The organism is Mesorhizobium loti (assembly GCF_013170705.1).
Classification (GTDB): Bacteria; Pseudomonadota; Alphaproteobacteria; order Rhizobiales; family Rhizobiaceae; genus Mesorhizobium; species Mesorhizobium loti_D.
The window spans coordinates 1-114,146 of sequence record NZ_CP033334.1 but is presented as its reverse complement, the minus strand read 5'-3'; the positions used below and the strand labels follow the sequence as shown (position 1 = coordinate 114,146).

103 protein-coding genes, 1 tRNA gene and 1 other RNA gene are annotated in these 114,146 nt (G+C 64.0%); 56 read left to right on the top strand and 49 right to left on the bottom strand.

The features are described 5' to 3' along the window. Window positions 1-20: 20 nt before the first annotated feature. From EB815_RS00530 to EB815_RS00475, 12 genes are all read right to left on the bottom strand, one after another. A complete protein-coding gene (locus tag EB815_RS00530) occupies window positions 21-1,169 on the bottom strand; it encodes an acyl-CoA dehydrogenase family protein (protein ID WP_056569748.1) in 1,149 nt (382 codons plus the stop codon). Next, the gene (locus tag EB815_RS00525; protein ID WP_056569750.1) at window positions 1,169-1,981 is read right to left on the bottom strand and encodes an enoyl-CoA hydratase family protein; all 813 of its coding nucleotides are present in this window, start codon (window positions 1,979-1,981) and stop codon (window positions 1,169-1,171) included. The genes EB815_RS00530 and EB815_RS00525 overlap by 1 nt, the downstream gene beginning before the upstream one ends. Next, on the bottom strand, window positions 1,978-2,448 hold the full coding sequence (locus EB815_RS00520) for a MarR family winged helix-turn-helix transcriptional regulator (protein WP_056569752.1): 471 nt from the start codon (window positions 2,446-2,448) through the stop codon (window positions 1,978-1,980). The genes EB815_RS00525 and EB815_RS00520 overlap by 4 nt, the downstream gene beginning before the upstream one ends. Beyond that, window positions 2,442-3,215, bottom strand: coding sequence for an SDR family NAD(P)-dependent oxidoreductase (locus EB815_RS00515; RefSeq protein ID WP_056569754.1), 774 nt, complete (start codon window positions 3,213-3,215; stop codon window positions 2,442-2,444). The genes EB815_RS00520 and EB815_RS00515 overlap by 7 nt, the downstream gene beginning before the upstream one ends. Further along, on the bottom strand, window positions 3,212-5,506 hold the full coding sequence (locus EB815_RS00510; RefSeq protein WP_056570424.1) for a bifunctional salicylyl-CoA 5-hydroxylase/oxidoreductase: 2,295 nt from the start codon (window positions 5,504-5,506) through the stop codon (window positions 3,212-3,214). Before EB815_RS00510 ends, EB815_RS00515 begins: the two co-directional genes overlap by 4 nt. 143 nt (window positions 5,507-5,649) lie before the next feature. Then, complete coding sequence (locus tag EB815_RS00505; RefSeq protein ID WP_056569755.1) at window positions 5,650-6,249, bottom strand: VOC family protein; 600 nt, start codon at window positions 6,247-6,249, stop codon at window positions 5,650-5,652. Window positions 6,250-6,327: 78 nt separating this feature from the next. Continuing rightward, window positions 6,328-7,164, bottom strand: coding sequence for an ATP-binding cassette domain-containing protein (locus tag EB815_RS00500; protein ID WP_056569760.1), 837 nt, complete (start codon window positions 7,162-7,164; stop codon window positions 6,328-6,330). Further along, window positions 7,157-8,035: an ABC transporter ATP-binding protein gene (locus EB815_RS00495; RefSeq protein ID WP_056569762.1), complete on the bottom strand. Its 879-nt coding sequence runs from the start codon at window positions 8,033-8,035 to the stop codon at window positions 7,157-7,159. The genes EB815_RS00500 and EB815_RS00495 overlap by 8 nt, the downstream gene beginning before the upstream one ends. Next, window positions 8,032-8,901: an ABC transporter permease gene (locus EB815_RS00490; RefSeq protein ID WP_162258910.1), complete on the bottom strand. Its 870-nt coding sequence runs from the start codon at window positions 8,899-8,901 to the stop codon at window positions 8,032-8,034. Before EB815_RS00490 ends, EB815_RS00495 begins: the two co-directional genes overlap by 4 nt. Further along, a complete protein-coding gene (locus EB815_RS00485; protein ID WP_056569766.1) occupies window positions 8,867-9,874 on the bottom strand; it encodes an ABC transporter permease in 1,008 nt (335 codons plus the stop codon). The genes EB815_RS00490 and EB815_RS00485 overlap by 35 nt, the downstream gene beginning before the upstream one ends. Before the next feature lie 91 nt (window positions 9,875-9,965). Further along, window positions 9,966-11,495, bottom strand: a complete 1,530-nt coding sequence (locus EB815_RS00480; RefSeq protein ID WP_056569768.1) for an ABC transporter substrate-binding protein — start codon at window positions 11,493-11,495, stop codon at window positions 9,966-9,968. Window positions 11,496-11,604: 109 nt separating this feature from the next. After that, window positions 11,605-13,179, bottom strand: a complete 1,575-nt coding sequence (locus EB815_RS00475; RefSeq protein ID WP_056569770.1) for a phytoene desaturase family protein — start codon at window positions 13,177-13,179, stop codon at window positions 11,605-11,607. Window positions 13,180-13,297: 118 nt separating this feature from the next. Here EB815_RS00475 and EB815_RS00470 point away from each other — a divergent pair, with 118 nt between their 5' ends. From EB815_RS00470 to EB815_RS00445, 6 genes are all read left to right on the top strand, one after another. Beyond that, the gene (locus tag EB815_RS00470) at window positions 13,298-14,089 is read left to right on the top strand and encodes a cyclase family protein (protein ID WP_056569772.1); all 792 of its coding nucleotides are present in this window, start codon (window positions 13,298-13,300) and stop codon (window positions 14,087-14,089) included. Between the two features lie 62 nt (window positions 14,090-14,151). Further along, entirely contained in the window at window positions 14,152-15,723 is a 1,572-nt protein-coding gene (locus EB815_RS00465) for a phytoene desaturase family protein (RefSeq protein ID WP_056569775.1), read from the top strand. Next, entirely contained in the window at window positions 15,723-16,205 is a 483-nt protein-coding gene (locus EB815_RS00460) for a MarR family winged helix-turn-helix transcriptional regulator (RefSeq protein ID WP_056569777.1), read from the top strand. Before EB815_RS00465 ends, EB815_RS00460 begins: the two co-directional genes overlap by 1 nt. A gap of 60 nt (window positions 16,206-16,265) precedes the next feature. After that, a complete protein-coding gene (locus tag EB815_RS00455) occupies window positions 16,266-18,419 on the top strand; it encodes an indolepyruvate ferredoxin oxidoreductase subunit alpha (protein ID WP_065005406.1) in 2,154 nt (717 codons plus the stop codon). Then, window positions 18,412-20,001: an indolepyruvate oxidoreductase subunit beta family protein gene (locus tag EB815_RS00450; RefSeq protein WP_056569781.1), complete on the top strand. Its 1,590-nt coding sequence runs from the start codon at window positions 18,412-18,414 to the stop codon at window positions 19,999-20,001. The genes EB815_RS00455 and EB815_RS00450 overlap by 8 nt, the downstream gene beginning before the upstream one ends. Window positions 20,002-20,263: 262 nt before the next feature. Then, the gene (locus EB815_RS00445) at window positions 20,264-23,671 is read left to right on the top strand and encodes an acyl-[ACP]--phospholipid O-acyltransferase (protein ID WP_056570425.1); all 3,408 of its coding nucleotides are present in this window, start codon (window positions 20,264-20,266) and stop codon (window positions 23,669-23,671) included. Window positions 23,672-23,805: 134 nt separating this feature from the next. Here EB815_RS00445 and EB815_RS00440 read toward each other — a convergent pair whose 3' ends face one another. Then, window positions 23,806-24,252, bottom strand: a complete 447-nt coding sequence (locus EB815_RS00440; RefSeq protein WP_056569783.1) for a pyridoxamine 5'-phosphate oxidase family protein — start codon at window positions 24,250-24,252, stop codon at window positions 23,806-23,808. A gap of 321 nt (window positions 24,253-24,573) precedes the next feature. Here EB815_RS00440 and EB815_RS00435 point away from each other — a divergent pair, with 321 nt between their 5' ends. Then, window positions 24,574-24,837 (top strand): GCG_CRPN prefix-to-repeats domain-containing protein, encoded by a 264-nt coding sequence (locus EB815_RS00435; protein ID WP_056569785.1) that lies wholly within the window; start codon window positions 24,574-24,576, stop codon window positions 24,835-24,837. Between the two features lie 72 nt (window positions 24,838-24,909). Here the strand turns inward: EB815_RS00435 and EB815_RS00430 are convergent, their stop codons facing one another. The 9 genes from EB815_RS00430 to EB815_RS00390 form a co-directional block, all read right to left on the bottom strand. Next, a complete protein-coding gene (locus EB815_RS00430; RefSeq protein WP_056569788.1) occupies window positions 24,910-26,169 on the bottom strand; it encodes a DUF1501 domain-containing protein in 1,260 nt (419 codons plus the stop codon). 46 nt (window positions 26,170-26,215) lie between these two features. Next, window positions 26,216-27,745, bottom strand: coding sequence for a DUF1800 domain-containing protein (locus EB815_RS00425; protein WP_056569790.1), 1,530 nt, complete (start codon window positions 27,743-27,745; stop codon window positions 26,216-26,218). Window positions 27,746-27,859: 114 nt separating this feature from the next. Next, entirely contained in the window at window positions 27,860-28,138 is a 279-nt protein-coding gene (locus EB815_RS00420; protein ID WP_056569792.1) for a GCG_CRPN prefix-to-repeats domain-containing protein, read from the bottom strand. 109 nt (window positions 28,139-28,247) lie between these two features. Further along, window positions 28,248-28,703: a periplasmic heavy metal sensor gene (locus EB815_RS00415; protein WP_056569794.1), complete on the bottom strand. Its 456-nt coding sequence runs from the start codon at window positions 28,701-28,703 to the stop codon at window positions 28,248-28,250. After that, a complete protein-coding gene (locus tag EB815_RS00410; protein ID WP_171883266.1) occupies window positions 28,700-29,146 on the bottom strand; it encodes a hypothetical protein in 447 nt (148 codons plus the stop codon). The genes EB815_RS00415 and EB815_RS00410 overlap by 4 nt, the downstream gene beginning before the upstream one ends. Before the next feature lie 119 nt (window positions 29,147-29,265). Then, window positions 29,266-29,802 (bottom strand): RNA polymerase sigma factor, encoded by a 537-nt coding sequence (locus EB815_RS00405; protein ID WP_081294926.1) that lies wholly within the window; start codon window positions 29,800-29,802, stop codon window positions 29,266-29,268. Between the two features lie 45 nt (window positions 29,803-29,847). Then, window positions 29,848-30,276, bottom strand: coding sequence for an EF-hand domain-containing protein (locus EB815_RS00400; RefSeq protein ID WP_056569799.1), 429 nt, complete (start codon window positions 30,274-30,276; stop codon window positions 29,848-29,850). A gap of 210 nt (window positions 30,277-30,486) precedes the next feature. Next, window positions 30,487-30,675, bottom strand: a complete 189-nt coding sequence (locus EB815_RS00395; RefSeq protein ID WP_056569801.1) for a YodC family protein — start codon at window positions 30,673-30,675, stop codon at window positions 30,487-30,489. A 148-nt stretch (window positions 30,676-30,823) separates the two neighbouring features. Then, window positions 30,824-30,899 (bottom strand) — tRNA-Thr (locus EB815_RS00390). Between the two features lie 290 nt (window positions 30,900-31,189). Between EB815_RS00390 and EB815_RS00385 the strand changes: the two genes are divergently transcribed. Next, window positions 31,190-32,332, top strand: a complete 1,143-nt coding sequence (locus EB815_RS00385) for a hypothetical protein (protein WP_056569804.1) — start codon at window positions 31,190-31,192, stop codon at window positions 32,330-32,332. Between the two features lie 11 nt (window positions 32,333-32,343). On the opposite strand, the gene EB815_RS00380 is transcribed toward EB815_RS00385, so the two are convergent. Next, complete coding sequence (locus EB815_RS00380; protein WP_056570428.1) at window positions 32,344-33,945, bottom strand: cisplatin damage response ATP-dependent DNA ligase; 1,602 nt, start codon at window positions 33,943-33,945, stop codon at window positions 32,344-32,346. A gap of 4 nt (window positions 33,946-33,949) precedes the next feature. Continuing rightward, complete coding sequence (locus tag EB815_RS00375; protein ID WP_056569806.1) at window positions 33,950-34,957, bottom strand: ligase-associated DNA damage response exonuclease; 1,008 nt, start codon at window positions 34,955-34,957, stop codon at window positions 33,950-33,952. Between the two features lie 154 nt (window positions 34,958-35,111). Here EB815_RS00375 and EB815_RS00370 point away from each other — a divergent pair, with 154 nt between their 5' ends. The 3 genes from EB815_RS00370 (at window position 35,112) to EB815_RS00360 (ending at window position 37,117) form a co-directional block, all read left to right on the top strand. Beyond that, window positions 35,112-36,026, top strand: coding sequence for a class I SAM-dependent DNA methyltransferase (locus EB815_RS00370; protein WP_056570430.1), 915 nt, complete (start codon window positions 35,112-35,114; stop codon window positions 36,024-36,026). Window positions 36,027-36,155: 129 nt separating this feature from the next. Then, window positions 36,156-36,518 (top strand): hypothetical protein, encoded by a 363-nt coding sequence (locus EB815_RS00365; protein ID WP_056569808.1) that lies wholly within the window; start codon window positions 36,156-36,158, stop codon window positions 36,516-36,518. Between the two features lie 71 nt (window positions 36,519-36,589). Then, complete coding sequence (locus EB815_RS00360) at window positions 36,590-37,117, top strand: AAA family ATPase (RefSeq protein ID WP_056570432.1); 528 nt, start codon at window positions 36,590-36,592, stop codon at window positions 37,115-37,117. Between the two features lie 110 nt (window positions 37,118-37,227). Here the strand turns inward: EB815_RS00360 and EB815_RS00355 are convergent, their stop codons facing one another. The 7 genes from EB815_RS00355 to EB815_RS00325 all read right to left on the bottom strand — a co-directional run bounded on the left by EB815_RS00355 (window position 37,228) and on the right by EB815_RS00325 (window position 46,688). Further along, window positions 37,228-38,169 carry a 2-hydroxyacid dehydrogenase gene (locus EB815_RS00355; protein ID WP_056569810.1) on the bottom strand — a complete coding sequence of 314 codons (942 nt, stop codon included), beginning with the start codon at window positions 38,167-38,169 and terminating at the stop codon, window positions 37,228-37,230. Between the two features lie 23 nt (window positions 38,170-38,192). Then, window positions 38,193-39,824, bottom strand: coding sequence for an ABC transporter ATP-binding protein (locus tag EB815_RS00350; RefSeq protein ID WP_056569812.1), 1,632 nt, complete (start codon window positions 39,822-39,824; stop codon window positions 38,193-38,195). Continuing rightward, window positions 39,821-40,966 carry an ABC transporter permease gene (locus tag EB815_RS00345; RefSeq protein WP_044548852.1) on the bottom strand — a complete coding sequence of 382 codons (1,146 nt, stop codon included), beginning with the start codon at window positions 40,964-40,966 and terminating at the stop codon, window positions 39,821-39,823. The genes EB815_RS00350 and EB815_RS00345 overlap by 4 nt, the downstream gene beginning before the upstream one ends. Beyond that, window positions 40,966-42,060 (bottom strand): microcin C ABC transporter permease YejB, encoded by a 1,095-nt coding sequence (locus EB815_RS00340; protein ID WP_056569814.1) that lies wholly within the window; start codon window positions 42,058-42,060, stop codon window positions 40,966-40,968. Before EB815_RS00340 ends, EB815_RS00345 begins: the two co-directional genes overlap by 1 nt. Before the next feature lie 30 nt (window positions 42,061-42,090). Continuing rightward, window positions 42,091-43,959, bottom strand: coding sequence for an extracellular solute-binding protein (locus EB815_RS00335; RefSeq protein ID WP_056570434.1), 1,869 nt, complete (start codon window positions 43,957-43,959; stop codon window positions 42,091-42,093). A gap of 14 nt (window positions 43,960-43,973) precedes the next feature. Then, window positions 43,974-45,851: an extracellular solute-binding protein gene (locus EB815_RS00330; protein WP_056569816.1), complete on the bottom strand. Its 1,878-nt coding sequence runs from the start codon at window positions 45,849-45,851 to the stop codon at window positions 43,974-43,976. Window positions 45,852-46,019: 168 nt separating this feature from the next. After that, window positions 46,020-46,688, bottom strand: coding sequence for a c-type cytochrome (locus EB815_RS00325; protein ID WP_056569818.1), 669 nt, complete (start codon window positions 46,686-46,688; stop codon window positions 46,020-46,022). 193 nt (window positions 46,689-46,881) lie between these two features. On the opposite strand from EB815_RS00325, the gene EB815_RS00320 reads away from it, so the two are divergent. After that, entirely contained in the window at window positions 46,882-47,610 is a 729-nt protein-coding gene (locus tag EB815_RS00320; RefSeq protein ID WP_056569820.1) for a 3-deoxy-manno-octulosonate cytidylyltransferase, read from the top strand. A gap of 14 nt (window positions 47,611-47,624) precedes the next feature. After that, window positions 47,625-48,488, top strand: coding sequence for a prephenate dehydratase (locus EB815_RS00315; RefSeq protein WP_056569822.1), 864 nt, complete (start codon window positions 47,625-47,627; stop codon window positions 48,486-48,488). Window positions 48,489-48,582: 94 nt separating this feature from the next. Here EB815_RS00315 and EB815_RS00310 read toward each other — a convergent pair whose 3' ends face one another. Genes EB815_RS00310 through EB815_RS00300 form a run of 3 tightly spaced genes read right to left on the bottom strand, consistent with a single transcriptional unit; the run spans window position 48,583 to window position 50,336 of the window. Beyond that, entirely contained in the window at window positions 48,583-48,888 is a 306-nt protein-coding gene (locus EB815_RS00310) for a Dabb family protein (RefSeq protein WP_056569826.1), read from the bottom strand. Between the two features lie 31 nt (window positions 48,889-48,919). Next, on the bottom strand, window positions 48,920-49,864 hold the full coding sequence (nudC, locus tag EB815_RS00305; RefSeq protein WP_056569828.1) for an NAD(+) diphosphatase: 945 nt from the start codon (window positions 49,862-49,864) through the stop codon (window positions 48,920-48,922). A 52-nt stretch (window positions 49,865-49,916) separates the two neighbouring features. Next, window positions 49,917-50,336: an HIT domain-containing protein gene (locus EB815_RS00300; RefSeq protein WP_056569830.1), complete on the bottom strand. Its 420-nt coding sequence runs from the start codon at window positions 50,334-50,336 to the stop codon at window positions 49,917-49,919. A gap of 154 nt (window positions 50,337-50,490) precedes the next feature. Between EB815_RS00300 and ffs the strand changes: the two genes are divergently transcribed. From ffs to EB815_RS00235, 12 genes are all read left to right on the top strand, one after another. Beyond that, window positions 50,491-50,587: signal recognition particle sRNA small type (gene ffs, locus EB815_RS00295), an RNA gene on the top strand. Window positions 50,588-50,691: 104 nt separating this feature from the next. Then, the gene (locus EB815_RS00290; protein WP_056569832.1) at window positions 50,692-52,527 is read left to right on the top strand and encodes a DNA polymerase III subunit gamma/tau; all 1,836 of its coding nucleotides are present in this window, start codon (window positions 50,692-50,694) and stop codon (window positions 52,525-52,527) included. Between the two features lie 41 nt (window positions 52,528-52,568). After that, window positions 52,569-52,892, top strand: a complete 324-nt coding sequence (locus tag EB815_RS00285; RefSeq protein ID WP_056569838.1) for a YbaB/EbfC family nucleoid-associated protein — start codon at window positions 52,569-52,571, stop codon at window positions 52,890-52,892. Between the two features lie 75 nt (window positions 52,893-52,967). Next, window positions 52,968-53,375, top strand: a complete 408-nt coding sequence (locus tag EB815_RS00280; RefSeq protein ID WP_056569840.1) for a hypothetical protein — start codon at window positions 52,968-52,970, stop codon at window positions 53,373-53,375. 228 nt (window positions 53,376-53,603) lie between these two features. Further along, complete coding sequence (locus EB815_RS00275; RefSeq protein WP_056569844.1) at window positions 53,604-54,596, top strand: cell wall hydrolase; 993 nt, start codon at window positions 53,604-53,606, stop codon at window positions 54,594-54,596. Window positions 54,597-54,789: 193 nt separating this feature from the next. Then, window positions 54,790-55,395, top strand: coding sequence for a recombination mediator RecR (gene recR, locus EB815_RS00270; protein ID WP_056569846.1), 606 nt, complete (start codon window positions 54,790-54,792; stop codon window positions 55,393-55,395). 25 nt (window positions 55,396-55,420) lie between these two features. After that, a complete protein-coding gene (locus EB815_RS00265) occupies window positions 55,421-56,668 on the top strand; it encodes a lytic murein transglycosylase (RefSeq protein ID WP_056570436.1) in 1,248 nt (415 codons plus the stop codon). 355 nt (window positions 56,669-57,023) lie between these two features. Continuing rightward, a complete protein-coding gene (locus EB815_RS00255; RefSeq protein WP_056569850.1) occupies window positions 57,024-58,667 on the top strand; it encodes an ABC transporter substrate-binding protein in 1,644 nt (547 codons plus the stop codon). Between the two features lie 18 nt (window positions 58,668-58,685). Beyond that, on the top strand, window positions 58,686-59,747 hold the full coding sequence (locus EB815_RS00250) for an ABC transporter permease (protein ID WP_056569852.1): 1,062 nt from the start codon (window positions 58,686-58,688) through the stop codon (window positions 59,745-59,747). 196 nt (window positions 59,748-59,943) lie between these two features. Further along, a complete protein-coding gene (gene nikC / locus EB815_RS00245; protein WP_056569855.1) occupies window positions 59,944-60,870 on the top strand; it encodes a nickel transporter permease in 927 nt (308 codons plus the stop codon). Next, the gene (locus EB815_RS00240) at window positions 60,867-61,700 is read left to right on the top strand and encodes an ABC transporter ATP-binding protein (RefSeq protein ID WP_056569857.1); all 834 of its coding nucleotides are present in this window, start codon (window positions 60,867-60,869) and stop codon (window positions 61,698-61,700) included. Before nikC ends, EB815_RS00240 begins: the two co-directional genes overlap by 4 nt. Then, window positions 61,697-62,446, top strand: coding sequence for an ABC transporter ATP-binding protein (locus EB815_RS00235; RefSeq protein WP_056570439.1), 750 nt, complete (start codon window positions 61,697-61,699; stop codon window positions 62,444-62,446). The genes EB815_RS00240 and EB815_RS00235 overlap by 4 nt, the downstream gene beginning before the upstream one ends. 332 nt (window positions 62,447-62,778) lie before the next feature. Here the strand turns inward: EB815_RS00235 and EB815_RS00230 are convergent, their stop codons facing one another. Genes EB815_RS00230 through EB815_RS00220 form a run of 3 tightly spaced genes read right to left on the bottom strand, consistent with a single transcriptional unit; the run spans window position 62,779 to window position 68,083 of the window. Then, window positions 62,779-65,877, bottom strand: coding sequence for an efflux RND transporter permease subunit (locus EB815_RS00230; protein WP_081294924.1), 3,099 nt, complete (start codon window positions 65,875-65,877; stop codon window positions 62,779-62,781). Next, window positions 65,877-66,953 carry an efflux RND transporter periplasmic adaptor subunit gene (locus EB815_RS00225; RefSeq protein WP_056569871.1) on the bottom strand — a complete coding sequence of 359 codons (1,077 nt, stop codon included), beginning with the start codon at window positions 66,951-66,953 and terminating at the stop codon, window positions 65,877-65,879. The genes EB815_RS00230 and EB815_RS00225 overlap by 1 nt, the downstream gene beginning before the upstream one ends. Continuing rightward, the gene (locus EB815_RS00220) at window positions 66,950-68,083 is read right to left on the bottom strand and encodes an efflux RND transporter periplasmic adaptor subunit (RefSeq protein ID WP_056569873.1); all 1,134 of its coding nucleotides are present in this window, start codon (window positions 68,081-68,083) and stop codon (window positions 66,950-66,952) included. The genes EB815_RS00225 and EB815_RS00220 overlap by 4 nt, the downstream gene beginning before the upstream one ends. Before the next feature lie 238 nt (window positions 68,084-68,321). On the opposite strand from EB815_RS00220, the gene EB815_RS00215 reads away from it, so the two are divergent. Further along, the gene (locus EB815_RS00215; protein ID WP_056570441.1) at window positions 68,322-69,599 is read left to right on the top strand and encodes a 4-aminobutyrate--2-oxoglutarate transaminase; all 1,278 of its coding nucleotides are present in this window, start codon (window positions 68,322-68,324) and stop codon (window positions 69,597-69,599) included. A 113-nt stretch (window positions 69,600-69,712) separates the two neighbouring features. Here EB815_RS00215 and EB815_RS00210 read toward each other — a convergent pair whose 3' ends face one another. Further along, complete coding sequence (locus EB815_RS00210; protein WP_065005405.1) at window positions 69,713-70,966, bottom strand: NAD(P)/FAD-dependent oxidoreductase; 1,254 nt, start codon at window positions 70,964-70,966, stop codon at window positions 69,713-69,715. Window positions 70,967-71,399: 433 nt separating this feature from the next. Between EB815_RS00210 and EB815_RS00205 the strand changes: the two genes are divergently transcribed. The 18 genes from EB815_RS00205 (at window position 71,400) to trmB (ending at window position 88,715) form a co-directional block, all read left to right on the top strand. Next, on the top strand, window positions 71,400-72,689 hold the full coding sequence (locus EB815_RS00205; protein ID WP_065005404.1) for an imelysin family protein: 1,290 nt from the start codon (window positions 71,400-71,402) through the stop codon (window positions 72,687-72,689). 111 nt (window positions 72,690-72,800) lie between these two features. Further along, window positions 72,801-73,112 carry a (2Fe-2S)-binding protein gene (locus EB815_RS00200; protein WP_065005403.1) on the top strand — a complete coding sequence of 104 codons (312 nt, stop codon included), beginning with the start codon at window positions 72,801-72,803 and terminating at the stop codon, window positions 73,110-73,112. Then, the gene (gene bfr / locus EB815_RS00195; RefSeq protein ID WP_027043556.1) at window positions 73,078-73,563 is read left to right on the top strand and encodes a bacterioferritin; all 486 of its coding nucleotides are present in this window, start codon (window positions 73,078-73,080) and stop codon (window positions 73,561-73,563) included. Before EB815_RS00200 ends, bfr begins: the two co-directional genes overlap by 35 nt. A 12-nt stretch (window positions 73,564-73,575) precedes the next feature. Continuing rightward, window positions 73,576-75,177, top strand: a complete 1,602-nt coding sequence (locus EB815_RS00190) for a di-heme oxidoredictase family protein (RefSeq protein WP_065005402.1) — start codon at window positions 73,576-73,578, stop codon at window positions 75,175-75,177. Next, complete coding sequence (locus tag EB815_RS00185; protein WP_065005401.1) at window positions 75,177-76,256, top strand: imelysin family protein; 1,080 nt, start codon at window positions 75,177-75,179, stop codon at window positions 76,254-76,256. Before EB815_RS00190 ends, EB815_RS00185 begins: the two co-directional genes overlap by 1 nt. 3 nt (window positions 76,257-76,259) lie before the next feature. Next, window positions 76,260-77,363 carry a DUF1513 domain-containing protein gene (locus EB815_RS00180; RefSeq protein ID WP_056569894.1) on the top strand — a complete coding sequence of 368 codons (1,104 nt, stop codon included), beginning with the start codon at window positions 76,260-76,262 and terminating at the stop codon, window positions 77,361-77,363. A gap of 95 nt (window positions 77,364-77,458) precedes the next feature. Continuing rightward, window positions 77,459-78,136, top strand: coding sequence for a tRNA (adenosine(37)-N6)-threonylcarbamoyltransferase complex dimerization subunit type 1 TsaB (gene tsaB, locus EB815_RS00175; protein ID WP_065005530.1), 678 nt, complete (start codon window positions 77,459-77,461; stop codon window positions 78,134-78,136). Next, window positions 78,136-78,630 carry a GNAT family N-acetyltransferase gene (locus EB815_RS00170; protein ID WP_056569901.1) on the top strand — a complete coding sequence of 165 codons (495 nt, stop codon included), beginning with the start codon at window positions 78,136-78,138 and terminating at the stop codon, window positions 78,628-78,630. The genes tsaB and EB815_RS00170 overlap by 1 nt, the downstream gene beginning before the upstream one ends. An 83-nt stretch (window positions 78,631-78,713) precedes the next feature. Then, window positions 78,714-79,514, top strand: a complete 801-nt coding sequence (locus EB815_RS00165; RefSeq protein ID WP_056569903.1) for a lysophospholipid acyltransferase family protein — start codon at window positions 78,714-78,716, stop codon at window positions 79,512-79,514. Window positions 79,515-79,627: 113 nt separating this feature from the next. Beyond that, the gene (gene miaB / locus EB815_RS00160; protein WP_244494039.1) at window positions 79,628-80,998 is read left to right on the top strand and encodes a tRNA (N6-isopentenyl adenosine(37)-C2)-methylthiotransferase MiaB; all 1,371 of its coding nucleotides are present in this window, start codon (window positions 79,628-79,630) and stop codon (window positions 80,996-80,998) included. Between the two features lie 83 nt (window positions 80,999-81,081). Next, window positions 81,082-82,074 carry a PhoH family protein gene (locus tag EB815_RS00155; RefSeq protein ID WP_019863063.1) on the top strand — a complete coding sequence of 331 codons (993 nt, stop codon included), beginning with the start codon at window positions 81,082-81,084 and terminating at the stop codon, window positions 82,072-82,074. Window positions 82,075-82,092: 18 nt separating this feature from the next. After that, window positions 82,093-82,599, top strand: a complete 507-nt coding sequence (gene ybeY, locus EB815_RS00150) for an rRNA maturation RNase YbeY (protein ID WP_056569906.1) — start codon at window positions 82,093-82,095, stop codon at window positions 82,597-82,599. A gap of 27 nt (window positions 82,600-82,626) precedes the next feature. Further along, window positions 82,627-83,721, top strand: a complete 1,095-nt coding sequence (locus EB815_RS00145; RefSeq protein WP_065005400.1) for a hemolysin family protein — start codon at window positions 82,627-82,629, stop codon at window positions 83,719-83,721. A 16-nt stretch (window positions 83,722-83,737) separates the two neighbouring features. Then, the gene (locus EB815_RS00140; protein WP_065005399.1) at window positions 83,738-84,208 is read left to right on the top strand and encodes a VOC family protein; all 471 of its coding nucleotides are present in this window, start codon (window positions 83,738-83,740) and stop codon (window positions 84,206-84,208) included. Window positions 84,209-84,405: 197 nt separating this feature from the next. Next, entirely contained in the window at window positions 84,406-85,995 is a 1,590-nt protein-coding gene (gene lnt, locus EB815_RS00135; protein WP_056569912.1) for an apolipoprotein N-acyltransferase, read from the top strand. Window positions 85,996-86,133: 138 nt separating this feature from the next. Next, window positions 86,134-86,553: a helix-turn-helix domain-containing protein gene (locus EB815_RS00130; protein ID WP_056570445.1), complete on the top strand. Its 420-nt coding sequence runs from the start codon at window positions 86,134-86,136 to the stop codon at window positions 86,551-86,553. A 168-nt stretch (window positions 86,554-86,721) separates the two neighbouring features. Next, on the top strand, window positions 86,722-87,987 hold the full coding sequence (gene metK, locus EB815_RS00125) for a methionine adenosyltransferase (RefSeq protein WP_056569917.1): 1,266 nt from the start codon (window positions 86,722-86,724) through the stop codon (window positions 87,985-87,987). Between the two features lie 26 nt (window positions 87,988-88,013). Next, entirely contained in the window at window positions 88,014-88,715 is a 702-nt protein-coding gene (trmB, locus tag EB815_RS00120; RefSeq protein ID WP_056569922.1) for a tRNA (guanine(46)-N(7))-methyltransferase TrmB, read from the top strand. A 126-nt stretch (window positions 88,716-88,841) separates the two neighbouring features. Here trmB and EB815_RS00115 read toward each other — a convergent pair whose 3' ends face one another. Continuing rightward, window positions 88,842-89,006 (bottom strand): hypothetical protein, encoded by a 165-nt coding sequence (locus tag EB815_RS00115; protein ID WP_081294923.1) that lies wholly within the window; start codon window positions 89,004-89,006, stop codon window positions 88,842-88,844. 291 nt (window positions 89,007-89,297) lie between these two features. Between EB815_RS00115 and rimP the strand changes: the two genes are divergently transcribed. From rimP to EB815_RS00065, 10 genes are all read left to right on the top strand, one after another. Next, window positions 89,298-89,930: a ribosome maturation factor RimP gene (rimP, locus tag EB815_RS00110; protein WP_056569925.1), complete on the top strand. Its 633-nt coding sequence runs from the start codon at window positions 89,298-89,300 to the stop codon at window positions 89,928-89,930. 60 nt (window positions 89,931-89,990) lie between these two features. Continuing rightward, window positions 89,991-91,586 carry a transcription termination factor NusA gene (nusA, locus tag EB815_RS00105; protein WP_010913320.1) on the top strand — a complete coding sequence of 532 codons (1,596 nt, stop codon included), beginning with the start codon at window positions 89,991-89,993 and terminating at the stop codon, window positions 91,584-91,586. Window positions 91,587-91,624: 38 nt separating this feature from the next. Continuing rightward, a complete protein-coding gene (locus EB815_RS00100; RefSeq protein WP_056570447.1) occupies window positions 91,625-92,275 on the top strand; it encodes an RNA-binding protein in 651 nt (216 codons plus the stop codon). Next, window positions 92,272-94,854, top strand: a complete 2,583-nt coding sequence (gene infB / locus EB815_RS00095) for a translation initiation factor IF-2 (RefSeq protein ID WP_056569927.1) — start codon at window positions 92,272-92,274, stop codon at window positions 94,852-94,854. The genes EB815_RS00100 and infB overlap by 4 nt, the downstream gene beginning before the upstream one ends. Window positions 94,855-94,980: 126 nt before the next feature. Further along, window positions 94,981-95,406, top strand: coding sequence for a 30S ribosome-binding factor RbfA (rbfA, locus tag EB815_RS00090; protein WP_056569929.1), 426 nt, complete (start codon window positions 94,981-94,983; stop codon window positions 95,404-95,406). After that, a complete protein-coding gene (truB, locus tag EB815_RS00085; protein WP_056569931.1) occupies window positions 95,406-96,383 on the top strand; it encodes a tRNA pseudouridine(55) synthase TruB in 978 nt (325 codons plus the stop codon). Before rbfA ends, truB begins: the two co-directional genes overlap by 1 nt. A gap of 86 nt (window positions 96,384-96,469) precedes the next feature. Further along, window positions 96,470-97,564, top strand: a complete 1,095-nt coding sequence (gene corA, locus EB815_RS00080; RefSeq protein ID WP_056569933.1) for a magnesium/cobalt transporter CorA — start codon at window positions 96,470-96,472, stop codon at window positions 97,562-97,564. Window positions 97,565-97,642: 78 nt separating this feature from the next. Beyond that, window positions 97,643-98,017, top strand: coding sequence for a 30S ribosomal protein S15 (gene rpsO / locus EB815_RS00075; RefSeq protein ID WP_269465810.1), 375 nt, complete (start codon window positions 97,643-97,645; stop codon window positions 98,015-98,017). Between the two features lie 407 nt (window positions 98,018-98,424). Further along, entirely contained in the window at window positions 98,425-100,572 is a 2,148-nt protein-coding gene (gene pnp, locus EB815_RS00070; protein WP_056569938.1) for a polyribonucleotide nucleotidyltransferase, read from the top strand. Between the two features lie 126 nt (window positions 100,573-100,698). Then, window positions 100,699-101,709, top strand: a complete 1,011-nt coding sequence (locus EB815_RS00065) for a class I SAM-dependent methyltransferase (protein WP_056569940.1) — start codon at window positions 100,699-100,701, stop codon at window positions 101,707-101,709. A 17-nt stretch (window positions 101,710-101,726) separates the two neighbouring features. Here EB815_RS00065 and EB815_RS00060 read toward each other — a convergent pair whose 3' ends face one another. From EB815_RS00060 to fabA, 4 genes are all read right to left on the bottom strand, one after another. Next, on the bottom strand, window positions 101,727-103,271 hold the full coding sequence (locus EB815_RS00060; protein WP_056569943.1) for a putative bifunctional diguanylate cyclase/phosphodiesterase: 1,545 nt from the start codon (window positions 103,269-103,271) through the stop codon (window positions 101,727-101,729). 175 nt (window positions 103,272-103,446) lie between these two features. Next, window positions 103,447-104,250, bottom strand: a complete 804-nt coding sequence (fabI, locus tag EB815_RS00055) for an enoyl-ACP reductase FabI (RefSeq protein WP_056569944.1) — start codon at window positions 104,248-104,250, stop codon at window positions 103,447-103,449. Between the two features lie 31 nt (window positions 104,251-104,281). Next, complete coding sequence (gene fabB, locus EB815_RS00050; RefSeq protein WP_056569945.1) at window positions 104,282-105,502, bottom strand: beta-ketoacyl-ACP synthase I; 1,221 nt, start codon at window positions 105,500-105,502, stop codon at window positions 104,282-104,284. Between the two features lie 49 nt (window positions 105,503-105,551). Further along, a complete protein-coding gene (fabA, locus tag EB815_RS00045) occupies window positions 105,552-106,067 on the bottom strand; it encodes a 3-hydroxyacyl-[acyl-carrier-protein] dehydratase FabA (RefSeq protein ID WP_010913332.1) in 516 nt (171 codons plus the stop codon). Between the two features lie 242 nt (window positions 106,068-106,309). On the opposite strand from fabA, the gene irrA reads away from it, so the two are divergent. Continuing rightward, window positions 106,310-106,741 (top strand): iron response transcriptional regulator IrrA, encoded by a 432-nt coding sequence (irrA, locus tag EB815_RS00040; protein WP_056570449.1) that lies wholly within the window; start codon window positions 106,310-106,312, stop codon window positions 106,739-106,741. 203 nt (window positions 106,742-106,944) lie between these two features. Here irrA and EB815_RS00035 read toward each other — a convergent pair whose 3' ends face one another. Continuing rightward, window positions 106,945-107,502 carry an SH3 domain-containing protein gene (locus tag EB815_RS00035; protein ID WP_056569947.1) on the bottom strand — a complete coding sequence of 186 codons (558 nt, stop codon included), beginning with the start codon at window positions 107,500-107,502 and terminating at the stop codon, window positions 106,945-106,947. Window positions 107,503-107,650: 148 nt separating this feature from the next. On the opposite strand from EB815_RS00035, the gene EB815_RS00030 reads away from it, so the two are divergent. Then, window positions 107,651-108,652 (top strand): 2-hydroxyacid dehydrogenase, encoded by a 1,002-nt coding sequence (locus tag EB815_RS00030; protein WP_056569949.1) that lies wholly within the window; start codon window positions 107,651-107,653, stop codon window positions 108,650-108,652. A 32-nt stretch (window positions 108,653-108,684) separates the two neighbouring features. Here the strand turns inward: EB815_RS00030 and EB815_RS00025 are convergent, their stop codons facing one another. The 5 genes from EB815_RS00025 to dnaA form a co-directional block, all read right to left on the bottom strand. Continuing rightward, entirely contained in the window at window positions 108,685-109,161 is a 477-nt protein-coding gene (locus EB815_RS00025; protein ID WP_056570451.1) for a GNAT family N-acetyltransferase, read from the bottom strand. Window positions 109,162-109,175: 14 nt separating this feature from the next. Beyond that, window positions 109,176-109,928, bottom strand: coding sequence for a molybdopterin-synthase adenylyltransferase MoeB (locus tag EB815_RS00020; protein ID WP_056569951.1), 753 nt, complete (start codon window positions 109,926-109,928; stop codon window positions 109,176-109,178). Between the two features lie 31 nt (window positions 109,929-109,959). Further along, complete coding sequence (gene recF / locus EB815_RS00015) at window positions 109,960-111,099, bottom strand: DNA replication/repair protein RecF (protein ID WP_056569953.1); 1,140 nt, start codon at window positions 111,097-111,099, stop codon at window positions 109,960-109,962. Between the two features lie 78 nt (window positions 111,100-111,177). After that, a complete protein-coding gene (gene dnaN / locus EB815_RS00010) occupies window positions 111,178-112,296 on the bottom strand; it encodes a DNA polymerase III subunit beta (protein WP_010913340.1) in 1,119 nt (372 codons plus the stop codon). 305 nt (window positions 112,297-112,601) lie between these two features. Further along, entirely contained in the window at window positions 112,602-114,146 is a 1,545-nt protein-coding gene (gene dnaA, locus EB815_RS00005) for a chromosomal replication initiator protein DnaA (protein ID WP_056569957.1), read from the bottom strand.

Sequence of the window (114,146 nt, the reverse complement as noted above, 5' to 3'; positions counted from 1 at the left end):
GAATGCCGTCAATGCCGCTGTCAGCCCGCGCTCATCACTTGCCTGGCGATGACCACCTTCTGCACGTCGGATGCGCCCTCGTAGATGCGCAGGGCGCGGATCTCGCGATACAGGCTCTCGACGATATGGCCCTTGCGGACGCCGTCGCCGCCATGCAACTGCACCGCTTTGTCGATCACATCTTGCGCCTTGTCGGTGGCGAACAGCTTGGCCATCGCCGCCTCGCGCGTGACCCGCGCCGCGCCCATGTCCTTGGTCCAGGCGGCGCGGTAGACCAGAAGCGCCGCCGCGTCGACGTCGAGCGCCATGTCGGCGACATGCCCCTGCACCATCTGCAATTCGGCCATCGGCGCGCCGAACAGTTTGCGCTCGGCCACCCTTTTGATGCTTTCATCGAGCGCCCGGCGGGCAAAGCCGAGCGCTGCTGCGCCAACCGTCGAACGGAACACGTCCAGCACCGACATGGCGATGCGGAAGCCGTCGCCGGGCTTGCCGATCAAAGCCAAGGCCGGCAGCCGGACCTGGTCGAAGGACAACCGCGCCAGCGGATGCGGCGCGATCACTTCGAGGCGCTCGGCGATGCCGAGGCCCTTGGCATCACCCGGCACCAGGAAGGCCGAGATCCCCTTGGCGCCCGGCGCCTCGCCGGTGCGGGCAAAGACGACATAGAGGTCGGCGATGCCACCATTGGAAATCCAGGTCTTCTCACCTGTCAGGATGTAGCTGTCGCCATCGTGGGTCGCCGTCATCTCGGTGTTGGCGACATCCGATCCCGACCGCGGCTCCGACAGGGCAAAGGCCGATATCGCCTTGCCGGCACGCGTCTTGGCCAGCCATTGCTGCTGGTTCGGTGTGCCGAACAGGCTGAGCGCTCCTGTGCCCAGTCCCTGCATGGCGAAGGCGAAATCGGCGAGCCCGTCATAGCGCGCCAGCGTCTCGCGCGTGATGCACAAGGTGCGCACGTCGAGCGGCCCCGGATTGTCGGTGTCAACAGCCGTCGGCTTCAGCCAGCCGTCGCGGCCGAGCTTCGCCACCAACTCGCGGCAGGCGGCGTCGACATCATGGTGATCGACCGGCAGGTTCTTGGCGCACCATGCCTCCAGGCGCTCGGCCAACTCGCGATGACGGTCTTCGAAGAACGGCCAGTTGAGGAAACTCTTGTCAGCCATCAATTGCCCTCGAACATCGGCTTTTCCTTGGCCACGAATGCCTTGTAGGCGCGTTCGAAATCGCGCGTCTGCATGCAGATCGCCTGCGCCTGGGCTTCCGCCTCGATGGCCTGGTCGAGGCCCATCGACCATTCCTGGTTGAGCTGCGTCTTGGTGATGCCGTGGGCGAAGGTCGGGCCGGAGACGATGCGCGCCGCCATGTCGAGCGCGTCGGCTTCGAGCGCTGCCGCATCGACCAGCCTGTTGTAGAAGCCCCAGCGCTCGCCCTCGGCCGCCGTCATGGTGCGGCCGGTGTAGAGCAGTTCGGCGGCGCGGCCCTGGCCGATGATGCGCGGCAGGATCGCGCAGGCGCCCATGTCGCAGCCGGCTAGGCCGACGCGGGTGAACAGGAACGCGGTCTTGGCTTCCGGCGTGGCGATGCGGATGTCGGAACTCATGGCGATGATGGCGCCGGCGCCGACCGCGACACCGTCGACCGCGGCAATGATCGGCTTGCCGCAATTCAGCATCGCTTTGACGAAATCGCCGGTCATGCGGGTGAAGGCCAGAAGCTGCTTCATGTCCATCTTGACCAGCGGGCCGATAATATCGTGGACATCGCCGCCGGAGCAGAAATTGCCGCCATTGGAGAGGAACACCACGGCGTCGACATCGTCGGCATAGACAAGGTCGCGGAATGTGTCGCGTAGTTCCGCATAGCTGTCGAAGGTCAGCGGGTTCTTGCGCTCCGGCCGGTCGAGCCGGACCTTGGCGATCCTGCCCTCAACCTCCCAGAGGAAATGTTTCGGCTTGAGGCCGGCCATTCCGGTCATTCGCGTCCCTCCCAGTTGCTGCGGAACGAGGTCAGCATGCCGGTCAGCCGGCGCGCATCTTCCTCGCTGACCTTGCCCAGCAATTCGCCGATCCAGCCCTCATGCGCCGCGGCGATGGTGGCGAAGGATTTGGTGCCTTCCTCCGTCAGCCGCACCATCGAGGTGCGGCGGTCGCCATTGCGGCGGGCGCGGGCGACCAGCCCTTCCGAAACCAGCCGGTCGACAATGCCGGTGACATTGCCGTTGGAGACCAGCAGGAAGCGCGACAGGTCGCTCATCAGCATGCCTTCGGGGGCGCGGTAGAGGGCTGCCATCACATCGAAGCGCGGCAGGGTCGTATCGAATTCCTTCTTCAGGCGCTCGCGCAGTTCGGCCTCGATCGTGCGCGAGGCACGCAGCAGCCTGATCCACAGGCGCAGCCTGTCCTTGCCGGGTCCCGACGGTGCGGGCAGGGGGCCGGCTACCATGTCTCGCCTCCTGAGATCGAAATTGCCTGTCCGGTGATCGATGCCGCCGCGTCGCCGCACAGCCACAGCACGGCGGCGGCGATCTCTTGCGGCTGGATGAAGCGGCCTTGCGGGTTGGTCGAGGCGAGGCTTGCCCGCGCCTCACCGGCCGAGCGGCCGGTCTTTTCGATGATGCGCTGGATGGACTCCTCCAGCATGTCGGTCTCGACGAAGCCCGGGCACACGGCGTTGACGGTGACGCCGGATTTCGCCGTCTCGGCGGCAAGCGCCCGCATCAGCCCGACGACGCCATGCTTGGCCGCGACATAAGGCGCCACATAGGCGTAGCCCTTCAATCCCGCCGTCGAGGCGATGAACACGATGCGGCCTGCCTTGCGCGCGGCCATCCCGGCCAACGCCGGCTTCACCGTCAGGAAGGCGCCGGTCAAATTGACGTCGAGCGTCTTCTGCCAGTCGGCGAGCGTGGTCTTGTGCGCCGGCGTGCTGCCGGCCATGCCGGCATTGGCGACGACGATGTCGAAGGCCCCGCGCGCGGTTTGCGCCGTCTCGTAGAGCGCGGCTATCGCCGCCTCGTTGGTGACATCGGCGGCGATGGCGAAGATGCGGTCGCTTTCGCCCGCAACCTTGGCAAGCTCGGCTTCACGGCGGCCGCAGATGGTCACATTGATGCCAGCGCCAGCCAGTGCCAGGGCGATGGCCCGACCGACGCCGGAGCCGCCGCCGGTGACCAGCGCGTGCTTGCCGGGGATCGCTGTTGCGGCAGTCATACTTTCAGCCCCGCGGCCGCATCGCGCTCCGCCAGCCGGTAGAGCTGGTCACGCCCGGGCAGGTAGGGATCGGGCCATTTGACGCCGCGGTCACCAAGCGTCACCGCCGCATGCAGCGTCCAGTAGGGGTCGGCAAGATGCGGCCGAGCCAGCGCCACCAGGTCGGCGCGGCCGGCCATCAGGATCGAATTGACATGGTCCGGCTCGTAGATGTTGCCGACCGCCATCGTCGCCATGCCGACCTCGTTGCGGATGCGGTCGGAAAAAGGCGTCTGGAACATGCGACCGTAGACCGGCTTTGCCAATGCCGAAGTCTGGCCGGCCGAGACGTCGCAGATGTCGACGCCGGCTTCTTGCAGCAGCCGCGCGATCTCGACCGCGTCGGCCGGTGTCACGCCTTCGATGCCGACCCAGTCATTGGCCGAGATGCGCATCGAGATCGGCTTGCCTGCCGGCCAGGCGGCACGCACCGCGTGGAAGATTTCGAGGGGGTAGCGCATGCGATTCTCAAGCGAACCGCCATAGACGTCCGTACGCCGGTTGGTGACCGGTGTGATGAAGGACGACAGCAGATAGCCGTGCGCGGCATGGATCTCCAGCATGTCGAAGCCGCAGCGGTCGACCATCTCGGCCGAAGCCACGAACTGGTCGCGCACCAGATCCATGTCGGCTCGGTCCATCGCCTTCGGGACCTGGTTTTCGGGCGACCATGCGACGGCCGATGCCGCCATGATCGGCCAGTTGCCCGAGGCCAGCGGCACGTCGGTGCCTTCCCAACCCAGCCGGGTCGAACCCTTGGCACCGGAATGGCCGATCTGCGCGCAGATCTTGGCCTCGGTCTCGGTATGGACGAAGTCGACCAGCCGCTTCCATGCCACCTCGTGCTCAGGCGCGTAGAAGCCGGGGCAGCCCGGCGTGATGCGCCCTTGCGGGCTGACGCAGGTCATCTCGATATAGACGAGGCCGGCGCCGCCCTTGGCGCGTTCGGCATAGTGGGTGAAATGCCAGTCGGTCGGGCAGCCGTCGACGGCCTTGTACTGCGCCATCGGCGAGACGACGACGCGGTTGTTGAGCCTGAGTTCGCGCAGCTTGAACGGCGCGAACATCGGCGCGCGGCGCAGCCTGTTGCCGCCGGCACCCGCCTGCCGCTGGAACCATTCCTCCGCGCCGCCCAGCCATTCGGCATCGCGCAGCCGCAAATTCTCGTGGCTGATGCGCTGCGAGCGTGTCAGCAGCGAATAATTGAACTGCACCGGGTCGAGGCCGAGATAGCGCTCGACCTCCTCGAACCATTCGAGCGAATTGCGCGCCGCCGATTGCAGCTTCAGCACCTCGGTGCGGCGGGCATCCTCATATTTACGGAACGCCGCATCGAGATCCGGCTCGGTCTCGACATAGTCGGCCAGCGCCACGGCACTTTCCAGCGCCAGCTTGGTGCCTGAGCCGATCGAGAAATGCGCCGATGCGGCGGCGTCGCCCATCAGTGCCAGGTTCTTGTACGACCAGCGCTCGCACAGCACGCGCGGGAAATTGATCCAGGCCGAACCCCTGATATGGTTGGCATTGGTCATGAGCGCATGGCCGCCGAGATGCTTGGCGAAGATGCGTTCGCATACCGCGATGGATTCCTGCTGCGTCATCGCGCCGAAGCCGAAAGCAGCCCAGGTCTGCTCGCTGCACTCGACGATGAAGGTCGCGGTGTCGCTGTCGAACTGGTAGGCGTGCGCCCACACCCAGCCATGCTCGGTCTTCTCGAAGATGAAGGTGAAGGCGTCGTCGAATTTCTGGTTGGTGCCGAGCCAGACGAACTTGCATTTGCGGGTGTCGATATCGGGCTTGAAGATGTCGACAAATGTGTTGCGCGCCCTGGAGTTCAGCCCGTCGGCGGCGACGACCAGGTCATGCGTCTCCATGTATGGCCTAGGGTCGGCGATATCGGTCTCGAACATCAGCTTGACGCCGAGTTCGCGGGCGCGGCGTTGCAGCAGGATCAACAGCCGCTTGCGGCCGATGCCGCAGAAGCCGTGGCCCGACGAGACCGTGCGCACGCCGTCATGGATGACGGCAATATCGTCCCAATAGGCAAAATGTTTCTTGATCCAGACGGCGCTGACCGGATCGTTCTTCGCGAGATTGTCGAGCGTTTCGGCCGACAGCACCACGCCCCAGCCGAATGTGTCGTCGGCGCGGTTGCGCTCAAACACCGTCACATCGTGGGCGGCGTCCCGGAGCTTCATCGAAATGGCAAAGTAGAGGCCGGCTGGTCCGCCGCCGAGAACCGCAACCTTCATGTGTGCGATCTCCTCTTCGCTTGCTGTGACCTCAAGTATCGCGCCGGCGGCAAGATATTTCAAGCTTAAAGTTTTATATCGAAATCATTGTGCTGATATTGGGCAGCGCGCTTGCGTCTCGAGCCGCAAGCGCGCGCCTGATGTCACTTCTCCGGATTCTTCGGGCTCCACAGCACGGTCTCGGCACCCTTCTCATAGGCCATGCCGTTGGGATAGCTGATCGCTTCCAGTTGAAGTCCCCAGGGCGCCTGGAAATAGAGAATGGTCTGGCCGGCGGCGGGGCCTTCCTTGACCGGCAAGGGGCCCATGCGCGTCTTGACGCCCTTGCCGTCGAGATAGGCTTTCGCCGCGGCGACATCATCGACATAGAAGGCGATGTGAAAACCGCCAATGTCGCTGTTCTTCGGCGTCAGGTTCTTCTGGTCGGGGGCGGTGTATTTGAACAACTCGATGTTCGACCCATAGCCGCAACGAACCATGGTGACCTGTTCGATGACAGCCTTGGGATCGACGCCCAGAAGATCCTGCATGAAGGTGCCCTTGTCGTCGGCGAACGGGCCGAAGGACATCGCCTTCTTGCAGCCGACCACTTCGGTGAAGAAGTCGACCGCCTGCTTCATGTCGGGAACGGTAATGCCGGTGTGATCGTGCCCGCGCATGCCGGGGATCGAATCCGCCGAGGCCATGCCGGCGCTGCCAAGGACAGCGGCGGCGAGCGTTGCGTTTCGAAGTATCGTTTTCATGTCAGTCCTCTCCATTGGCGGGACCTGGTTGTTTGCCGGTCGCACGTCCGAGGCCCGCTTTTCGGCGTGCTTATGCAATCATGGCGGCGCCTTGCCGGCGGAAGGGATGTCCAGCCAGCCGGCATCGATCTCGGGCAGCGGAATGGCTGCGATGAGATCGCGCGTGTAGGCCTTTCCAGGGTTGTCGAACAAAGCGTCGGTGGCGCTGGCTTCGACGATCACGCCTTCGCGCATGACGATCACTTGCCGGCACAGCCGCCGGATGACGGACAAATCGTGGCTTATGAAGGCGACGGTCAGGCCCATCTCCGCCGCCAGCTTTTCCAGAAGGGTGAGGATCTGCGCCTGTGTCGACACGTCGAGGCCGGAGACGATCTCGTCGGCCAGCACGAATTTCGGCGACAGCGCCAGGGCGCGCGCAATGCCGACCCGCTGGCGCTGGCCACCTGACAGTTCATGGCGATAGCGGCCGGCGAAGCTCTGCGGCAGCCCGACACGCTGCAGCGCCTCGGCGACACGTTCCTTGAGCCTGTCGCCGAGCCCGTTCTGCTTGAGCGGCGCGGCGATGATGCTGGCGATGGTGCGGCGCGGATTGAGCGACGACATCGGATCCTGGAAGATCATCTGCAGGTCGCGGCGCAACGGCCGCAACTCCGCTTCCGGCAGATGCGTGATATCGCGGCCATCGAAGCTGATCGAGCCGGCACTGGGTTCCAAGAGCCGCACCAAAGCGCGGCCAAGCGTCGACTTGCCGGAACCGGATTCGCCGACAATGCCGGTCACCGACCCCCTGGGCAGGTCGAAATCCAGGCCTTTCAGGATCTCGGCCAAGGGCGCGCGGCCGATCAGCGGCTTGCGTGTCATGTCCGGCAGCGCGACCTTCAGCCCGCGCACGGAAAACAGCGGCTCAGCCATGGCTTGGCCTCCACGCCTGGTCCGCCACCGCGATCTCCGCCGCAAGCCCGGCCAGCACCGCTTCGTCCACCGGTTTCAGCGAGGCGAACGGATCGGTGTAGCGCGGCGTCGCCGCCATCAGCGCGCGCGTGTAGGGATGCTGCGGCGCCGCGAAGAGAGCGGCCGTCTCAGCCTCCTCCACCACCTTGCCGGCATAGAGAACCGAGACCTTCTGACTGATCTTGGCGACGACGCCGAGATCGTGGGTGACGAACAGGATCGCGGTGCCGTGCTCGCGCTGCAACGCAGCGATCAGCCGCAGGATCTGCTTCTGCACGGTGACGTCGAGCGCCGTGGTCGGTTCGTCGGCGACGATCAGCCGGGGTTCGGCGGCGAAGGCGGCGGCGATCAGCACGCGCTGACGCATGCCGCCGGAGAGCTCGTGCGGATAGCTTTTCAATACGCGGTCGGGGTCACGGATCTGCACCTCGTCAAGCAAGTGCCGGATGCGGGTGTCGGCCTGGTCGCCGCTCCAGCCGAGAATGCGCACCAGCCGATCGGTCATTTGCGGGCCGATGCGGCGCGACGGGTTGAGCGCGGTCAGCGGGTCCTGCGGGATCAGCGCGGTGCGGGCGCCGATCAGCGTGCGCCGTGCCTTCGGTGGCATCTTGCCGAGGTCTTCGCCCTCGAGCAGCATGTCGCCTTCGACGATACGCACGCTGGACGGCAGCACGCCGAGCACCGCCTTGCCGATCATCGTCTTGCCGGCGCCGCTCTCGCCTACCAGGGCGCGGACCTCGCCGGGCTGCACGGAGAGGGAGACCGAGCGCAGCACGCGGGCGCCGTTCGGCAGCACGGCGCTGAGATTGGCGATGTCGAGACAGCCGCTCATCGCAGCACCGGGTCGAAACGCGCCTTCAGCGCTTCGCCGAACTGGCTGAACGACAGCACGGTGAGGATCAGCGTGATCAGCGGAAACACCAGCACCCACCAGGCCTGGTGGATCGACAGCCGGCCCTCGGCGATGAGGCCGCCCCAGGTTGGGTCGTCGGTCGAGATCGACAGGTTGACGAAGGACAGGATCGCCTCGACGATGACGGCGATGCCCATCTCCAGCGACAGCAGCGCCACGATCGACGGCACCACATTGGGCAGCACTTCGCGCAGCATGATGCCGATGCGGCCATAGCCGGCGATGCGGGCATTCTCGACATAGTCCATGCGCGACTGGCCCATCGCCTCGGCGCGGATCACCCGGCAAAAGCGCGTCCAGTCGATGATCGCGATGGCGAGGATGACGGAGCTGATGCCGGTGCCCAGCACGGCCACCAAAAGGATGGCGAACAGCACCGGCGGAAACGCCATCCAGACATCGACGATGCGCGAGATGATGCGGTCGGCCCAGCCGCCAAAATAGCCCGCGATCAGCCCGAGCGTCGAGCCGACCAGGCAGGCGGCGATGGCCGCGGCAAAGGCGACGATGAAGGCGATGCGGCCGCCGAAGATCAGCCGGGACAACAGATCGCGGCCGAGGCTGTCGGTGCCCAGCCAATAGCCCGGCTCGGCGCCATCGAGCCAGAAGGGCGGCAGCCGCTCCAGCATCAGATCCTGCGCCAGCGGATCCTGTGGCGCGACCAGCGGCGCGAAGATCGCCGCCAGCAGCGCCAGCAGCAGCCAGCCGCCGGCGAGCCACAGCTTGGGGCTCAGTCCGCGTCTTGTCGCTCTATCCATGGCGCAGCCTCGGATTGAGCAGCGCATACATCATGTCGACTGTGAGGTTGATCAGCACGAACAGCAGCGCGAAGACCAGCACGATGCCCTGGATCAGCGGCAGGTCGCGGTTGATGACGGCATCGATCGCCATGTTGCCGAGGCCTTCATAGGAAAACAGCCGCTCGACGATGACGGTGCCGCCGATGAGGAATGTGAACTGCACGCCGACCAGGGTCAGTGTCGGTAGTGCGGCGTTCTTCAGCGCTTCGCGCAGGATCACCTGCGTCTCGGAAAATCCTTTCACCCGGGCCAGCACGACATAGTCGAGGTCGAGCACTTCCTTCAGCGACTGCTTCAGCAACTGCGCGATGATCGCCGCCAGCGGCAACGCCAGCGCCACCGCCGGCATCAGCATGTGTTTCAACAGGTCCCAGGTCAGGTCGAAGCGCAGCCGAAGCAGGCTCTCGAAGAGATAGAACTGGGTGACGAAGGGCAGGTCGAGCTGTGGCGAGACCCGGCCGGAAATATCGAAGATCGGCACCAGCACGCCGAACAGCAGGATCAGCACCAGCCCCCACAGGAAATCGGGAATGGAAAGCGCGGCGCCGCTGGCGATGTCGATGCCGGCTTCCACCGCCGTGCCACGTTCGCGCGCGCCGAGCACGGCCGTGGTGCCTCCAAGCACCACGGCCATGACCAGTGCGACGATGGCCAGCTCCAGCGTCGCCGGCAGCCGGTTGAAGACGAGGCCGAGCACGTCTTGCCGCAGCGAGATCGAGGTGCCGAAATCGCCGCGCACCACTCCGGACAGCCAGATGAAGAATTGTTGGATGATGGTCTTGTCGAGGCCGTAGAGCGCGCGCAGCCGGGCGATGTCGTCATCCGTCGCGCCGGGCGGCAGCATCATCGCGATCGGATCGCCTGGCGCGACGCGGATCACGACGAAGACGACGATCGCCACGCCGAACAGCGTGATCAGCATCGTCAGCAGACGGATCAGGAATCGTTGCAGGAGCATGTAAATCTTTGCAGGAGCCCGCGGGCTCGTATGCCTGATAGAAAAATGCGCGCCGTCGCTATGGACGGCGCGCGGCAAGCCCAGGCCGATGTCAGGCCGGGGTCATCAGGGCGGGCAGCAGCGCGCCGGAGATATGCTGCACGACGTTGACGCCCTTGGCATGCACGATCGGCTGGGCGAACTGCAGCAGCGGCAGCACATAGGCCTGCTCGGCGATGTATTTGTCGACCGCCTTCCAGCCGGCGATGCGCTTGGCCTCGTCCTTTTCCCCCCAGAGCGGACCGATCTTGGCGTCGAGGTCGTCGGTCTTCCAGGACGAGTGCGGCGACGGCCCGAACATGGCGAAGCCGGTCGAGGTGGTCGGATCGCCGATGGCGTTGCCCCAGTTGTAGAAGGCCGCCGGCGCCAGCTTGTGCGCGGCGCGCAGTTCATAGTGCTTGGCAATCTCGTAGACCTCGATCGTCGCCTCGATGCCCACCTTGCGCCACATGCCGACGATCGCCTGCACCATCTCGTAGTCCTTGGGCTTGAAGCCCTTGGTCGTCTGGATGGTGACTTTGGCGGGCTTCTCTGGCGAGTAGCCGGAGGCGGCGAGCAACTCCTTGGCCTTTTCGGGATTGTGCTCGACCTTGATCGATGGATCGAAGGCCGCGTATTCCGGTGTCTCCAGTGTCGCGATCGGCTGGCCATAGCCACGCAGCAGCCGCTTGACCAGAAGCTCCTTGTCCACCGCCATCACGGCCGCCTGGCGGACATTCTTGTCCAGCATGGCGTCCTTGTTGTTGAAGAAGATCATGCCGATGTCGGAGACGTTCTTGCACGAGCCCGCCAGCCCGTCCTTGGCGATCAGCCGGTCATATTCCTCGTACGGGATTTCAAGCGTCACCTGCGAGGAGCCGGACTCGATCTCGGCCACGCGGCTCGCCGCGTCGGTGACGAACTTGATCGTCACATTCTCGAAGGCCGGCTTGCCGCCCCAATAGTTCGGATTGGCCTTGAGCCGCAGGAAGGCGTTGCGTTCGAATTTTTCGACCATGTACGGGCCGGTGCCGATCGGCGCCTTCTCGAAACCTTCGGCGCCGACCTTCTCGTAATAGGCCTTCGGCAGGATGTAGCCGGTCAGGAACGACATCCATTTGAAATAGACCGGGTCGAACTGCACCACGTCGCCGGTGATCTTGTTGCCGTCGATCTTGAAGTTGTTGACGTTCTTCCAGACGAACTGGATCGGGTTGCCGGTTTTTTCGTCGCCTGCCCGCTGCAGCGACCAGACCACGTCCTCGGGCGTGAACGGCGAGCCGTCATGCCAGGTCACGCCTTCGCGTACCGTCATCGTCACCTTGGTGCGGTCGTCGTTCCAGCCCCATTCGGTAAGCAGGCCCGGCGCGAAGGACAGGTCCGGCTTCTGTGGAATGAACTGGTCGAAGACTGATTGATAAAGGCCCTGGATCGTCGGGTTGACGGCCGAGGGACCGGTGGTCGGATCCCAGGAGGGCAGGTTGACATTGTAGGCGATGGTCAGTTCGCCGGCGGCCGCCTTGGCGATCCGCGGCAGGCCAACGGCGGCCACACCAAGTGCGGCGGCACTGTATCCAAGCAGTTCGCGTCTATTGATTGTCATGGTCGTTCCCCTTGTTGGTTATTGTCGTTGCGCGGCAGTGTCTGGTCATTGGTTCAGGCTTCGCGGGCAGCAGCGCCTTGCCTCTCGTCACCCCGATGAAATCGTCGGCCTACCTCCCGCCAAGCTGTTGCGCGAGCATGAAGCCCGAGGCCGCGCCGGTGCCGGCGCCCGGCCATGTCGCGGCGCCCGTTAGATGCAGATTGTTGACCGGCGTGTTCCAGCCGGCATAGCCGCGCGCCGGGCGGAACAAAAAGTTCTGCGCCAGATGGTGGCTGCCGCAGACCTGGTCGCCGCCGACGAGGTTCGGGTTCTCGCGTTCGAGGTCGATGGGCGAGAACACCGCCCGGCCGAGAATTTTGCCCCGCAGGCCGGGCGCATAGGTCTCGATGATGTCGAGCACGCGCTCGGCGTAGGCCTCCTTGACCTGATCCCAATGCGCGGGCGCGATGCTGGCCGATGCATCGCCCAGGATGTCGGCTGGCAGCATGCGCACCTGCACCCACAGCACATGCTTGCCCTGCGGCGCGCGCGACGGGTCGATCGCCGAGGGCTGGCCGACGACCAGCACCGGCTCGTCCGGCAGCTTGCCCGCCATGGCCTGCTGATAGGTGCGCGACATCGCGTCGAGCGAGGGCGACAGATGCACATAGGCGAACTTCCGAAGCTCGGCCCCCGCGCTCCAGTCCGGCAGATCGTCGAGCGCCAGGTGGATCATCATCGTACCGGGCGCGTGGCGGAATTTCTGCATCGCGGTGTCAAAACCGGCGTCGCCGGAACCGTTGGGCAGCAGCTTGCCGGTCAGCGCCCGGGGCGCGACGCCTGCGATGACCGCCCTGGTGGCGGTATGCGTCTCGCCCGAAGCGAGCCGAACCCCCGTCGCCTTGCCGCCGGATACGGTGATCTCGGCCACATCGGCGCCAGTGATGATCTGGCCGCCGGCGGACGTCACCATGCCGGCCAGAGCCCGGATGATGGTGTCTGCCCCGCCCTTGCCCAGCACCATGCCGAAACTCTGGTTGGCCATCGATTCCAGGTAGGGGAACACCGCACCGCCGGCGATATCGGGCGCGAAATCGAGATGCATGCCCCAGGTGGCGAGCGTTGCCCGCACATGTGGGGACTCGAAAGTCTCCTCCAGCCACGCGCGTGGCGACGACAGCAGCAGCCGACCGGTGTCGAGCGCACCGGTGACACCCTTCTTGCGCCACAGGTTCCACGCCGTGCCGGCAAGCGCGCGGGCGCCCATCGGCGAGCCGAGCAGCCGGAACAGATGCTCGGCCTCCGCCGGGAAGGCGGCGACCAGCTTGCGCCATGTCGCGGCGTCGGCAGCGGAGAAAGCAGCCATGCGCGCCGCGGTCTTTTCCAGATCGTTGCTGACGCCGAACCAGCGTCCATCCGGAAAGGCGCTGGCAAAACAGTCGGCGACGGGCGCGAATTCCAGCCCCTGCGCTTTCAATTCATTTGCATATTTCCGATGGAAGGCCGAGCCGGCAAACAGGCTCAGATTCATCGCGCCGAAATCGTGGCGGAACCCAGGAAGGGTGAATTCGCGGGTCTGGACAGCGCCACCGATTGTTGCACTGCGCTCAAAAATCCCGGTTTTCCAGCCTTTGAGCGCCAGATGCGCAGCGCATGCCAGACTGTTGTGGCCCGCCCCGACAAAGATGGCGTCGAACTCGCTCACGCCCCGTTCCCATTTCCTTTATGCTTAAAGATAATTGCAGATGCATATGTTTTCGTCTAGTAGGATATTAAGGGCCGAGACGAGCCTTGATCATCATCGAAAAGAGGGAACAGAGACCATGGACACCCAAAAACTCCTCGGCGAGGTCGCCGGCCAGCTTCTTTCCGGCGCCATCAGGGTGGTCGACCTGTCGGCACCGCTCGGTCCCGATACACCGCTGATCAAGCTGCCGCCGGAACTCGCGGTCGACACGCCGAAGGTCGAGATCCACAACATCTCCCGCTACGACAAGAACGGTCCCTGGTGGGCATGGAACTGGCTGAAGCTTGGCGAGCATTCGGGCACGCATTTCGATGCGCCCCAGCACTGGATCAGCGGCAAGGATTACCCGGACGGCGCCACCGACACCATTCCGGCGCAGAACTTCGTCGGCCCGGTCAATGTCATCGACTGCTCGAAGGAAGCCGCCGCCGATCCCGATTTCCTGCTCACCGTCGATCACATCAAGGCATGGGAAGCCAAGCATGGCGCCATCAACGCCGGCGAGTGGGTGGTGATGCGCACTGACTGGTACAAGCGAAACGGCTCGGAAGCCGAGTTCCTCAACGCCAACGAGACCGGTCCGCATACGCCCGGCCCGACGGCTGAAGCCATCCAGTTCCTGATCAGCAAGGACATCAAGGGCTGGGGCTCGGAGACCATTGGCACCGACGCCGGCAAGGCCGGCGGCATGGAGCCGCCATTCCCGGCGCACACGCTGATGCACAAGGCCAACCGCTACGGCCTCGCCAGCCTTTGCAATCTCGATCAGTTGCCGCCGAAGGGCGCGATCCTGATTGCGGCGCCGCTCAAGATCGAGCACGGCACCGGCAGCCCGATCCGCGCACTGGCGCTGGTATCGGGCAAATAGAGCGAGGTGGGTCTTCGGGAGAAGATCATGCGCGCAGCCCCGACGGTCGAGAGAAACTGTCAATGAAGGCGCCCGACCACATCATCGTCGGCAGCGGCATCAACGCGCTGGTTTGCGCGGCGATGCTTGGCGGCAAGGGCGCCGATGTGCTCGTTCTCGAGCGCAACGACCGCATCGGCGGCTGTATGCGCACCGAGGAGATCACCGCGCCCGGCTTCGTCCACGATGTGATGGCGACGACCTTCGTGCTGTTCATCACCTCGCCGGCCTTCGCGGCGCTGGGCGCCGACCTCGCCCGGCATGGGCTGGAGTTCTGCCACACGGCAACGCCGACCGGCGTGCTTCGGCCGGACGGCAGCCATGCGGTACTCGGCACCGACCGCTCCGCCAATGTTGCCGCACTTAACGCGATCGCGGCGGGTGACGGCGACCGGCACGCGGACGATGTCGGCGGCATCGAGCGCAATGCCGGCCTGCTGTTCGGCCTGCTCGGCGGGGCGCTCTGGTCTTATCCGACGGCGAAGCTGTTGGCCGGCGATGCCTGGCGGCGTGGTTCGCGCGGCCTTGCCGCCTTTCTCGGCGACGCCCTGGTGCCGGCGCGTGGCTGGCTGGAAAGTACTTACCAGTCCGAAACCATCCGGGCACTCTGGGCGCCCTGGGTATTGCATGCCGGGCTGGGACCCGAGGATGCGTTCTCCGGCCAGATCGCCAAGGTGATTGCCTTCGCGCTCGAGGCGGCCGGCGCGCCGATCGTCAAAGGCGGGGCGAGGAAATTGCTATCGGCTTTCGAGGCATTGATCACCGAGCGCGGCGGCGTCATCTCGACGGGAGCGGACGTTGCTTCCATCATCCTGGATGGAGGCCGCGCCACCGGCGTGCGGCTGGCCTCGGGCGAAACGGTCCATGCGAAGAAGAGCGTGATCTGCTCGGTCACGCCGACGCAGCTCTACGGTCGGCTGCTCGGCACGGATGCTGCCCAGGCCGATGTCGATGCGACGCGGAAATATCGCTACGGCAAGGGCAACTTCCAGATCCACTACGCCCTCGACAAGCCGCCGGCATGGCGCGGCGAGGGGCTGGACAAGGTGGCGTTGTTGCACCTGACGCCTGGACTGGATGGCGTCTCCAAGGCCTGCAACGAGGCGGCGCGCGGCATGCTGCCGGAGGTGCCCACCATCTGTGTCGGCCAGCCGCATGCGCTTGATCCCTCGCGCTGTCCGGCGGGCAAGGCGATCCTGTGGCTGCAACTGCCCGAGGCGCCCCGGCACATCAAGGGCGACGCCGCCGGCAAGCTGCAGGCCCCGGCTGACGGGCAATGGACCGACGCATTGCGCGAGGCCTACGCCGACCGCGCCGAAGCGATCCTCGCCGGCCACATCGACGGCTTCAAGGACAGCGTCCTGGCCCGCCGCGCCTATTCGCCAGCCGATCTTGAGGCGATGAACATCAATCTGGTCGGCGGCGATCCCTATGGCGGCTCCTCGACCATCGACCAGTCCTTCCTGTGGCGGCCGTTCAAGACCAGCCGCAACCACCAGACCGGTATCAAGAACCTCTACCATATCGGCGCCTCGACCCATCCCGGTGCCGGCCTCGGCGGCGGTTCCGGCTTTCTCCTGGCGGGGAGGCTCTGATGGAACAGAAGGTTGCGGAAAAGCGCCAGCGCATCTCGACCTTGGGGCAGATCGGCCTGCAGCAATTCGCGCCCTATCTGATGAACCGCATCATGGGCCGCTACAACGCCACCTTGCGCGACGATTTCCGCAAGCAGGGCCTGACCATTCCGCAGGTGCGCACGCTGGCCGTCCTGTCGGTCACGGACGGCGTCACCGTCAACGACCTCTCGGTCTATACGGTCATCGAGCAGTCGACCTTGAGCCGCACGCTCGACACGCTGGAGGGGCAAGGCTTCGTGCGGCGCGAGCAGGGCGTCACCGACAGCCGCATCCGCCATGTGTTCCTGACCGACGAGGGGCGCGCCGAGTTCACGCGCGCCTGGCCGGCCATGCATGATGCGTTCGAGGCAATGTTCGACGATGTCGACGATGCCGAATACGCGGCACTCATCGCGACGCTGCAGAAGATGCTGAAGAACATTCGCAAGCACGACATCTAGACCTACGCGCCGCCAGTGCCAGCCGATAACGGGCTGGGCGGTAACGGAAGGATTGAAGAAATGGCCGAACGGTCTTTTGCCAAGGAAGTCGAGAAACTCAGGCTCGGCGCAGGCGAGGAATTCGCCGGCGAAGGCATCCTCGCCATCACCAAGGCGCTGCTGCAATGCGGCGTCGGTTATGTCGGCGGCTACCAGGGCGCGCCGATCAGCCATCTGATGGACGTGCTGGCCGACGCGCAGGACATTCTGGGCGAACTCGGCGTGCATTTCGAGGCCAGCGCCTCGGAAGCGACCGCCACCGCCATGCTGGCCGCCTCGGTGCATTATCCGATCCGCGGCGCGGCGACCTTCAAGTCGACCGTCGGCACCAATGTCGCCTCCGACGCGCTCGCCAACCTCGCGTCCGGCGGCGTCACCGGCGGCGCGCTGATCATCGTCGGCGAGGACTATGGCGAGGGCTCCTCGATCATGCAGGAGCGCAGCCATGCCTTCGCCATGAAGAGCCAGGTCTGGCTGCTCGACCCGCGCCCGAACCTGCCGTCGATCGTAAAGGCGGTGGAGGACGGCTTCGAGCTGTCCGAGGTTTCCAACACGCCGGTCATGTTGCAGGTGCGCATACGCTGCTGCCACGTCCACGGCCATTTCATCGCCAAGGACAACAAGCGCCCGCCGATGACGGTGGCCGACGCGCTGGAGGCCCCTCGTCGCGACACCGGCCGCATCGTGCTGCCTCCCGCCTCCTTCCTGCATGAGAAGGAGAAGGTGGCGAAGCGCTGGCCGGCGGCGGTGGATTTCATCGCCAGGAACAAGATCAACGAATTCTTCGGGTCGGACCATGGCTCGGTCGGCATCGTCATGCAGGGCGGCATGTACAATTCGGTCATCCGCGCCTTGCAGCGTCTCGGTCTCGCCGACACCTATGGCGACACCGATGTGCCGCTCTATGTGCTCAACGCCGTCTATCCCTTGATCGACGACGAGTTCCTGTCGTTCTGCGAGGGCAAGCAGGCGGTGCTGGTCGTCGAGGAAGGCCAGCCCAACTACATCGAACAGGCCTTTGCCGCGATGCTGCACAAGGCCGGGCGGGGCACGAGGCTGGTCGGCAAGGAATATCTGCCGATGGCCGGCGAATACACCGGCCAGGTCATGCTCGACGGCATTGGCACGTTCCTGCGCGCCGAGGCGCCGCATCTGCTCCCAGGTGAAGTGCGCGCGCCCAACAAGATCGGCGAGGGCGTCGACACCGCGGACCTGATCAACGTCGTGCCGGGCCGCCCGCCGGGCTTCTGCATCGGCTGCCCGGAGCGGCCGATCTTCGCCGCGACCAAACTGGTCGAGCAGGAACTCGGCAAGCATCACATCGCCTCCGACATCGGCTGCCATCTGTTCTCGATCATGCCGCCTTTCGAACTCGGCGCCACCACAATGGGCTATGGTCTCGGCCCGGCCTCGGCCTCGGCGTTCAATTCGCCTGATGCCAAGCGCCGCTCGATCTCCTTCGTCGGCGATGGCGGCTTCTGGCACAACGGCCTGACCTCCTCGATCGGCAATGCCGTGTTCAACAAGAATGACGGCGTCATTGTCATCGTCGACAATTTCTATTCGGCCGCCACCGGTGGGCAGGACATCCTGTCGTCGCGCGCGGGCAACAAGACAAAGTCGACAAAACATCCGATCAGCGAAGCGGTGAAGGGCATGGGCGTCAAATGGCTGCGCCATGTCGACCGCACCTACGATGTCGGCAAGATGCAAGCCACGCTGCGCGAGGCGCTGACGACGGAGGAGAAAGGGCCGAAGGTCATCGTCGCCTCGTCCGAATGCATGCTCAACCGCCAGCGCCGCGAAAAACCGTTGGTCGACAAGGCGATCAAGGGCGGGACAAGGGTCGTCAAACCGAAGTTCGGCGTCGACGAGGACATCTGCACCGGCGACCATGCCTGTATGCGGCTGTCCGGCTGCCCGTCGCTGTCGGTCAAGTCGCTCGACGATCCGCTGCGTGACGATCCGGTGGCGTCCATCGACCAGAACTGCGTCGGCTGCGGTAATTGCGGCGAGGTCGCCGATGCGGCGGTGCTGTGCCCGTCCTTCTATCGTGCCGACGTCGTGCACAATCCGAGCCGTTGGGACCGCTTCCTGGAAAGCGCGCGCCGCGCCGTGATCAGCCTGTTGCAGCGCCGCCGCGAAAGCCGGCGCCTGACCTTCGCCGATGCTTGACGCTGTCCCGCCATTCCGCGCCAAGGCCGGCGCCCAGGACGACGAGCGCGTCATCAAGCTCGCCGTGCTGGCGGTCGGCGGCCAAGGTGGCGGCGTGCTGGCCGACTGGATCACCGACGTCGCCGAGCGCAATGGTTACGTCGCGCAATCGACCTCGGTCGCCGGCGTCGCCCAGCGCACCGGCGCGACGATCTACTATGTCGAGATGGCCCGCGATACCGGCCGGCTGCCGGTCTTCGCGCTGTCGCCTTCGCAAGGCGATGTCGACATCCTGATCGCCGCCGAATTGATGGAGGCCGGCCGCGCCATCATCCGTGGTTTCGTTACGCCGGAACGCACCACGCTGATCGCCTCCTCGCACCGCATTGCCGCCGTGTCGGAAAAGATCGAGCCGGGCGACGGCCGGGCCTCGTCCTCCAAGGTGCATGCGACGGCGGAGGCCGCATCGAAGCGCTTCATCGCCTTCGACATGGAAAAGATCGCCGCCGACAACGGTTCGATGATCTCGGCCAGCCTGCTTGGCGCGCTGGCGGGATCGGACGCGTTGCCGTTCATGCGCGAAAGCTATGAGCAGGCGATTGGCGCCGGGGGCCGTGGCGTCAAGGCCAGCCTCGCCGCCTTTGGCGCCGCGTTTGACCGCGCGCGGGGCACGGCCGCGCCGGCGCCAAGGCCAGTTGAACCTGCTATCGCGGAATCCGCCCAGGGTGCCGGACAGGTGAGTGGCCCGCAAAACCTGCTGCAGGGCTGGCAGGTGCTCGCCGCTCGCATCGACCTGATGCCCGTCGCCGTGCGCGAAATGGCGCTGCGGGGCCTGAGGAAGGTCGTCGATTATCAGGACATCGCCTATGGTGGCGAGTATCTCGACCGGCTGGACAAGGCCGCCGCGCAGGACAGCGCCGACCATGCCCATGCGCTGTCCATCGCAGCCGCCAAGCATCTCGCCAACGCGCTGTGCTACGACGACATGATCCGCGTTGCCGACCTGAAGACGCGTTCGACCCGTGATCGGCGTGTGCGCAAGGAGGTCGGCGTCAAGGAAGGCTCGGTCCTGCAGGTGACCGAATATTTCCATCCGCGCATCGAGGAATTCTGCGGCACGCTGCCGGCGGGGCTCGGCAGCTACATCGAGAACCGGCCGAAACTCGCCGCCTTCCTCGACCGGCGCATCAACCATGGTCGCCGCATCCGCACCGACAGTTTCGCCGGCTTTGCGGCCCTCTGGTTCATCGGCGGCCTGCGCCGCTGGCGCCGCCGCCTGCTGCGCCACAAGGTCGAGATGAGCCATCTCGATCGCTGGTATGCGCTGGCGCTCGCCCATGTGTCCCAGGACTATGCGCTCGCCGTCGAAATCCTCAACTGTCGCCGGCTGATCAAGGGCTACAGCGACACCCATGTGCGCGCCCAATCGAAATTCGACCGCGTGCTGTCGGCGCTTCCCATGCTCAAGGGTCGAACCGATGCCGCCGACTGGATTCGCCGCCTGCGCGAGGCGGCGCTGAAGGACGAGAAGGGCGACATGCTCGACGGCGCGCTGAAGACCGTGGCGACGCTCGGACCAGGTCCGGCAACCGGGACGCCCTGACCCCTTATAAACGGCGTTGGCCGCCGCCGCTGTTTCCAGCTGCGGTGAACGTTGTTCATTTTTTGCTTGAACGCTGTTCAAAAAATGATAAGCTCCGATTGTGAACGATGTTCATTTCCGACGGCCGAAAGCCATGGATGGGCATCAAGCGCAGTAAGGAAGTTTAATCAGCTCACTGATATCACTGAGATTGAAACAGCGCCTGCAACCCCGCAGGGCCTTCCGGCACGCCGTCGTAGGGTTCCGCCAAATGGAAATCGCCATGAACACGCATCTGATGTTGTCCCGGCGCTTTGCGCCCCTGTTCTGGACGCAGTTCCTGTCCGCCTTCAATGACAATTTCCTCAAGAACACGCTGGTGTTCCTGATTCTTTTCACGCTGGCCGCCGATCAGGCGGCTTCGCTGGTCACTTTGGCGGGGGCCGTCTTCATGGCGCCCTTCCTGTTGTTGTCCGCGCTTGGCGGCGAGATCGCCGACCGCTTTGACAAGGCCCTCATCGCCCGGCGGCTGAAATTCGCCGAGATTGCCGCCGCGGCTGTCTCCGTCGCCGGCATCGCGCTGTCGTCGATCCCGGTGCTGATGACGGCCCTGCTGATGTTCGGCATCATCTCGGCGCTGTTCGGACCGATCAAATACGGCATCCTGCCCGATCACCTCGAGCGCAAGGAACTGCCCAAGGCCAACGCCTGGATCGAGTCGGCCACTTTTGCCGCCATCCTCGGCGGCACCATTGCCGGCGGCGTCGTCTCGGCCGATGGCATCGGCGTCGCGGTCTTCGGGCCGATCATGATGGCCTTGGCGGTCGGCTGCTGGTTCGTCAGCCGCTACATCCCGTCCACGGGTTCCGCAGCGCCCGACCTTGTCATCGACAAGAACATCTTCCGCTCGACCTGGCGCCAGGTCAGCGAGTTGCGCACTGACAAGCGCATCTGGCGCGCCGGCCTGATGACTTCATGGTTCTGGCTGATCGGCGCCATCGTACTGTCGATCCTGCCGACCTTGACCAAGGATTCGCTCGGCGGCAACGAGATCGCCGTCACCGTCTATCTCGCGGTCTTTGCCGTCTCGATCGCCATCGGCTCGGCCATTGCCGCCTGGATGTCGCAGGGACGCATCGTGCTGCTGCCCGCGCCGGTCGGCACCGCGCTGCTGGCGCTGTTCGGCCTGCATCTGGCCTGGACCATCTGGAGCATGCAGCCCTCGCCGAGGGCCGAAACCCTTGCCCTGTTCTTCGCCGGGCCAAACACGATCCGTGTCGCGATCGACCTCGCCGGCATGGCTATCGCCAGCGCCTTTCTCGTCGTGCCGACCTTTGCCGCGGTGCAGGCCTGGTCGCCCGAAGCGCGCCGCGCCCGCGTCGTCGCCGCCGTCAGCATCGTCAATGCCGGCTTCATGACGGTCGGCGGCATTGTTGTCGCGGTGATCCAGACGAAAGTCTCCACTGGCGGCATCCTGTTCGGCTTGGCCGCAGCCAATGCCATTGCAGCCTGGCTGATGCTGAAATTCCTGCCGACCAACGCGTTCCGCGACTTCGTTTCCATCCTGTTCCGCGCCTTCCTGCGCCTTGAGGTCGAGGGCATGGAGAACCTCAAGGCGGCTGGCAAGGCGCCGATCCTGGCGCTCAACCATGTCAGCTTCCTCGACGGTCCGCTCGCCTTGACGCTGACCGATGAGGAACCGGTCTTCGCCATCGACTACACCATTGCCCAGGCCTGGTGGATGAAGCCGTTCATGAAGCTCGCCCGTGCTTTGCCGCTCAATCCGGCCAAGCCGATGTCGACCCGCACGCTGATCAAGATCGTGCAGGGCGGCGATCCGCTGGTCATCTTTCCCGAAGGCCGCATTACCGTCACCGGCGGGCTGATGAAGGTCTATGACGGAGCCGCCATGGTGGCGGACAAGACCGGCTCGATGGTTGTGCCGATCCGCATCGACGGCCTGGAGAAAAGCCCCTTCTCCCGGCTGACGTCGCAGCATGTGCGCCGCCGCCTGTTCCCGAAGGTCAAGGTGACCATTCTGGAGCCGGTCAAGCTGGAAGTGCCGCCCGAGCTGAAAGGCCGCCAGCGCCGCGCCGCGGCGGGTTCGGCCCTCTATCAGGTCATGTCCGATCTCGTCTTCCGCACCCAGGACATCGACAGGACGGTCCTGGAAAAGATCATCCTGACCGCGAACGAACGTGGCATGAAACGGCTCGCCGTGCAGGATCCGGTCACCGGCTCGTTAAGCTATGGCAAGCTGCTGACGGCGGCCGCAGTGCTTGGCGAGAAATTCAAGAACCTCCATGCCGATCAGCGGACGCTCGGCGTCATGCTGCCCAACGCCAACGGCTCATGCGCGACGCTGCTTGGTGTGATGTCGGCGGGCAAGGTGCCGGCGATGATCAACTTCACCGCAGGCGCCGCCAACATACTGTCCGCCTGCAAGGCCGCCGAGGTGCGCACGGTGCTCACCTCCCGCGCGTTTGTCGAGCAGGCAAAGCTCGGCGCGGTGGTCGAGGAAATCGGTCGCTCGGTCGACATCGTCTGGCTCGACGATTTGCGCAAGACGATCGGTCTCAAGGACAAGCTGCTCGGCCTGCTGCGCAAGTCGACGCCGCGCGCGCCGCGCAAGCCCAACGACCCGGCGGTAATCCTGTTCACTTCGGGTTCGGAAGGCACGCCGAAGGGCGTTGTACTGACCCACCGCAACATCCTGGCCAACGCCGCGCAGGCGGCCTCGCGCATCGACTTCCACTCGGGCGACAAGGTGTTCAACGTGCTGCCGATCTTTCATTCCTTCGGCATGACGGCCGGTACGGTGCTGCCGCTGATTTCGGGTGTGCCGGTCTATTTCTACCCGTCGCCGCTGCACTACCGCATCGTGCCGGAACTGATCTACGCATCCAACGCGACGATCATCTTCGGCACCGATACATTCCTCAGCGGTTATGCGCGGACCGCGCACCCGTACGACTTCCGCTCGATACGCTATTGCTTTGCCGGCGCGGAACCGGTCAAGGCGTCCACACGCATGACCTATATGGAGAAGTTCGGCGTGCGTATCCTGGAGGGCTATGGCGTCACCGAGACCGCGCCGGTGATCTCCATCAACACGCCGATGTACAACCGCTCCGGCAGTGTCGGCAAGATCATGCCCGGCATGGAGTATCGTCTCGATCCGGTGCCCGGTGTCGACGATGGCGGCCGGCTGCATGTCCGTGGTCCCAACGTGATGGCGGGTTATCTGCGCGCCGAGAAGCCGGGCGTGCTCGAACCGCTGCCGGATGGCTGGCATGACACCGGTGACGTCGTCTCGGTCGACGACGGAGGGTTCATCACCATTCGCGGCCGCGCCAAGCGTTTCGCCAAGATCGGTGGCGAGATGATTTCGCTCGCCGCCGTCGAAGTGCTGGCGGGTGAATTATGGAAGGGCTCGTTGTCGGCCGTGGCGGCTGTGGCGGATGCGCGCAAGGGCGAAAAGCTCATTCTCATCACCGAAGCACTCGGTGCCACACGTACAGAGTTCCTGGCGTTCGCCAAGGCGAACGGTGCCATGGACCTCATGGTGCCCGCTGAAGTGCGCGTCGTCCAGAAAGTCCCGGTGCTTGGCTCCGGCAAGCTCGATTTTGCTGGCGTGACCAAACTGGTGCGCGGGGAGGATGTGCCGGTCGCCAAGGTCGAGGCTGCGTGATCAAAGGCCAACAGCGCCCCCATGCCCCGTGCCCGGCCGAAATTCGGCCGGGAACTGTCGGCGCTCGATTCCGCTCAAGGCGCCGACGCCGCCATCAGCCGGATCCGCCGCCAGCGCGAGGCGGCGCCGGGCGCCTATTCGCTTGCTTCCCGACCAGAAACCTTTTCGACAAGGATCCGGAAAAAGACGTGCGGCAAGCTGTCTGATACGGGAGGCGTGACAGGCTTGAGCGCGCCAGGCTCCCACCAGTCCGCGTGCTTGCTCAACACAGACCATGCATGGTCCCGTTGAACCTTGTGGCCGATCCGATCCGTCAGTTCCTCATAGCGGCCGTCGACAATCACGCTTCTCCATCCGCGCCTATTTGTGTGTTCTTCCACCTGGGCGCACACCAGGGGATTGGCCCGCATCCAGTCGATCTTCTTACCCGGCAGGGAGAATGCATAGAGGTGACTGTCGGCATAGGCGTAGTTGAAGCACACGACGTAGGGTTGTGCGTCCTTGGCGCATGCCAGATGGCCCGTGCGGTTGGCCGCCAGCAATTTCGTGCATTCCAAGGTAGAGAGCGTGCGGATCATCATCGGTATGATCTCCTGGTCTTAACCCGGCCTTCAGCCCGAGCACTTCTGTTAATTGGCCTCCATCAACCCAAGCGCGGGACCGCTCATTGATCTGGATCAATCTGCCGTGCGGCAAAGGTCGAGGTCTGTCCTGTCAGTACGAAGCCGCGCCGCCGCCGATCGAAACTTCGGCGGGCGCAGCCGGTATGAATCGCGAGGCATTGTGTGCCGAGCCCGGAACGCTGTGCTGATCTGACGAAGATGTGATCCATCCCGTTTCGACGGGTTTGGGCCGTGCGCCGCGTTTCACGGTGGTTAGGGACGAAACCACGGAGACAACGCATGTTCACAAAATACTTGCTGCCCTTTGCACTGGTGGCCGGCACTTTGATGCTGTCCGGCGCCGGCTCGCAAGCCATGCCGATGGCCAGGCCAAGTGCCCCTTTGCCGATCGAGACCGTCGGCTGGCGCTGCGGTCCCGGCTGGCACATGAACCGTTGGGGCAATTGCGTGCCGAACCGCCGCATGATGATCCGGCCGGCGCGCCATTGGCATCCTGGCTTCTGGGCCCACCACCGTTGGCACCCCGGCTATTGGGGCTGGTGATCCCTCGAGCGATCAGACGGGCGATCGGAACACCCGCTCCGGAAACGGCGCGGGTGTTTTTCGTTCGGGCCATCAGGCGACGAGATCCCGCATCGGCTTCACTTGCGTGGACTCCGGAAACACCTTGTCACCGAGCACGGCCGCGGAAAGGCCGAACTGGTCGGCGAGCAACCCCTTCAGCACTGCCCTGACATCGCTGGTCGGGGCCAGATCACGCTGTTGGTAAAGCTGAGCCGGCTTTAAGCCCGGCCAGTCGGCGATGACCCGGCCGCCCTTGATCGCGCCGCCGGCGAGCAGCACCACCGTGCCGGTGCCGTGATCGGTGCCGACCGTGCCGTTGATCTGTGCCGTGCGCCCGAACTCGGTGATGGCGACGATCGCCGTGTCCTTCCAGCGTTCGCCAAGACCCTTCTCGAACTCCTCGAAGGCGCCGTCGAGGCCGCCGAGCAGCGTGGCGAGCCGGCCTGTCGCGCCACCTTCGTTGACATGTGTGTCCCAGCCGTCAAAGGCCAGTGCGGCAGCACGCGGACCGTCATCGGCGGCGATCAGCTTGGCGGCGCCTTGCGCGGCCTGCCGCATCCCGGCGGCGCTGTCGAGGCCGCCTTTCGGCTTCATCGCCCCGCCCTTCGATTTCATCGCATTGCCGCCCATCTGGTCGTCCAGCGCCATGCGGTCGGCATCTAGTCCTTTTTGCAGCGCCACCGCCAGAACCGGATCGCGATGCTGGTAGAGATCGAGAACCCGCGCCGCGAGGTCGCCGGCCGGCTCCGGCAGGGATTGCGGCGCCCAGCCGAGCACGGGAGCAGCACCGCGGATCACCAGCGGCGTCGAGGGGCCGACGGCGAGACCACCAAGCGCGGCCACGCGATCGCCCGCCGGCAGGTTTTCCAGCGCCCGGTTGAGCCATCCGGTGGCGACATGGCCGGGTCCGGCAAAACCGCTTTCCAGCACATCCTGCCCGTCGAAGTGCGAGCGTTCGCGATAGCCCGTCGCGGCCGCATGCACCACCGCCGCCTGGCTTGCCTTGAACAGCCGCGCGAACACCGGCATCGCCGGATTGACGGCGAAGAAGCCATCGAGAGGCAGGGCCGCGTGCGGGCCGGTGAGCGACAAAGCGATGTCGCCATGCAGGCCGGCATAGTCGGGATCGCCGACCGGGCCGACCGCCGACAGGCCGTCGAGTGCGCCGCGCAGGACGATGACGATCAGCCGTGGGTCGCGATTGTCGGCGGCGCGGGCGAAGCGGGGCAGATAGGCCCAGGCAAACAGCGCGCCGCCGGTCATCAGCACGGCACGGCGGGAGGGATGAGGGGTTTCACACAGCAGGCTCATGACTTCATCTCCATGGGAGTTGTCGGCGCCGGACCTATCGCTCGAGCTATCGTCTCTGGAATTCGGGCGCCATCAGCAGCAGCGCCAGGCCTTGCTGCCTGGACTCGGCGCGGGCGATCGCCTGCCGCGTCTCCGGCGAGGCGGAAGGCCCGATCACGGCGTCGAGTATGTCGTTGGGATTGCCTATGTCCTTGACCTGACGGGCCGCCTGCCAGGCGATGTCGAGGCGGATCTTCATGCCTTCCGCCGACGCCCAACTGTCCGCCTGGTCGGAAAAGCCGTTCGGTCCCGGTGGCTGCCAGAGCGGCTCGCCCAGCGCGTTAAGCCAGCCGAGCGATTGGCCGGGATCGCTCGCCGCACCCGGGCCGACCGCCCGCCGGATGGCGGCGATGTAGTCGAACGGCGAGCGCATCTTGGCCAATGGCGTCGACCAGGCCTCCGGCATATCGATAAGGGTCGAGGCCAGTGCCCTGAGATTGCCGTCGCTCTTGGCGAATACCTTGGCCAGCCGCGCCACCGCGGCCGGCGGCGGATCGTCGGATATGAAATGGCGGGCAAGCTCGGTGGCGATGTGCCGCGCCGTCGCCGGATGGCTGGCTATGTCGTTGAGCGCAGCCTCGGCCTGGGCCATGCCCCCGGCCGGATAGGTCTTGCCGAGCAGCACCGCGTCACCCGGCTCATGCGCATTGGCGTTGAAGACGGAACTGCCGGGTTCACCCAGCCGACCTTCACGCCCGGCCATCGTCCAGCCGGTCAGGATGCGCGCGAAGCTGGTGACATCGGCTTGGGTATAGCCGCTGCCGACGCCGAGCGTATGCAGTTCCATGATCTCGCGGGCGAGGTTCTCGTTGAGGCCGCGCTGGCGGTTCTTGCCGGCGCGCGAATCCGGGCCGATCGACTGCTGGTTGTCGAGATAGAACAGCATCGCGGGATGCCGCTCCACGGCCATCAGCATGTCGGCGAAACGGCCGAGCACGAAAGGGCGGATCGCTTCCCGTTCGAAGGCACCGGCGCTCGCCCGCACGAGGTTGTCCTTGGCCACGGAAACGCAGAAATGGTTCGACCAGAAATAGACCAGACGTTCGACAAAGCCGGCATCGGACCGCAGAGCCTTGTCGAAGCGCGCCTGGGCTTCCGCGCGGAACAGCGTGGCCTCGACCGGCGGAACCGCTGGCTTTGGCGGCGCGGCGGGCGACGGCGTGGGTTGGACGGGCGCAACCCGGACCGGTGTGCTCTGGACCGGCGTGAGCTGGATCGGCGCGGCTTGGGCAGGCATGTTCTGGATGCTCGCCGTTGCCATCGCCGGCTGTGCCGCGGCCATGCGTTCGCGGTCGAGCTTGCGCTGGACATTTGCCGCCATGCTGGCCTGGATGGCCGGTGTGCTGCCCAGCAGGCCCCCATAGGCCGGATCGGCAAGCGGGATCAGGGCGATGTCGGGTTGCCGCAGTTCCGCCTTCAGATAGCCGCGCGGGTCGCCGGCAATCCTGTCGCGGTCGCCGAGCCTTGCCCCGAGCCCGAAGCGGTTGAAAGCGACGAGGGTCGGGTCTGGCGGGGAATTGGAGGCCGGGATAGCCAAGTCAACTCTCCATTGCTGGGGCTTCCGGCGAGCAGCGCCTGAAGCCCGTTCGAGCCGGTTCGTGCCTGCTTAGACGGGATCATGGGGCCGGCGCGGTGGGCGGCCCCACGGCCCTTACCAGCGATGCCAGCGGTGCCAGTGGCGGTGCGGATGCCAGGCGTAGTAGGCCGGGCCGTGCCAGTAGTAATAGCGGGGGTAGACCACCACGCGATTGGGGACGCAGCGCCCCCAGGGATTGGGATGCCAGCCAGGGCCGCAACCCCAGGCGACTTGCTCGACCACCGCCGGGGCGGCAAGCGGCGCCAGCGGCATTGCCGAGGACGCCGCAACCGTCGCAGCCGTTCCGGTCACCGCGAGAGCGGCGGTGATCGCGTATTTTGACAGATGGTTCATGACCAAACTCCGAAGTTGTCCGAGGTTGAAACCTGTCGGCGCCAGGTTGCCCGGCAGATCCTGCCCTTCATCTCGTTAAACGGGCGCCATCGACATTTTCCGTCGGTCGTCAGGGCGATTTTTTGGGCGTGGCGGATGGCTGCGTCCCGCCGCGTCTCGCGAGGCCCTCCGCCAGCATGTTGCGATCCTCGGTGGACGCTGCTGCCGCGAACTCGACGATGCGCTGCTCCAGCCGCGTGCGCACGGTGACGTCGGCATTGCGGGCCCGCTCCAGGGCGGCCGACAGGGCCGCCGTGTCGAGGACAGGCTGCCGCAGCAGGTCGGCCGCCTCGCGCCTCGCCTGCTGGCCATCGCGAATGATTTCGCGCGACTCTTGGCGGACCTCGCGCAGCGCCTTGCGAAACAGCGTGCGCTGCTGGTCGGGCAGCCGGCCCCCGGCCGCTTCCAGCGAATAGCCCTGGGCCGGCTTGCCGCTTCTTATCCAGACGGCTCCGCCGGCAAGCGCACCGGCCAGGAAGACATTCACCACCACCGACGCAATGAGGAGGTTACGCCCGGTGCTCATAGGTCTTCCTCGATCGTGTCGGGCCCGGCATCGCCGAAAGCCGTCGCGTTGGCGTCGAGCACATAGTGGTCGGGCTGAACCTCGGGCGTAACGACGGTCACCAGGGCCAGTCCGGCGATGGCGCCGGCGACCCCAATGCCGGCCAACCCCAGCCCGAGCCACCAGAACCGCTGACGCCGGCGCCGGACGATGTGCCGGCCGGCGGTCCGCAGGATGGTGTCGTGCAGTGTCTTGCCGGGGTGCGGGACGTTATAGCTGTCAAGCCGGGCGTCAAGCGTGCCGGCATGCCGCGAAATGGCCTGGCCCGCCTCGGTTGAAGCAAAGATGGTGGCTGCCTCATGCTCCGCTTTCGGCCAGCGCCGCAGATCGCCGCCATAGGCTTCCGCGAGCGCCGCGAAGCGCTTGGCATCCATTGCCGGGCCGTCCTCGATGTCTTCAGCCATGTGTTTTCCCCTTGCCCCTTGGTGCCGCGTGCCCACGCGGGTTGGAAACGAGGCCGACCGGTCCCCACCGGGCGCCCGCAAGGCGCGATGAATGTCCGGCGTCCATGATCGCACCTTTCTCAGTCATGGACGCCGTCCCTGGCCAGAATCATCTGCAAGGACCGACGGCCGCGTGAGAGCAGGCTCTCCAGGGCGTCGACGCTGATCTCCAACGTCGCGGCCGCCTCTATGTTGGACATCTCCTGATAGTAGACCAGGATGATGGCCTCGCGCTGGCGCGGCGCGATGGCCTGCAAGGCTTGCTCTACCCGATGTGGCTCTTCGCGGGCGTCGGGAAGCGGGGCAGGGTCGGCCATTTCCGGCAAATTGTCGGTCACCAGCTCGCGGCGCCGGCGCAACCGGTCGTAGCAAAGGTTGAGCGTCACCCGGTGGATCCAGCTGTCGAAGCGTGCATTGCCGCGCCGCCAGCTGGAGGCATGACGCCAGATGCGCACGAAGGTTTCCTGCGCGACGTCCTCGGCCTCCGCCGCGTCGCCCAGCATGCGCACAGCAAGTGAAAGGATGCGCGGCAATTTGCGTGCGACGAGCGTCTGCACCGCCGCGGGATCGCCAGCACCGACCCGACGAACCAGCTCCTCGTCCGGATCGGCGCTCATCGGCTCGCGCACTCCCGATATCCATCACCCGTCATGGCCTCTTGGTCATTGCTCCGGCTTGGGAGCGGATTTGTGGCCTGGCATTTCATCGGCCGTCAGAACGCCGTCGCCATTCTTGTCCAGCCTGGCAAAACGCTTGGCGAAGAACGCATCGAGCTCGGCGCGATCGACGAAGCCGTCATGATTGGAATCGATACGCTCGAAGGATTTGGCGGCGTCTCCCTTGACGTTGCGCTTGGCTTGAAAGGCTTCCCATTCCAAGAGGCTGATCTTGCCGTCACCGTCGGTGTCGGCGGCCATGACCGCCTTCTCCCGCCGCTTCTGGAACTTGGCCAGCGTGAGTTCGGACTTGGCATTTGACGCCGCGGGGGCAGCGGCTGGCGGCGTGGCGGCTGGGGGCTGTGTCGCTGTCTGGGCGAGAGCCGCGACGGTCAGCAGGCTCAAGGCAGCGGCAAGGATCGAACGGCGTATCATGCTTCGGCGTCTCCGGTTGGCGCGTCGGCCACGGCCCATGCCGTGGTCACGCTTCAACCGTTAAACGCCGAGACCGGGAAAATCCGTCGGTCGCCTGTACCTTCGATTGCGATGCCGAATCGGCATCACTCCACAGAGCGACCGCCGTGACGCAATTCCGCGCCGCCTGAATTCACGCCGGGCCGGCCACCACTCCTGGCGGGGCAGGGACTACGCCGGTTGATCGGCGGCGACCAACTGGTCGGGTTTGAAACCCGCATGCTGCGGTGTCCAAACGTCACCTTCCTTGTTGAACCAGTGGCAGAGATACATGCCGGAAGCGGCCCCATCGCTGACCGTCATCCTCGGCCCTCCCGACTTCAGCTTGACGACGTCTCCGGTCTTGAAAGTGTTAGGCATTTTGGACCTCCCATGCTGAGGCCCGCGAGTTTCCCACCAAAGCTGAGTCGCGACAATGGCGGATATGGATCGCTGGCGTCGCGATCCATATCGCAGACAGTGGTGCATGTGCCATTTGCGGCATATGGGACGACAACCGGGGGGGAACTGGTGCCGCTTGCGTGACTCGAACACGCGACCCCATCATTACGAATGATGTGCTCTACCAACTGAGCTAAAGCGGCCCGGGAGGCCAAGGCCTCCAAGATGGGCTGGGTGATAGACTCAACCGGCCGCGAATTCAAGATGCGACTTGGCAAATCATGCACGAGCGCCCAACACGGTCAAAACCAGGGTTGGAGTGTCGCTGCCTCCGAAGAATCGCCAGGATAGTCCGATTTTATTTGCCGGAACATCGCCAAGATGGACTTTCGACGGCCCGTCGAGGCAGAATGCACGCGCACGCCCGTTGATTGATTGGTCGCCTACGGCTAACCATCAGGGAAGATTGGTGCAATTTGCAGAGGGATCTCGCTTGGACGCCATCGAAAAAGCGATCCGGAACGCCTTGGAAAAGGGCAATGCCGAGGACCGGGCGTTTCGCGAGAGGGTCTACCGGTCGGCCTTTGCCGCGCTAGATCGTGCGCTCCAGGCCAATCCCGGCGTGACCGTGGAAGTCGCCATCAAGCGCCGCAAGGCGATCCAGGCGAAGATCGCTGAAATCGAATCCGAGTTCCTGCCGGCGGTGCCGGATGTTGGTCCGCAGGTCGATGCCCCGGCGGCCGGGCCCGCGGCCGCCGCCGCGCCCGCGATCGAGATCGGCGACACGGCGCCGCCCGCGGTCGCCGTCGACGGCCCCGCGCCGCCCGCATCCGACGCGCCGCGCTCACGCGTGCTGCCGGTCGTTCCCGACATCATGCCGGACGCTACGCTGCCCGGCGCGCCTGCCATCGACATGTCCTCTCCTGCCGCTTCGGGAGCCGCGGCCGAAGTGGCGCCCGATCGCGACGAGCGCCGCATTCGCGGACGTCGCCTGCCGCTGACCGCCATCTTCTTCACCGTGACCCTGCTTGCGGCGATCGGCATCGGCCTGTTTTTCGCCATGCAGACCGGCGTGTTCAAGACCGCGGCGCAACTCGATACGGCACCGCCGGAGGCGCCGCCGACCGTGGAGGACGACGATTTCACGCCGGCCGACGGCGCCAACGCGCCGGCAAAGCCCGGTGCCGTGGACCAGTCGCGCGACTGGATCAATGTGTTCTCGCCGGCCGATCCGACGCATGTCGCCGCCCCTTCGGACGCCAAGGCCGAGGTGATGAAGGACGACACCGGTCCGTTCCTGCGCATCCGGTCCGGCGCCTCCGGGTCGGCGATCGCCTTTGATGTCGGGCAAGGCGTGCTGGAAAAGCTCGCCGGCAAGCATGCCGTGTTCGATATCATCGCCCGCGCCGAGGACGGCAAGGACACGCAAATCTCCGTCGACTGCAATTTCGGCGAACTCGGCGACTGTGGCCGCAAGCGCTACGCGGTCGGCCAGCAGCGCAACGAATATCTGTTCGACGTGCAGTTCCCCAACAAGCGTCCAGGCTCGGCCGGAACCATCGCCGTCAATTCCGACTTCGACAAGCAAGGCAAGGCGGTCAACATCTACGAGATCCGCGTCTCGATCGAGCCTTAGGCGGCTGGAACTCAGCGATCGAGCAGCGCCTGCAGCGTCTCGATGCGGTCGGCCTCGTTGGCCGGCTTGTCCCAGCGCAGCCGTGAAATGCGGGGGAAGCGCATGGCGACGCCGGATTTATGCCGGGTCGAACGGTTGAGTCCCTCGAAGGCGACTTCCAGCACCAGGCCATTGTCGCGGTCCGCCCGCACCGAGCGCACCGGGCCGAAGCGCTCGATCGTATTGTCCCTGACATATTTGTCGATCTGCTTCAGCTCCTCGTCAGTGAAGCCGAAATAGGCCTTGCCGACCGGCACCAGTTCCTCCTCGCCCTCGGGTCCGGACCAGACGCCGAACGTGTAGTCGGAGTAGAAGCTCGAGCGCTTGCCATGGCCGCGCTGGGCATACATCAGCACGGCATCCACTGTGTGCGGATCGCGCTTCCATTTGAACCACGGGCCTTTGGGCCGCCCGGCGACATAGGGCGAATCCCAGCGTTTCAGCATTACGCCTTCGATGATCGGGTGCGGCGGCGCGCGGCGCATCTCCTCCAGCGCCTGCCAATCCGCGAAGTCGACGAAGGGCGACAGGTCGAAACGGCTGGGGTCGAGCGTCTTGACGAAGGCTTCGAGGCGCTCGCGCCGGACGCGGAAGGATAGCCCGCGCAAATCCTCGGCGCCGATCTGCAGCAGATCGTAGCAGCGCATGAAGGCCGGATATTGCTGCTGCATCTTCGGCGTCACAGTCTTGCGGTTCAGCCTTTGCTGCAAATCCGAGAACGTCCCCGTCGCCTGTCGGGGATCGCCAACCAGCAACTCGCCATCCAGCGTCGCGGAAAAATCCATTGCGTCGGCAAGGTCGGGAAAGGCGCCGGAGACATCGTCGCCGGTGCGCGAATAGAGCCGGCGAATGCCGCCTTCCGCCACTGCCTGGACGCGGATGCCGTCCCATTTCCATTCGGCCGCATAGTCCGCCGGATCGAGTTTTTCCAGATCGCCGTCGCCGACCGGGTTCGACAGCATCACCGGCCTGAACAGCGCCATCGCCGTGTTGCGGGGTTTTTCAGCCTTGCCTTCCAGCCACGCGAACAGCGCCGTATAGGGCGGCGACAGCCCGTGCCAGAGTTCCTCGATCTCGGCGACGTCGACCTCGCCGAAATCCGCCAGTGCCTGCTTTGCGAGCCGCGCCGACACTCCGATGCGCAGGCCGCCGGTGACCAGCTTGATGATGGCGAAGCGCGCCGAAATACCGGCGCTGTCGAGCAGCCCAGCCAACACCTTCGGTCCGTCGGAGCGGCTTGCCGCCTGCAACCTGGCCACGACCTCGCCGAGCGTCGGTTCACGGTTCGGGATATGTCCCGGCGTTTGCGGCCAGACCAGCGACACCGTCTCGGCCAGATCGCCGACATAGTCGTAGGAATAGCCGAACAGCACCGGGTCCATGCGTTCGGTGACAAGGGTGCGCAGCATCGCCGGCTTGACCGCGGCGATGTTGAGATCGCCTGTGATGGCGGCCAGCGCCAGGCCGCGATCCGGGTCCTCGACACTGCGGAAGTAGTCGACCAGCAGCGTCAGCTTGCCGTTGCGCGATGGAGTCAGCACCAGGCGGTCGAGGAGTTCGGCGAAGCGGTTCATGCCATCAATCGCCTTCGTCCTCATAGCCCACAAGATGCAATGGTCGGGCGGCAATGCCTTCGAGTTCGCACCAGCGCACCAGTGCTTCCTCACGGCCATGCGTGACCCAGATTTCCTCGGCGCCGGTCTCCTTGATGGTGGCGGTGAGCTCGTCCCAGTCGGCATGGTCCGAGATGATCAGCGGCAGTTCGACACCGCCCTGCTTGGCGCGCTGGCGGATGCGCATCCAGCCGGACGCGAAGCAGGAGATCGGATCGGGGAAACGCCGCGCCCAGCGGTCGGCGAAGGCCGATGGCGGGCCAACCACGATGGCGCCGGCGAAATCCCCTTTGCCGCCTTCCACCGTCGCCGGCTCGAGTATCCCCAGGTCGATGCCTTGGCTTTGATAGTACTCGCTGAGCTTGGCCAGCGCGCCATGGATGTAGAGCGGCCTGTCGTATCCGGCGTCGCGCAACAGCCGCATCACCCGCTGCGCTTTGCCCAGCGCATAGGCGCCGACCAGATGCGAGCGTTCGGGAAACTGCGCCGCCGATTTCAGCAGGCGGGCGATCTCTTCCGTGTCGGGCGGGTGACGAAACACCGGCAGGCCGAAGGTCGCCTCGGTGATGAACACGTCGCAGCGGATTGGCTCGAACGGCACGCAGGTCGCATCCTTTCGCCGTTTGTAGTCGCCGGAGGCGACGATACGCATGCCCGGATGTTCGACCGATATCTGCGCCGAGCCCAGCACATGGCCGGCCGGATGGAAGCTGACGCTGACGCCGTTGAGGACGATCGTCTCGCCCAGCCGTGCCGGTTGCATCGTGCCGGCGAAGCCCTCGCCATAGCGCAGCCCCATGATGTCGAGCGTCTGCTGCGTTGCCAGCACCGAGCGGTGGCCGGAACGCGCATGGTCGGAATGACCGTGGGTGATCAGCGCGCGGTCCACCGGCCGCACCGGATCGATGAAGAAATCGCCCGGCGGGCAGTAAAGGCCTTCTGGCCGGGGATGAAGCAGGTCGCTGGCGCGCATGGTCTGCAAGATAGGATATAATTCCGCCGCGGGAAGCCTGTCATCGGAGACTGCTGACTCTCCTGGCAAAGAACGCTCAATTTGGTTCAGCTTCCGCATCCTTTGCATTACAGAGATGGCGGCCCGGCCGCCTCCGCCGGCGGAACCCGCTATCATGAAGCCGTTGCAGACCTTATCGGGCGATTTGAACGCTGATCGCCGTGCCGACTATGCCGAGATGCTCTTTGCCTCCGGCGATCACGTGGCGGCGGCCGAGCTCCTGCTCGGCGCATTGGAATTGGCGCCGCAATGGGCAATGGGCTGGTTTCGCCTTGGCGAGATGCAGGAGGCATCAGGCAGGCTCGACCTGGCGGCGCAGGCCTGGGTGATGGCGCTGAACCTGGATCCAGCCGATCGCCAAGGCGCGGCCCTCAAATTGCAGCTGATCGGCAAAGGCCCGGTTTCCAGCGCGCCGCCCAGCGCCTTTGTCGAAACGCTGTTCGACCATTACGCCGAGACATTCGAAGAGATGCTGGTCGGCAAGCTCGACTATCGGTTGCCCGAAGTCCTCGAGCAGATGATTCGCAAGGCAAGGTCGGGACGCTTTCGTCTGGCGCTCGACTTGGGCTGCGGCACCGGGCTGATGGGCGAGAGGCTGAGGCCGATCGTTGACCGGCTGGAGGGGATCGACATCTCGGCCAGGATGCTCAAGAAGGCGCGGACGAAAGGCATCTACGACACGCTGACAAAGGCTGATCTGCATTGCTTCTCCCACTCGGGCGAAAACCCCGATCTGGTGACATCGGCCGACGTCCTGATCTATGTCGGCGCGCTCGAAGGCCTGATCGGGAGGGTCGCTGGTGTGCTCGCCGGCGGCGGCCTGTTCGCTTTCTCTGTCGAGAGCCTTGCAAGCGGCGACTTCGCGCTGCGGCCCTCGCGGCGCTACGCTCATTCCGACAGCTATGTCAGGCAGACACTCGAGGCCAACGGGCTTTCGATCCTGGCGCTGGAGCCAACGACCATCCGTCAGGATCGCCGCGAGCCCGTCAAAGGCTTGGCCGTCTTGGCCCTGAAGGCTCACGCCACTTGAAGTGTGCATGATCATTGCGGTGAATCCCGACACCGCTCCGCGCTGCTGCGAAAAAGTCCGATTTGCGTGCGCGACTGATATTTGCGATCTGGTCGCGTCAGGGGCGGGATATCAGGAGGAGCATATCGGATGCGCAGGAACATGACGGTCTTGGCCTCTTGCCTGGCAATGGCCGGCTGCGTCGGCAATTCGATGTCCGAGCGGCAGGACGCCAACATAGAATCCTCCCTGCAATACGACACCGTGCCGTGCGATCAGTTGCTGGCGCAGCGCAATGGGTTGGCACAGCAATACAATCTTGCGACGACCGTGAAGCCGACCTTCTCCAATCCCGCGATGGGTTTCGGTCCGTTCACGCCCGACATGCGCTCCAAGGCCCAGCGCGACAGCGACAAGGCGACTGGCGAGATCGACGCCATGAACCGGTCCATCGACCGCCGCGACTGCGGCAAGCCGGACAATCAGAAGAAGAAGTTCGCTCTGCCGGGCTGACGATACGAGACAGGCATTTGGGCGAGATTTATCGCCGGCAGCATGTTGCGCTGGCGCAGGGGTACTATCGGATGAAACTGTCTGACCTCGGAGATCGCATCTGCATTTTGGGGCCGTCCAACAGCGGCAAGTCGACCTTGGCCGACGCGATTGCCCGCAAACGTGGCCTGGAGCCCGTCCACCTCGATCTGCTTCATCATCTGCCCAACACCGACTGGGAACCGCGTCCCGAGAGCGAGTTCATTGTCTTGCATGACGCCGCGATCGCCGGCGAGCGCTGGGTGATGGACGGAAATTATTCGATCTGCATGCCGCAACGCTTACGCCGAGCGACGGGACTGATCCTGCTGGATGTCTCCACGCCGGCAAGTCTGCTGCGCTATTTCAGGCGAAGCTGGTTTGAGAAGAGCAGGCGCGGTGGCCTGCAAGGCGGGCGCGACAGCGTCAAATGGGACATGATCCACCATATTGCCGTGACTACGCCGAAAAACCGCCGGAGATACCAGGCGATGTTCGATCGGCTCGACCTGCCAAAGCTGCGGCTATCCTCCGTGAGAGCAATCAAGCAATGCTTCAGGCAGTGGGATCTGGCCAGATAAGAATCCTGGCTAGAGCACTTCACCGTTTCACGGAAACGGCGAACCACTCTAACTCCTTGTTTTGACGCAATTCCGGACGGAAAAACGCTCACACTTTTCCTGGAATTGCTCTAATACCCCGCTTTGCGATCTACCAGATTGTCGAGCTTCTCGCCGCGCTCGAAGGCATCCATCTGGCGCAGCATGATCGGCGCCAGGTGCATCGGATCGGAGGTCGCCGCGGCGTGCGGCGTCACGAACACCTTCGGATGGCTCCATAACGGACTGGTCTTGGGCAGCGGCTCGACCTCGAACACGTCGAGGCTCGCCTCCTTCAACGTGCCGTCGTCCAGCGCCCGCACGATGTCGGCGTCCTTTTGCAGGCGGCCGCGTCCCGCGTTGATCAGCACCGAGCCGCCAAGGCCGTTGCGCTTGCGCAGTTCCTTCAGCACGCCATAATTGATGATGCCCTGCGTGTCCGGCGTCAGCGGCAGGAGCACGACGAGTATGTCGGTTGCCTTTAGGAACGGGATCAGGCCGGCCTCGCCGGAATAGGTCGCGACCCCTTGCATCGGCCGGTCGTTGCGCGACCAGCCATTGACGGCGAAGCCGAGCGAAAGGAGCACCGAGGCCGCGGCGCGGCCGAGATTGCCGAGCCCCATAATGCCAACGGAAATGTCGCCGGCCGGCCGCTGCTGCGGCTCGTGCCAGATCTTCTTTGGCTGCTGCGACCGGTAGAGCAGGCCGTGGCGATGGTGATCGAGCACCCGCCAGACGACATATTCCGTCATGTACTGCGTGAGGTTGTCGGCGACGACCTTGACGATCGGCACATCGGGCAGGCCCGGATCGGCGAAAATATGGTCGACGCCGGCACCGATCGAGAAGATGGCGCGCAGATTGGGCAGCGACGACAAAAGGTTCGGCTTCTGCTTCCACACCACCGCATAGGTGATCGATGGATCCTTGGCACCGTCCGGCTCCAGAACCACCTCGCGCTCGGCCGACAACAGCTCGCGCCAGCGCTGCGGGTGAAAGCCGGTGACGGCGAGCAGGATGCGGCCTTTTTCCATCGTTGTTCGTTTAGTCCCTCTAATCACTGACTGACGATGCCGACCGGCGCCGTCTCTATCTTGAAGGCCGCCGAAATCAGCGCCCGAGTATAGTCGGTTTGCGGATTTTCAAAAATCTGCTGGGAAGGGCCTGCTTCGACGATCCGGCCATTGCGCATGACGATGACATCGTTGGCAAGCGCCCGGATGACCTTGAGGTCGTGGCTGATGAAGAGATAGGCGAGGTCGTGCTTGGCCTGCAGATTGCGCAAGAGGTCGACGACCTGCGCCTGTACGCTCATGTCGAGCGCCGATGTCGGCTCGTCCAGCATGACGAAGCGCGGGTTGAGCACCATGGCGCGCGCGATGGCGACACGCTGTCGCTGTCCGCCGGAGAATTCGTGCGGATAGCGGTTGCGGGTCGCCGGATCGAGGCCGACCTCCTTCAGCACGTCGGCAACCTTGTCGTCGCGTTCATCGGGCGACAGCTTCGGCTCGTGGATCTTGAGCCCTTCCTCGATGATCTCGGCGATCGACATGCGCGGGCTGAGCGAACCGAACGGATCCTGGAAGACGATCTGCAATTCGCGCCTGAGCGGCCGCATGGCATTGAAGGTGAGCTGGTTGATGTCGCGCCCGTTGAACTGGATGGTCCCGGTCGATGAGATCATCCGCGCCAGCGCCAGGCCGAGCGTGGTCTTGCCCGAACCGGATTCGCCGACCACGCCCAGCGTCTGGCCGGCGCGCACGGTGACATCGATGCCGTCGACCGCCTTCACATGGTCGACCGTGCGGCGGAAGAAGCCTTGCTTGATCGGGAACCAGACCTTGATGTCCTTGCCGGTCATTACCGGCTTGGCGTCGGCGTTGGCCGCCGGTGGCTTGCCTTTCGGCTCGGCCGCCAGAAGGTGGCGCGTATAGGGGTGCTGCGGGTTGGCGAAGATCTCCTTGGTCGGACCGGTCTCGACGATCTTGCCCTTGGTCATCACACAGACCCGGTCGGCGATCTTGCGCACGATGCCCAGATCGTGGGTGATGAACAGCATCGACATGCCCTTGCGGCTTTTCAGGCCGGCGAGCAGTTCGAGGATCTGCGCCTGCACGGTGACGTCGAGCGCCGTCGTCGGCTCGTCGGCGATCAGCAGTTCCGGTTCGTTGGCCAGCGCCATGGCGATCATCACGCGCTGGCGCTGGCCGCCGGACAACTGGTGCGGATAGGCGTCGAGGCGCTTCTGCGGGTCGCGGATGCCGACCTCGTTGAGCAAAGCCAGCGTGCGTGCCTTGGCGGGGCGATCGGCCATGCCCTGATGCAGCTTCAGGATCTCGACGATCTGCTGCTCGATCGTGTGCAGCGGATTGAGCGAGGTCATCGGCTCCTGGAAGATCATGGTGATCTTGTTGCCGCGCACCTGGCGCAACTGCTTCTCGCTCATCGCCAGCAGGTCGGCGCCCTGGAACAGGATCTTTCCAGAGGGATGGCTGGCGCTGGGATAGGGCAGGAGCTTCAGCACGGACAGCGCCGAGACCGACTTGCCGGAGCCGGATTCCCCGACCAGCGCCACTGTCTCGCCCTTCGCGATGTCGAAGGAGATGTGGTCGACGGCGACAGACTGGCCGCCGCCCTGGCTGAAGGCGACGCTGAGGTCCTGTACGCTGAGCAGGGGAGCTTCGCTCATTTGAACGTCTTGCGCGGATCGAAGGCGTCGCGCGTTGCCTCGCCGACAAAGACGAGCAGCGACAGCATCAGCGAGATGACGACGAAGCCGGAAATGCCGAGCCACGGCGCATTGAGGTTGCGCTGCGCCTGCTTCAGCAACTCGCCCAGCGAGGCGGAGCCGGGCGGCAGGCCGAAGCCGAGATAGTCGAGCGAGGTCAGCGTCGAGATCGAGCCTGAGAGCAGGAAGGGCAGGAACGTCAATGTCGCCACCATGGCGTTGGGCAACAAATGCCGGAACATGATGGTGCGGTTGGGCACGCCGAGGGCGCGGGCGGCGTTGACATATTCGAAGTTGCGGGCGCGCAGGAACTCGGCCCGCACCACGCCGACCAGCGCCACCCAGGAGAACAACAGCATCAGGCCGAGCAGGATGAAGAAGCCCGGCGGCAGGATGGCGGCAACGATCAGCAAGAGATAGAGCACCGGGATCGCCGACCAGATTTCGATGAAGCGCTGGAACAGCAGGTCCGTCCAGCCGCCGAAATAGCCCTGCAAGGCACCGGCGCCGACGCCGATCAGCGCCGATCCGGCGGTCAGGATCAGCCCGAACAGCACCGAGATGCGGAAGCCGTAGATGACCCGCGCCAGGACGTCGCGCGCCTGGTCGTCCGTGCCGAGCCAGTTCCAGTTGCCGACGATGCAGGCCGGGTCGGCAGCCCCTTGCGGGTACTGGTTGCAGCGCTTCGCGGCGTCATACTGCCAGGACGGCCTGGCGGGCGCGGCCTCCGGAATGGCGTTGTTGACTGTCTGGTAGGAATAGCGGATCGGCGGCCAGATCATCCAGCCATTGGCGTTGATCTCGTCCTGGATCACCGGGTCGCGATAATCGGTGACGGCATAGAAGCCGCCGAACTTTTCCTCGGGGTAGGCCACCAGCACCGGAAACAGGATCTCGCCCTTGTAGGAAGCGATGATCGGCTTGTCGTTGGCGATGAATTCGGCAAACAGCGACAGCACGAACAGGACGAGGAAAATCCACAACGACCAGTAACCGCGCCGGTTGGCCTTGAAATTCTGCAGACGGCGCTTGTTGAGCGGCGACAGGAATGGCCGTGGCATCCGCTCCGGCACCACTCCGGCGGTCACGCTTGCCTCCGACATCAGATGTCTCTCCGCTCGAAATCGATGCGCGGATCGACCCAGGTGTACATGAGGTCGGACAACAATCCGACGAACAGGCCGAGAAGCGAGAAGATGTAGAGATTGGCGAACACCACGGGATAGTCGCGCTCGACCACCGACCGGAAGCCGAGCAGGCCCAGGCCATCGAGCGAGAAGATGTTCTCGATCAGCAGCGAACCGGTGAAGAAGGCCGAGATGAAGGCGCCGGGGAAGCCGGCGATGACGATCAGCATGGCGTTGCGGAAGACGTGGCCGTAGAGCACTTGCCGCTCCGACAGGCCCTTGGCGCGTGCCGTCACAACATACTGCTTGCGGATCTCCTCCAGGAACGAGTTCTTGGTCAGCAGCGTGGTGGTGGCGAAAGCCGACAGCACCAGCGCCGTCAGCGGCAAGGTCATGTGCCAGATATAGTCGGCGATCTTGGCCGGCCACGACAACTGGTCCCAGTTGTCCGAGACGATGCCGCGCAACGGGAACCAGTCCCAGAACGAGCCGCCGGCAAACAGCACCATCAGCATGATGCCGAACAGGAAGCCGGGAATGGCATAGCCGACGATGACGACGCCGCTGGTCCAGACGTCGAAAGGCGAGCCATCCTTCACCGCCTTGCGGATGCCGAGTGGTATGGAAATCAGATAGGACAGCAACGTGATCCAAAGCCCGATCGAGATCGACACCGGCATCTTTTCCAGGATCAGGTCGAGCACCGAGATGTCGCGGAAGTAGCTGTTGCCGAAATCGAACCGGGCATAGTTCCACAGCATCATGCCGAAGCGTTCTAGCGGCGGCTTGTCGAAGCCGAACTGCTTCTCCAGCTTCTTGATGAATTCCGGATCGAGTCCCTGCGCGCCGCGATATTTCGAGCTGACATCGCCGGCGGCGTCGAAGTTGGAGCCGCCCGCATCGCCGCCGCCACCGCCGAGGCGGTCGCTGCCGCCCTGATTGGTCAGCTTGGCGATGACCTGCTCGACCGGGCCGCCCGGCGCGAACTGGATGACCGCGAAGGAGATCGCCATGATGCCGAACAGGGTCGGGATCATCAAAAGGATGCGGCGCAGTATATAGGCGCCCATCAGGCTTCCTGCCCTCTGCGGACCGATATCTCAGCCTTTGCCAATTTTTGCCGCCTTGCCCTTATCGAACCACCACAGCGTCTCGACCGGAAAGCCGAAATCGGGCTTTTGCTCGGGAAAGCCGAACATGTCCCAATAGGCGCTTCGGTGATTCGCCAGGAACCAACTAGGAATCCAATCGCACCGCGCGCGCAAGACCCGGTCGAGCGCTCGCATCGCGACCGTCAGGCTTTCACGGTCTTTTGCCGCGCCCACCGTGGCGATCAGCGCATCGATCGCGGGGTCTGAGGTGCCCGGCAGGTTGCGCGAACCGGAGAGGTTGGCCGTCCTGGAATGGAAGAAGCCTTCGAGATCGTCGCGCGTCGGTGTCGCGCTGAACGAGAAAGCCGCTGACAGCAGATCGAAATCGAAGGTCGCCTGCCTGGCCTGGTATTGTGCCGAATCCACCAGCCGGATCGTGGCATCGATGCCGATCGCCTTCATGTTGGCGACCCAGGGCGAATAGACCTGTACGAAAGTGTCGTCGTCGACCATGAATTCGGCCGAAAGCCGGCCGCCCCTGCCGTTGACGACGAAATCGCCTGACCGTTTCCAGCCGGCTGCGGCCAGAAGCTTTGCCGCCTGGCCAAGCAGCTTGCGGTCGCGGCCGGAACCGTCGGATGCCGGCTGGGCCACGGCCTGGCCGAAGACCTCAGCCGGCACCTGGCTTCGCAGCGGCTCGAGCAGCGCCAGCTCTTGTGTCGGTGGCACACCTTCGGCGCGAAAATCCGATTTCTCGAAGCAGGATTGCGAGCGCTCGTAGGAGCCGTAGAAGAAGTTGCGCCGCGTCCATTCGAAATCGAAGCAGAGCGCGATCGCCTGGCGCACGCGAGCGTCGCGAAACTGTTCGCGCCGCTGGTTGACCGCCGTTCCCTGCATGGTCGGCCGCTTCTCGGCCGGGAATTCGTGCTTGACCACCTTGCCGGCGGTCAGCGCCGGGAAATCGTAGGCGGTCGCCCAGACGCGCGAGGTGAATTCCTCGCGGTAGGTGATTTCGCCCTTCTTGAAGGCTTCGAAGCCGGCGGTGCGGTTCTGGTAGAATTCGATGCGGATACGATCGAAATTGTTCTGGCCGCGATTGACCGGCAGATCACGGCCCCAGTAGTCCGCGACCCGATCATATTCGATCCATGCGCCGGCCGAGAACCGGCCGACCTTGTAGGCACCGGAGCCGAGCGGCGGGTTCAACTGCGAAGAGTCGAACGGGTTGGCCGTATAGAAGGCCTTCGACAGGATGGGGAACTCCACGACGTTGAGCACGGTGCGGGCCGATTGCTTGCCGGAGAAGGTGAGCCGCAGCGTGCGGTCGTCGACAGCAACGGCGTCGACCATGTGCGTCAGCGACAACGACAAGTCGGGATGGCCCTTGTCCTTGTAAAGCTTGAAGGTGAAGGCGGCGTCCTGGGCGGTCAGCGGCGTGCCGTCGTGGAAGCGCGCCTCGGGGCGAAGCGAGAAGGTGAAGGAGTTGCGGTCTTCCGACAGTGTCACGCCGTCGGCGATCTGGCCGTAGACGGCGTCGGGCTCGTCGAGTGCGCGCACCATCAGCCCGTCGAAACACATCTCCATGCGCGGCGGCGCATCGCCCTTGTCGGCGAAGGAGTTCATCGTGTTGAAGGTTTGTGTGTCCTGGTTGTAGCCCCAGTTCGGCGGCGAGAAATTGAAAATTCCACCGGCAGGTGCGTCGACATTCACATAGTCGAAATGGGTGAAGTCCGGTCCATATTTGAGGTCGCCAAAGGCGGACAGGCCATGCAGCTTGGTGCCGGTCGCAATGTCGGCGAACGCTTTTCCCGGCAGTAAGGCGGCGGCAGCGGCGGCGCCACCCAAAGCCAGGAAATCGCGGCGGGGCACGGCCGTCATCGGTCGCTGCGCCATCAATTGCCGCCCTTGTACTTGGCCGCCAGCGCCTTTTCCTTGTCGACGTCGATCCACCAGGAATCGATATCGACACCGACATAGGCAGGCTGCTTGTCGGGAAATTTGAACTTGTCCCAATAGGCTAGCCAGACCGCCGACCGGTGATATTGCGGCACGACGTAGAAGTTCCACAGCAGCACCCGGTCGAGCGCATGGGTGGCGGCAACCAGATCATCGCGATCCGTGGCAAAGATGATGCGGTCGACCAGCGCATCGACGGTCGGATCCTTGATGCCCATCAGATTGCGCGAGCCAGGCGCGTCGGCGGCCTTCGAACTCCAGAAGTCGCGCTGCTCATTGCCGGGCGAATCCGACTGGCCGAACAGGCCCGTGACGACATCGAAATCGAAGTTGTTGACGCGGTTGATGTACTGCGTCTGGTCGATGATGCGCAGCGAGGCGTCGACGCCGATCTTGCGCAGATTGGCAATGTAGGGGCTGGCGATTACCTGGTCGGTGTCGTTCCAGCCGAGGATCTCGAATTTGAACGGCGTGCCTGTCTTGGCGTTGACCATCTTGCCGCCCTTTATGACCCATCCGGCCTTGGCGAAGAGATCGACAGCCTGCTTCAGGTACTTTCGCTCCGCTTGCGGCGAATCGTAGACGGGTAGCTTGAATTCCTGGGTGAAGAGTTCGGGCGGCAGCTTGTCACGGTATTTTTCCAGGATTTCCAGTTCTTTGCCCTGTGGCAACCCGCTGGATGCCAGTTCGGTGCCCTGGAAATAGCTCGATGTGCGGGTGTTGAAGCCGAAGAACAAGGTGCGGTTCATGCTCTCGAAATCGAACGGTATGGTCAGTGCCTCGCGGACCAGCCGGTCCTGGAACAGCGGCCTGCGCTGGTTGAGGACAAAGCCCTGCATCGGCTGTGGCGACTGGGTCTGGAAGTCCTTCTTGATGACGTCGCCGACCTGGATCGCCGGGAAATTATAGGCCGTCGCCCATTTGCGGGAGCTGTATTCGCGGTTGATGTCTTCCAGTCCGCCCTTGGTGAAGGCCAGCCAGGCGGCATTGTCGTCGAGGATGTAGGTATATCGGCGCGTGTCGAAATTCTCGCGGCCGATCTTCACCGGCAGCTTGGCCGCCCAATAGTCCGGCACGCGCTGCCAGACGATTTCGGAGCCCGGCTTGAAGCTGGCGATCTTGTATGCGGCCGAGCCCAGCGGCGGTTCCAGCGTTCCCTTGGTGATGTCGCGCTTCTTGCCACTGGCGTCGGTGCCTTCCCACCAATGCTTCGGTAGAACGACGAGGTCGCCGATAATCTTCGGCAGTTCACGATTGCCCTTCTGGTTGAAACGGAACTCGACCTCGCGATCGGAGATCGCCACCGCGTCGGTGACATTTTCGAAATACCGGTTGTATTGCGGGCTGTTGGCCTTCAGCACCTGGAACGACCAGATCACGTCGTCGACGGTGATCGGCTGGCCGTCATGCCACTTCGCGCGCGGGTCAAGCCGGTACGTGGCCGAGGAATAGTCGTCAGGATATTTATAGGCATCGGCGATCAGCGGGTGGCTGGTGCTGCCTTCGTCCGTCGCCTGCTCCATCAGCGTGTCGTAGAGCAGGCCGCCGCCAAACCCGACCAGGCCCGCCGCCGGCGATCCCTGGACGATATAGGGGTTGAAACTGTCATAGGTGCCAAGCAGCACCGAATTCAGCGTACCGCCTTTCGGCGCGTTCGGGTTGACGTAGTCGTAATGCTGGAAATTGTCGCCGTATTTGGATTGGCCGATCAGCGATGAGGTGGTCCGCCACTCGTCGGCCAGGGTCGTCTGCAACCCCGCCGCCAGCAGGGCCGCCGCCAGCAGCGACTTGAGAAGCGTTCGGCCAACCGTCATGCACTATCCTCTTCGCGATGCGTGCCAGATCATCCAGGACGCGATCCTAGATGATTTGGCGCTGGTGAAAACCGCAATGCGCCGGCTTTGTCGCCGCACCCTGGATTTTCCCAACAAAAAAGCCGGGCTGAACCCGGCTTTTTCAAGATCGTGGAGATTACAAATTGTTCACTGGGCGGGTGCCGGCGCTGGAGCGGCAGGCTTGGCCGGTGCGGCGCCTTCAGCCGGCTTCGCCGGGGCGGCTGCATCGGCCGGCTTGGCGGGCGCGCTGGCGTCCGCGGCGGCACCCGGTGCCGGCAGCGGCTTGGGATTGTCCGACAGCGTGCGCAGATAGGCGATGACGTTGGCGCGGTCCTCGTCCTTGGGCAGGCCGGCGAAGCCCATGGCGGTGCCCTTAACGAATTTCTTCGGCGAGGTGATGAAGTGGTTGATGTTGTCGTAGGTCCACTTCTCGGTGCCGCCCTTGGAGAATTCCTTCATGCCGGCCGAATAGGCGAAGCCTTCATGTTCGGCGACGGGGCGGTCGACAAGATCCCACAGGTCGGGGCCGACCTTGTTGGGGCCGCCCTTTTCGCCGGAATGGCAGGCCTGGCATTTCTTGAAGACGGCAGCGCCCGCCTCGACATTGGCGGTCTGCAGCAGGTCGGCGATCGGCTTGGCCGCGGCGGCCGGCGCGGCCGGGCCGCCTTCGGCGGGCTCAGCCGCCTCGATGGCGAAGCCGGGCTTTTCCGGGGCCGGCGAGGCAAACAGTGCGTCCGACACCAGGCCGACCGAGAAAACGACGAAAACGGTTCCGAGCAATCCGGCGAGCAGTTTATTGACTTCGTTGGAATCCATACGCCCCTTGCTCCCTTTTCCGGCGGACCGAACCGTCCACTCCGTCCGTCGGTATCGAGACCCGCCCTCCAGAGCCGGTCAAATCGGGCGGAAACTAGGTCTTTTGCTCGGGCGTTGCAACACCTATAAGGGCGCTGCCAGTGAGACCTTTTGCCACTTTTCCCCTCCTCTTTTCGAACGCCTTGCCATAGCGATGTCCACCTTGATCCTGATACCGGCCCGCATGGCCTCCACCCGCCTGCCGGGCAAACCTCTGGCCGACATCGCCGGCGTGCCGATGATCGTCCATGTCGCCCGCCGTGCCGCCGAAGCGGGCCTTGGCCGGGTGGTGGTGGCGACCGACACGCAAAGCGTGGCCGAAGCGGTGCGCGCGCATGGATTCGAGGCGGTGATGACGGGCATCGACCACGAATCCGGCTCCGACCGCATCCACGAGGCGCTGGTCGCGCTCGATCCTGGACATAAGGTCGAAACGATCGTCAATGTGCAGGGCGACCTGCCGACCATCGATCCCGGCATCATCGCCGCCTCGCTCAGGCCATTCGAGGACGGGGCGGTGGATATCGCCACACTCGGTGTCGAGATCGTCCGCGAGGAGGAAAAGACCAATTCCAATGTCGTCAAGATCGTGGGCTCGCCGCTGTCTGCCACGAGGCTGAGGGCGCTCTATTTCACCCGCGCCACGGCACCTTGGGGCGAGGGGCCGCTCTATCACCACATAGGCCTCTACGCCTATCGCCGCGCGGCACTCGAGCGCTTCGTCGCGCTGAAGCCGTCGCCGCTGGAACGCCGCGAGCGGCTGGAGCAGCTGCGGGCGCTGGAAGCCGGCATGCGCATCGATGCCGAGATCGTCCGGTCGCTGCCGCTAGGCGTCGACACGCCGGAAGACCTTGAGCGCGCCCGAATCATCCTTTCAAACTGAGAAATTCCTCCGCCATGCCTGAAAAAACCAACAGAATATCCTTCCAGGGCGAGCCGGGCGCCAATTCCGATACCGCCTGCCGCAACGTCTATCCCTCGATGGAGCCGTTGCCGTGCCCGACTTTCGAGGATGCCTTCAACGCGGTCGAGACCGGCAAGGCCGATCTCGCCATGATCCCGATCGAGAACACCATCGCCGGACGCGTCGCCGACATCCATCATCTCTTGCCGGAATCGAGGATGCACATCGTCGGCGAATATTTCCTGCCGATCCATTTCCAGTTGATGGTGCTGCCCGGCGTCAAGCGGGAAGAAATCAAGACCGTTCACAGCCACATTCATGCGCTTGGCCAGTGCCGCAAATACATCCGCAAGAACGGCTGGAAGGCCGTCGTGGCCGGCGATACGGCGGGCGCCGCCAAGATGATCTCCGAGGTCAAGGACCGCACGATGGCCGCCCTGTCGCCGGCGCTGGCGGCGACGCTCTATGGGCTCGACATCATCGAGGAGAACGTCGAGGACACCGATTCCAACGTCACCCGCTTCGTCGTCCTGACCAAGAGCAAGCAATGGGCCGAACGGCCGACTGCCGACACCAAGATGATGACGACCTTCATCTTCCGCGTCCGTAACGTGCCGGCCGCGCTCTACAAGGCGATGGGCGGCTTTGCCACCAACGGCATCAACATGACCAAGCTGGAGAGCTACCAGCTCGGCGCTTTCACGGCGACGCTTTTCTACGCCGACATCGAGGGCCATCCCGACGATCCGCTGGTCAAGCTGGCGCTGGACGAGCTTCGCTTCTTCTCCCGTGAAGTGCGCATCCTGGGCGTCTATCCGGCCAGCCAGTCGCGCGAGCAATGGAAGGTAGCGGATTAGAGCAATTCCAGGAAAAGCGCTTGGCGCTTTCCCTTGAGAATTGCGTCAAAACAAAGAGTTGGAGCGGGTCCCCGTTTCCGTGAAACGGTGAATTCTAGATCACCGCGCCCAGCGGCACATAGTCGATCTCGAGAAATTTCTCGACCTCCGGCACCCAGCGGTCGCGCACGAAGGCGACATGGTCGGGATGGTCGTTGTATCTGGTGTAGGCGGCCTGGTCGGCGAACTCCATCGAGAAGCCGAACTGATAGTCGTTCTTGGGGCTGATCTGCCGCAATTGCTCGAAATGCGTGACGCCCCGGATCGCGGTGAGGATTTTCTTGGCGTCGACGAGGAATCGCTTTTCCTCCAGCGAATGCGGCGGGTGCTTCAGCGTGAAGACGACGGTGTGGCGGATCATTTGTCTCTCCTGCAATGACTTTCAGTATCGGCTATTCGCTGTCGACCCAGGCGCGGATGAGGTGATGCGCGATCGCACCTTTCGGCGGCGTGACCAGATTATCGGCGTGCTCCCTGGCCAGCATCAGGCGCACCTCGTCGCGGCCAAACCAGCGGCAGTCCTCCAACTCGTTGAGGTCGGCCTGGATGTCCTCATTGAGCGGCTCGCCGAAGCAGCCGATCATCAGTGAGTAGGGGAACGGCCAGGGCTGGCTGGCGTGGTAGACGACGCGGCCGAGCCGAATGCCGGCCTCCTCCAGCGTCTCGCGGCGCACCGCCGCCTCGATCGTCTCGCCCGGCTCGATGAAGCCGGCGAGCGCCGAATACATGCCCGGCGCGAAGTGCCGGCCTCGCCCAAGCAGGCATTTCTCCCGCGTTGCCGTCAGCATGATCGCCACCGGGTCGGTGCGTGGAAAATGCTCGGTGCCGCAATTCGGGCAATGGCGCTTGTAGCCGCCGGCCCGCATCTGCGATTGGGTGCCGCATTTGCTACAGAAACGGTGGCTGGCGTGCCAGGCGAGCAGGGCGGCCCCTTGTGCCATCGCGCCGGCGGCCGCTTCGTCGATCAGCCCTTGCATGTAGACCGACCGGTAGTCGATCGCCTTGACGGTCTCCGGCAACTGTTCGGCGTCAACGCCGGCCACCACCGCGAGCACCGGTCCTTGATCGGAAAAGCCGAGCAGGACACTTTGGTCGAGGGAAGGGTTGAAAGACTGGCTCTCGGAGGCGCCGAACCAGGGATCAAGACCGCTGCCATTCCCCAATTTCAGATAGAGCCGGCCGCCATTCATCAACAGCAGCCGCGTCGTTGGATCGGCCAGCGCCTTGTCGACCGAATCGTCGGCGCGACTCTCGGATTGCCGGTCGATGGTATTGCCGGCAAAGCCGACAAATTGGCTCGGCTCGCGCAGGGGCGCGTCAAACAGGCTGAAGCTCATGCGGACTCTGGTTCTTTGGGATGGACATGTTTTGGAATGAATACAGGGGAGCTTATAGCGCCGCCCTTATCGTTTCGGCAAACCGGCGCAGGTCGGAGCGCTCATAAGGTTCGCGCAGGCCGTGCCCCCACACCGGGCCGGGCCAGCCGGGATCGCCTTCGGACCGGGCGATGATATGGATATGCAACTGGCGCACGATGTTGCCGAGCGCGCCGGTGTTGATCTTGGTGCAACCGCTCACTTTCTTGAGCGCCTGCGCCACCATGTTGGTCTCGAAGGTCAGCATGGCCTGGTCGAGCGGCGTCATGTCGTGGATTTCCTCCGCGCCCGGCCGCTGCGGCACCAAAAGCAGCCATGGCCAGCGGCGATCGTTCATTACCCGCAATTCGCAGAGCCCAAGCCACATCAACTGCTCGCTGTCCGCTTCCAGCCGGGCATCCAGCATGAATCCGGCCTTCAGGCCCGGCAGCATCGGCGTTTCCCTTGCTTTTCTTGGTTTCCTTGAACTCACGACGCTAGAGCGGCGGCAAGAGGGCTGCAAGCGAATCATTGTTCCTCTAAGGGTTTGGTGCGCCAAATCGCATGCGCACTTGCATTTCATCGCGCAATTGCCGATATGGACGGTGGGAGGTTGGTGGTGGACGATCCACTCGCCAACCGGGTCAGGTCCGGAAGGAAGCAGCCCTAACGAGCCCGGAACGGGTCATTGTTCCAGCCTCCCACCTCATCGGCCCCCCTCGCGACATTGACGACGCATTGCAGCGCGGGCGAGACTATGCGCAGGAATCGGCGCCTTTGGGCGCGGCCTTTTGGAGCTTAACGGGCGAATGAGCGAAGCCGGAAATTCGGGGCCAAAAAGCCTGGAGCCAAAAAGCCCGGAAAACGCAAAGGCCGCCGCCTATCGCGTGCTGGCGCGCAAATACCGTCCGTCGAACTTTTCCGAACTGGTCGGCCAGGAGCCGATGGTGCGCACCCTCACCAACGCCTTTGCCACCGGCCGCATTGCCCAGGCCTGGATGCTGACCGGCGTGCGCGGCGTCGGCAAGACCACCACGGCGCGCATCCTGGCGCGGGCGCTGAACTACAAGACATCGACCGTGGACCAGCCTTCGGTCGACCTTGCCGTCCTCGGCGAGCATTGCCAGGCGATCATGGAAGGCCGCCATGTCGACGTCATCGAGATGGACGCCGCCTCGCACACCGGCATCGACGACATCAGGGACATCATCGAGCGTGTGCGCTATGCGCCGGTGTCGGCCCGCTACAAGGTCTACATCATCGACGAAGTGCACATGCTGTCGACGCAGGCCTTCAACGGCCTGCTGAAAACGCTGGAAGAGCCGCCGCCGCACGTCAAATTCATCTTCGCCACCACCGAAATCCGCAAGGTTCCGATCACCGTCCTGTCGCGCTGCCAGCGTTTTGACCTGAGGCGCATCGATGCCGGATCGCTGGTAGCGCATCTCTCTTCGATCGCCGCCAAGGAAGGCATTTCGGTCGACGACGACGCGCTGGCGATGATCGCGCGTGCCGCCGAAGGCTCGGCCCGCGATTCGCTCTCCATCCTCGACCAGGCGATCGCCCATGGCGCCGGCTCCGTCAGTGCCGAGGCCGTGCGGGGCATGCTGGGCCTGGCCGACCGCGCCCGCATCGTCGACCTGTTCGAACATGTGATGAAGGGCGACGTGGCGGCGGCGCTTGCCGAGTTCCGCGCTCAATACGACACCGGCGCCGATCCGGCCGCCGTACTGACCGATCTTGCCGAGTTCAACCACCTTGTCACCCGGCTGCGTTTCGTTCCGACCGCCATGGATGATGCTTCGCTGTCGCAGGACGAGCGCCAGCGCGGCGCCGATTTTGCCAGGACGTTGTCCGTCAAGGTGCTGTCGCGAACCTGGCAGATGCTGCTCAAGGGCATTCCCGAGGTGCAATCCTCGAACCGGCCGGTGAGCGCGGCCGAGATGGTGTTGATCCGGCTGGCGCATGCCGCCGACCTGCCGACGCTCGACGAGGCGCTGAGATCGCTCGAGGGCGCGGGACCGGTTCAAAATGGCGCATCTCGTCCAAACGGGGCGCCCGCTGGTGCTGGCAATGGCGGTGGTGCCAGCGCGGTCGCGCAAACGCGCATGCCATCCGGACAGGGCGGTGGCGCGCAGACCATGCGGTTGGTCGAGGCCACGCCCGCGCCGGTGGCTTTCGTCGCCCCTCCCCAACCGGCGCCGGAGACGCCGCCGGTACCCCTGAAATCGCTGGCCGACATCGTTGCCCTCGCCGACGCACAACGCGACATCGCCCTAAAGGTGCTGGTCAAGCGCTGCATCCGTCCCGTGCGCATCGAACCCGGTCGCATCGACGTCAGCCTGACCGAAGATGCGCCCAAGCTGCTGCTCAACGATCTGACAACGAAACTGCGCGCCTGGACCGGCCGCAACTGGCTTGTCTCGCTGTCCAAGGAAGAGGGCGGCCAGACGCTGGCTGAAATGGAATCGACGAAGCGCGAAAATGCCTTCCTCGATGCCAGGAGCGATCCGGCCGTGGCCGCCATACTGGCGCGTTTCCCGGGCGCCAAGATCATCGACGTGCGCATTCCCGATGCGCCGGAGGCAGACGAGACCGAGGCGGAAGTGCCGGTCGAGCCGCCGGCGGATGACGACGAGACCTGATAAACCAAGAACCTGACAAACCAAGAACCAAGGATTGGACCATGAAAGATCTTCTCGGCCTCATGGGCAAGGCGAAGGAAATGCAGGCCAAGTTTCAGGCCATGCAGGACGAGATCGCCACGGTCGAATCCGTCGGCCAGGCCGGCGGCGGCCTGGTCAGCGTCACGCTGAGCGGAAAGTTCGACATGAAGTCGCTGAAGATCGACCCGTCTCTGTTCAAGGAGGACGATGTCGAGATCCTTGAGGACCTGATTCTTGCCGCCCACAATGACGCCAAGGCCAAGGTCGAGCAGATCATGCAGGAAAAGACCAAGGCGCTGACATCAGGCCTGCCGATCCCGCCGGGAATGAAACTGCCGTTCTGATGCATGGCGCCCAAAACCGTGCAGCGGTTTTGGGGCAACGGCGTGCACGAAAGTTGAGCCAGCGGTGATGCGCCCATGACCGAAGAGCCGTCTGAAAGACTGATCGAGCAGCGTATCCGCAACAGGATCTACGAGATCCTGGAAATCCTCGCGGATTGCGATGCCGGCGTCGATATCGTCGGCATCAAGGGCTATTTCTATTTGTTCGAGGATTTCGTGCACCGCCCGTCGATCGAGGCCGGCACATCGGCGCTTTCGAAGGAGGAGCGTGCGATCGTGCTGGAAATCGCTGAATTCCTCGAGGCGGCTTCCGAGACGAATCCCGATTTCACCAAGGCCGAATTCATCGATAGCGACTGGCCGGGAAAGATCGCGCCGACGGCCAGGAACGCGCGGGCGTTGTTCCTCAGGCGCGGCCTGTTTTCCGAGAAAGTCGAGGAGCTTGAGCCTGGTCGGCCGGCCGCGATGGCGGCGGGGCGGTAGCGATTTCCGGAAAAGCGCGCCGCGGTTTTCCCTGGACAATTGCGGCGAAACGAAGGGATAGCGGTCATCGCTTTTGTGAAATGATGGCTCGATCTATCTGGAAAGCCTCGAAATTGTGCCTTTTCGGCAACAGTACGTTGTTAATAACGTTTTGGCCATCATTTTGCCCGAAAGTGTCTCATTCTTGCCGCAGCCTGGGGGCGGGCATCGAAGTGAGAGGGTAACCTGTTGATCGTCACGCGATGGAAGACGCCGCTGTTGCTCGGCGTCATTACGTCTCCCCTGTTTTTGGCTGCGTGCAGCCAGACAACCTCGCACGGCATGTCCGTCGCCGGCCTCACCGATGCCATCACGCCGAGTTTCCTGAGCTCGCGGCCTTACAGCCACACCCCGAAGGACAGGGAATGCCTGGAAAGGGCGATGTTCTTCGAATCCAACAGGTCGAGCCGCGACGGCATGATCGCTGTCGGCACCGTGGTGATGAACCGCCTGCGCTCCGGCCAGCATGGCAGCACCATCTGCGAAGTGGTGGGCGAGCCGGGCCAATTCGCGCCGGGCGTCATGACCAGGCCGATGAATTCGCGCGCAATGCCCGATGTCGAGGAAGCGGCCAACGCCGTGCTCAAGGGCGAGCGCAAGGCCAAGCTCAAGAACACCATGTATTTCCACACGGCGGGCCTGCGCTTCCCCTACAAGAACATGCATTACACCATGGTCGCCGGCGGCAATGCCTTCTATGAGAAGCGCGGCCGTAACTGGCAGCCGCTGCCCGATGAGCCGACCGTGGCGGTTGCCTCGGCTGGGTCCGAAATCGTGAAGCCGGCCGCACCGGTGACGATGGTTGCCTCGGCCGAGCCGGCGCCTCCGGCCAAAACGTCCCGCGTCGCTCCGGCGCAGCAAGTCTTTATGACCGCCTCTGTGGAACCGGCCCGTCAGCCCAAGGCCAAGGCCGCTCCAGTTCAAGAGACCTATGTGACCGCGGCCGCGGTGCCCACGGCGAAGTCGGCGCGTGTGACCGTGAAGCAGACGATGGTCGCGATGCAGGAGCCGATGGAAGAACCGGATGCCGCCCGGTTCGGCGGAACCTTGAACAAAAAGGTTATCAGTTCGGTTCAGGGTGAGCCGCAAGAGGCGGCGATGGGGTTCCAGTCGACGCCGGAGAACACCGACGCCATCGGCGCGATGATCGCCAGCCAGAGTCGACCGCTCGAGGTCAACTGATTCGCATCGCCACGGCTTCGCGTGGCGGCATGGCGGACCATACGCTGACACGGATGTTCCAAGGCGCTCGGAAAAATCCTGGAGCAGTTCACCGTTTCGTGGAAACGGCGAACTGCTCCAGCTTTTCGTTTTGACGCAATTCCGGACGGAAAACCGCTTCGCACTTTTCCTGGAATTGCTCTAGATCAGAGCGATGTCCAAGCGAATCGCCGGTCCCGAGATCGAACGTCTGATCCAGCTCCTGGCCAAGGTGCCGGGGCTTGGTCCCCGTTCGGCCCGGCGCGCGGCACTGCATCTGATCAAGAAGAAGGAGCAGCTTCTGTCGCCGCTCGCCGCCGCCATGGGCGAGGCTGCCGACAAGGTGCGTATCTGTTCCACCTGTGGCAATGTCGATACGTCGGATCCTTGCATGATCTGCACGGACCCGCGCCGCGATGCCGCCACCCTCATCGTCGTCGAGGACGTCTCCGATCTCTGGGCGCTCGAACGCGCGGCGGCGATGAACGTACGCTACCATGTGCTCGGCGGCACGCTGTCGCCGCTCGACGGCGTCGGCCCGGATCAGCTCAACATCCGCTCGCTGATCGACCGCGTCGCCGGCGGCGAGGTCAAGGAAATCATCCTCGCCGTCAACGCAACGGTCGAGGGCCAGACCACCGCGCACTACCTCACCGACCAATTGTCCGGCTTCGACATCAAGGTGACAAGGCTGGCGCATGGCGTGCCGGTTGGCGGTGAACTCGACTATCTCGATGAGGGCACGCTGGCCGCCGCGCTGCGCTCGCGGACGGCGTTTTGACGCAATTGGCGGGATGTTTGCCGAAATGACTGCATTCCTTCGTACGATCACCTTCGCCCTTGTCGCTACGCTTATCGGTGTCTTCCTCGCCACCTCGGTCTCGGCAGCCAGGATCGACGACCAGTACCGCGCGTGGCTGCAGAACGATCTCTGGCCCGAAGCCAAGGCCAAAGGCATTTCCAAGAAGACCTTCGATGCCGCCTTCGACGGCATAAAACCCAACCTGAAGCTGCCCGACCTTGTCATGCCCGGCGAGAAGCCGAAGACGCCGCAGAAGCAGCATCAGGCCGAGTTCGGCTCGCCCGGCGCCTATTTCGCCGAAAAGACGGTTCGCGCCGTGACGTCGGGTGGACGCACGCGCGAGGCGGCCAACGCCAGGACCCTTGCCGCGATCGAGAAGCGCTATGGCGTGCCCGGCGAGATCGTTCTGGCGATCTGGGGCCGCGAGACCGGTTTCGGCGCGGCGAAGATGCCCTACGACGCATTCGAGGTGCTGGGCACCAAGGCATTCATGTCGACGAAGAAGGACTTCTTCCGCACCGAGCTTTTGGCCGCACTGGAAATCGTCGAACGTGGGCTGGCCCCTGTCGGCGCGATGAAATCCTCCTGGGCCGGCGCGCTCGGCCAGCCGCAATTCATGCCGACCTCCTTTCTCAAGCATGCCGTGGATTTCGATGGCGACGGACGCGTCGATATTTGGAACTCGACGCCCGACGTGCTTGCCTCGATCGCCAACTATCTCGTCCATTATGGCTGGGTGAGGGGACGGGGCTGGGGGTTCGAGGTGACCGTGCCCGAGAGCGTCTCCTGCTCGCTGGAAGGTCCCGATCAGGGCAAGAAGATCTCCGACTGGGCCGGCATGGGCATCAAGCGCGTCGGCGGCAAGCTGTTTCCGGCGAGCGAGCTGAAGGCGGAGGGCTTCCTGCTGATGCCGGCCGGCCGCAGCGGACCGGCTTTCATCGCCACCCCCAATTTCTACGTGCTGAAGGAATACAACACCAGCGACCTCTACGCACTGTTCATCGGCCATGGCGCCGACCGCATCGCGCATGGCGATCAGGATTTTTCCGGCAGCTGGGGGCCTGTCGGCGATCTGCATCGTTCCGATATTGCCGCCCTGCAACGGGCGCTGGAAGCCAAGGGCTATGATGTCGGCAGCGCCGATGGCCTGCCCGGCTTCAAGACCCGCCGCTCGATCGGCAAGTGGCAGGCCAAGAACGGCCAGGCCGCGACCTGTTTTCCCGACGCCGGCCTGGTCGCCGCGCTGAAATAGCGCCGAAATCAAAGCAATTCCAGGAAAAGTGTGAACGGTTTTCCGTCAGGAATTGCGTCAAAACAAAGAGATAGAGAGGTTCGCCGTTTCCACGAAACGGTGAGCCTCTAGCAGATTATTCTCGATCGGCTGCCTCGATTGGCCGAACTACGCGTCGACGCGCGACCCGCCATCCTGCTTCAATGAGCCGTCGTATAAATGCTCGTTGCCGGCCACGGAGCCGCCGGATATGGTGTTGACCAAATGGACAAAAACCACGACGGTAAGTGGACAAGGGGCCGTCATACGCCCTGAAAAGAAGACCTCAATCCTGAGCCGGGAACTCAGGTCAACAACAAAAAAGGGAACAGTCACCATGATGATGGAAAAGCTTGCTCTACGATCCCGCATCCTGCTCGCGGGCGCGGCCATGTCGGCACTGCTTCTGGCCGGAGCGCCGGCCGGCGCGGTCACACCCGCCGACACGCTGGTCGAAGGTTTTGCGATCGACGACATCATCTCCATGGATCCGGGCGAGGCGTTCGAACTGTCGACCGCCGAAGTCACCGGCAATACCTATGACCTGCTGGTCCGCCTCGACCTCAGCGACACCTCCAAGGTCAAGGGCGATCTCGCTGAAAGCTGGACCGTATCCGACGACGGCCTGACGTATACTTTCAAGCTCAAGCCCGGCCTCAAATTCGCCTCCGGCAATCCGATCACCGCTGCCGATGTCGCCTATTCGTTCGAGCGCGCCGTCAAGCTCGACAAGAGCCCGGCCTTCATCATCGATCAGTTCGGCATCAGCGGCGACAATGTCACCGAAAAGGCCAAGGCCGTCGACGACACCACCTTCCAGTTCGTCGTCGACAAGGCCTATGCACCGAGCTTCGTGCTGAACTGTCTCTCGGCAACCGTCGCTTCGGTTGTCGATGCAAAGCTGGTCAAGGAACATGTCGCGGCGGTGACGCCGAGCGCGGACTACAAATGGGACAATGATTTCGGCAATGCCTGGCTGAAGACCGGCTATGCCGGCTCCGGCGTCTTCAAGCTGCGCGAATGGCGCGCCAACGAGGCTGTCGTGCTGGAGCGCAATGACAACTACTACGGCGAGAAAGCCAAGCTTGCCCGTGTCATCTATCGCAACATGAAGGAAAGCTCGGCACAGCGCCTGGCGCTGGAAGCCGGCGACATCGACGTCGCCCGTAACCTCGAGCCGAACGATCTCGACGCCATCGCCAAGAACGCCGACCTCACCTCGACCAGCGCGCCGAAGGGCACGGTCTACTACATCAGCCTGAACCAGAAGAACCCGAACCTCGCCAAACCCGAAGTGCGCCAGGCCTTCAAATATCTGGTCGATTATGACGCGCTGAGCTCGACCATCCTCAAGGGGATCGGCGAGATCCACCAGACCTTCCTGCCCAAGGGCGTGCTTGGCGAACTGGACGAGAACCCGTTCAAGCTCGACGTCGCCAAGGCCAAGGAATTGCTGGCCAAGGCCGGCCTGCCCGACGGCTTCAGCGTAACCATGGACGTGCGCACCGGCCAGCCGACGACCGGCATGGCGGAATCGATCCAGCAGACGCTCGGACAAGCCGGCATCAAGCTTGAGATCATCCCGGGTGACGGCAAGCAGACGCTGACCAAGTATCGTGCTCGTAATCACGACATCTATATCGGCCAATGGGGCCAGGACTATTTCGATCCGAACTCCAACGCCCAGACCTTTGCCTCGAACCCGGACAATTCGGACGAAGGCAAGACCAAGACGCTTGCCTGGCGCAATGCCTGGGATATTCCGGACCTGACCAAGCAGACGGAAGCGGCGCTGCTGGAAAAGGATTCGGGCAAGCGCGCCGACATGTACAAGGACCTCGAGAAGAAGATCCTCGACACCAGCCCCTTCGTGGTCATCCATCAGCAGCTGGAAGTCGCCGGCCTGCGCAAGAACCTCAAGGGCTTCGCGCTCGGCCCGAGCTTCGACACCAATTTCGTCGGGCCGGTCTCGAAGGAATAGTGCCCGCGGACGCGCCGCATGAGTGCGGTTGAAAACGAAGGCGGGCGCGGTGGCGCCCGCGCCGTTGCCCTTGCATCATCGCTCGGCCGTTTCCTGGTCATCGCGGTGACGACCTATCTTGGTCTTCTCGCGGTGACCTTCTTCATTGGCCGTGTCATCCCGATCGATCCGGTGTTGGCGGTGCTCGGCGACCGGGCGCCGGCCAATGTCGTCGAGCGCACGCGTCGCGAGATGGGCCTCGACCTGCCGCTGATCGAGCAGTTCTACATCTACGTGAAAGGCGCGCTGAACGGCGATTTCGGCACTTCGGTGCTGACCACCAACCCGGTCATGACCGACATCCGCCGCGCGCTTCCGGCAACCACGGAACTGGCGACGCTCGGGACACTGATCGGTGCGCTGTTCGGCGTGCCGCTTGGTGTACTGGCCGCGGTCAAGCGCGGCAGCATCATCGATCAGATCGTGCGCGTCATTGGGCTGATCGGCTATTCCGTGCCGATCTTCTGGCTCGGCCTGCTGGGCCTGGTGCTGTTCTACGCCAAGCTGCAATGGGTGGCCTTTCCGGCACGGCTCGACGTCGTCTACGAATACACCTTCACCCCGATCACCGGTTTCTACCTCCTCGATTCTGCGATGCAGGGTCAGTGGGATGTCTTCCGGGACGCCTTCCGGCACATCATCCTGCCGGCCTCGCTGCTCGGCTATTTCTCGCTCGCCTATATCAGCCGCATGACGCGCTCGTTCATGCTCAACGAACTCGCCCAGGAATATATCGTCGCGGCGCGCGCAAAGGGTCTGTCGGAAACCCGCATCATCTGGGGCCACGCGCTACGCAACGCCGCCGTGCCGATGGTCACGGTGATCGCGCTCTCCTATGCCGGCCTGCTCGAAGGCTCGGTGCTGACGGAAACCGTCTTTTCCTGGCCGGGCATCGGCCTCTACATCACCAATTCGCTGCAGAACGCCGACATGAACGCCGTGCTCGGCGGCACCATCGTCATCGGCTCGGTCTTCATCGGCATCAATCTTCTGTCCGACCTCCTTTACCGCCTGCTCGATCCGAGGACGAAATCCGCATGAGCAGAGGTATCTCACTTTCGGGTTCGGCTGCGGCCAATCACCCCCACTCCGGCCCTTCGGGCCACCTCTCCCCCTGCCCGGGGGAGAGGAAAAGCCGGCCGCACGCTTGGCTCCTTTCCTCTCTCCCATCGAACGGGGGAGAGGTGGTCCGCGAAGCAGACCGGAGTGGGGTTCGACAGCCTCAGGAGGCATCGTCATGACCGCCTCCGACGCCCGCCCTCTCTCTCGTCGCGACTGGTTGCTCAGCGAGCGGCCGGCCTCGCGCATGCAGGCGAGGCTTGGCCGCGCCTATGTCGCGTGGCGGCGCTTTTCCGCCAACCGGCTGGCTTTCGTAGGCCTGCTGATCATTATCGCCCTGCTGGTCATCGCCGCCCTTGCCGGCGTGCTGGCGCCCTATTCGCCGACCTTTGGCGATCTGAAGAACGCGCGGCTGCTGGCGCCGAGCGAGCAGCACTTGTTCGGCACCGACGACCTCGGCCGCGACATCTACTCACGCATCCTCTACGGCTCGCGCTGGACGCTCTATGTGGTCATCCTGGTTGCCATCATCGCGGCCCCCATCGGTCTGCTGGTCGGCACCGTCGCCGGCTATGCCGGCGGCTGGACCGATGCCGTCCTGATGCGCATCACCGACATCTTCCTCGCTTTCCCGAAGCTGGTTCTGGCGCTGGCCTTCGTGGCGGCGCTCGGCCCCGGCATCGAAAACGCGGTGCTTGCCATCGCCATCACCTCCTGGCCGCCCTATGCCCGCATCGCGCGCGCCGAAACGCTGACGGTGCGCAATTCCGATTACATCAAGGCGGTGCAACTGATGGGCGCCTCGCCGGCCCGTATCGTGCTGCGCCACATCATGCCGCTCTGCATCTCCTCGCTGATCGTTCGCGTGACGCTCGACATGGCCGGCATCATCCTCACCGCCGCCGGCCTCGGTTTCCTCGGCCTCGGCGCGCAGCCGCCGCTGCCCGAATGGGGCACGATGATCGCGTCCGGCCGCCGCTTCATCCTCGACCAGTGGTGGGTGGCCGGCGCGCCCGGCTTCGCAATCCTCATCGTCAGCCTCGGCTTCAACCTGCTTGGCGATGGCCTGCGCGACGCGCTAGATCCGCGCAGTGGTGACCAATGAGCGCGCTTCTCGACGTCGAGGACCTGCGTGTCACCTTCCCAACCCGCACCGGGTTGATCGAAGCGGTGCGCGGCGTCTCCTTTTCGCTCGGCCGCGAACGGCTCGGCATTGTCGGTGAAAGCGGCTCCGGAAAATCGCAGACCGGCCGCGCCATCATGGGCCTGACGCCGCCGCAGGCCCGGATATCGGCCAGGAAACTGGCCTTCGACGGCATCGACCTGCTCGGCATCTCGGCGCGCCAACGCCGGGCGTTGCGGGGCAACCGCATCGCCATGATCCTGCAGGATCCGAAATACTCGCTCGACCCGGTGATGAGCATCGGCCGCCAGATCGTCGAAACGCTGCGCACGCACGAAAGGGTTTCCAAGGCCGAGGCCCGCGAGCGGGCGCTGGCCATGCTGGAGGCGGTGCAGATCCGCGACCCCAAGCGCGTCTTCGACCTGCATCCGCATGAAGTGTCCGGCGGCATGGGCCAGCGCGCCATGATCGCCATGATGCTGATCGCCGGGCCGGAAATGATGATCGCCGACGAGCCGACCTCGGCACTGGACGTCACGGTGCAGCTCGACGTTCTCGGCATTCTTGACCGGCTGGTCAGTGAGCGCGGCATGGGGCTGATCTTCATCTCCCACGATCTGCGGCTGGTCTCGTCCTTCTGCGACCGCGTCATCGTCATGTATGCCGGTAAGGTGGTCGAGCAGCTCAAGGCCTCGGAATTGGGCCAGGCCCAGCACCCCTACACGCGCGGCCTGCTCAACTGCATGCCCAAGATCGGCGCCGACCGCCACCCGCTGCCGGTGCTCGACCGCAAGCCGGAGTGGGCGGCATGACTGCTGCGATTACCGTCGACAGGCTGGAGGTGATCTTCGACCGTTTTCGCGCGCTGAAGGGCGTCAGCCTCGACGTGCGGCCGGGCGAATCCTTCGGCCTGGTCGGCGAGAGCGGTTCCGGCAAATCGACGCTGCTCAGGGCGATCGCCGGCCTTGCGCCGGTCGCGTCGGGCAGCATCGCCGTCAATGGCAAGACGCTCGGCGCGCGCCGCGACAAGGCCTTTTACCGCGAAGTGCAGATGGTCTTCCAGGATCCGTATGGCTCGCTGCATCCGCGCCAGACCGTCGACCGCCTGTTGCAGGAACCGCTTGCCATCCACGGCTTTGCCGATGGTGAAAAGCGCATCGAGCGCGCGCTCGACGAAGTCGGCCTCGGCAACGGCTTCCGCTTCCGCTACGCGCACCAATTGTCGGGCGGCCAGCGCCAGCGCGTGGCGATCGCACGCGCGCTCATCCTCGAACCATCGATCCTGCTGCTTGACGAGCCGACCTCGGCGCTCGACGCGTCGGTGCAGGCGGAAGTGCTTAATCTTCTGGAAGAGGTCCGCCGGCGGCGCAAGCTGACCTTCCTGATGGTCAGCCACGACCTCGCCATCATCACCCATATGTGCGAGCGGCTGATGGTGATGCAAAGCGGCGAGGCGGTGGAGAACCTGACGGCGGGCGACCTTGTCGAGCGCCATGTCACCAAGGATTATACGCGCAATCTTTTGCGGGCGAGCGACGGGTTTGTGAGAACGGCGTGACTCGTTCTTCCCGTGGCGGACCGGTGCTATCGGACAAGAGTATATTCAAATCTGACGATTGGATTGCATACGTTGTGCATGAAGCTGACGACGACGACATCTACAACGAAGAAGGTGGCAGCTGGCAAATCCACGCAGCGACACGCCAGAGCGGAACGAACGCGAGATAATGCTGGTCGGCCTGCGGCAGGTGGTTCGGCGGGATGAAACCCTCTTGGCATTGGCCGATTGCCGAAAGGTTGGCATGCTTGGCGCAGTTCCAAGTCGTCGCCGTGGCAGCGCGCGAAATCACTCCCTGTGCCGTCCAACGATAACGAGGATACAGCAGGGTCTTAATTCGAACCTTGCGCCAGTTCGCCGTTCTCCGGAGCGGATGGTTCGTCCCCTTGCTTGGGCTCCTTGATCCTGAACCACGTCACATAAAGCGCCGGCAGGAACAGCAGCGTGATCGCCGTGCCGGCGATGATGCCGCCCATCATCGCGTAGGCCATCGGGCCCCAGAACACTTCGCGCGCGATAGGGATCAGCGCCAGGCTGGCTGCGGCCGCCGTCAGAGCGATCGGCCGCATGCGGTGTTCGGTCGCCTCGATGACGGCCGTCCATCGGTCCTTACCCTCTCGGACGAGATCCTCGATCTGCACGATCAGGATGACCGAGTTGCGGATCAGGATGCCGATCAGCGCCAGCACGCCGAGGATGGCGACGAAGCCGAGCGGCGCGCCGCTCGGCACCAGGGCGGCCACCACGCCGATCAGCCCGAGCGGCGCCACCGCCACGACCAGGAACAGACGCTGGAAGCTCTGCAGCTGCACCATCAGGATGGTCGCCATGATGAACAGCATCAGCGGCACCACGGCCGCGATCGGCCCCTGGCTTTTGGCGCTTTCCTCGACCGAGCCGGCGGTTTCCACCGAATAGCCCGCCGGCAGCTTGGCGATGAAGGCATCCACCGATGGCTTCAGCTCGTTGACCACCGTGGCAGGCAGCGTGTCGCCCACCATGCCGGCGCGCACGGTGATCGTCGGAATGCGGTCACGCCGCCACACTGTCGGCTGCTCGAGGTCGTAACTGAAATTGGCCACCGCCGCGAGCGGGATCGCTTCGCCGGTGCTGGTCGGCAGCTGCATGTTCTGCAGCGTCCCGATCGAGCCGCGTTCGGCATCGCGTGAGCGCGCCACGACATTGATCAGATAGGTGGCGTCGCGCACCTGGGTGATGGTGGCGCCGCCGACCGTGCTGTTGAGCGCACTGGCGATGTCGGAGGAGGTGATGCCGAGCTGGCGCGCTTTGTCCTGCAGCACGTCGACCCTCAGCACGCGCTGCGGCTCGTTCCAGTCGAAGGTGGGTGCCGCGAGCTTCGGATTGGCCGAGATGAGGCCGGCGAATTGCTGCGCCAACTCGCGCACGGTCTGGATTTCGGGACCGCCGACGCGATACTGCACCGGACGGCCGACAGGCGGTCCGAGTTCGAGCAGTTTGACGAAGGCGTCGGTGCCGACAAACTCCTCGCGCAGCAACTTCTCCAGCGCGGGCTTGACCCGATTGCGAGCCTCGAGGCTCTTGGTGACGATCACGGTCTGGCCGAAATAGGGGTTGGCCGGCTGCACGTCATAGGCCAGCACGAAGCGCACCGCGCCCTGGCCGATATAGGACGAGAAATGGTCGATGTCTGGATTGCCGACCAGCGCCCGCTGCTCGAACCGCTCCATCTGGTCGCGCGTCTCGGCGATCGACGAGTTCTGTGGCAGGTTCCAGTCGACGATCAGCTCCGGCCGGTCGGATGGCGGGAAGAACTGCTGCTGGACGAGGCCGAAGCCGGCGATCGAGGCCGCGAACAACAGCACCGTGACGATGATGGTCATCCAGTGCCGGCGCACCGAAAATACCAGCAACCGCCGGAACGCCGAGGTGAATCGGCCAGGCTGGTCGTGATGCTTGGTCTTCATCGTCGCCGGCAGGATGGTTACGCCCAGCAGCGGCGCGAACAGCACCGCCACGATCCACGACACCAGCAACGACACGGCGATGACGACGAACAGGGTGAAGGTGTATTCGCCGGCGGCACTTGAGTTGAGGCCGATCGGGATGAAGCCGGCGACCGTCACCAGCGTGCCGGTCAGCATCGGGAAGGCGGTCGAGGTGTAGACATAGGTCGCCGCCTTGCGCAGGTTGTCGCCAACCTCCAGCCGCGCCACCATCATCTCGACCGCGATCATGGCGTCGTCGACCAGAAGCCCGAGCGCGATGATCAGCGCGCCCAGCGAAATGCGCTGCAGTGAAATGCCGAGATACTCCATGACCGTGAAGGTGATGGCCAGCACCAGCGGGATTGACAGCGCCACGACGAAGCCGGCGCGCATGCCAAGGCTGATGAATGAGACGGCAAGCACGATGGCCACCGCCTCGAACAGCGCGCGGGTGAAGCCGGAGACCGCTTCCTCGACGATCACCGGCTGGTCGGCGACCAGATGCACGCCGACGCCGACCGGTAGGTCGGCCAGCACCTTGTCCATCTCCCTGTGCAGCGCCGCGCCGAATTCGAGCAGATTGGCGTTGGGCTTCATGCCGATGGCGAGCGCGATGGCGTCCTGGCCGTTGAAGCGGAACAGTGCCGTCGGCGGATCGACATAGCCGCGTGTGATCGTGGCCACGTCGCTCAGCCGGAAGAAGCGGTCGTTGACGCGCAGATTGATGGCACGCAGGCTCTCTTCGGACGTGAACTGGCCGCCGACGCGCACGCTGATGCGCTCCGGTCCGGACTGGATGACGCCGGACGGCGTTATCGCGTTCTGCGCCTGCAGGCTGGCGATGATCGCCTGCTGGTTGAGGCCAAGGGCCGCGATCTGGCGCGTCGAGAATTCGAGATATATGGCTTCGTCCTGCGCCCCCACGAGATCGACCTTGCCGGCATTGGGCACGGTCAGGATTTTTGTTCGGACCTCCTCGACATAGTCGCGCAACTGGCGCGACGTCAGCCCGTCCGATGTGAAGGCATAGATGTTGCCGTACACATCGCCGAAGCGGTCGTTGAAGAACGGCCCCTGCACGCCTTGCGGAAACTGCGCCTTGATATCGTTGACCATGTTGCGCACCTGAAGCCAGTTCGGCACGACATCGCGCGCCTTGGTGGTGTCCTTCAGGTTGACGAAGATGACGGTCTGGCCGGCGGTGGTGACGGATCTGGTGAAGTCGAGGCTGTCGAGCTCCTCGAGCTTCTTCTCGATGCGGTCGGTCACCTGCTGCAGCGTCTCCTTGACCGACGCGCCCGGCCAGTTGGCCTGGATGATCATCGTCTTGATGGTGAAGTTGGGGTCTTCCTCACGGCCGAGGTTGAGATAGGAGAATATGCCGGCCACCACGAAGACCAGCATGAAATACCAGACCATGGAGCGGTGGCTGAGCGCCCAGTCGGAGAGATTGAAGCCCTTCATCAGACGCCACCCCCGGGCACTCTAACCTTCTGGCCTTGGCTCAGGCTATGGACGCCGGCGGTGACCACGCGCATGCCGGCCTCAAGTCCATCGGCCACCGTGAAGGTGCCGCCATTCCTGGAAGCGATCTTGATGTCGCGCGTACTCACGCTCGATGTCTGCGGGTCGACGATCCACACTTTGTCGGAACCGTTCTTTTCGAGCAGCGCCGACATGGGCAGTTCGATCGTCGGCGCCACCTTGGTCATGCGGGTTGCCGTTACCGTTGAGCCGAGCCTGAAGGCCTGCGGCGGATCGGAGAGCGTCAGCCGCACGCGCCGGGTGCGCGTCGAGCCCTCCGCCTGTGGCGCGATTTCGCGCAGCTTGGCCTCGGTCTGGATCGTCGGCAGCGATTGCAGGATGACCTGGAACGGTGTGCCGGCCGTGAGATCGCCGACCAGCTGGTCGGGAATGTCGACGACCGCTTCGCGCAGGTCGGAGCGCGCCACGGTGACGACTGTCTGGCCTGCCGAAACCGTCTGCCCGACCTCGGCGCCGACCGCGGTGATGACGCCGTCGAAGTCGGAGAACAGCCTGGCATAGCCAAGCTGTTCCTGCGATTTGGCCAGCGAGGCCCTGGCTCGCTCGACGCTGGCTTCCGCGGCCTTGCGTGCCTGCTGAGCGGCATCGAAGACTGCCTGGGAAGCGTTGGCCGAGGCAAGCAGCTGGCGCTGGCGCTCCTCGCTCGCCGCGGCGTTGGCGAACTGTGCCTCGGCATTGGAGAGCTCCGCCTTGGCCGCCTGCACGGCCAGTTCCAGCGCGGTCGGGTCGAGCGCGGCGATCGTGGTGCCCTTGGTGACGATGTCGCCGACCTTGACGTCGCGGGAGACGACCCGGCCAAGCAGGCGGAAAGCAAGGTCGGCGCTGACCTGCGGCTCGACCGAGCCGGCGAAGCCGAAGGTCTCGGTGGTGCGCGGCTCGACCACCACCGAAAGCACCGGCCGGATGATCTCCGTCGGCTTTTCTTCGGATTTCGAGCAGGCGGCGAGCGCGCCAAGCGCGAACAAGCCGAGCATGATTGGCGGCAGCCGGTTCATTGGCCCGCCCTCGATATCTCCACCGTCTGGCCGGGACTGAGCAACTGCCCGCCCGCGGTAACGACACTCTGGCCTTCGTTCAGACCGCCGGCGACGACGACCGTGCCCGAATCGAAGGCCAGCACCTCGATCGGTGTCGTCGACACTGCCTTGGTCGCCGGGTCGACAATCCAGACGGCCGGCCTGCCGGCACTGGACGTCAGCGCCTGCCAGGGCAACAGGATCGCCTTCGCCGGCTTGGCGCTGATCGAGCCGATCACGGCCGCCCCCAGCGGCAAGCCGGGGGGCGTGGCGGGAATGCCGACCCTGACCCGGATCGAACCGGAGGCCTGGTCCACCACCGGCGAGATTTCGCGCACCTTGCCTGTTGCCCGGACCTGCGGATCGGCCAACAGCGTGATCGTCACCGCCGGCGAGACCGGCGTCCTGGCGACCAGCGTTTCCTGCACGTTGAACACGGCGTCACGGTCACCGTCCTCGGCGACGGTGAAGACAGTTTGCGCCGCCTGCACCACCTGGCCGGTTTCGACCTGGCGGGCGGTGATGACGCCGGGGGCGCCAGCCTTGAGCTCGGTGAAGGACAGGTTTTGCTGGGCATTGGCGAAGGCGCTCTGCGCGGCATCGACGCTGCCTTGCGCCACCTTCATCGCCTGGTCGGCGGCGTCATAGTCGCGCCTGGTGGTGAAGCCCTGGGCAAGCAGCGTCTTCTGCCGCTGGAAGGCGGCGGCGGACTGGGTCAACTGCGCCTTCGCCGCATCGAGATCGGCCTGTGCGGAGCGCAGATCGGATTCCTGTTCCTGTGGATCGATGCGGGCCAGCACCGCGCCTTGGTCGACATGCTGGCCGACATCGACAAACCGCTCGGCGACCCGGCCACCGACACGAAACGACAGATTGTTCAGCGTACGCGCCGCGATCACCCCGGTCAGCGAGGTCCTCGGTGCGTAGTCGGCCATCGCCACCGTTTCCGCGCGCACCATGACCGGCAATTTCCTGGTCGCCGCTTCCTGCTTCTGGCAACCGGCCAGCAGCAGGGCGGCCGCGCAGACGCAGACTGCCGAGGGAAAAGACAAAAGACTGGAGGTTTTGACGGATGGCGGCGACACGGATGATGACGCGTTTCTGCTCATGGGCTCCCCCAGCCGCGGGCCACTCGTTGACGGCGATGCCTCGCCGATATCCGAAGGATAATCGATCCCCCGAAAAAGGAAACCGCTCTCGTACGTGTATCGCCCGACTGGTTAAGGGCGGAGATATGCCCGTCGCAGGCCCAATCGCCATCCGGTGGTGCCGACTTGAGGAAAACATGAAATAAGGTCAGAAGACATCTGATCAACGAGAGCGGGCGCCGGCCCGATGAGGGATATCATGAAGAATTCAGCCATTTCCGAACGCAAGAACCAGTCGATCTCGCGCGGCGTCGGAATGACCACGCAAATCTACGCCGACCGGGCTGAAAACTCGGAGATCTGGGATGTCGAGGGCCGCCGCTACATCGACTTTTCCTCCGGCATCGCCGTCGTCAACACCGGCCACCGCCACCCCAGGGTGATCGAGGCCGTCAAGGCGCAGCTCGACCGTTTCACCCACACCTGCCACCAGGTCGTGCCCTATGAGAGCTATGTCAGGCTGGCCGAGCGGCTGAACGCCATGCTGCCCGGCAAGTTCGAGAAAAAGACCATTTTCGTCACCACCGGCGCCGAGGCGGTCGAAAATGCCATCAAGATCGCCCGCAACGCCACCGGCCGCCAGGCCGTCATCGCCTTTGGCGGCGGCTTCCATGGCCGCACCTTCATGGGCATGGCGCTGACCGGCAAGGTCGTTCCCTACAAGGTCGGCTTCGGCGCCATGCCGGGCGACGTCTACCACGTGCCGTTTCCCGTGGCGTTGCATGGTGTCTCGGTCGCCGATTCGCTTGCCGCGCTCGACAAGCTGTTCAAGGCCGATGTCGATCCGGCACGCGTCGCCGCGATCATCATCGAGCCTGTCCAGGGGGAGGGCGGCTTCTACGACGCGCCCCGTGAACTCCTGACCGCGCTGCGCAAGCTCTGCGACCAGCACGGCATGCTGCTGATCGCCGACGAGGTGCAGACGGGCTTCGCCCGTACCGGCAAGATGTTTGCGATGGATCATCATGAGGTCGCGGCCGACATCACCACCATGGCCAAGAGCCTCGCTGGCGGCTTCCCGCTGTCGGCGGTGACCGGCCGCGCCGAGATCATGGACGCGCCTGGCCCGGGCGGCCTCGGCGGCACCTATGGTGGCAGCCCGATCGGCGTCGCCGCGGCACACGCAGTGCTTGACGTGATCGAGGACGAAAAGCTGTGCGACCGCGCCAACACGCTTGGCGCGCGGCTGAAGCAGCGCCTGCAGTCGATTCGCGACGACGTGCCCGAGATCGTCGATATCAGGGGCCTCGGCTTCATGAACGCGGTCGAGTTCAACGACGTCAAGAAGGGCCTGCCCTCGGCGGAGATTGCCAACGCCATCCGGCTGAAGGCACTCGACAAAGGCCTGATCCTGCTGACCTGCGGCGTCTACGGCAACGTCATCCGCTTCCTGGCGCCGATCACCATCCAGGACGAGGTCATGAACGAGGCGCTCGACATCCTGGAAAGCTCGATCCGCGAAGTCTGCGCTGCCTAGCGTTCTACCTCCCCCTCGTGGGGAGGTCGGACCAAAGGTCCGGGTGGGGGGGCGCCGACCCCGCCCCGCGGCTTCGCAGCGACCCTCCCCACAAGGGGGGAGGGTAAGGGCGCCTAGCCCGCAGCCCTTGCCGGCTCATCCTGCTGAAACGCGGCCAGCGCCGCCTTCAGCCCATCCGGTCCAGCCGCAACGGTTTCCGGCGTCGGTGAGAAACCCGCACCGAGCATCTTGCGGCCAAGCATGTGGTCGCCGGGGCGGTTGACGGATTCGATGCCGAGCAGCCGGTCACCGGCATAGTGATAGATGGAAAACTTGTTGTCGGGCAGGTCGCCCAGCACGACATGGCTGTCGCCGCCGGCGGTCAGCCCGACCATCTGCAGCTTCATGTCGCCAATATCGGACCAGAACCATGGCACCGCCGAATAAGCGTCCGCGTGACCGGTGATCGTGCGGGCCGCGAGCCGCGCCTGGTCGGTGGCGTTCTGCACCGATTCCAGCCGCACGTCGCCGCCGGTGAACCAGTGCCGGTAGGAGGCGGCGTCGCCGATGGCCAGGATTTCCGGCGCCGAACTGCGCATCTGGTGGTCGACGCGGATGCCGTTGGCGATGGCAAGGCCAGCTTGCTGCGCCAGCTCGACATTGGGCACGGCGCCGATGCCGACGATGACCATGCGCGCCGGCAGCCTTTCGCCCGACGAGGTGATCGCGGCCACGACATGGCCGTTTTCGCCTTCGAGCCTTGAAATCGAGGTGCCGGTCAGGATGCGTACGCCGGTCGCCTCCAGCCGCTGGCGGACATGGTTGGCCACCACGGGTGCGACGGCGCGGCCGAGCAGCCGGTCGACCGCTTCCACCACAGTCACCGTGCGGCCGGCCGCGCGCAGCGTCGCGGCGATCTCCAGTCCGATAAAACCGCCGCCGAGGATGACGACATCCTCGCTGGTTGTGCTGAGCTCCCGGATCAGCCGTGCGTCGGCCAGCGAACGCAGCGACAAGACGCCGGACAGGTCCGAGCCCGGCAGCGGCAGGACGCGCGGGCGCGACCCGGTCGCCAGGAGCAGGTGGTCGAAGGCAAGTTCGCCGCCGCCTGATATCTCCAGGTTGCGGCGGCCGGCATCGATGCGCTCGATCCGGATGCCCGGCCGGTAGTCGATCGCGTTGCCGGTATAAAAGGCCTCGCCACGCAAGGGTTGCGGCTTGGCCTCGGCATCCTTGATGAAGGTCTTCGACAGCGGCGGCTTGTGGTAAGGCAACTCGTTCTCGTCGCCGACGAGGATCACCGGCCCGTCATAGCCGTCCTCGCGCAGACTGGCGGCCGCCTGCACGCCCGCATGACCCGCACCGACAATGACCACACCGTTCTTCATCGCATTCCCATCCCGATTCGATCCTAGAGCGTCTCGCCAGGTGGCAATTGTCTGGCGCCGCCGCAAGAGAGCGTTTGCGGGTCGCACCCGGGATGACAGCTGTCAATCGTACAGTTCGGCGGCAAGGCCGGCACAGCCGAGGCATAAAGTTGACCATTGTAGTTTAGAATAATTCTAAACTATTGTTTCAATTGGCTTTTCCGGACGATTTTCATTGACTTCCATTGGCGTCGAAGCTTTATGGAAGCTCGCGCGTTAGCGCATCCCTTTGATGTCTGGGCCTTGAACCCGTTCGATTGGAGGCATTTTGGTGTCTTTCTTCCCCCAACCGCGCGATCGCGTGGCCAGTCTTGCGTCCCATGGCATCAGCATGGCCTGGCGCCGGCCGCCGCACGCGCCGTTTATAAAATTTTCAAAAAACTGGAGAGCGATAATGACGGCACGATATGGCGGCAGGCTTGCGGCGATTGGCGCCACGGCACTGCTGACGGCGGCGGTGTTTGTGCTGCCGGCCAAGGCGGATACCGATGCGAAAGCGGTGATCAAGACCTACTCCGACATCGCGCTTGCCAAATATGAGGATTCGCTGACCACGGCCCAGGCCCTCGACAAGGCGGTCGACGCGCTGCTTGCCAATCCGTCCGCTGACACGCTCAAGGCCGCTCGCGACGCGTGGAAGGCATCGCGCGTGCCCTACCAGCAGACCGAGGTCTACCGCTTCGGCAACAAGATCGTCGACGATTGGGAAGGCAAGGTGAACTCCTGGCCGCTGGACGAAGGGCTGATCGACTATGTCGCCAAGAGCTACGGCACCGAATCGGATGCGAATTCGCTCTATACCGCCAATGTGATCGCCAACAAGGAAATCGAGATCAACGGCAAGAAGGTCGATGCCTCGAAACTTTCGCCGGAATTCCTGTCCGGCACGCTGCAGGAGGCCGGCGGCATCGAGGCCAATGTCGCCACCGGCTATCACGCCATCGAATTCCTGCTCTGGGGCCAGGATCTGCACGGCACCGGCCCGGGCGCCGGCGAACGCCCCTACACCGACTACGACCTCAAGAACTGCACCGGTGGCAATTGCGACCGCCGTGCCGAGTATCTGAAGTCGGCCACCACCCTTCTGGTTTCGGACCTGCAGGAAATGGTCGGCAACTGGAAGGAAGACGGCGCCGCGCGCAAGAACCTGGTCGATGGCGAGCCGAACACCGCGATCTCGGTCATCTTCACCGGCATGGGCTCGCTGTCCTATGGTGAACTGGCCGGTGAGCGCATGAAGCTCGGCCTGTTGCTGCACGACCCGGAAGAGGAGCATGACTGCTTCTCCGACAACACCTACAACTCGCATCTCTATGACGCGATCGGCATCCGTGCTGCCTACCTCGCCAGCTATACCAGGCTCGACGGCACCGCCGTTTCGGGGCCTTCGGTGCATGACATGGTCAAGGCAGCCGATCCGGCGATCGACAAGGAACTGTCCGACAAGCTCGATGTCACCGTCGCCAAGATGGAGGCGATCAAGGTGCGGGCCGAGGCCGGTGAGGCCTATGACCAGCAGATCGCCGAAGGAAACAAGGAAGGCAACGCCACCGTGCAGGCGGCGATCGACGCGTTGGTCGATCAGACCAAGTCGATCGAACGTGCCGTCGGCTCGCTGAAACTCAACGCCATCGCCTTCGAAGGCTCCGACAGCCTCGACGCGCCCGACAAGGTGTTCAAGTAAGACCGAACCTGGCGCGCGGTTCCGGAGCCTGACAATTGGCTCCGGAATGGGCTCCGGGACCAATCAAGCCACGCGGCGCGGAAGGCGCCGTCAGCCATCCGAGCACTATAAATGCTGATCTGCCATTGCAATATCATCACGGAGAGGGAGATCGAGCAGACGATCATCGCGCTGCTGGATCAGGACCCTTGGCAGCTTATCGTGCCGGCAAAGATCTATCACTCCATGCAAAAGCGCGGTCGCTGTTGCGGCTGCTTCCCAAATGTGGTGGAAACGATCATTCGGGTCACCGAAAATTACCACGCCCGCTCGGAGGCGACCGGCGTGGATGTCGTTTCACATCTGGATCGCGTCAGAGGCCTGCGCATCCAATACGGGAGCAGAACCCATGAAGGGCGAAAGTCAGATCATCGAGCGGCTTAACGAGGCTCTTTTTCTGGAGCTTGGAGCCGTCAACCAATATTGGGTGCATTTCCGTCTGCTGGAGGATTGGGGGTACACCAAGCTGGCAAAGAAGGAGCGGGCCGAATCGATCGAGGAGATGCACCACGCCGACAAGCTCATCGCGCGCATCATCTTCCTTGAAGGCCATCCGAACCTGCAGTCCGTCGCGCCGCTGCGCATCGGGCAGAACGTCAAGGAAGTGCTCGAATCCGACCTTGCCGGCGAATATGACGCGCGCACTGCCTACAAACGTTCGCGCGAGATCTGCCACGAGGTGGGCGATTACGTGACGATGAAACTGTTCGAGGATCTGCTGGCCGATGAGGAAGGTCACATCGACTTTCTCGAGACGCAGCTCGACCTGCTCGCCTCGATCGGCGAGGAGAAGTACGGCCAGCTCAACGCCGATGCGGCCAACGAGGCGGAGTAAAGGCATGCGGGAATGCGGCGCCCCTTAGAATTCCTGCGCCGCTTGCTGAGGGCCGCCGGCTCGCCGCTCCTGCCGAAAAGACCAGCCCGCCCGGCTGGCCGGCGCTGCACCATTCTTGTCCTGGCGCTGACATCATCCGCGATTGCGGGTGACCTTCAGCCAGCCAGCCTTGCCACCACGCGCGGCGACCTCGATGCCCGGGATCAGGCGCGTGTCACCGCCGTCACCAGGCCGACCACGGATTTCTCCAAACCCGAGCCGTTCGAGCTGATGCAAGGTGGCGCCGGCACGTCTGAGAAGGACGTCAGCCGCGATGCCTTCTCGCAATCCTCGACCAACATCACCTTCGAGGAGGAGGGCACTTTCAAGCTCGGCAACGCCTTGTTCCGCAAGAACTGGGTCTCGTCGCCATCCTCGACGCAGGCGTCGGACGGGCTTGGTCCGCTGTTCAACGAGCGCGCCTGCCAGAACTGCCATCTGAAGGACGGCCGCGGCCGTCCGCCGCAAGGCGATGCCGGCACCACCTCGATGTTCCTGCGCCTGGCGCGGGACGCCGGCAGCGCCGAGGAAAAAGCGGCCATCGCCAACCGCCAAATGCTCAATTTTCCCGACCCGGTCTACGGCACGCAGTTGCAGGAACTGGCGGTGCCCGGCCTGCGCGGCGAAGGCCGGATGCGTGTCGACTATCAGGAACGTGAGGTGGAACTGACGGATGGCACCGTCGTTTCCCTGCGCAAGCCCAATTATTCCGTCACCGATCTCGGCTATGGGCCGCTCGATCCGCATACCACGCTGTCGCCGCGCCTGACGCCGCCGATGATCGGCCTTGGCTTGATTGAGCAGATCGCGCCGGCGGACATTCTGGCCCACGCCGATCCGGTCGACCACGACAATGACGGCATTTCCGGCAGGCCCAACATCGTGCTCGACGGTCCGAGCGGTGAGTTGACGCTTGGCCGTTTCGGCTGGAAGGCACAGACCGCATCGATCCGGCAGCAGGCCGCGGATGCCTTTGCCGGCGACATCGGCGTCTCGACACCCGAGGAACCAAGACATTGGGGCGATTGCACCGCCGCGCAGGCGGAATGCCTCGCAATGCCGAATGGCGTGCAGGAGCGCCTCGGTCCGGTCGAGGCGCCGGCGCCGGTGATGGATCTCGTCACCTTCTATTCGCAGAACCTGGCCGTGCCGGCACGCCGCGATCTCGCAGCGCCTGATGTGCTCGCCGGCAAGAAGGTCTTCTACGAGATGGGCTGCATTTCCTGCCACACGCCGAAATTCGTCACCCGTCGCGATGCGCCCAACAAGGCGCAGGCGTTCCAGCTGATCTGGCCTTATTCCGACTTCCTGCTGCACGACATGGGTCCCGGCCTGGCTGACGGCCAGGCGGTGGGCGATGCGACGGGCAGCGAGTGGCGCACCCCGCCGCTGTGGGGTATCGGCCTCACCGAGACCGTCAACGGCAATTCCTTCTTTCTACATGATGGTCGTGCGCGCAGCCTGACCGAGGCGATCCTGTGGCATGGCGGCGAGGCGCAGAAGGCGCGCGACCGCTTTGCCGCCGCCAATGCGGCCGAGCGCGACGCACTGGTCAAATTCCTGGAGTCACTCTGATGTTGAAGCGTTCCGCCCTGGTTCTCGCTCTTCCGCTGGCCCTGCTGGTTACCTTCCCCGCATCGGCGGCGGTGAAAGCCTCCGACATCATCCAGCCGGCGATCGACGGCTTCGTCCGCCCGGCCTATGCCGATTTGCACCAGCATGCCGAAACCTTGACAAAAGCGATGCACAAGCTCTGCGAGGCGCCGTCGCAAGGCGAACTCGACGCGACGCGCACCGAGTTTTCCGCCACGGTCCATGCCTGGTCATCGGTCGAGATCATCGGTTTTGGACCGATCAAGGAGAACAACCGCCTGGAGCGCATGCTGTTCTGGCCGGACCGCAAGAGCATCGGCCTCAAACAGGTGCAGGCGGCCTTGTCGGACAAGGATCCGGCAGCCACCGATCCGGCACAGCTTGCTGGCAAGAGCGTCGCCATGCAGGGGCTGGGCGCGCTGGAATTCGTGCTTTTCGGCGACGGCGCCGATGCGCTGGCGGGCAAGGATGATCCCTATCGCTGCGCCTATGGCGCGGCGGTTGCCGGCAATATCGAAACCATGGCCGGCGAGGTCAGCGCAGCCTGGAACAAGCCGGACGGTTTTGCCGCGCTCTGGGCCAATCCGGGGCCGCAGAACGCGCTCTACCGCGACGGTAACGAGGCGGTGACCGAACTGGTCGGCATCTTCATCAACGAGTTGGAGATGGTCCGGGATGTCCGCCTGAAAGGTTTCCTTGGCGGCAAGCCCGAGGCGGACAAGCCCAAGCAGGCGATCTACTGGCGTTCGCAAAACACCACCAATTCGCTGGCGGGAAATCTCGCCGGCATCGATGCGTTGTTCCAGGCCTCCAAACTTGGCGACGCGCTGCCGCCCGATGCGCGCTGGATGGCGGAGTCGATCCATATCCAGCTGGTCAACGGTGTCGCCACCGCGAAGTCCGTCCTGGGTCCGATCGACAAGGCGCTCGCGGACCCGGCTCTGCGCGAAAAACTCGAGCATTTCGCCCTGATCACCTCCAGCCTGTCGACCCTGATCGGCACCCGGCTGACCGCCGAATTCGGCCTGACCGCAGGCTTCTCGTCGCTCGATGGAGATTGATCCTTGAAAACGCCGCTGATCGATCGTCGGGATTTCCTGAGAGCCGCGGGCATCGGCTTTGCCGCTGTGGTGGCGCCGTCCGCCTGGGCAAGGACACTTGCCGCCGACGCCGTCTTCGCCACCGCCTTCGTCAAGCGCGACGGCAGTTTTGGCGCCGCCGTCCTGTCCGAGGCGGGCAAGGTGCTGCATGCGATCGACCTGCCTGATCGCGGCCATGACGTCACCTTCGATCCCGTATCGAAGCGTTCAGTGGTCTTTGCCCGCCAGCCCGGCACCTTCGCCGTGGTGTTCGATCATACCGGCAGAGACGCCCCGTTGACCATCGCCAGCGTCACCGGCCGGCATTTCTTCGGCCATGGGGTGTTCTCGCCCGACGGCGCCCTGCTCTATGCCACCGAAAACGACTTCGACAACGCTGCCGGCGTCGTCGGCATCTACGACGCGCGGGCGAAGTTCAGCCGCATCGGTGAATTCCCGACTTACGGCATGGGTCCGCACGAGCTTCTGCTGCTGAGCGATGGCAGGACGATCGCGGTCGCCAATGGCGGCATCGAGACCCATCCCGATTATGGCCGCGCGGAACTCAACATCGCCACCATGAAGCCGTCCTACGTCCTGATCGACCGTGTCACCGGTGACCTGATCGAGAAGCATGAATTACCGGCTTCCCTGCACCAACTGTCGATCCGCCATATGGACACCGACGCATCCAGTACCGTCTGGTTCGGCTGCCAGTATAGGGGGCCGGGCATCGATCGCCCGCTGCTGGTTGGGCGCGCCGCGCGCGGCAAGGATTTGCAACTGCTCGACATGTCGCCGGACGTGCTGTCCGGCTTCCGCAACTATATCGGCTCGGTCGCCGCCAATCCTTTGGCGGGCACCGTCGCCGTTTCGTCGCCGGAAGGCAATTCGCTTGCCGTGATCGACGTGGCGAGCGGCAGGGTGGTCTCTACCAGTGCGCTGGTCGAGGTCTGCGGCCTGGCGCCGGACGGAGCTGGCTTCATGGCAACCACCGGCGCCGGCGAGATCATCGAGGGCAGCGGCGCGACACGGTCGGAACCGGACTATGTCTGGGACAACCACATGCTGCGCATCGAGCAGGTTTGACGTCGAGGCGGCGAAGCGAAGCCGCTTAACAAATTATGCTTGCGGTGCCGCGCCTTGGCGGGCACAGGGAAGTGTTTCTCGGAAGCGTTCGTTTCATGAAAGTGCTTGCCATCGACTGTGCCGCCAGCCTCTGCGCCGCCTGCGTCTACGACGCGGTGGCCGGGCGGGAGCTTGGCCGCGCGGTGCTCGATCTCGGCAAAGGCCATGCCGAGCACCTGATGGCCGTCATCGCCGAGGCGCTGAAGGCGGGCGCGACCGACTATCCCGGCCTCGGCGCCATTGCCGTCTCTGTCGGCCCAGGGTCCTTCACCGGTCTGCGCGTCGGCGTTTCGACCGCGCGTGGCCTGGCGCTGGCGTTGAAAATACCGGCGATCGGGGTGACGACGCTCGAGGCACTGGCCGCCGAGGCCGCATCGGCATTTCCCGGCCGCGCCGTACTGGCGGCGCTCGATGCCGGCCGCGACGAAATCCATGCCGCGCTCTACGACAAAATGTCAGTTTTGACTTACGGTCCGGCGGTGACCACATTGCCGGAAGCCACTGCCTTGGCGGTGGAGAACCTTGCGGTGCTTGCCGGCACAGCGGCGGTGCGGATCGCCGCGTCGGCGGGTCGGGTTTCCGACATCGGGCCTCGGACGGCCACCGCCGACATTGTCACATACGCCCGCCTCGCCGCCGCCAAAGGCGAGGGTGAAAGGCCGAAACCACTTTACCTGCGCGGCGCCGATGCAAAGCCGCAAGCCGGATTTATTCTTTCAAGGCAACAAAATTGATGCGCATACCTTTTTTACAGCCGCGGCGCCGGGACTATGCGCTCGAGCCGCTCAGGATCACCGACAGCCCCGCGGTCTCGTTGCTGCATCGCGAGGACTTTGTCCGCCCGTGGACCGATGGCGAGTTCGCCGCCTTGCTCGAGCAGGACACCGTGTTCGGTTATGCCGCGCGCGAAACCGGGCAGGGCGCCAAGCCGCCCGTCGGCTTCGTGCTGGCCCGGCTGGCCGCCGGCGAGGGCGAGATCCTGACCGTCGCGGTGGCGCGATCCCATCGCCGCCAGGGACTGGGCTGGCAGTTGATGGACGCCGTGCTGCGCGAACTGCATGTGCAACGCGCCGAAGCGCTGTTCCTGGAGGTCGACGAGACCAACATCGCCGCGATCGCCCTCTACCGTCGGCTGGGCTTCCGCGAAGTCGGCAAGCGCCCCGACTATTACAGGTCGCCCGATCGCGGGCCGACCGGCGCGCTTGTCATGCGCCGCGATCTTCGCTAGCCAGACGCCGAAATTAAATCATTACGGCGTCCTTTGCGCGTCCAAGAGAACGCGCGGCGCTGTGATGGCAGGACCAGGACAGCATGATCGGAAAAATCAGGATTTTCCTGGCCCTGGGCCTAGTCGTTGCTGGTTCGCTGGTCCTGGTGCCGCTGCAGATCCTGTCGATGAAGACCGGCTGGTGGCCGGAAACCTTCATCCTCAAGATCTGGCACAGGCTTGTCCTCAGGGCGCTCGGCATGCGCGTCCATGTCAAGGGGGCCCTGTCGGCCAAGCGCCCGTTGCTGGTTGCCTCGAACCACATCTCCTGGACCGACATCATGGTGCTGGGCTCTTTTGCCGATGTGAAGTTCATCGCCAGGGCCGATATGGAAGGCTGGCCGCTGATCGGCATGCTGTCCAAGCTGCAGCGCACCGTCTTCATCGAGCGCGAGCGCAAGCGTTCGTCCGGCGACCAGGCAAGCGAGATCGCCAGCCGCATGGCCAAGGGCGACGCCATGGTGCTGTTCGCCGAGGGGTCGACCGGTGACGGCAACGTCATCCTGCCGTTCAAGAGCACGCTGTTCGGCGCCGCCTCGATGGCGATTTCGGAGGGTGCGGCCGAGCAGGTGTTTATCCAGCCGGTGGCGATCACCTATACGCGCCTGCATGGCGTGCCGCTCGGCCGGCGGCACCGGCCGATCGCGGCCTGGATCGGCGATGAGGATCTGATGCCGCATCTCAAGGTGCTGATGGCGGAAGGCGCGCTCGACGTCGAAGTGCATTTCGGCGAACCGATCGCCTTTGCGAAGGGTTCGAACCGCAAGGAAACGTCGAAGCTGATGGAAGGCCAGGTGCGCGGGATGATGCAGGCGGCACTCGCCGATCCGCGCCCGAGCCGCTAGCCCGACATGCGCCTTGGGGGCGCACGCCGAGAATCGTCTGTTTTTTGTCACGGAAAGGCGTTAGAAGCCGCCGGATGGACTTGAACACGATTGAAAGCGACGACATCGGCACCATGGCCGGACAGCCGGCATCTCGCGCCATGGCAACGAAGAAGGTCTTCATCAAGACCTATGGCTGCCAGATGAACGTCTATGACTCCCAGCGCATGACCGACGCGCTGGCCGCTGACGGCTATACCGCGACCGACGCCATCGGTGAGGCCGACCTGGTGCTGCTCAACACCTGCCATATCAGGGAGAAGGCGGCCGAAAAGGTCTATTCCGAACTCGGCCGCATCCGCGACATGAAGGCGGAGCGCGCCATTGCCGGTCGCGAACTGCTGATCGGCGTCGCCGGCTGCGTGGCGCAGGCCGAGGGTGCGGAAATCATCAGGCGTTCGCCGGCCGTCGACCTGGTAATCGGGCCGCAGACCTATCACCGCCTGCCCGATGTGCTGGCAAGAGTGCGCGGCGGCGAAAAGATCGTCGAGACCGACTACGCCATCGAGGACAAATTCGAGCACTTGCCGCAGCCCAAGCGCGCCGAGGTGATCAAGCGCGGCGTCACCGCCTTCCTCACCGTGCAGGAAGGCTGCGACAAGTTCTGCACCTTCTGCGTCGTGCCCTATACCAGGGGCTCGGAAGTCTCGCGGCCGGTGGTGCAGATCGTCGCTGAAGCCGAGCGCCTGGCCGAAGCCGGCGTGCGCGAGGTGACGCTGCTTGGCCAGAACGTCAATGCCTGGCACGGCCAGGGCGAGAACGGCGAGGAGTGGGGCCTTGGCCGGCTGCTGTTCCGGCTGGCTGAAATTCCGGGCCTGGCCCGGCTGCGCTACACCACCAGCCATCCGCGCGACATGGACGACGAACTGATCGCGGCCCACCGCGACCTGCCGTCGCTGATGCCTTATCTGCATCTGCCGGTGCAATCGGGCTCCGACCGCATCCTGAAATCGATGAATCGCAGGCATACGGCCAGGGACTATCTGGCGTTGCTCGATCGCATCCGCGCCGGGCGTCCCGATATCGCGTTGTCCGGTGACTTCATCGTCGGCTTCCCCGGCGAGACGGAAGCTGATTTCGAAGCGACGATGGAACTGGTGCGCCAGGTGAACTACGCTTCGGCCTTCTCGTTCAAATATTCGCCGCGCCCGGGTACGCCGGGCGCCGACATGCCTGATCATGTGCCCGAAACGATCAAGGACGAGCGCCTGCAGCGCCTGCAGGCACTGCTCCTCAAACAACAGCAGGATTTCGGCTTGAGCCTTGTCGGCACCACCATCGACACGCTGATCGAGAAGCCCGGCCGCCAGGCTGGTCAGAAGGTCGGCCGCTCGCCTTGGCTGCAGCCCGTTATTGTTGATGAAAAGGCCGGCGAAATCGGTGACATTATCCAGGTGCGAATCACGAAGACGGGCTACAACAGCCTGTTCGCCGAATTGGCCTGATGGTCTCGGCAGATGAGGAGAGACGGTTGAGCGCAGCAGAGCTGAAGAACCTGCCCCCGGTACCGGCATCTGGGGCTTCTGACATGGCGCACATCGTTCTGACTTTCGACAACAACAAGCTTGCCAGCGCCCTTTACGGTCAGTTCGACGAGAACCTCGCCCGGCTCGAGCAGAAGCTCGGCGTCGATATCCGCTCGCGCGGCAACCAGCTGACCATCAAGGGGTCCGCTTCGGCCGCCGAGCAGGCGCGCCGCGCCTTGGACAATCTCTACGGGATTCTGCAGAAAGGCGTCGATATCGGCCAGTCCGATGTCGACGGTGCCGTGCGCATGGCGGTCGCCGCCGACGATCAGCTGACGCTGCCGACGCTGGAGCGCAAGGGCAAGGTCTCCGCCGCCCAGATCGCCACCCGCAAGAAGACCATCTATGCCCGCTCGTTGAACCAGGACGCCTATATGCGGGCGCTCGAGCGCTCGGAACTGGTGTTCGGCATCGGTCCGGCCGGCACCGGCAAGACCTATCTGGCGGTGGCGCATGCGGCGATGCTGCTCGAGCGCGGCATGGTCGAGCGCATCATTCTGTCGCGGCCGGCCGTCGAGGCCGGCGAGCGGCTGGGCTTCCTGCCCGGCGACATGAAGGAGAAGGTCGATCCCTATCTGAGGCCGCTCTACGATGCGCTCTACGACATGATGCCGGCCGACAAGGTCGAGCGCGCCATTGCCGCCGAAGTCATCGAAATCGCGCCGCTCGCCTTCATGCGCGGCCGCACGTTGGCGCATGCCGCTGTTATCCTTGACGAGGCGCAGAACACCACGCCGATGCAGATGAAGATGTTCCTGACGCGTCTTGGCGAGAATTCGCGCATGATTGTCACCGGCGATCCGACCCAGATCGACCTTCCTCCAAGCACCAAATCGGGCCTGGTCGAGGCCTTGCGTGTCCTCGACGGTGTGGCCGGCGCGGTAACCGTGCGCTTCAACGATGTCGACGTCGTTCGCCATCCGCTGGTGGCGGAGATCGTCAGGGCCTATGACCGCGATGCCAAGCTGGCGCGCGGCCTGGGCGCGGAGAATTGATTTCAGCGATGCGGCCTCATGCCTGAGGACAATTTATCCGGCGACGGGGGTCCTTCGGTGCCCGTCGACATCGATATAGCGGTCGAAGCGGGCGACTGGCCCGATGAGGCAAGCCTGACGCGGCTGGTCGATCGAGCGGTTGACGCTGCTTTCGCCGAGACCGGCGTGGCCGGTCGTTCCGAGCTCAGCATCGTTTTTTCCGACGACGCCCATATCCGCACGCTCAATGCCGGCTGGCGCGGCAAGGACAAACCCACCAACGTCCTGTCTTTCCCGGCCTTCCCGCCCGTGCCCGGTGGCCCTCTGCCGCCGATGTTGGGCGATATCGTGCTTGCCGCCGAGACAGTGGCGCGCGAGGCGGCACTGGAAGACAAGCCCCTGGAGAACCATATCACCCATCTCGTCATCCACGGCCTGCTGCATTTGCTGGGCTATGATCACGAGACCGACGCTGAGGCCGAGGAGATGGAAGCCATCGAACGCGTGGCGCTCGCAAGGCTTGCCATTCCCGATCCCTACGCGTAACTACATCTGACAATTGACCGGACGACGATGAACGACAAACCAGAGACTGCCGCCCGCCCCGACGCTGGCAGTGCGACCAAGGCTTCCGATACGTCGGAAGAGGGGTCAAGTCCGAGTACCGTTACCACTGGTGTTGCCAACACCGGCAGCGTTGCCAGCGAGTCTTCGTCTGCCGGCCCCTCCCTGTTCGACCGCGTTCTGGGCCTGTTCAGGCAACGCAACGGCACCAGCCTGCGTGAGGAAATCGCCGGCGCGCTGGCCGAGACGGCGAGCGACGCCGAATCCTTTTCGCCCGGCGAGCGCGCCATGCTCAACAACATCCTGCGCCTGCGCGAGGTGCGCGTCGAGGACGTCATGGTGCCGCGCGCCGACATCGAGGCGGTCGAGATCGCCACGACGCTCGGCGACCTCTTGGGCACCTTCGAGCAGTCCGGCCATTCCCGTATGCCGGTCTATTCCGAGACGCTCGACGACCCGCGCGGCATGGTCCATATCCGCGACGTGCTGGCCCACATCACCAAGCTCGCGCGCGTCAAGAAGGGGCGTACGACCAGGAAGACGCCTGCCGCCACGCAGCTCGATCTCGCCCAGGTCGACCTTGCACGCACCATCGGCGAGCTCAACCTGATCCGCCAGGTTCTGTTCGTGCCGCCATCGATGCTTGCTTCCGACCTGATGGGCCGCATGCAGACGACGCGCACGCAGATGGCGCTGGTCATCGATGAATATGGCGGCACCGACGGACTTGTATCGCTCGAGGACATTGTCGAGATGGTCGTCGGCGATATCGAGGACGAGCATGACGATGACGAGCCGATGATCACCCAGGCCGGTGACGGCGTGTTCATCGTCGACGGCAAGGCCGAGATCGACGACGTCGCCAAGATGATCGGCGAGGACTTCGCCGCCGGCGAGCACGGCGAGTATGTCGATACCATTGGCGGCATGATCTTCAACACGCTCGGACGCGTGCCGACGCGTGGCGAGGTGGTACAGGCCATTCCGGGCTTCGAGTTCCATGTGCTCGATGCAGATCCGCGCCGCGTCAAGCGCGTGCGCATCGTGCAGAGCCAGAAGGGCGAGCGCCGCCGGCGGGCCACGGCGCGCACCGAACAAGCCTGAACGGTTCGGCTTCTAGATGACGATCGACGACCCGTTCAGGCACGCAAGTCTGGGGTCCGGCGTCTTCTACAGGGATCCTCGCGCAGCGCTGGCTTGGCTAGAAGCGGCTTTCGGCTTCGAGCCCAGCATGGTGGTGACCGATGCCGCGGGAAAGCTCGTCCACTCCGAGATGCGGTTCGGCGATTGCTACATCATCGTCGATTCAGAATGGAGCGATTATGTCGCGAGTCCTGCTTCGGTGTCGGGCAAGAACACGCAGTCGGTCTATGTCAGGCTCGTGGGCGGGCTGGATGCGCATTGCGAGCAGGCGCGGGCGAGCGGCGCCGAAATAATCCAGGAGCCGACGGATCAATTCTACGGCGAACGCCAGTATCGGGCCCGCGATCCCGAGGGTCATGTCTGGACCTTCACCCAGCCCATCCGTTCCGTTTCCCGCGAAGAAGCCGAGCGGTTGAGTGGCCTGCGCATCGACGGCTGGCACCGTTAATGGGCGTCGCCAGAAGTGACCTCGGCTTCGGGGAACGAGATGCATAAAAATAAAGACCTGAAGCGCGTCGCATGAATCCGTTTCGACGCGACGCGCTTTTGAGCGGCGGTCGAGGCATCCCGGCTGATCGGCCGTTTGGAGCACAGGCCGCGGCCTGATAAATCTTGCGTCCTGATTCGCGCGACTCGGAAGTATGCATGGAGCGCCTTGCCGGCCGGATAATTCTGCTTTGGGGTTGGCGGCGGGCGCTCGTGGCCTTTCTTGCCGGAGCGCTGACGGTGCTTGGGCAGGCGCCCTATGATTTCTTCGCAGCCTGCTTCATCTCGTTTCCAGTGCTGGTCTGGCTGCTTGACGGCGCGACCGGCGACGCCTCCGGCAGCCTGTTTCGGCGCCTGCGGCCGGCCTTTTCCGTCGGCTGGTGGTTCGGTTTCGGCTATTTCCTCGCCGGTCTCTGGTGGATCGGCTCGGCGTTGCTGGTCGAGGCTGATGATTTTGCCTGGGCGCTTCCCTTCGCCGTGGTCGGTATTCCCTTCGCGCTCGCCTTTTTCTATGGCTTCGCAACGATGGTTGCCCGGCTGCTGTGGAGCAGCGATATCGGCCGCATTGCCGCCCTGGCCTTCGGCTTCGGGCTGACGGAGTGGCTGCGCGGCTTCCTGTTCACCGGTTTTCCCTGGAATGCGATCGGTTACGCGGCAATGCCCGTGCCTCTCTTGATGCAGAGCGTCTCGGTGACCGGCATGATCGGTATGAATGCGCTTGCGGTGTTCCTTTTTTCGCTGCCCGCGCTGCTGGCGGCGCGCCGGCATCTTCGCCTGGGCGCGGCGCTGTTCGTGCTGCTTGCCGCCGCCCATGTCGGGTTCGGCTATATCAGGCTTGCCGCTCCTGAAAAGCCGGCGCAGCGCAGCCTTGATGTGCGCATCGTCCAGCCTGCCGTCGACCTCAGTGAAAAATGGGACGCCTCGGTGCGCGACCGCATCTTCGCCACCTTGCTGGGCCTGTCCGCCAAGGCGCCGGACCCTGGTCACGGCAAGCCACAACTCATTCTCTGGCCGGAAACCTCGGTGCCATTCCTGTTCACCGAGCGTCCGGATGCGTTGACGGCGCTGGGCGACATGCTGGCCGATGGCCAGATGCTGATCGCCGGCGTCGTCCGCGAGGAAGGCGGCTCCGCGGCCACCGACAGCCGGTATTACAATTCCGTGGTGGCGATCGACGACAAGGGCGAAATCACCGATGCCGTTGATAAAGTCCATCTGGTGCCGTTCGGCGAATACCTGCCTTTCGCCGACCTGCTCAACCGGTTCGGCATCGCACAGCTTGTTGCTGGGCCGGTGACGTTCGCGGCCGGCAACGAGCGGCACGCCATCACGCTGCCCGGTGGCATCCGAGCCCTGCCATTTATTTGTTATGAGGTGATCTTTCCGGATCTTGTGGCAGTTGACGCTACGTCAGCGCAGCTTATTGTGAACGTTACCAATGATGCCTGGTTTGGGGACACGCCAGGCCCGTATCAGCATTTCAGACAGGCCCAGATTCGCGCGGTGGAGAACGGATTGCCCTTGCTGCGTGCTGCCAATAACGGCATTTCGGCGGTCGTCGATCCATACGGACGCATCGTCGATGCGCTGGCGATCGACGCGCGTGGCGCCATCGATGTGAAGGTGCCGATTTCCGGACAGACGGTCGTTTCCTCGGGCCAGCGGCGCATTAACGGAATGCTGATCATGTTGCTGTTTGCGGTGGTGGGGGCGCTGTTGAACGTAAGGCAAAGGCTACGGGTGAATTGACAGTCGACACATTAGAAACTCATACTGTATCGCCTGAAAATTTCTCGAAGCTGGTGGATCGTTCTGTTGGGGCAGTCGTCCCCGGCTTTGTTTGGGCGGAAAAAAATCACAAAGCCGAAAAAATTCGGCGAGGAAAAAATGACAGAAGAAAACAAGAAAAAACCCAATCCCATCGACATCCACGTTGGAAGTCGCGTCCGGCTTCGGCGCAACATGCTCGGAATGAGCCAGGAAAAGCTGGGCGAGAATCTCGGCATCACATTTCAACAGATCCAGAAATATGAAAAGGGCACCAACCGCGTCGGCGCCAGTCGCCTGCAGGCAATTGCCTCCATACTCGGCGTGCCCGTCGCCTTCTTTTTCGAGGACGCGCCGGGCCAGGAGCCCGCGGCCAGTCGTGGCTTTGCCGAGGATGCGTCGATGGCTTTCGCCGTGGAATTCTGCGGCAGCCCCGAAGGCCTCCAGCTCAACCGGGCCTTTGTCAAGATCGCCGACGTCAAGGTACGCCGCAGGATCATCGATCTGGTGAAGTCGCTCGCCGCGGACGACCTCGACTGACGCTCAACGCGACTCGAACCGGCGGCATCCGCCGCCGGTGGCACAAGATATTGACATCGACAGTCATGCCAGAATGGCGGCAACGCTTGACGAGCGGCGCTTTGCCCCGCTAACACGTGGCGCGCCAAAATCGGCAGCCTGCCGATCGTTTTTCAAGAGGGGACACCCGTGACGCGGCAGAATTACTTCTTTACCTCGGAGTCCGTTGCCGAGGGCCATCCCGACAAGGTCTGTGACCGGATCTCCGACGAGATTGTCGATCTGGTTTACCGTGAAGCCAAGAAGACCGGCATGGACCCATGGAAAGTGCGTGTCGCCTGCGAGACGCTGGCGACTACCAACCGTGTCGTCATCGCCGGCGAAGTGCGCGTCCCCGAGACGCTGTTGAAGAAGGACAAGGCCGGCAATATCCTCAAGGACGCGGCGGGCCACCCGGTCGTGAATCCGGCGAAGTTCAAATCCGTCGCCCGCAAGGCGATCCGCGAGATCGGCTACGAGCAGGCCGGCTTCCACTGGAAGACAGCCAAGATCGAGGTTCTCCTGCACGGCCAGTCGCCAGACATCGGCCAGGGCGTCGACAACGCCGCCGACCGCCAGGGCGAGGAAGGTGCCGGCGACCAGGGCATCATGTTCGGCTATGCCTGCCGCGAGACGCCGGACCTGATGCCGGCGCCGATCTACTACAGCCACAAGATCCTCGAACTGCTGGCCGCCGCCCGTCACGAAAACAACGGCGAGGCTGGCAAGCTCGGACCCGACGCCAAGAGCCAGGTCACCGTCCGCTACATCGACGGCAAGGCCGCCGAGGCAACGCAGATCGTGCTGTCGACCCAGCATCTCGATGCGACCTGGGATTCCAAGAAAGTCCGCAAGGTCGTCGAACCCTATATCCGCGAGGCGCTTGGTGATCTCAAGATTGCCGACGATTGCATGTGGTACATCAACCCGACCGGCAAGTTTGTCATCGGCGGCCCGGACGGCGATGCCGGCCTCACCGGCCGCAAGATCATCGTCGACACCTATGGTGGCGCGGCACCGCACGGCGGCGGCGCGTTCTCCGGCAAGGATACCACCAAGGTCGACCGATCCGCTGCCTATGCGGCGCGCTACCTGGCCAAGAATGTCGTGGCGGCGAAGCTTGCCGACCGTTGCACCATCCAGCTCTCCTACGCCATCGGCGTCGCCCAGCCACTGTCGGTCTATGTCGACCTGCACGGCACCGGCAAGGTCGACGAGGCAAAGCTCGAGGACGCGCTGCGCAGCGTGATGGACCTGTCGCCGTCCGGCATCCGCCGGCATCTCGACCTCAACAAGCCGATCTACGCCAAGACGTCGTCCTACGGTCATTTCGGCCGCAAGGCCGGCCGAGACGGGTCTTTCTCCTGGGAGAAGACCGATCTCGCCAAGGCGCTCAAGGATGCTGTCGCGGCCTGAGCCGCGACAGACCCCGCGCCAGCCAGATGAGCCCTGAAGACAGGCCAAGCCGAGCGACCGAAGCCTTCTTCGGTCGTCGACGCGGCAAGCCCGTTCGCCCGCAGCAGGCGGCGGCCCTGGAAAGCGGGCTTGGCGCCTACCGGCTCGATCTGACGGCTGAGGCGCCATCGGATCTGCGCACTCTGTTTGAGGCTGACATTTCGGCGGTTCGGCTCGAAATCGGCTTTGGCGGCGGCGAGCATCTTCTGCATCGCGCAATCGAGACGCCGACGGTCGGCTTCATCGGTGTGGAGCCCTTCGTCAATGGCATGGCCAAGATGATGATGGCGGTGCGGGCGAGGCCGCTGGCCAATCTCAGGGTTTACGACGACGATGCCACCCGGCTGCTCGACTGGTTGCCCCCGGCCTCGCTCGACGGCATAGACCTTCTCTATCCCGATCCCTGGCCGAAGAAGAAGCATTGGAAGCGGCGTTTCGTCAGCCCGGTCAATCTTGACCGTTTCGCCCGCGTGCTGAAGCCGGGTTCAAAGTTCCGCTTCGCGTCAGACATCGATACGTATGTCAACTGGACCTTGCTCCACTGCCGGGCGCACGGCGCCTTCGCATGGCAGGCAGCGGAAGCGGCGGATTGGCATCGCCCTTACGATGGTTGGCCGGGCACCCGTTACGAAGCGAAGGCCATTCGCGAGGGCCGGCCGCCGGCCTATCTGACCTTTATCCGGATTTAGGCGCCTTCGAGCAATTCCAGGAAAGTGCATAACGGCTTTCCGTCTGGAATTGCGTCAAACAAAACTAGAGAAGTTCACCGTTTTCGCAAAGCGGTGAACTTCTCTACGGCGCCTCCCGCCGGATTTTCAGAAACGACCGATGCGGTTGAAGACAGCCGGATCCATGCCAAGCTGGCGCAGATCATCAGCGCGCGGCTTGCGCCCGGCTTCCACTGCGCGCGACGCGGCCACCGCGCTGCCGAATGTCGTGAACAGATCGCCTATGGCGGAAAAAATCTTACGGTTGCTCATGGTCGTGCCCTTTCGCGTCTGCGAAATCCCTTTGAATTTTTGTGATGCCGTACAGATGGGGATGCGGCATCAAAGCTCACAGAGGCGCGGCTGCATGGAGGCCATGCGTCTGACGCAACGCTGGCGCGGCGGCGTGACACCTCGTCGGTTTGCCACGGCGGGCTTGAAATACGAGCAGTGTTCGTTTATATCAGGCTCAAATTCTTGGTCGGTATGACGAAGAGTGGGTCCACCCGGTCCCGCTCTTTTTTATTACCTGCCGATAGGTTCGAAACGAACGACAGGTAATTGATGACTGCAACGGCAAGCGAAAGTGACGACCGCATCATCCGCGAAAGCGGCATCGATGCGCGCATTGCGCTGATCGTCCAACCGGTGCTGCGCGGCATCGGCTTTCGCCTCGTGCGCGTGCATCTGTCCGGCCAGAACGGGCTGACGCTACAGATCATGGCCGAGCGCGAGGACGGCACCATGACTGTCGAGGATTGCGAAGAGGTCAGCCGCGCGGTGTCGCCGGCGCTCGATGTCGATGATCCGATCGAAAAGGCGTATCATCTCGAAGTCTCTTCGCCTGGTATCGACCGGCCGTTGGTGCGCAAATCGGATTTCGTCACCTGGACCGGTCATCTGGTGAAGATGGAAACGTCGGTCATCGTCGCGGATCGCAAGCGCTTCAAGGGCAAGATCGCCGAGGCCGGCGAGAACGATGTGCTGATCGAGCGCGACAAGGCAGCCTATGGCGAGGAGCCGACGGTGCGTGTTCCCTATGACGCGATCGCCGATGTGCGGCTGATCCTTACCGACGACCTCATCCGTGAGGCGTTGTCGAAGGACAACCGGGAACGCAAGGAAGCCAAGAAACGCCGCGGTGAGCCTGATGACGCACCCGAGGGTGTTGAAGGCGGCGCGGAAGACGAAATCTAACAGGAACTATGATTGAGCGGCGGGGCGTAAAAGCTCGGCAACAAGCTCGGGAGAAATAAGATGGTTGTAAGCGCCAACAGACTTGAACTGCTGCAGATTGCCGACGCGGTCGCGCGTGAAAAGTCGATCGACAAGTCGATCGTCATTGCCGCCATGGCCGATGCGATCCAGAAGGCGGCGCGTTCGCGTTATGGCCAGGAGACCAACATCCGCGCCGACATCAACCCGAACACCGGCGAGATGAAGCTGCAGCGGCTGATGGAAGTGGTCGAAAAGGTCGACGACTATGCCACGCAGATCGCCATTTCCTCGGCTCGCGAGCGCAATCCCGACGCCCAGCTCGGCGACTTCATCGCCGAACAGCTGCCGCCAATGGATTTCGGCCGCATTGCCGCCCAGTCGGCCAAGCAGGTCATCGTGCAGAAGGTGCGCGAGGCCGAGCGTGACCGTCAGTACGACGAATACAAGGACCGCATCGGCGAGATCGTCAACGGCACCGTCAAGCGCGTCGAGTATGGCAATGTCATCGTCGATCTCGGCCGTGGCGAAGCCATCATCCGCCGTGACGAGCTGATCCCGCGCGAAAACTACAAGTATGGCGACCGCGTTCGCGCCTATGTCTACGATGTGCGCCGCGAGCAGCGCGGCCCGCAGATCTTCCTGTCACGCACGCACCCGCAGTTCATGGCCAAGCTCTTCACCATGGAAGTGCCGGAAATCTATGACGGCATCATCGAGATCAAGTCGGTGGCCCGCGACCCGGGCTCTCGCGCCAAGATCGCCGTTATCTCGCGTGACAGCTCGATCGATCCGGTCGGCGCCTGCGTCGGTATGCGCGGCAGCCGCGTCCAGGCCGTCGTCGGCGAACTGCAGGGCGAGAAGATCGACATCATTCCGTGGTCGCCCTCGGCCGCCTCCTTCATCGTCAACGCGCTACAGCCGGCGGAAGTGGCCAAGGTCGTGCTCGACGAGGACGCCGAGCGCATCGAAGTGGTGGTTCCCGACGATCAGCTGTCGCTGGCCATCGGCCGCCGCGGCCAGAACGTGCGTCTCGCCTCGCAGCTCACCGGCTGGGATATCGATATCCTGACCGAGGCCGAGGAATCCGAGCGCCGCCAGAAGGAATTCGTCGAGCGCTCGGCGCTGTTCATGGAAGCCCTCGATGTCGACGAGATGGTCGGCCAGGTGCTGGCCTCCGAAGGCTTCACCAGCGTCGAGGAAGTCGCCTATGTCGACGCCGGCGAGATCGCCTCGATCGATGGCTTCGACGACGACACCGCTTCCGAAATCCAGACCCGTGCTCGCGAATATCTCGAAAAGATCGAGGCCGAGCATGATGAGAAGCGCAAGGCGCTGGGCGTCAAGGACGAGTTGCGCGAAATCCCCGGCATCACCACCGCCATGATGGTGACGCTCGGCGAGGACGGCGTGAAGACGATCGAGGATTTCGCCGGCTATGCCGCCGACGACCTGACCGGTTGGAAGGAACGCAAGGACGGCGAGACCAAGGTCTATCCGGGCGTGCTGGCCAATCACGGTGTTTCGCGCGCCGACGCCGAGCAGATGGTGCTCAATGCCCGTCTCAAGGCCGGCTGGATTTCCGAAGACGAGCTTGCGGCCGAGGAAGCATCGGCTGACGAAGCCGTTGGTGCGTGAGGTGAAACCGCATCGCACAGAACCCGCCCTTGGACGAGATGAACGATCGCACCTGCATCGTCACCCGCAAGCAGGCCGAACCGGATGAACTGATCCGGTTCGTCGTCGGCCCGGATTCGGCCGTCGTTCCCGATCTCAAGAGAAATCTGCCCGGCCGTGGTTGCTGGGTGAGCGCCGACCGCCTACATATTGACAAGGCGGCGGCCAAGAACCTTTTTGCCCGCGCCTTCAAGGCACAGGTGGTTGTGCCGCCGGATCTTGGCGGCATGGTCGACGGGCTGCTCTCCCGATCCGCGCTGGGCATGTTGGGTCTCGCCCGCAAGGCAGGCGCGATCGCGCTGGGCGCCACCAAGGTTGAGAGCGCCGTGCGCGGCGGGCTGGCGCTTTTCGTGCTCCACGCGACCGAGGCATCCGACGATGGCGTGCGCAAGATCAGCCAGGCGCGACGGGCGACTGTCCATCTCGGTGGCCCTTCCACCCTTGCCTACAAACTTTTCTCCGAGGCCGAGTTGAGCTTGGCATTGGGGGGTACAAATGTGATACATGCTGCCGTCCTCGCGGGAGACGCGGGTAAGGCGGTCCAGAAGCGCATGGTTGCGCTCGACCGATATCGGGGCGGTACCCCGGACGATCTGGCAATGCTTGCGGCCGTTGCTGACGAAGATGAGCCCGCAGAGGATATGGAATGAGCGATACGAAATCGGGCGACGACAAGACGTTGAGTGTTACACCGAAGAAGACCTTGACGCTGAAGCGCCCCGGCATGGAACAGGGCACCGTGCGCCAGAACTTCTCGCATGGCCGTACCAAGTCGGTCGTGGTCGAGACCAAGAAGCGCAAGTTCTCCCTGCCCGGCGACAAGCCGGAGCCGGTTGCCGCTGCCCCTGTGCCTGTCTTCACGCCGAAGCCGCCGGTCGCGGCAGCGCCTGTCGTGCAGGAAGCGCCCAAGGCGCCGCCTCCGCCTCCGCCGCCAGCTCCGGTCGAGCGCAGCGGCATGGTGCTGAACGAATTGTCGCGCAGTGAAATGGAAGCCCGCCGCAGGGCGCTTGAAGGGTCCAAGGTCCGCGAGGTCGAAGACCGTCAGCGCGCCGCCGAGGAAGCCAAGCGCCGCGCCGAGGACGAAGAGCGCCGCAAGCGGGAACGCGAGGAATCCGCGCGCCGCCAGGCCGAGGAAGAGGCACGGTTGCAGACCGAGGCCGAATCGCGCCGTCGCGCCGAGGAAGAGGCACGCCGCCGCGCGCCGCAGGCCGCGGAACTGGCAACCGTCGACGAAGAGGAAGAGGTCAAGCCGAAGCGGACGGGCGCAGGTGCGCCGGTACGTCGCCTGGTCACGCCCGAAGTGGCGCGTCCGGCCAAGCCGACCAAGGGCGAGGAAGATCGTCGCCGTGGCAAGCTGACACTGAATTCCGCGCTTTCCGACGAGGATGCGCGGGCTCGTTCGCTGTCGTCGATGCGTCGACGCCAGGAGAAGTTCAAGCGCGCGATGCACAATGAGCCGCGCGAGAAAGTCATGCGCGAAGTGATTCTGCCCGAGACCATCACCATCCAGGAACTGGCGCAGCGCATGTCCGAACGTGCGGTCGATGTGGTCAAGTTCTTCATGAAGCAGGGCCAGATCCTGAAGCCGGGCGACGTGATCGACGCCGATACGGCCGAGCTGGTCGCCACCGAATTCGGCCACACGGTCCGCCGCGTCGCCGAGTCCGACATCGAGGAAGGCCTGTTCAACATCGCCGATCGTCCGGAAGACCTCGTGTCGCGTCCGCCGGTGGTGACCATCATGGGCCACGTCGACCACGGCAAGACGTCGCTGCTCGATGCGATCCGCAATGCCAATGTCGTCTCCGGCGAGGCCGGCGGCATCACCCAGCATATCGGTGCCTATCAGGTCGAGAAGAATGGTCAGAAGATCACCTTCATCGATACGCCCGGCCACGCCGCCTTCACGGCGATGCGTGCCCGCGGCGCCCAGGCCACCGACATTGCCATCCTGGTGGTGGCCGCCGACGACAGCGTGATGCCGCAGACGATCGAATCGATCAGCCATGCCAAGGCGGCCGGCGTTCCGATCATCGTGGCGATCAACAAGATCGACAAGCATGACGCCGATCCGCAGAAGGTGCGCTCGGAACTGCTGCGCCATGAGGTCTTCGTCGAATCCATGGGCGGTGAAGTGCTGGACGTCGAAGTGTCGGCGACCAAGGGCACCAATCTCGACAAGCTGCTCGAGGCGATCCTGCTGCAGGCCGAAATCCTCGACCTGAAGGCCAATCCGGACCGTACCGCCGAGGGCGTCGTCATCGAGGCGCAGCTTGACAAGGGCCGTGGTCCCGTCGCCACCGTGCTGGTACAGACCGGAACCTTGATGCCGGGCGACATCCTCGTCGCCGGCAACGAATGGGGTCGGGTGCGCGCTCTGGTCAACGATCGCGGCGAGCAGATCAAGGAAGCGCCGCCGGCGATGCCGGTCGAGGTGCTCGGCCTTCAAGGCACGCCACAGGCTGGCGATCGCTTCGCGGTCGTCAACAACGAGGCCCGCGCCCGCGAGATCACCGAGTATCGCCAGCGTCTGGCGCGCGAGAAGGCGGTGGCCAGGCATGCCGGCCAGCGTGGCTCGCTCGAACAGATGATGTCGCAACTGCAGACGAGCGGGCTGAAGGAATTCCCGCTGGTCATCAAGGGCGACGTTCAGGGTTCTATCGAGGCGATCAACGCCGCGCTGGACAAGCTCGGCACCGACGAGGTGCGTGCGCGCATCGTCCATGCCGGCGCCGGCGCCATCACCGAAAGCGACGTCTCGCTGGCGGAGACTTCGGGTGCCGCGATCATCGGCTTCAACGTTCGCGCCAACGTGCAGGCGCGCGCCGCGGCCGCGGCCGCGGGCATCGAGATCCGCTATTACTCGATCATCTACAACCTCGTGGATGATGTGAAGGCGGCTCTGTCGGGCCTGCTGTCGCCGGAGCGTCGCGAGACCTTCATCGGCAATGCCGAGATCCTCGAGATCTTCGACATCACCAAGGTCGGCAAGATCGCCGGCTGCCGTGTCACCGAAGGCAAGGTCGAGCGTGGCGCGGGCGTACGCCTGATCCGCGACAACGTCGTCATCCACGAAGGCACGCTGAAGACGCTGAAGCGCTTCAAGGACGAGGTTTCGGAAGTTCCCGGCGGCCAGGAGTGCGGCATGGCCTTCCAGAACTACGAGGACATGCGCGTCGGCGACATCATCGAGTGCTTCCGTGTCGAGATGGTGACCCGGACACTCTGAGTTCGCGTGACTTGTCGGTATCGGGTGGTGGTCGAAAGACCGCCGCCCCAAGCCTTTTGAGAATGACCCGTTTGAGACATGCGGCACGGTCCCACCCCGCGCCTCACGCTTTCAGGATTGAGAAAAATGCCCCGTTCCACCACATCCGGCCCATCCCAGCGCATGCTGCGCGTCGGCGAACAGGTGCGCCATGCCCTGTCCGAAACCCTGCAGCGCGGCGAGATCCTCGACCCGTTGATTGAAAATTCGGTCGTCTCTGTCTCGGAAGTGCGCATGTCGCCCGATCTGAAGATCGCCACCGCCTTTGTTTCCCCGCTCGGCGCCAAGGATGCCGGCGCCGTCATCGAGGCGCTCAACAAGCATGCGAAATTCGTCCGTGGCCGTGTCTCCGGCGCGCTCCGGCAGATGAAATACATGCCGGAGTTCCGCTTCCGGCTGGATACCTCCTTCGACAATTTCGCCAGGATCAACGACCTGCTGAAGTCGCCCGAAGTGGCGCGCGATCTCGATGCGGACGGCCAGGACAAAGACGAAGACAAGGACAGCAAATAATGGCGCGCCGCGGCAAGAAGAAGGGCCGGCCGGTCTCCGGCTGGGTGGTGCTCGACAAACCGGTCGGCATGGGCTCGACCGAGGCTGTCTCCAAGATCAAGTGGCTGTTCCAGGCGGAAAAGGCCGGCCATGCCGGCACGCTCGATCCGCTGGCCTCCGGCATGCTGCCGATCGCGCTCGGCGAAGCCACCAAGACCGTGCCTTACGTGCAGGACGGCGCCAAGATCTATCGTTTCACCGTCGCCTGGGGCGATGAGCGCTCCACCGACGATCTCGAAGGGCCGGTGACGAAGAGCTCCGACGTGCGTCCGGCGGAAGCCGAGGTCAGGGCGCTGCTGGCGAAATACACCGGCGTCATCATGCAGACGCCGCCGCAATTCTCGGCCATCAAGATATCAGGCGAACGCGCCTATGACCTTGCCCGGGAAGGCGAGACGGTTGACATCCCCCCGCGCGAAATCGAGATCGGTCGTTTGGAGATCATCGAGCATCACGCCGATCGCACGGTTTTCGAGGTCGAATGTGGCAAGGGCACCTATGTGCGCTCGCTGGCTCGTGACATGGGCCGCGACCTCGGCTGCTTCGGCCATATTTCCGACCTGCGCCGGGTCGAGGTCGAGCCGTTCACGCAAGAGGATTTCGTCACCATCGCCGAACTAGAGGCGGCCCGCTTCGGAGTACAAGGTGAGGACAGACCGGAGCCCGCCGACGGCGCCGAGCCGATAGAAATCCCCGTCGACTTCGATGCCATCGATGCGCTTCTTGTCGACACATCGGCGGCTCTCGACTGCCTGCCGCAGATCGCCATCAGCGATGATGCGGCGACCAAGATCCGTCTCGGCAATCCGGTCATCATTCGCGGCCGCGATGCGCCGGTGGAAGCCGAGGAGGCCTGCGCGACGGCGCGCGGCAAGCTGGTCGCCATCGGTGCGATCGAACAGGGCATGTTCAAGCCCAAGCGGGTCTTTGCCGGCTGACGCAATTCCGGGAAAAGGGTGAAACGGCGTTCGAAATTGCGAGAACAAGGTTCTAACTTCACGTCGACTCTACGCTCGAGGGGCACATGGCAAAAGCCGAGGCGGTGAAAAAGCGGGCGCCGGTGAAGACAAGGCGGCCGCCGGTCGGCGCCTCGCCGGGTACGCTGATCGCCGATCCGGCGGCGCGGCGCTCCGAATTGCGGCTGACCTTGATCTCGCCGCAGAAGTTCAAGACCATCGACAATGCCAGCATCGCCGATGTCGAGGCCAATTGCCGGAAATGGCCGGTGATCTGGCTCGACTGCACCGGCCTCGCCAACATCGGGCTGATCGAGGAGATCGGCCGCATCTTCAGCCTGCATCCGCTGGCGCTTGAGGATGTCGTCAACACCGGCCAGCGGCCGAAGGTCGACTTCTTCGAGGATCATGCCTTCGTCGTCGTGCGCATGATCGACGATGTCACCTCGCATCGCTACGAACAGATCGCTCTCTTCCTAGGCGAGAACTTCGTCGTCACCTTCCAGGAGCGCGAGGGCGATCCGTTCGACCCGGTGCGCAAGCGCATCGAGAGTTCGGCGCCCAACCGGTTGCGGACCCGTGGCGCCGACTATCTGGCCTACGCGCTTATCGACGCTATCGTCGACAGCTATTTTCCGCCGATCGAGGGAGCCGGCGACCTGGTCGACAGCATCGAGGATGAGATGCTGCATTCGCCGCACAAGCATCAGATGCGGCAGCTGCACGAATTGCGGCGCGACGCCAATGTGCTGAAGGGCGTGCTGTGGCCGATGCGCGATGCGTTGGCGACGCTGATCCGTAACGAGGTGCCCTATGTCAGAGCCGAGACCAAAGTCTTCCTCAATGACACGCTCGACCATTCGCTCAGGTTGATCGAACTCGTCGAGACCCAGCGCGACATGCTGACCGGCCTGATCGAGATGCATCTGTCGCTGAGCCAGGCGCGCACCAACGACGTCATCAGCTATCTCACCATCGTTTCGGTCATCTTCATGCCTCTCACCTTCCTGGTCGGTGTCTGGGGCATGAATTTCGACCCCCAGAGCTCGCCGTGGAACATGCCGGAGTTGAAGGCCTATTACGGCTATCCGGAAGCGCTCCTGTTCATGGCTGTTATCGCGGTCGGCCTGGTTGCGTTCTTCAAATGGAAGAAATGGCTTTGACTGCGGCGAAACTTGCCATTTTGGGCTGAAAAGCCGGCTTGGTGAATTGGGCTGGTGTTTTGCCGGGAATTGCACTATATGCGCCGCAGCATAGCGCCACGACGCTTTGCTTGCACCGGCCCCTGCTGGACGACATCCCGGCTGAGGGCGACCCGTTTCCTCAAACAGATAAGGAAAAACACGATGTCGATTACTGCCGAGCGCAAGAAGGAATTGATGGGTGAATTCGCTACCGCCAAGGGCGATACCGGGTCTCCGGAAGTCCAGGTGGCCATCCTTTCCGAGCGCATCAAGAACCTGACCGACCATTTCAAGGACCACAAGAAGGATAACCATTCCCGCCGTGGTCTGCTCGCTCTCGTGTCCCAGCGCCGCAGCCTGCTTGATTATCTCAAGCGCAAGGACGACGCGCGCTATCAGACACTGATCGAGAAGCTCGGTCTGCGCCGTTGACGAATTGACCGGCGGGCTCCTTCAAGGAGTCCGCCGGTCGCGCATTCGAGCCCGGGTCAACCTGATCTCGAATGCATGACTGGAGCGCCGCGCACCCTTCCGGATGCCGGACGGACGCTCCAAAAGTAGAATTTGCGCATGACGCGTTCCGTAAGCCGTGGGTTTCGGGGTTGTGCGCAGGCCAGTCGATCGATTGGTCATATCCGGCTTCGAGCGCGCAGAGGGCCACTCGAAGCCACCCATGGACGGTCATGGGGCAGGATTGCAGGACGCTCGTAAGGCCACCGCGCCGATGAAACCCGAGCCTCCCGTTGTCTTGCCCGTGGCTGCCCGAGAAAGGAAGCCAGAGGAAAGGGCACCCGCGCACGCTGAAACGGCGCGGCCTTTCCTCATACAAAGGACAAGACATGTTCAATCAACACAAAGTGGAAATCGAATGGGGCGGTCGCCCGCTCATCCTCGAAACCGGCAAGATCGCGCGCCAGGCTGACGGCGCTGTACTCGCCACCTACGGCGAGACCAAGGTTCTGGCGACCGTCGTTTCGATGAAGGAGCCCAAGCCCGGCCTGGATTTCTTTCCGCTGACCGTCAACTACCAGGAAAAGACGTACGCCGCCGGCAAGATCCCGGGCGGCTATTTCAAGCGGGAAGGCCGTCCGAGCGAAAAGGAAACGCTGGTTTCGCGCCTCATCGACCGCCCGATCCGTCCGCTCTTCGCCGACGGCTACAAGAACGACACCCAGATCGTCGTCACGGTCGTCCAGCATGACCTCGAGAACGATCCGGACATCCTGTCGATCGTTGCCACCTCGGCCGCTCTGACCCTGTCGGGCGTTCCCTTCATGGGCCCGGTCGGCGGCGCGCGCGTCGGCTACATCAACGGCGAATACGTTCTCAACCCGCACATCGACGAGATGCAGGAATCCAAGCTCGACCTCGTCGTCGCCGGCACCGCCGACGCCGTGCTGATGGTTGAGTCGGAAGCCAAGGAACTTGGCGAAGAGCTGATGCTCGGCGCTGTCATGTTCGGCCACAAGGGCTTCCAGCCGGTTATCGACGCCATCATCAAGCTGGCCGAAGTTGCCGCCAAGGAGCCGCGCGACTTCACCGCGCCCGACTATTCCGCGCTCGAAGGCGAAATGCTCAACATCGTCGGCGACGAGCTTCGTGAAGCCTACAAGATCACCGACAAGCAGAAGCGCTATGCCGCCGTCGACGCCGTCAAGGCCAAGGTCAAGGCCGCGTTCGCTCCGGCCGAAGGCGAAGAGCCCAAATACACCTCCGAGCAGATCGGTTCCGTGTTCAAGGAACTCCAGGCCAAGGTCGTGCGCTGGAACATCCTCGACACCGGCTCGCGCATCGATGGCCGCGACCTGAAGACGGTCCGCAAGATCGTTTCCGAAGTCGGCGTGCTGCCGCGCACCCATGGTTCGGCGCTGTTCACCCGCGGCGAGACCCAGGCGCTGGTCGTTGCCACGCTCGGCACCGGCGAAGACGAGCAGTATGTCGATTCGCTGACCGGCATGTACAAGGAGAAGTTCCTCCTTCACTACAACTTCCCCCCCTATTCCGTCGGTGAGACCGGCCGCATGGGTTCGCCGGGCCGCCGCGAAATCGGCCACGGCAAGCTCGCCTGGCGCGCCATCCGGCCGATGCTGCCGAGCGCTGACCAGTTCCCCTACACGCTGCGCGTCGTCTCGGAGATCACCGAGTCCAACGGCTCTTCGTCGATGGCCACCGTCTGCGGCACCTCGCTGGCGCTGATGGATGCTGGCGTGCCGCTGGCCAAGCCCGTTGCCGGTATCGCCATGGGCCTGATCAAGGAAGGCGAGCGCTTCGCGGTTCTGTCCGACATTCTGGGTGACGAAGATCACCTCGGCGACATGGACTTCAAGGTCGCCGGCACCGCCAACGGCATCACCTCGCTGCAGATGGACATCAAGATCGAGGGCATCACCGAGGAGATCATGAAGATCGCGCTGGACCAGGCCAAGGATGGCCGCCAGCACATCCTCGGCGAAATGGCGCATGCCCTGACCGGCGCCCGCGCCGAACTCGGCGAGTTCGCGCCGCGTATCGAGGTCATGCACATCCCGACCGACAAGATCCGCGACGTCATCGGTTCGGGCGGCAAGGTCATCCGCGAGATCGTCGAGAAGACCGGCGCCAAGATCAACATCGAGGACGACGGCACGGTCAAGATCGCTTCCTCGAACGCCAAGGAGATCGAGGCGGCGAAGAAGTGGATCCACACCATCGTCGCCGAGCCGGAAGTCGGCGAGATCTACGAAGGCACGGTCGTCAAGACTGCCGACTTCGGCGCTTTCGTCAATTTCTTCGGTCCCCGCGATGGTCTCGTCCACATCTCGCAGCTCGCCAATGAGCGCGTTGCCAAGACCTCGGACGTCGTCAAGGAAGGCGACAAGGTCTGGGTCAAGCTGATGGGCTTCGACGAGCGCGGCAAGGTCCGCCTGTCGATGAAGGTCGTCGACCAGGCCACCGGCAAGGAAATCGTGCGCGAGAAGAAGGCCGAAGGCGAAGAAGACGCCGCCTGAGCGACCTGACAGAAAAAGCGGAACGGGCGCGGCTTATGTCGCGCCCGTTTTCGTTTGGAGCAATTCCAGGAAAAGTGCGTGGCGCTTTCCCCACGGGAATTGCGCAAGACCATGGGGAACACGGCTATGCCCGCTGAGGCGCTGAAGACGCTTTTCCATCCGTTCGAGGCCGAGGCTCTTGCCATGCCGCGAAAGGGTGAGCGCATTCTTTTCCTCGGCGCCGAGCCTGGCCTGCGCTTGCCGTCGGCGTTCGAGGCCGGGCTACATCTCGTACAAGGCTTCCGGCCGCATTTCCGCGCGTTGCAGGCGGCGGGTTTCACGGTCGCGCCGCAACCGGTGGGTGATGGTTTTGATGCCGCCCTGGTGCTCGCTGGCCGCCATCGCGGCCAGAATGAACAGCGTATCGCCGAGGCTCTCGAGCGCGTGGTGCCGGGCGGACTGATCGTCATCGCCGGCGGCAAGGACGAGGGCGTTGCCAGCCTGCGCAAGCGCGTCGACGAACTCGTGCCGCTCGACGGGCATATGCCGAAATATCACGGCATTGCCTTTTGGCTGCGCTGTCCGGCGGATATGCGGGCTGCCGCGGCACTGCGTGCCGCCAACCCGGCGCAACTGGTGGAGGGCCGGTTCCGCACCGAGCCTGGCATGTTCTCCTTCGATCGCGTCGACGCGGGTTCGAAACTACTGGCCGACAATTTGCCTGGCGATCTCCGTGGCAATGCGGCTGATTTCTGCGCCGGCTGGGGCTATGTGGCGGCTGAGATGGCTACCCGTTCGCCGGGCTTGTCGGGGCTCGATCTTTACGAGGCGGATTTCGATGCGCTGGAGGCTGCCAAGGGCAACCTCGGCGGCACCGTGGCGCAAGGCTTCTTCTGGACGGATCTGCTCGCCGAGCCTGTCGAGCGCCGCTACGACGTCATCGCCATGAACCCGCCCTTTCACCGCAGCCGTGCGGCGGAGCCGGAGATCGGCGCCGGCATGATCCGCGCGGCAGCCAAGGCGCTCAAGCCCGGTGGCAGGCTGGTCATGGTCGCCAACCGCCAGCTTCCCTACGAGCCCGTGCTGTCGGCCGCCTTTGCCAGCCACGCCGAGCTTGCCCGCGACGGCATGTTCAAGGTGTTTGTCGCGCGTCGCTGAAACGATGCGTATCGCGCTCAGTGCAGATTGGCGACGCGTCGGACCTCGTCGGTGGCTTGCCCGCCACCAAGGCCGATCCTGAGCGGCGCCGGCCGGCCGAACAGGTAACCTTGCACCACCTCGCAGCCGGCTGCCCGCAGCAGCGTGGCCTGGCTCTCGGTCTCGACGCCTTCGGCAATGATGCTGACGCCAAGTGCACGCGAAAGCCCGACAATGGTCGAGACGACGGCGCCGGAGCTGGAATCGGTATCGATGCGGCTGACGAAGGAGCGGTCGATCTTCAGCTTGCCGAAGGAGAAATCGATCAGATAGCTGAGGTTCGAGTAGCCGGTGCCGAAATCATCGACGGCAACGGAGATGCCCATTTCGGCCAGCTCTTTCAGGATGACGGCAGCGCGATCGCGGTCCTGCATCATCGCCGTCTCGGTGACTTCCAGCTCCAGCCGTGACGGCTTGATCCCGGTGGCCCGCATCGTGTCGCGCACGATGCCGACGAAGTCCTTGGTCATGAACTGGACCGGCGAAATATTGACGGCGACGAAACAGTCGTCTGGCAAATGCCGGGCGTCGTTGCAGGCTTTGCGCAGGACCCATTCGCCGATCGGGTTGATCATTCCGGTTTCCTCGGCAATCTGGATGAACTCCATGGGCGGGATCATGCCTCGCTCAGGATGGTTCCAGCGGATCAACGCCTCATAGCCGACGATGCGGCCGCTCGGCAGGTCGAGTTGTGGCTGATAGTGGAGGTCGAAATCGCCACGCTCGAAAGCCGTGTGCAGCTCGGATTCCACCCATTGGCGATAATCGGCGACTCGTCCCATCTCGCTGTCGAATACCGACCAGTTGCCAACGCCGCTGGCGCGCGCATGCTGCAGCGCCAGGTTGGACCTGCGCAGGATAAGGACCGGATCGACACCATCCTTGGGCATGGCCACGATGCCCACGGACAGGCTCACCGATTGCTGATGGCTGCTGAGTTCATAGGGTTCCATCATCTCGTCGATGAGCCGCTCGATCATGCCCTCCATCGTCCCTTGGATCTGGTGATCCGGCAGCAGTACCGCGAACTCCCCGGCACCGATGCGCCCGATCAGGGCGCGTGCGGGCACGCTGTCTTGTAGTCGCCTGGTGAAGGCGCGGATCAGCTCGTCGCCCTGGCTATAGCCAATCGCATCGTTGATCTGCTTGAACCGGTCGATGTCGATGTCGATCAGGAACACCGGTTCCCCGGTCCGGCTTGTCACGCATGCCGCCTCGGCGATCTTGCCGACCATCGCCGGCCGCGCCAGAAGTCCCGTCAGCTTGTCGAAATGGGTTTCGTTGAAAACGAAATCCGCCGATTCATCGACGCCGGCGAAGAAGGACATTGCAGCCACCGATGCCGCGAGCGCGCAAAGCGCAGCCATGATCGCGACCATCATGTCCGCCGATATGCCGGCAAACCCGGCGCCGAGACCGTGCTTCAGACCCCAGATGCCGAGGACGAAACTGCCAATGCCCGAACTTGCTATCGTGAGCAGTCGGAACACCGGTGTTCGCTTCGGGTTGCTGACGGCAGGCATTCAAAGGTCCCCAGATTGCGGGCCTCTATAGCGGAAATCCTCTTAAAATGAGTTTCCGCGAATGCATCCAATTTTACTGGAGAGGATTATTTCTTTACTGGAAAAGGACCATTTCCGCGAAACGGCACCATCCATGTTTCCCGAAACGTGTCGCCTTGACCCGTTTCAGTACTCGTTAGCCATCCGTCTGCTTCAATTCATCGAGCGTCGGCATCGAGACGATGTGATAGCCGGAATCGACATAGTGGATTTCGCCGGTGACGCCGGAAGCCAGGTCGGACAGCAAATAAAGCGCCGAGCCGCCGACCTCGTCGATGGTCACGGTACGGCGCAGCGGCGAGTTGCGCTGCTGGTAGGAGAACATGTGGCGGGCGTCCGAAATGCCGGCGCCGGCAAGCGTGCGCACCGGCCCCGCCGAGATGCCGTTCACCCGGATGCCGCGCGGGCCATAGTCATTGGCGAGGTAACGCACGCTGGCCTCGAGGCCGGCCTTGGCGACGCCCATGACATTGTAGTTCGGCATGACGCGGACCGAACCGGCATAGGTCAGCGTGATCATCGAGCCGCCCTGCGTCATCAGGGGCGCGGCATTGCGGGCGACCTCGGTGAAGGAGTAGCAGGAGATCACCATGGTGCGGACGAAGTTGTCGCGGCTGGTGTCGGCGTAAAGGCCCTTCAACTCGTTCTTGTCGGAAAAGCCGATGGCATGGACGACGAAATCCAGTCCGCCCCAGGCATTGCCAAGCGTCTCGAACGTGGCGGTGACCGAAGCGCTGTCCTCGACATCGCAGGGAACGACCAGCGACGCGCCCAGCCTGTCCGCGAGCGGCTTGACCCGGCGGCCGAAGGCCTCGCCTTGGTAGGTGAAGGCGAGCTCCGCCCCATGTTCGGACAATTTCTGGGCGATGCCCCAGGCGATCGAATGATCGTTGGCGACACCCATGACAAGCCCGCGCTTGCCCTTCATCAATCCGTCCATGTCAGGCAATCCTTCTAGAAAAACGCTGGCGTTATGCGGAATAGCGCTGGAAAACGAGCGTCGCGTTGGTGCCGCCGAAACCGAAGGAATTTGACAGGACGGTGTCGATCTTGGCGTTGTCGATGCGCTTTCGCACGATCGGCATGCCCTCGAATTCAGGATCGAGCGTTTCGATATGGGCGCTCTCGCCGATAAAGCCGCCTTGCATCATCAGGATCGAATAGATGGATTCCTGCACGCCGGCCGCGCCCAGCGAATGGCCGGTCAGCGATTTCGTCGAGGTGATGAACGGCATCTTCTCGCCGAACACCTCGCGGATGGCGCCCATTTCCTTGGAATCGCCCACCGGCGTCGAGGTGCCGTGGGTGTTGATGTAATCGATCGGCGTGGAAACCGTCGCCAGCGCCTGGCGCATGCAGCGGACCGCGCCTTCGCCGGAAGGCGCGACCATGTCGTAGCCGTCCGAGGTCGCGCCGTAGCCGACGATCTCGGCATAGATCTTGGCGCCGCGCGCCTTGGCATGCTCCAGCTCTTCCAGCACCAGCACGCCGGCGCCGCCGGCGATGACGAAGCCGTCGCGGTTGACGTCATACGCGCGGGACGCGGCTGATGCCCTGTCGTTGAACTTCGACGACATGGCGCCCATGGCGTCGAACAGGTCCGACATGGTCCAGTCGAGATCCTCGTGGCCGCCGGCAAAGACGATGTCCTGCTTGCCCCACTGGATCAGCTCGTAGCCATTGCCGATGCAATGCGCCGAGGTCGAGCAGGCTGATGAGATCGAATAGTTGACGCCGTGGATCTTGAACCATGTGGCAAGCGTCGCCGACGCGGTCGACGACATCGCCTTTGGCACCGCGAACGGACCGATGCGCTTGGGGCTGCCGTTCTTGAGCGTGGTTTCGGCCGCCTCGACAATGGTACGGGTGGAGGGGCCGCCCGAGCCCATGACGATGCCGGTGCGCTCGTTGGTGACGTCGCTTTCGCTCAAGGCGGCATCCGCGATCGCCTGATCCATGGCGACGTGGTTCCAGGCCGCGCCCTGTGACAGGAAGCGCATCGCGCGACGATCGATCATGGCGGTCGGGTCGAGTGTAGGTGCGCCCCAGACCTGGCAGCGGAAGCCATGTTCGGCGAAGGAATCGGAAAAGCTGATGCCGGATCTGGCGTCATGCAGCGAGGTCTGCACCTCGTTGGCATTGTTGCCGATCGACGACACGATGCCGAGGCCGGTGACTACGACACGTCTCATTCGCAACTCCTTCCAGGGATGCTGGCCAGTGGGTCGGCCAGAACTGCGGTCAAGCGACCGCCGACTGCTTGGACAGACCGACCTTCAGGTCGGTAGCCGCATATATGGGCTCGCCATCCGCCTTCATCCAGCCATCGGCGATGCCGAGCACCAGCCGGCCACGCATCACGCGCTTGAAATCCACGCCATACTCGACCTTCTTGACCGATGGGGTGACCATGCCCTTGAACTTGACCTCACCGGTAGACAGCGCCATTCCCTTGCCGGGTTCGCCGAGCCAGCCGAGATAGAAGCCAGTCAACTGCCACAAGGCGTCGAGGCCGAGGCATCCCGGCATGATCGGATTGCCGATGAAATGGCAGGCAAAGAACCACAGGTCCGGCTTGATGTCGAACTCCGCCCGGATGAAGCCCTTGTCGAAGGCGCCGCCCGTCTCGCTGATTTCGGTGATGCGGTCGAACATCAGCATGGGCGGGTAGGGCAGCTGGGCATTGCCCTCTCCGAACAGTTCGCCGCGGGCGCAGGCCAGCAATTCTTCGTAGTCGTAGCTGGATTTACCCGCCATCAATCTCGTCCCCATATCGTCCGGGCGGTAGCGCGCCCTTGTCGTTGGTGTCCTAACACAATCTGTTTCAGGCCGGAAACCGGCGTTTGCGCTTAACCCGCCAGTCTGCCCGGGTCAATGCGCGCTATTGATCGCATTCGGACGACAGAATATATGTCAGCAGGGGTCCGGTTTCGGCAGACGTTCATTTTTTTGCCATTCTGGGCGTGTCTTGAAGCGGGACTGCAAGCTTGGAAGACCAGATGGACCGGGGCTGCCGGAAGGAAAATGTCGCTGTGGACAAGCGGGTGCGCGAAGCCGGCCTGAGGCCGACGCGCCAGCGTATTGCGCTGGCCGACCTGCTTTTTGCCAAGGGCGACCGCCATTTGTCGGCCGAGGAATTGCATGAGGAGGCGCTGGCCGCCGGCGTGCCGGTGTCGCTGGCCACGGTCTACAACGCACTCCACCAGTTCACCCAGGCGGGACTGCTGCGCATCCTGGCCGTCGAGGGCGCCAAGACCTATTTCGACACCAACACCTCCGACCACCACCATTTCTACGTCGAAGGCGAGAACCGGATTTTCGACATTGCCAGCGGCCCGGTGACGATCACCAACCTGCCGGACCCGCCCGAGGGCATGGAAATCGCCAATGTCGATATCGTGGTGAGATTGCGCCCCAAGCGCCGGGAATGACCGGCAGGACCAGAACAATCGACCAGGCCGGAATAATCGGCAAGGGATGAAACCCCCGACCTGACAATCCGGCTCGAATCGGCAGTCGTGGCGGCCTGCACCGCCCAAATCGCCATCGACCGCGCATCGGGCTTATGGCCTGAAGCTGCCAACCGGCTTTCAGGATACCCATCCCGGCTGTATCGGCCGCGAACGGAGCGACCTCAGTCCTTGACCCGCTCGCCGGGATAGGCGCCCCAGACCGCCGACTGGGCGAGCCAGCCGGTGTGGCCGTCAAGCGTCATTTCGCACCACTGGCCGTCGCAGGTCTTGATCGTGCCCATGACGCCCGGCTCGACGATCGCCACGACCCTGGCGTCCTTGTCCGGACTTTTCATGAGATTGATCTGGCCACCCTTGCCGCGCTGCCAAGGCGCGATGATGGCGGTGCGCCGGCCCGAAAGCATCGACTGGTTGATCCAGCCCTCCGAACCGTCCGCATCGCGCACGCGGCGCCATGTATCAAATTCCTGGATGACCTCCATCGGCAGGCCGGCCTTCACATACATCCAGTTGACGGAGTAGTTGGCGCCCGGACCGACGCGCGAGTTGACGCGCGCTGGCTTGAGGCTGACGAATCGCGGCAGCGGCAGGCCGCTCGGCCCGAGCGTGACGCTTTGGGCGGGTGCTGCCGCGCTTTGCGCCACGGCAAAGGGAGAATAAAGCAGAGCGCCGAGAAATGCTGCGCTTAGGGTCAGGCGAAGCGACGCGAAACCAGACACTTTCGTTCCTTTCGGCGCGGGCTCGATGACCTCGGCGCCCCTTTTTCTTTGTCTTCGGCGGCACCGCTTGTTACATGGGTAAATCGGCTACCGCGACCGGCTTTCAGTTTCGCCGGTCTTGGTTAAAGAGGTCTCAACGAGGGAAACAATGCCAGGCAAAAAGAAGCCTCTCGTGGTCATCACGCGAAAGCTCCCCGACCCGGTCGAGACCCGCATGCGCGAGCTGTTCGACGCGAGGCTGAATGTCGAGGACAGGCCGATGACGCAGCCGGAACTGGTTGCCGCGGTCAAGGAGGCCGACGTGCTGGTGCCGACGGTGACCGATCAGATCGACGCGGCGCTGATCGCCCAGGCCGGCGACAACCTCAAGCTCATCGCCAATTTCGGCAACGGCGTCGACAAGATCGACGTGGCCGCGGCCGCCAGGAAGGGCATCACCGTCACCAACACGCCCAATGTCCTCACCGAAGACACCGCCGACATGACCATGGCGCTGATGCTGGCGGTGCCGCGCCGGCTCGCGGAAGGCGCCAATGTGCTCACCGGCGACAAGAAATGGGCCGGCTGGTCGCCGACCTGGATGCTTGGCCGGCGCATCTGGGGCAAGCGGCTCGGCATTGTCGGCATGGGGCGCATCGGCACGGCCGTCGCTCGGCGCGCCAAGGCCTTCGGCCTCTCCATCCACTACCACAACCGCCATCGCGTCCTGCCGGCCGTCGAGGACGGGCTTGAGGCGACCTATTGGGAAAGCCTCGACCAGATGCTGGCCCGTATGGACATCATCTCGGTCAATTGTCCGTCGACGCCGGCGACTTTCCATCTTCTGTCGGCACGGCGCTTGGCTCTGCTGCAGCCCACGGCCTACGTCGTGAACACCGCGCGCGGCGACATCATCGACGAGGAAGCGCTGGTCAAGCTGATCCAGGACGGCAAGATCGCCGGCGCCGGCCTCGACGTCTACGAGCACGAGCCGGCGCTCAATGCCAAGCTGCTCAAGCTCGCCGCCAGGAACAAGGTCGTGCTCCTGCCGCATATGGGCTCGGCGACGCTCGAGGGCCGCATTGACATGGGCGAGAAGGTCATCATCAATATCCGGGCGTTCGTCGATGGCCACCGCCCGCCGGACCGCGTTCTGCCGCTCAGGACCTGACGGGCTCGACGCCTTCAAGTGAAAGCCAAAGGTTACGAAAGCGCCTTGCGCATGGTGATCGAGGTCGGCCTGACGTAGCCGTCATGCGCCGTCCGTTCGGTCTCGCGAAAGCCGAGGCGGGCAAAGACGGCGTGGTTGGCGGTGAGCTCGATCCGTGTCTGCAACTCCAGGGCTGCCTTGCCGTGGTCTAGAGCGAGCAGTTCGACCGACCGCATCAGCCGCCGGCCAATGCCTTGCCCATGGCAGTCCGGGTCGACGGCGAGCTTGCCGACGTAAAAATCATGTGCCCTTTCAAGAGCGAAGACGCAGCCGACGATCCTGGCACCGTCGAGGGCCACCAAACCGGTCTCCCGCCCGGCCTTGTCGCGCAGTGTGTCTACGGTGAGCAGGTGAGCAGAGGACGGCGGGTCGATAACGCCGTCCATGAAGGCGAAGGCACGCATGATCAGGGAAAGCAGCTCGTCCCAACGATTGAAGCCGACCGAAATGCGGTCGATGGAAAGGGGCATTTTTTGCGTCAAGGTCAGCGCCTGGCGTAGCGGATCGTTTCGAAGCGTGCGGCAAGCGCATCGTAAAGCAATAGCCTGCCGACCAGCGGCTCGCCGATGCCGGTGATCAGCTTGATCGCTTCCATCGCCTGCAGCGTTCCGACGACGCCGGTCAGCGCTCCAAGCACCCCGGCCTCGGCGCAGGACGGCACAAGGCCCGGCGGTGGAGCTTCGGGGAAGAGATCGCGATAGCCCGGGTTCGGCTTGCCATCCTTACCGTTCTCGAAGGGCTTCAGCACCGTCACCGAGCCGTCGAAGCGACCGACAGCGGCATGCACCAGCGGTTTGCACGCGCTTGCGCAGGCATCGGCCACCGTATAACGGGTCTCGAAATTGTCGGAACCGTCGACCACAATGTCATAGCGAGAGACAAGGGCCGGGGCGTTCTCCGCGCTCATCCGGAACGTGTGCGTCTCGACCGCGGTGTTGGGATTGATGCGGGTGATTGCCGCCTTGGCGCTGTCGGTTTTCAGCATGCCGACCGTATCGGTGCCGTGGATGACTTGGCGTTGCAGATTGGACAGCGACACGGTGTCGTCGTCGATGATGCCGAGCGTGCCGACGCCTGCGGCCGCGAGATATTCGAGCACTGGGGCGCCCAGCCCGCCGGCGCCAATCACCAGGACCCGTGCTTGTTTGAGTTTCTGCTGGCCCGGGCCGCCGACCTCGGGCAGCACTATGTGGCGGGCGTAGCGTTCGATTTCGTCGGAGGTCAGCGCGGTGGTCATGTCAGGACCATATAGCGGCTGAAAAACCTTGTCAGGGCCCTTCGGTTGGCCCAACCGTGCCGTGGTCTACGGTGAGGAACTGGGCGCGGCCTTGCAAGCTGGAAAACAGCGCGGCATCGGTTCCCGTCATGAATGCCTGGCAATTCAACTCCTCGAGGATCGAAAACAGCGCCGCCCGCCGCCCGCCGTCGAGATGAGCGGCGATCTCGTCGAGCAGCAGGATCGGCGTCAGGCCCGACATTTCGCCGGTCAGCCGGGCATGTGACAAGACGATGCCGACCAGCAGTGCCTTCTGCTCGCCGGTGGAACAGAGTTCGGCCGGCATTGCCTTGGGCCTGTGTCTCACCAGGAGATCGGAGCGGTGCGGCCCTTCGAGCGTTCGTCCCGCGGCACGGTCACGATCGCGGCCATCGGCGAGCGCCCGTCGGAACCGCTCCTCGACGTCGACTGCCGGCGCGGCGGAAACGTCTGTTTCCAGATCGCCAGAAAGGCTGATGTCGGCCTGCGGGAACGGCCCCGTGTCGGGCAGCCTGTCGATCATGGCGGCAAGCAGGCGCACCAGTTCGGCGCGTGCCGCAGCAATGGCGACGCCGGTTTCGGCCATCTGTATCTCGATCGCTTCGAACCAGCGGTCGTCCCGAGACCCATCCGTCAGCAACCGGTTACGGCCGCGCATCGCCTTTTCGTAGTCGAGCGCCCGCTGCCCATGGCCGGGATCGATTGCCAGGACCAGCCGGTCGAGAAAGCGTCGGCGATCCGCGGCCGGTCCAGTGAACAGCGCGTCCATTGCGGGCGTCAGCCACACCACCCGCAGCCATTCCAGCATGTCTTCGGCCGATCTCGCGGTCGCGCCGTTGATGCGAACCCGCCTGCCGCCTTCGCCCTCACCGCCGGAAATACCCGTGCCGATCTCGACCTGGCCGTCAGGCCCGTCGAGACGGGCGTGCAGCGCAAAGCCGCCATCGCCGCCCTCGCGTGCGACGTCGGCGTAGGGCGCACGGCGCAAGCCGCGTCCCGGCGTCAGGAAGGAGATTGCTTCGAGGAGATTGGTCTTGCCGGCGCCGTTGTCGCCGGAAAAGACCACGGGCCCCGGGGCGAGATCGATCGCCAGCGAGGCGTAGTTGCGAAAATTAGTAAGTGTAAGCTTACTTATATGAGTTTGTGCCGGCAACCGCTATCCGCCTGTAGAAGTCGCCATTGTTGCTGCCGCGGGTCCCGTCGCAGAGCCGGATCGATGATGCGGCGCCGGCTATACCCGCATCGGCATCAGCACGTAAAGCGCCGTCTCGTCGGCCATGTCGTGGATCAGCGTCGGCGAACCGGCGTCGGCCAGCATGAATTTGGCTTCCGTGCCGGTCAGCTGCGCGGCGACATCGAGCAGATATTTGGCGTTGAAGCCGATCTCGATCGGGTCGGACGAATAATCGGCCGCCAGTTCCTCGGTGGCGCTGCCCGAATCCGGATTGTTGACCGCAAGCGTCACCTGGCCTTCGCTGATCGAAAGCTTCACCGCGCGGCCGCGTTCGGAGGAGATGGTCGAGACGCGGTCGACCGCGGCGGCAAAACTCTGGCGGTCGAGGATCAGCTTCTTGTCATTGCCGGTCGGAATGACTCGCTGATAATCGGGGAAGGTGCCATCGATCAGCTTCGAGGTCAGGACCACGCTGCCGATGGTGAAGCGGATCTTGGTGTCGGATAGTTCGGTCGTAACGGCGACATCCGGGTCGTCTACCAGCTTCTGCAGCTCGCTCACCGTCTTGCGCGGAATGATGATGCCCGGCATACCCTCGGAGCCCGCCGGCGCATCGATTTCGGCGCGCGCCAGGCGGTGGCCGTCGGTGGCCACCGAGCGCAGCTTCAGCTTGCCGCCGACTTCATGCGTGTGCAGGTAGATGCCATTGAGATAGTAGCGTGTCTCCTCGGTGGAAATGGCGAACTGCGTCTTCTCGATCAGCCCCTTCAGAGCAACCGAGTCGAGCCGGAAGATATGCGAGAAGGATCCGGCCGAGAGCTCGGGGAAATCGGATTGCGGCAGGCATTGCAGGCGGAAGCTCGATCGGCCCGACGTCACCGTCATGGCGTTGCCGTCTTCATCCGTCTTCAGCATCACCTCGGCGCCGTCCGAGAGTTTGCGCACGATATCGTAGAGCAGGTGCGCCGGCACCGTCGTCGCGCCGCCGCGCTCGACCTTGGCGGGCGTCGCTTCCGTCACCTCCAGATCGAGGTCGGTCGCCTTCATTTCGAGGCTGGCGCCCTCGGCGCTGAGCAACACATTGGACAGGATCGGTATCGTGTTGCGCCGTTCGACCACGCGATGAACGTGGTTGAGCGACTTCAGGAGATTTGACCGTTCCAGGATAACACGCATGACGAAACAGGCTCGCTTGAAAGGATGAGCGGGTCTCCGGCTGGCGGCGCCCCGCGAAAGGTCTGAACAGGCTCAGAATCTGCGTAAACTGACAGGAAAAAGCCAGCAAACGCAAGCCCGCGCCGCCGGTTCCGGCCGGCCGCGCGGGCTTTCTGGGGATAAAGGCCGCGAAGACCGCCGCGCAGGGTACTGAAACCGGAATCCGGATCGTCGCCAGCCACTGGCTCGAGCCCATCTCAGGGGTGCCGCCGAGCAGGCAAGCCATTGAATTCCGATGCGGTTCTGGCTTGCCTGTCTCGGATCCATCAGGCCTGGTCGTTGATCAGCCGTCGCAGCAGCTCGAGTTCCTGCGCCAGCGTGTTGTCATTACCGGACAGGTCCTCGATCTTGCGCACGGCGTGCAGCACCGTGGTGTGGTCACGGCCGCCAAAGCGCCGTCCGATTTCGGGCAGCGAGCGCGGCGTCATCACCTTCGACAGGTACATGGCGACCTGCCGCGGCTTGACGATGGTGCGCGTGCGCCGGTTGGACAGCAACTCCGTCTTCGAGACATTGTAGTGGCGTGCCACGATGCGCTGGATATCCTCGATGCGAACCCGCTTCGGCTCTCCGGTGCGATAGATATGGCCGAGGATCTCGTCGATGCGGTCGATGGTGATCTGCGGCTCGAACGACTGGCGGAACAGCAGCTGATTGAACGCGCCTTCCAGTTCGCGTCCGCTGCCGGTCACGGTGCGGGCGACGTGATTGAGGATTTCGTCTGAAATGTCGAGCGACGCGTCGTCTACCCGGGCCGTGGCCAGGCGCAGCTTGAGCATGCCGAGGCGCATGGCGAAATCAGGCGCCGACATTTCGAGCGCGACGCCGCCGTTGAGGCGCGAGCGGACCCGCGGCTCCAGCGATTCCAACTCCGACGGCGGCCGGTCGGCGGCGACAACGACTTGCTTGGCGCTGTCGAGCAGCATGTTGATCAAATGGCAGAATTCATGCTGGATCGACTTGCCCTGCAGGAACTGCATGTCGTCGATGATCAAGAGGTCGATGTCGCGCAGCTGTTCCTTGAGCGTCAGCGCATTGTTGTCGCGGATCGCCGTGGCGAAGCGCCACATGAAATATTCCGCGGTCAGATAGACGACGCGCGACTTGGGGTTCTGCTTAAGCGATTCCGCCGCGATGGCCTGCAGCAGATGGGTCTTGCCGAGCCCGACGGTCGCGTGCAGGAAAAGCGGATTGAAGCGCACCGCGCTCGACTGCGATTCCGCCACGGCCTTGGCGGCGGCGAAAGCCACCCGGTTCGACGGGCCTTCGATGAAGGAACCGAACGTGTAGCGCGGGTCGAGCGGGGATCCCAGCACATTATGGCGGAACTCGCTCTCGATCGCGGCGCCCGGACGCGGCACCGGGGGACGTTCCACCCTGCCGGGGCTCACGGTGCCGGCGGCCAATGCCGTTTGCGTCTGCCGTGTCATCTTGCGTGCCGGGGCCAATTCCGGTTCCGCATGGCTGCGCCCCTGGCGGGTGGCCGTGCGCACCACGATCTCGATCTTGAGGAGATCGGCATCCTCCTGCTTCCACAACTCGGAGATGAGGTCGAGATAGTGGCCGTTGATCCACGAGCGCAGGAACGCGGTGGGCACCGAGATGCGGACAATGCCCTTGGATGCCTCCGCGACCTTCATCCGGCCGAACCAGCTCGAATAGACTTCAGCTCCCAGGCGCGCCTTCAACTGGGTCTTGACCCGGTCGAACTTCTGTTCCGCGTCGCTGGAGACCGCCATCTCGTTTGCTCCGATCAAAGTTCCAGGAAATGGGAGGTCGCCCGTAAGCTCCCTTTCGATGCCGCTCTGCAT

Excerpts from the sequence above, each read along its gene's own strand:
- EB815_RS00155 (WP_019863063.1), top strand. The coding sequence starts at position 81,082 with ATGGCGCACATCGTTCTGACTTTCGACAACAACAAGCTTGCCAGCGCC.
- EB815_RS00145 (WP_065005400.1), top strand. The coding sequence starts at position 82,627 with ATGAACGACAAACCAGAGACTGCCGCCCGCCCCGACGCTGGCAGTGCG.
- EB815_RS00360 (WP_056570432.1), top strand. The coding sequence starts at position 36,590 with ATGAAACTGTCTGACCTCGGAGATCGCATCTGCATTTTGGGGCCGTCC.
- EB815_RS00490 (WP_162258910.1), bottom strand. The coding sequence starts at position 8,901 with ATGCGCTGCTCAATCCGAGGCTGCGCCATGGATAGAGCGACAAGACGC.
- EB815_RS00505 (WP_056569755.1), bottom strand. The coding sequence starts at position 6,249 with ATGAAAACGATACTTCGAAACGCAACGCTCGCCGCCGCTGTCCTTGGC.
- EB815_RS00190 (WP_065005402.1), top strand. The coding sequence starts at position 73,576 with ATGCGGCGCCCCTTAGAATTCCTGCGCCGCTTGCTGAGGGCCGCCGGC.
- EB815_RS00280 (WP_056569840.1), top strand. The coding sequence starts at position 52,968 with ATGACCGAAGAGCCGTCTGAAAGACTGATCGAGCAGCGTATCCGCAAC.
- EB815_RS00450 (WP_056569781.1), top strand. The coding sequence starts at position 18,412 with ATGCTTGACGCTGTCCCGCCATTCCGCGCCAAGGCCGGCGCCCAGGAC.
- irrA (WP_056570449.1), top strand. The coding sequence starts at position 106,310 with ATGGACCGGGGCTGCCGGAAGGAAAATGTCGCTGTGGACAAGCGGGTG.
- EB815_RS00395 (WP_056569801.1), bottom strand. The coding sequence starts at position 30,675 with ATGCCTAACACTTTCAAGACCGGAGACGTCGTCAAGCTGAAGTCGGGA.
- bfr (WP_027043556.1), top strand. The coding sequence starts at position 73,078 with ATGAAGGGCGAAAGTCAGATCATCGAGCGGCTTAACGAGGCTCTTTTT.
- EB815_RS00340 (WP_056569814.1), bottom strand. The coding sequence starts at position 42,060 with ATGGGCGCCTATATACTGCGCCGCATCCTTTTGATGATCCCGACCCTG.
- pnp (WP_056569938.1), top strand. The coding sequence starts at position 98,425 with ATGTTCAATCAACACAAAGTGGAAATCGAATGGGGCGGTCGCCCGCTC.
- EB815_RS00480 (WP_056569768.1), bottom strand. The coding sequence starts at position 11,495 with ATGACAATCAATAGACGCGAACTGCTTGGATACAGTGCCGCCGCACTT.
- tsaB (WP_065005530.1), top strand. The coding sequence starts at position 77,459 with ATGAAAGTGCTTGCCATCGACTGTGCCGCCAGCCTCTGCGCCGCCTGC.
- EB815_RS00285 (WP_056569838.1), top strand. The coding sequence starts at position 52,569 with ATGAAAGATCTTCTCGGCCTCATGGGCAAGGCGAAGGAAATGCAGGCC.
- EB815_RS00325 (WP_056569818.1), bottom strand. The coding sequence starts at position 46,688 with ATGGATTCCAACGAAGTCAATAAACTGCTCGCCGGATTGCTCGGAACC.
- EB815_RS00140 (WP_065005399.1), top strand. The coding sequence starts at position 83,738 with ATGACGATCGACGACCCGTTCAGGCACGCAAGTCTGGGGTCCGGCGTC.
- EB815_RS00220 (WP_056569873.1), bottom strand. The coding sequence starts at position 68,083 with ATGAGCAGAAACGCGTCATCATCCGTGTCGCCGCCATCCGTCAAAACC.
- dnaN (WP_010913340.1), bottom strand. The coding sequence starts at position 112,296 with ATGCGTGTTATCCTGGAACGGTCAAATCTCCTGAAGTCGCTCAACCAC.
- EB815_RS00440 (WP_056569783.1), bottom strand. The coding sequence starts at position 24,252 with ATGATGATCCGCACGCTCTCTACCTTGGAATGCACGAAATTGCTGGCG.
- EB815_RS00405 (WP_081294926.1), bottom strand. The coding sequence starts at position 29,802 with ATGAGCGCCGATCCGGACGAGGAGCTGGTTCGTCGGGTCGGTGCTGGC.
- EB815_RS00415 (WP_056569794.1), bottom strand. The coding sequence starts at position 28,703 with ATGAGCACCGGGCGTAACCTCCTCATTGCGTCGGTGGTGGTGAATGTC.
- EB815_RS00255 (WP_056569850.1), top strand. The coding sequence starts at position 57,024 with ATGATGATGGAAAAGCTTGCTCTACGATCCCGCATCCTGCTCGCGGGC.
- EB815_RS00310 (WP_056569826.1), bottom strand. The coding sequence starts at position 48,888 with ATGATCCGCCACACCGTCGTCTTCACGCTGAAGCACCCGCCGCATTCG.
- lnt (WP_056569912.1), top strand. The coding sequence starts at position 84,406 with ATGGAGCGCCTTGCCGGCCGGATAATTCTGCTTTGGGGTTGGCGGCGG.
- EB815_RS00320 (WP_056569820.1), top strand. The coding sequence starts at position 46,882 with ATGTCCACCTTGATCCTGATACCGGCCCGCATGGCCTCCACCCGCCTG.
- EB815_RS00455 (WP_065005406.1), top strand. The coding sequence starts at position 16,266 with ATGGCCGAACGGTCTTTTGCCAAGGAAGTCGAGAAACTCAGGCTCGGC.
- EB815_RS00350 (WP_056569812.1), bottom strand. The coding sequence starts at position 39,824 with ATGAGCGAAGCTCCCCTGCTCAGCGTACAGGACCTCAGCGTCGCCTTC.
- EB815_RS00420 (WP_056569792.1), bottom strand. The coding sequence starts at position 28,138 with ATGAACCATCTGTCAAAATACGCGATCACCGCCGCTCTCGCGGTGACC.
- rimP (WP_056569925.1), top strand. The coding sequence starts at position 89,298 with ATGACTGCAACGGCAAGCGAAAGTGACGACCGCATCATCCGCGAAAGC.
- nikC (WP_056569855.1), top strand. The coding sequence starts at position 59,944 with ATGACCGCCTCCGACGCCCGCCCTCTCTCTCGTCGCGACTGGTTGCTC.
- EB815_RS00335 (WP_056570434.1), bottom strand. The coding sequence starts at position 43,959 with ATGACGGCCGTGCCCCGCCGCGATTTCCTGGCTTTGGGTGGCGCCGCC.
- EB815_RS00065 (WP_056569940.1), top strand. The coding sequence starts at position 100,699 with ATGCCCGCTGAGGCGCTGAAGACGCTTTTCCATCCGTTCGAGGCCGAG.
- nudC (WP_056569828.1), bottom strand. The coding sequence starts at position 49,864 with ATGAGCTTCAGCCTGTTTGACGCGCCCCTGCGCGAGCCGAGCCAATTT.
- EB815_RS00470 (WP_056569772.1), top strand. The coding sequence starts at position 13,298 with ATGGACACCCAAAAACTCCTCGGCGAGGTCGCCGGCCAGCTTCTTTCC.
- EB815_RS00205 (WP_065005404.1), top strand. The coding sequence starts at position 71,400 with ATGACGGCACGATATGGCGGCAGGCTTGCGGCGATTGGCGCCACGGCA.
- EB815_RS00215 (WP_056570441.1), top strand. The coding sequence starts at position 68,322 with ATGAAGAATTCAGCCATTTCCGAACGCAAGAACCAGTCGATCTCGCGC.
- EB815_RS00300 (WP_056569830.1), bottom strand. The coding sequence starts at position 50,336 with ATGCTGCCGGGCCTGAAGGCCGGATTCATGCTGGATGCCCGGCTGGAA.
- EB815_RS00500 (WP_056569760.1), bottom strand. The coding sequence starts at position 7,164 with ATGGCTGAGCCGCTGTTTTCCGTGCGCGGGCTGAAGGTCGCGCTGCCG.
- fabB (WP_056569945.1), bottom strand. The coding sequence starts at position 105,502 with ATGAGACGTGTCGTAGTCACCGGCCTCGGCATCGTGTCGTCGATCGGC.
- EB815_RS00165 (WP_056569903.1), top strand. The coding sequence starts at position 78,714 with ATGATCGGAAAAATCAGGATTTTCCTGGCCCTGGGCCTAGTCGTTGCT.
- truB (WP_056569931.1), top strand. The coding sequence starts at position 95,406 with ATGGCGCGCCGCGGCAAGAAGAAGGGCCGGCCGGTCTCCGGCTGGGTG.
- EB815_RS00520 (WP_056569752.1), bottom strand. The coding sequence starts at position 2,448 with ATGGTAGCCGGCCCCCTGCCCGCACCGTCGGGACCCGGCAAGGACAGG.
- dnaA (WP_056569957.1), bottom strand. The coding sequence starts at position 114,146 with ATGCAGAGCGGCATCGAAAGGGAGCTTACGGGCGACCTCCCATTTCCT.
- EB815_RS00410 (WP_171883266.1), bottom strand. The coding sequence starts at position 29,146 with ATGGCTGAAGACATCGAGGACGGCCCGGCAATGGATGCCAAGCGCTTC.
- EB815_RS00375 (WP_056569806.1), bottom strand. The coding sequence starts at position 34,957 with ATGCGCGCCAGCGACCTGCTTCATCCCCGGCCAGAAGGCCTTTACTGC.
- EB815_RS00265 (WP_056570436.1), top strand. The coding sequence starts at position 55,421 with ATGACTGCATTCCTTCGTACGATCACCTTCGCCCTTGTCGCTACGCTT.
- EB815_RS00290 (WP_056569832.1), top strand. The coding sequence starts at position 50,692 with ATGAGCGAAGCCGGAAATTCGGGGCCAAAAAGCCTGGAGCCAAAAAGC.
- EB815_RS00250 (WP_056569852.1), top strand. The coding sequence starts at position 58,686 with ATGAGTGCGGTTGAAAACGAAGGCGGGCGCGGTGGCGCCCGCGCCGTT.
- EB815_RS00060 (WP_056569943.1), bottom strand. The coding sequence starts at position 103,271 with ATGCCTGCCGTCAGCAACCCGAAGCGAACACCGGTGTTCCGACTGCTC.
- ybeY (WP_056569906.1), top strand. The coding sequence starts at position 82,093 with ATGCCTGAGGACAATTTATCCGGCGACGGGGGTCCTTCGGTGCCCGTC.
- EB815_RS00225 (WP_056569871.1), bottom strand. The coding sequence starts at position 66,953 with ATGAACCGGCTGCCGCCAATCATGCTCGGCTTGTTCGCGCTTGGCGCG.
- EB815_RS00510 (WP_056570424.1), bottom strand. The coding sequence starts at position 5,506 with ATGAAGGTTGCGGTTCTCGGCGGCGGACCAGCCGGCCTCTACTTTGCC.
- EB815_RS00210 (WP_065005405.1), bottom strand. The coding sequence starts at position 70,966 with ATGAAGAACGGTGTGGTCATTGTCGGTGCGGGTCATGCGGGCGTGCAG.
- fabI (WP_056569944.1), bottom strand. The coding sequence starts at position 104,250 with ATGGACGGATTGATGAAGGGCAAGCGCGGGCTTGTCATGGGTGTCGCC.
- EB815_RS00330 (WP_056569816.1), bottom strand. The coding sequence starts at position 45,851 with ATGACGGTTGGCCGAACGCTTCTCAAGTCGCTGCTGGCGGCGGCCCTG.
- rbfA (WP_056569929.1), top strand. The coding sequence starts at position 94,981 with ATGCCCCGTTCCACCACATCCGGCCCATCCCAGCGCATGCTGCGCGTC.
- EB815_RS00380 (WP_056570428.1), bottom strand. The coding sequence starts at position 33,945 with ATGAACCGCTTCGCCGAACTCCTCGACCGCCTGGTGCTGACTCCATCG.
- EB815_RS00020 (WP_056569951.1), bottom strand. The coding sequence starts at position 109,928 with ATGACCACCGCGCTGACCTCCGACGAAATCGAACGCTACGCCCGCCAC.
- EB815_RS00230 (WP_081294924.1), bottom strand. The coding sequence starts at position 65,877 with ATGAAGGGCTTCAATCTCTCCGACTGGGCGCTCAGCCACCGCTCCATG.
- EB815_RS00485 (WP_056569766.1), bottom strand. The coding sequence starts at position 9,874 with ATGCTCCTGCAACGATTCCTGATCCGTCTGCTGACGATGCTGATCACG.
- EB815_RS00130 (WP_056570445.1), top strand. The coding sequence starts at position 86,134 with ATGACAGAAGAAAACAAGAAAAAACCCAATCCCATCGACATCCACGTT.
- EB815_RS00370 (WP_056570430.1), top strand. The coding sequence starts at position 35,112 with ATGAAGCCGTTGCAGACCTTATCGGGCGATTTGAACGCTGATCGCCGT.
- EB815_RS00355 (WP_056569810.1), bottom strand. The coding sequence starts at position 38,169 with ATGGAAAAAGGCCGCATCCTGCTCGCCGTCACCGGCTTTCACCCGCAG.
- EB815_RS00525 (WP_056569750.1), bottom strand. The coding sequence starts at position 1,981 with ATGACCGGAATGGCCGGCCTCAAGCCGAAACATTTCCTCTGGGAGGTT.
- EB815_RS00460 (WP_056569777.1), top strand. The coding sequence starts at position 15,723 with ATGGAACAGAAGGTTGCGGAAAAGCGCCAGCGCATCTCGACCTTGGGG.
- EB815_RS00445 (WP_056570425.1), top strand. The coding sequence starts at position 20,264 with ATGAACACGCATCTGATGTTGTCCCGGCGCTTTGCGCCCCTGTTCTGG.
- EB815_RS00530 (WP_056569748.1), bottom strand. The coding sequence starts at position 1,169 with ATGGCTGACAAGAGTTTCCTCAACTGGCCGTTCTTCGAAGACCGTCAT.
- EB815_RS00235 (WP_056570439.1), top strand. The coding sequence starts at position 61,697 with ATGACTGCTGCGATTACCGTCGACAGGCTGGAGGTGATCTTCGACCGT.
- EB815_RS00025 (WP_056570451.1), bottom strand. The coding sequence starts at position 109,161 with ATGCCCCTTTCCATCGACCGCATTTCGGTCGGCTTCAATCGTTGGGAC.
- EB815_RS00185 (WP_065005401.1), top strand. The coding sequence starts at position 75,177 with ATGTTGAAGCGTTCCGCCCTGGTTCTCGCTCTTCCGCTGGCCCTGCTG.
- rpsO (WP_269465810.1), top strand. The coding sequence starts at position 97,643 with ATGCGCCGCAGCATAGCGCCACGACGCTTTGCTTGCACCGGCCCCTGC.
- nusA (WP_010913320.1), top strand. The coding sequence starts at position 89,991 with ATGGTTGTAAGCGCCAACAGACTTGAACTGCTGCAGATTGCCGACGCG.
- EB815_RS00030 (WP_056569949.1), top strand. The coding sequence starts at position 107,651 with ATGCCAGGCAAAAAGAAGCCTCTCGTGGTCATCACGCGAAAGCTCCCC.
- EB815_RS00345 (WP_044548852.1), bottom strand. The coding sequence starts at position 40,966 with ATGTCGGAGGCAAGCGTGACCGCCGGAGTGGTGCCGGAGCGGATGCCA.
- EB815_RS00495 (WP_056569762.1), bottom strand. The coding sequence starts at position 8,035 with ATGAGCGGCTGTCTCGACATCGCCAATCTCAGCGCCGTGCTGCCGAAC.
- EB815_RS00115 (WP_081294923.1), bottom strand. The coding sequence starts at position 89,006 with ATGAGCAACCGTAAGATTTTTTCCGCCATAGGCGATCTGTTCACGACA.
- EB815_RS00315 (WP_056569822.1), top strand. The coding sequence starts at position 47,625 with ATGCCTGAAAAAACCAACAGAATATCCTTCCAGGGCGAGCCGGGCGCC.
- miaB (WP_244494039.1), top strand. The coding sequence starts at position 79,628 with ATGGCCGGACAGCCGGCATCTCGCGCCATGGCAACGAAGAAGGTCTTC.
- infB (WP_056569927.1), top strand. The coding sequence starts at position 92,272 with ATGAGCGATACGAAATCGGGCGACGACAAGACGTTGAGTGTTACACCG.
- trmB (WP_056569922.1), top strand. The coding sequence starts at position 88,014 with ATGAGCCCTGAAGACAGGCCAAGCCGAGCGACCGAAGCCTTCTTCGGT.
- EB815_RS00435 (WP_056569785.1), top strand. The coding sequence starts at position 24,574 with ATGTTCACAAAATACTTGCTGCCCTTTGCACTGGTGGCCGGCACTTTG.
- EB815_RS00430 (WP_056569788.1), bottom strand. The coding sequence starts at position 26,169 with ATGAGCCTGCTGTGTGAAACCCCTCATCCCTCCCGCCGTGCCGTGCTG.
- EB815_RS00515 (WP_056569754.1), bottom strand. The coding sequence starts at position 3,215 with ATGACTGCCGCAACAGCGATCCCCGGCAAGCACGCGCTGGTCACCGGC.
- corA (WP_056569933.1), top strand. The coding sequence starts at position 96,470 with ATGGCAAAAGCCGAGGCGGTGAAAAAGCGGGCGCCGGTGAAGACAAGG.
- EB815_RS00365 (WP_056569808.1), top strand. The coding sequence starts at position 36,156 with ATGCGCAGGAACATGACGGTCTTGGCCTCTTGCCTGGCAATGGCCGGC.
- EB815_RS00200 (WP_065005403.1), top strand. The coding sequence starts at position 72,801 with ATGCTGATCTGCCATTGCAATATCATCACGGAGAGGGAGATCGAGCAG.
- EB815_RS00240 (WP_056569857.1), top strand. The coding sequence starts at position 60,867 with ATGAGCGCGCTTCTCGACGTCGAGGACCTGCGTGTCACCTTCCCAACC.
- EB815_RS00465 (WP_056569775.1), top strand. The coding sequence starts at position 14,152 with ATGAAGGCGCCCGACCACATCATCGTCGGCAGCGGCATCAACGCGCTG.
- EB815_RS00100 (WP_056570447.1), top strand. The coding sequence starts at position 91,625 with ATGAACGATCGCACCTGCATCGTCACCCGCAAGCAGGCCGAACCGGAT.
- fabA (WP_010913332.1), bottom strand. The coding sequence starts at position 106,067 with ATGGCGGGTAAATCCAGCTACGACTACGAAGAATTGCTGGCCTGCGCC.
- recR (WP_056569846.1), top strand. The coding sequence starts at position 54,790 with ATGTCCAAGCGAATCGCCGGTCCCGAGATCGAACGTCTGATCCAGCTC.
- EB815_RS00170 (WP_056569901.1), top strand. The coding sequence starts at position 78,136 with ATGCGCATACCTTTTTTACAGCCGCGGCGCCGGGACTATGCGCTCGAG.
- EB815_RS00400 (WP_056569799.1), bottom strand. The coding sequence starts at position 30,276 with ATGATACGCCGTTCGATCCTTGCCGCTGCCTTGAGCCTGCTGACCGTC.